This window comes from Peteryoungia ipomoeae, from assembly GCF_004912165.1.
GTDB lineage: Bacteria > Pseudomonadota > Alphaproteobacteria > Rhizobiales > Rhizobiaceae > Allorhizobium > Allorhizobium ipomoeae.
Map to the genome: position 1 here is coordinate 112,573 of NZ_STGV01000005.1, position 112,433 is coordinate 225,005.

Below are 112,433 nucleotides of genomic sequence, written 5' to 3' on the forward strand. Positions count from 1 at the left end.
TGCGCCGGCCCCGTACCACCGCCGAGCATGGTGGTGAGGCCGCTCATCAGTGCCTCCTCGATCTGCTGCGGGCAGATGAAATGGATATGCGCATCCATGCCGCCGGCGGTGACGATCTTGCCCTCCCCGGCGATCGCTTCCGTGCCGGGACCGACGATGATCGTCACATCCGGCTGCGTGTCCGGGTTGCCCGCCTTGCCGATGGCAACGATGCGGCCGTCCTTCAGGCCGATATCGGCCTTCACGATGCCCCAGTGATCGAGGATCAGCGCATTGGTGATGACGGTGTCGACCGCGCCGTTCGCGCGCGTCACCTGGCTCTGGCCCATGCCGTCGCGGATGACCTTGCCGCCGCCGAACTTCACCTCTTCGCCATAGGTGGTGAAATCCTGCTCCACCTCGATGAAAAGCTCCGTATCCGCAAGCCGCACCTTGTCGCCTGTCGTCGGGCCAAACATCGAGGCATAGGCCGCACGGGACATCTTGTAGGACATGGGGTCAGGCTCCTTGGGAGAGGGAGGATGGAAGGAGGGTTTCGAGCCGCATAAGCCGGCCGCCGCGCACCAGGCTGTCGGCAAGCTGGCGCTCCGCATCGAAGGGATGCCACTCCCAGCCGCTATGGCCGAAACCGGCAAGCACCAGCAGGGCATCGTCATATTCAGGGTCGGACACCAAGGCCTGGATCAGGACCATGCCGCTCGACGGCACGACATAAGGTGCAGGACTGTAGCTCGTAAGCGCTGTATCCAGCGCGTCATGCACGGTTGCGGGAATGATCCGATGCCGCTTGTCATGAGCTGCCGCAAACTGCGCAAAACCGGTTGTGTAGTCGTCGCAAAAATCGTCAAGCTCCGGATGCGTGACGGCGAGTTCCGCCCGCATGGCGGCAAATTTCTGCGGGTCGCGGATCGACCAGATCTCCTTGGCCGAGCTGACAGCTTCGCTTTTTCGCCACCGGGGATCGGCCAGCATCTCAGCGCCGGGTCTGCCCGTATTGCAGACAGCCACCACATCGGTCCGCGTTCCCGCAGCACCGAAATTGCGGCAGCCGTTGAAGCGGATCACGACATCGCCGGCATCGATAACATCGGCCGCTTCTCGCCCGACGTCACCATTGCCGACAACCATGATCCGCCGCGCGCCCACCATCAACCGCCTCAGTTCGCGTAGAACTCGGCGAGGGACTTCAGTTCCTCGACACGTTTCTCGGTCAACTCCTTCAGGCAGGACATGTTCAGCAGGGGCTCCATGCTGCCGCCATGCGCTGTATAGGCTTCAAGCTCGCAGCTCGCATCGCGATAGGACAGCCAGGCACGCTGCGACTGAAGCAGGCGCTTGGCGGCCCCATTGTCGTTATCAGGCGGCGTAGCCTTGTCCCAGCTCAGCAGCACAGCGCGGGTCTTGCTCCACTGCGCGTTCAGCTCTGCATCCGCCTTGCGAAAGCTGTCGCCGGCACACTGGTTCATGTCCGCCTGCGTCACCGGATTTTTGCAGTCGACATCGGCCACATCCTCACTGAACGCCGGCCCATCCTTGAGGAGCACACAGCCGCACAGCATGAGGATCGCGCCCCAGGTCATCGATTTGGCCATCCTGTCCTCTCTTTCATGTTCAAAGACCACCCATCACCTTCTGCCGAAAGCCATAGACTTCGCGCTTGCCGGATAGAGGGATGAGCGTCACCTGCCGCATCTGTCCCGGCTCAAACCGCACGGCGGTGCCTGCCGGAATATCGAGCCGCATGCCGCGTGCCGTCTCGCGATCGAAGATCAGGCCGGCATTGGTCTCGTAGAAATGATAATGGCTGCCGACCTGAACCGGACGGTCGCCGCTGTTGGAAACCTCGATCGTCACCGTCGGCTGGCCGGCATTGAGTTCGATATCGCCGCTCTGTGCAATGATTTCACCGGGGATCATGCTGAAACTCTCCTTCAGGCGACGCGCGAAGGCGGGCAGCCTTCCGCTTTGAGGATACGCCTGGTCGATGCCGGATTGTTGACGAGCCGCGCGGCTGGACGAATCGGAAGCCGCACCAGCTCCCCGCCGCAGTTCGGGCAGACACCGGCAAGGGCCGTCCTCGCGCAATCGGCGCAGAAGGTGCACTCAAAGCTGCAGATCATCGCCACGCTGTCAGGTGGCAGGTCGGTATCGCAACATTCGCAGTTCGGTCGAAGGTCGAGCGCCATCGTCACATCTCCTCAGCGGATCGGTTCGTGCACCGTCACAAGCTTGGTGCCATCGGGAAAGGTTGCTTCGATCTGCACATCATGGATCATTTCCGCGATGCCTTCCATGACCTGGTCGCGCGTGATGACATGGGCGCCGGCCTCCATCAGGTCTGCCACAGCGCGTCCGTCGCGCGCCCCCTCGACGACGAAATCGGTGATCAGCGCAATCGCTTCCGGGTAGTTGAGCTTCACGCCCCGCTCCAGCCGACGCCGTGCCACCATCGCAGCCATCGAGATCAGCAGCTTGTCCTTTTCGCGCGGCGTGAGATTCATGTTCGCTCCAATGGCCCTGGTCGTTAGAGAGTCCAGACTTTTGGCACAGACGCACCCCCACGCAAGGCCGAAATGACGGGGATGAGGATTTTTCTCAAGGCAAAGCCGTCATCCGCTGTGATGCGCGCAACAAGCTTGCCATTCCAATGACTTACGCCGCCTAAATTTTCACCGATACGGTCACGGATTGGGCAGAGCAGCGCTTCGGCAAGCGGCCCTGTGTAGAAGACGGTGGCAAAGGCGACTCGGCCGGACAGGACGGATTTCGCCGCCGTAATGGCTGCGACATCGCCGGAAAGACGCAGGTCTTCGGCATGCAGCAGCCGTCCCTCGCGGCGAATGCGCCAGCGGTCGCCAACGAACCCCTGGCGCATCGCCTCGCCCATCGCCTTGCGGCCTAAGAGGATGGCCTCGACGGCGAGGAACTCCGCATCTGCGGCCAGGTCCACCTCAAGCCTTCGGGTGAGCGAGGCCCTGTCAAAGAGGATGCTTTCCTGCGGCAGCCAATGAAATTTGGCCCCGGCCCCCACATCGATTGTCGTGGTCACGGCACCCGTGCCGCTGGCTGCCTTGTAGATCTTCTCGCAAGCTTGCGTCGTTGCGGTCACGAATGAGCCGGGCCCGGCGCGAAAGCCCCAGTCGAAGGCATCGCCGCCGGTGATTCCGCCGGCGGTGTTGATCGTCACCGCCTCGAGTTCATTGGTGAAGCTTTGCGGAAGGCGGATCTTGGCCGCGCCTTCCTGGTAGAGCTCGGCGATGCGGGTGCGCCCGCCAAGCGACTTGGTTACAAGTCGCCCGATACCGCGGGCACGCTGCTGTCTGACGTGATGGACTGGCTGCACGCTTTCCCCTGTCCGGGCTTTGCTCCCGGGGCATCGTTGTTTGCGGTTACGCAGGTCGAGGCGCTGGCCTTTTCGGCCATCAGCTCGCCACCCGAACCCTGGAAGAAATTCCACATGCGGTCCGTCGCATCAACCTCGCGAATGGCGGTTTCGTCCGTCGAGGCGAGACGGAACAGCACCGAGCGGGCCGGCCAGGCATGATCGGCGCTCGCAATCACATAGGAAACGACACTGGTGCCGGCACGGCAGCCGACATAGCTGGAGACATCGACCGCCTCCCCCGCCTCGGCGACGGGCCGACGGTCGCAGCCGTTCAGCTCCGCCCAGCGGGCAAGCGCGACGGCGCCGCCGTAGCGCCAGTAATCCTTGCCGCCGCCATCGAACGGGTTGACGTGATCCTTCTTGCCCGAGAAAGCGATGATCGAAACGGGCCTGGTCGGCTGGCAACTTTCGCGCTCAGGACGCCACACGCCATTTTCCTCGATCGGCGTGCCCGCCCGGAGGCCCATGACGAAGCCGGCCGCGGCAAAATCGGCAAAGCCGTTGCAGATATATTGCGACAGCATGCGTCCGCCGCCAGAATAACCCGAGGCGAAGACCTTGGTGTTGTCGACGCAGAAGCTTTCCTTGGCGAGCTTGACTGCGTCGCGGATGAAAGCGGCATCGTCGGCGCCGTCACGCTTGGTCACGCCCGGCACGTTCCAGGCAAAGGTGTTGGGCAGCTCGCCTTTCAGGCTGCCGGCAAGGGCCATGACGACGAAGCCTTCGCGCTCGGCCACCTCATCCCAGTGGCTGCGCTTCAGCTGCACATCGGGATTGCTGTTCGACCCATGGAAATCAAAGACCAGCGGCACTTTCTTCTTGCCGGTGTAGCTCGACGGAATGACGTAGACGGCCTGGCGCTCCACCCCGCCGGACTGGAAGGTCAGGGCGTGCCGACCCGGCTCGATCGCAACGCCGCAGCCGGTCGCGGCTTGCGCGCCGGCGGTCGACAAGCCGAACAGAAAGATACCCGCGATCACACGAACGACGCCGCGTGCCCGCACGTGAGAAGAGACCGTGCTGGTTGTCATGGATGTGCCTTCGATTAGCAGATGCGCGAGCATTACCACGCCTGTCTCCAGCATCAACCCGTTAGCCTTAACAAATCAACAACGCAGCCTTGCGCTCAGATCACACGGTAAGGTGGCGCCGCGCCTCCGGCGTATCCAGCGTCTCGGCAGCCCCCTCATGCACGATCTCGCCGCGATCCATGATGTAGACATGGTCGGCCAGCTCCCTGCAGAAATCCAGATACTGCTCGACCAGCAGGATCGCCATGCCGGTCGTATCGCGCAAGTAACGGATCGCCCGACCGATATCCTTGATGATCGACGGCTGGATGCCCTCGGTCGGCTCGTCGAGCACGAGGATCTTCGGCCGCGTCACCATGGCACGCCCGATTGCCAACTGCTGCTGCTGACCACCCGAGAGGTCCCCGCCGCGCCGCGACAGCATGGTGTCCAGCACCGGAAACAGGCTGAAAATATCGTCGGGAATGTAGCGATCCTTGCGATCAAGCGGCGCATAGCCTGTCTCGAGATTTTCCTTCACCGTCAAAAGCGGAAAGATCTCGCGGCCCTGCGGGACGTAACCCACTCCGGTCCGTGCCCGGTTGAACGGCGCCATGTCGTTGAGCTTCGTGCCATTGAAGGTGATCGTTCCGGCCGATACCGCATGCTGACCGGTAATGGCCCTCAGCAGCGACGACTTGCCGACGCCGTTTCGCCCGAGCACGCAGGTGATCTTGCCCATTTCGGCATTGATGGAGACGCCACGCAATGCCTGGGCCGCGCCATAGTGGAGATTGATGGTGTCGACTGTCAGCATTATGCGAGCTCCTCACTATGTTGGCGCGAGGGGTTACCCCCCTCTGTCACTGCGTGACATCTCCCCCACAAGGGGGGAGAGTGGAGCCAGCCAGCCAGCCCCGCGATAATCTGAACGCTTGCAGGGAGGCGAGCGAGCAGCGGCGTGCCGCTCTCCCCCCTTGTGGGGGAGATGCCCGGCAGGGCAGAGGGGGGTATCCCGAGAACTGCGCTCATCCGATCACCGCCCCAGATAATTCTCAATGACCTTCTGGTCATTGGACACGAAATCGATCGAACCTTCCGCCAGCACCGAGCCTTCTGCAAGGCACGTCACCTTGACGCCGAGGTCGCGGATGAAGCCCATGTCGTGCTCGACCACAACGACCGCGCGGGTCTTGGCGATCTCCTTGAGCAGAATGGCTGTCTCGGCCGTCTCTGCGTCGGTCATGCCGGCCACCGGTTCATCGACGAGAAGAAGCTTCGGCTCCTGCGCCAGCAGCATGCCGATCTCCAGCCACTGCTTCTGACCGTGTGAGAGATTGGCCGCCAGATCGTCTTTTCGCCCCGTCAGGCGCACCGTCTCGAGGATTTCCTCGATGCGGGCCTTGTCGGCTGGGCTCAGGCTGTAGAACAGAGTGGCAAAGACGCCGCGGCGGCGGTTGAGCGCCAGTTCCAGATTGTCCCAGACGGTGTGGCTTTCGAACACCGTCGGCTTCTGGAACTTGCGACCGATGCCGAGCTGGGCAATTTCGGCTTCGTCGCGCTTGGTCAGGTCCACCTTGCCGCCGTCGAAATAGACCTCGCCGCTATCTGGCCGCGTCTTGCCGGTGATGATGTCCATCATCGTCGTCTTGCCGGCGCCGTTCGGGCCGATGATCGCCCTGAGTTCGCCCGGCTCGACGATGAAGGACAGCGCGTTCAACGCCTTGAAGCCATCGAAGGAAACGGAGACGCCACTCAGATAGAGAAGGCTGCTGGTTGTCTGGTCGCTCATGATCTCACTCCGCAGCCACCGGGGTTGCCTGGGGTTTGGTGTCATTGGCCGCCGCGTCTCGCTCCGCCGCCTGACGGAAGTCCTTGCGACGTGCCAGATAGGCCTGAACCGTACCGACAATGCCCTTGGGCATGAACAGCGTCACGCCGATAAACAGGCCACCCAGCGCAAACAGCCAGAGTTCAGGGAATGCGCCGGTGAAATAGCTTTTGCCGACATTGACGAGGATCGCGCCGATGATCGGACCGATCAGCGTGCCGCGTCCGCCGACGGCCGTCCACACCACGACTTCGATGGAATTGGCTGGCGCGAATTCGCCCGGATTGATGATGCCGACCTGCGGCACGAACAATGCGCCGGCAATGCCCGCCATCATGGCCGAGACGGTGAACGTGAAGAGCTTGATATTCTCGACCCGGTAGCCGAGGAAGCGCACGCGGCTCTCCGCATCGCGCACGCCGACCAGCACCTTGCCGAACTTGGAACGGGTGATACCGGAGGCAAGCATGAGGCAGACAGCAAGGAAGATGGCCGAAAGCGCGAAGAGCACGGCCCGCGTCCCGTCCGCCTGAACGGAAAAGCCGAGGATTTCCTTGTAGTCGGTGAGGCCATTATTGCCGCCGAAGCCCATGTCGTTGCGGAAGAAGGCGAGCATCAGCGCATAGGTCATGGCCTGGGTGATGATCGACAGATAGACGCCGTTGACCCTTGAGCGAAAGGCGAACCAGCCGAAGACGAAGGCAAGCAGGCCGGGCACGATCAGCACCATCGCCATGGCGACGGGAAAGGAATCCATGCCATGCCAGAACCAGGGCAGCTCCTTCCAGTTCAGGAAGACCATGAAATCGGGAAGAATGGGATCGCCATAAACGCCCCTGCTGCCGATCTGGCGCATCAGATACATGCCCATGGCATAGCCGCCGAGCGCGAAAAAGGCGCCATGGCCAAGCGAGAGAATGCCGCAATAGCCCCAGACGAGATCCAGCGCCAGCGCCAGCAGCGCATAGCAGAGATACTTGCCGAACAGCGACATGACATAGGTCGGCACATGCAGCGGGCTGCCCGGCGGCATCAGGAGGTTGAGTGCGGGGACAAGCAGTGCGACGGCGCAGAGAATGCCGGCAACGATGAGGATCTTGCCTTCGAGTGCGCGCAGGATGAAGCCCGTAATCATGCTTCCACCGCCCTTCCCTTGAGCGCGAACAGGCCGCGCGGACGTTTCTGGATGAAGAGGATGATCAGCACGAGCACGAGGATCTTGCCGAGCACAGCCCCGACGGAGGGTTCGAGGAACTTGTTCAGGATGCCGAGCGAGAGCGCCCCGACCAGCGTGCCCCAGAGATTGCCGACGCCGCCGAAGACCACGACCATGAATGAGTCGATGATATAGGCCTGGCCGAGGTTCGGAGAGACATTATCGATCTGGGAAAGCGCCACCCCGGCGATGCCGGCGATGCCGGAGCCGAGCGCGAAGGTGAAGGCATCGACCCAGGGGGTGCGGATGCCCATGGAAGATGCCATGCGCCGGTTCTGCGTCACGGCGCGCATCTGCAGGCCAAAGGCGGATTTCTTCATCAGCGCGAGAAGCGCGAAGAAGATGGAAATCGAAAACAGCACGATCCAGAGCCGGTTCCAGGTGATCGTCATGCCGCCCAGCGCAAACGCGCCCGACATCCAGGACGGATTGCCGACCTCCTGGTTCGTCGGGCCGAAGAATGTCCGGATCGTCTGTTGCAGGATCAGCGAGATGCCCCAGGTCGCCAGCAGGGTCTCAAGCGGCCGTCCATAGAGAAAACGGATCACGCCACGCTCGATGATGAGGCCGATGGCGCCGGTCACGAGGAAGGCGACTGGCAGCGCAATCGCCAGCGACCAGTCGAAAAGTCCGGGATATTCGGTGCGAATGATCTGCTGCACGACAAAGGTGGAATAGGCACCGATCATCACCATCTCGCCATGCGCCATGTTGATGATGCCCATGACGCCGAAAGTGATGGCAAGGCCGATGGCTGCCAGCAGCAAGACCGAGCCGAGCGAGACGCCGTACCAGACATTCTGCGCGCCGTCCCAGAGCAGCAACTGACCTTCCAGCCCGGCAATCGCCGCATCGAGTTCGGGCTTCAGGCTCTCGTCGATGGTCGAGGAGACCGACATCAGGATGCCGATCGCCTCCCGTCCGCCAAGCGAGGCAACGGTTTCGATGGCCGCGCGCTTGGCGTCGGCGGGTCGGTCCGAGGCAAGCACGGAAACGGCCCTCGCCTCCTCCATCCGCGCCTTCACCTGCGGATCGGTTTCCTTGGCCAGCGCGGCTTCCACAAGCTCCAGATTTTCAGCACTCGGCGATTGCAGCACCTGCTGTGCCGCCTGCATGCGCACCGCCTTGTCGGGGCTGAGCAGCGTCAAACCGCCAAGCGCTGAACGGATGGCCCGACGCAGATTGTTGTTGACCTTGATCTTGGTGAAGGCTGCCTTAGGCGCCTCGCCGATTGCAGCACCCGTCAGCGGATCGATGGCCACAAGATTGCTTCCTGCCGCCTTGGTGATGACCACCTGGCCATCTTCCTTGCGCATATAGAGATCGCCTTCGGCAAAAGCCTCCAGCGCCGGCACGATCTTCGGATCGCCGGTCGCAGCAATCTCGCCGATCAAGGCTTCCGCCTGCTTGAAATTGGCTTTCCCGAGCGCGTTGATGAGGCTGCCCGGATCGCTCTGCGCCATCGACGGCGCGGCGAAAGAAATGAAAAGGATAAGTAGTGAAATCAGACGCATAAGCATTCTCTTGTCCCCCGGTTGGCGGGGCGGCGGAACTGCATAAGCCCCTCATCCGCCTGCCGGTACCTTCTCCCCGTGAACGGGGAGAAGGGAGCTGTGGCATGCCAAGCGAGCGTTACCCCCTCTGGCCTGCCGGCCATCTCCCCCACGAGGGGGGAGAAAAATCGCGGCACCCGCATCGATCCGCATAAAGCTCGGCGGAGCCGCCGGGTTAAAGCCCTCCCCCCTTGTGGGGAGGGTTGGGAGGGGTCTTTGCCCCGGGCGTGGTGGGATCAGCTGCCCTTGCCGCCGCACTTGCCGGTGGCGACGTTGAAGTTGCCGCACTCCATCGGCTTGCGCCAATCGGAGATCAGGTCCTTCGAATCCGGCAGGTAATCCGACCATTCGTCGCCGACGACAGCAGGCGTTTCCTGGACGATTTCGAACTGGCCGTCGGCCTGGATTTCGCCGATCAGCACCGGCTTGGTGATGTGGTGGTTCGGCATCACGGTCGAGGTGCCGCCCGAGAGGTTCGGAACGGAGACGCCGATGATGCTATCAAGCACGGCGTCGGTCTCGGTCGTGCCGGCAGCCTCGACCGCCTTTACCCAGGCATTGAAGCCGATATAGGCGGCTTCCATCGGGTCGTTGGTGACGCGCTTGTCGTTCTTGGTGAAGGCGTGCCACTGCTCGATGAACTCGGCGTTCACAGGCGCATCGACGGACTGGAAGTAGTTCCAGGCTGCAAGATGGCCGACGAGCGGAGCGGTATCGAGACCGGCCAGCTCTTCCTCACCGACGGAGAAGGCGACGACCGGAATGTCTTCGGCCTTGATGCCCTGGTTGCCGAGTTCCTTGTAGAAGGGAACGTTGGCATCGCCATTGATGGTCGAGACGACGGCGGTCTTCTTGCCGGCCGAGCCGAACTTCTTGATGTCGGAGACGATGGTCTGCCAGTCGGAGTGACCGAAGGGCGTGTAGTTGATCATGATGTCTTCTTCGGCAACGCCCTTCGACATCAGATAGGCTTTCAGGATCTTGTTGGTCGTCTGCGGGTAGACATAGTCGGTGCCCGCGAGAACCCAGCGTTCGACGCCTTCGTTGTCGGCCAGGTAATCGACGGCCGGAATGGCCTGCTGGTTCGGAGCGGCACCCGTGTAGAAGATGTTGCGCGAGGATTCCTCACCCTCATACTGGACCGGATAGAACAGGATCGAGTTCAGCTCTTCGAAGACCGGAAGAACCGACTTGCGCGAGGACGAGGTCCAGCAACCGAAGACGGCGGCAACCTTGTCCTGCGAGATCAACTGGCGGGCCTTTTCGGCAAACAGCGGCCAGTCGGAGGCCGGGTCGACGACGACGGCTTCGAGCTTCTTGCCGAGCACGCCACCCTTCTTGTTCTGCTCTTCGACGAGCATCAGCATGGCATCCTTGAGCGTCGTCTCGGAAATCGCCATGGTGCCGGACAGCGAATGCAGGACGCCGATCTTGATCGTGTCTTCCTGGGCGAGTGCGCCGTGGAAGGCCGTCGTCGACAGCATGGCGCCAAGCAGCGCGCCCGTCAGTTTCATCTTCATGGACATTCTCGTGATCCCCTCTTCTTGTTCGCAACCGGTCGGTTAACGAAATCTCACCGTTGCTGAAGGGGACTATCGGATGCTGCGGCGCAAAACCGTATACGTCGTTTGACGTAGGTGCCGGGGCAAAGCACGCCTGTGGGCCGAGCGTAAACCGTATTTTGGCGAAGCGCTTGTGTTGATGTGGCTGTAGCTTATATGCTGAACTCAGACACAAGGACGACCATGGACCTTCCGAGCCGCCGCCTACACTTGAAGAATGCCACCGATGCGGCGCACCGATCTCTCGATTCGATGATCGGCGACTTCGATGGTGTTGAGAGCTATCAACGCTATCTGCAGGGCATGGCGCGTTTCCGCCTTCCCGTCGACGCCTGGCTGGCAGCCAGGCCGATGCCGCAGGAACTCGATGACTGGCGCCCGGCAATCTATGACGACGCCTTGCGCGCCGATCTCGATGATCTCGGCCTCAGGCATCCCGACTCGCTGTCTTCCTTCGCACCGCCGGAAGGAGATGGCCTGATCGGTCTCCTTTACGTGCTGGAGGGATCGACGCTCGGCGCCCGGATCCTGGCGAAGCGCGCCGAAAAACTCGGCTATCGCGACGACTGCGGGGCCCGACATCTTTTTTCGCAAGCGCGGAACCTATCGAACTGGTCTGCGTTCTCCGAACGTATGGAGAGAGTGTGCGCGTACGACCAGCAGGCTGCTGTGTCCTGGGCAAATGCCACTTTTGAATATGCCCGCCAAGCCTTTGAAAGTTCTTTAGATGCAGCCTGCCCAAACGGTCGATCTGACCAATTGTGATCGTGAACCCATCCACATTCCCGGCGCCATACAACCACATGGGTGCCTGCTTGTCTGTGATCCAGGCCTCACCAGAGTTCGTCGCTTCTCGGCAAATGCCGCCGACATGCTTGGCATTGACCGCGAGATCGCCGGCCGCGCCCTGATCGAACTGCTCGGTGACGAGACCGTCCATGATCTGCGCAACGCCATTGCCATGGCACCGGATGCCAGTCGCCCGGCAGTGATTGCGCATATGCGCCTGCCGACCGGCAGCTATTTCGACATCGCCGTCCACCGGCAGAATGGCGAGGCGCTGATCGAGTTCGAGCCGTCGCTGCGCCGCACCCAGCCCTTGCAGCTCGCGCGCGAGATGATTGGACGCGTCAAGGATATTTCCGATATCGATGCGTTGATCCAGGCCTCCGCCCGCCTCGTGCGCGGCGTGCTGGGTTACGACCGCGTGATGATCTACCGCTTCGAGGAGGATGGCTCAGGCAAGGTCTCGGCCGAAGCGAAGCGCGCGGATCTCGAGAGCTTTCTCGGTCAGTATTTTCCGGCGACCGACATTCCCCGCCAGGCGCGTGTCCTCTACATGCAAAACCCGATCCGCGTCATCGGCGACGCCAGCGGCACGCGCGTTCCGCTTCTGCCGGAGGACGAGGAGCGTCGCGCCCCGCTCGATCTATCCTTCGCGCATCTGCGCAGCGTTTCGCCGATCCACTGCGAATATCTCCGCAACATGGGTGTTTCGGCCTCCATGTCGATCTCGGTCATCATCAACGACAAGCTCTGGGGGCTGATCGCCTGTCATCACTATGCGCCCAAGGTGCTGTCGATGTCGGAGCGCATCGCTGCGGAAATGTTCGGCGAATTTTTCTCGCTGCATCTGCTCGCCCTGAAACAGAAGCGCAAACTCGACATTTCAACAGACGCACGGCGATCGCTTGACCGCTTCCTGCAGGAAGCGTCCGGCCGCTCCGATGTTCAGGAAATCCTTGCGGAGGCCCTGCCCGAACTGCAAAAGCTCTTTGCCTGCGATGGCGTCGGTCTGTGGATGAACGGCAACTGGACCCCCCACGGCGCCACGCCGCCGCGGGGCGCGGAGGACGACCTTGCCCGCTTCATCACCGATGTTGCCGGTGGCCAGATCTGGGCAACCCATGCCTTGAGCCGCGATTTTCCTGCAGCGGAAGCGTATTTCGAGGAAGTCTCCGGCGTGATGGCCATACCGCTGTCGCAGCTGCCCAAGGACTATCTCTTCTTCTTCCGCAAGGAGCGCCTGCAGACGCTGAACTGGGCCGGCAATCCGGACAAATCGTATGACACGGGACCGCTGGGGGACCGGCTGACCCCGCGCAAGAGCTTCGCGATCTGGAAGGAAACCGTCCAGCGTCAGGCCGAGCCATGGCGCGAGACCGATCTGGAAATTGCCGAAGCGATCCGCGCCGCCACGGTCGAAATCGTCCTGCGCCACAACGAACTGATGGAGAACGAGCGCAGCAAGGCCGATGTGCGCCAGCGTATGCTGAACGAAGAGCTGAACCACCGCGTCAAGAACATCCTCGCCGTGATCAAGTCGCTGGTTGCCGCGCCCAACAAGGACGCGCTCCCGAACGACGACTATATCGGCGCACTTCGCGGTCGCATTCAGGCGCTCAGCCATGCGCATGACCAGGTTATCCGCGGCGGCGGCGGCGGCAAGCTCGCCGAACTTGTCGATGCCGAGCTCCTGCCCTACCGAACGGGAACGACGGCGATCTCGCTGGCCGGACCGCCGATATCGCTCGACGCGCGCGCCCATTCGGTTGCGGCCCTCGTCATTCACGAACTCTGTACCAACGCCGCAAAATACGGCGCCCTGTCGCGACCGAACGGTACGCTCACCATTCGCTGGGAGATGACCGACGAAGGCGACTGTCAGATCATCTGGCAGGAGCGCGGCGGCCCGACCGTCGCGCCTGTCACCCGCAAGGGGTTCGGCACGGCCCTGATCGAGCGCAGTGTCCCCTATGATCTCGGTGGCACCAGCCATCTAGACTATCAGCCCGAAGGTTTGACCGCGCATTTCTGCATCCCCGGTCGCTTCGTTACCTGGGACGCCGATGATATCGAGACACAGGCGGCCGTCGAGAAAAAGGAATCGATCGCAACCGCTGCCCCGATTGATATCAACGTGCCCGTGCTGCTTGTCGAAGATCAGGTCCTGATCGCCATGGATGCCGAAATGATGCTGGCCGATGCCGGCATCGAAACGGTGGTGACGGCAAGCTCGAGCAGCGACGCCCTGACGCGCCTGAAAAGCTACACGCCGACGATTGCCATTCTCGACATCAATCTCGGTCGCGACACCTCTGTGCCTGTCGCCGAAGAGCTCGTCCGCCGCGGCATCCCCTTCGTCTTCGCCACCGGCTACGACGACCGCTCGGTCATTCCCGACGAGCTTCTCTCAATCCCGGTTGTACGCAAGCCCTATGATGCGACCGCGCTGATAAAGGCGCTGACCTCCTGCCTGGCTGAGGGAAACACGTAACGGCTCGCACCCCTGGATTGCCAGGGTTGTTTGAGCTGGGTCGCGGCGGTACGTTCCCCCTATGTTCACGCACGGGAGGGAACCATGAAGTCGCTCGAACAGTTCATCGTCGAGGCCAAGGGGGGCACCTACATGGCCGGCAAGACTGCAGCAGAGATCCCGAGCCGTCTGGGGGCCAAGGACATCGCTTATGAGAACGGCCAATACCGCTACCTCGACAGTTACTACGGCGGGACCGACTTCGTCGGACAAGAGGCCATCTGGCACAAGGGAACACCGGTCTGGGCGATGAACTATTATGGCCGCATCGTCGACGCCACACGCTTTGACGGAGAAAAAGCAGGCATCGTCATCAAGCAGGCCCTTCTTGCCCTCTATCAGGAGAAGCGCTTCCTGGGTGGTTTCGCCTACCGCCATCCGCTCGGGGAGTATATCGACGAGACAGCCGGCGACTATCGCAGCTTCACCGGCATCGAGCGCATTCTCGTAGACGGCGCCCTCGCCTATCGGCTGGACTATCATGGCGGTCTGATCATCCCGTAAGCGGTCTTGCTTTCCGCGCCAATCCCATGACAATGCCTAAATCAACATCACTCAATGATGAGCGCTAGATTTTAGGCATGCCAGCCCGCCAACGCATCATTCCCGTTCGACGGGACTACAATCGCTGGGTCGCGAACCAGACGCTTGAGGATTATGCACTGCGCTTTACCGCAAAGGGCGCGCGACAATTTTCCTCCAGCCGCATTTCGCAGACGGCAATCGGCGCAATCTCATTTCTGGCGCTGGAAGCGATCGGCGGGACGATCACCATCGCTTATGGCACCACCAATGCCTTCTTCGCCATTCTGGTCGCGGCCATCCTGATGCTGCTGATTGGTGTGCCGATCAGCAAATACGCGATCCGCAACGGCGTCGACATCGATCTCCTCACGCGAGGCGCGGGCTTCGGCTATATCGGATCCACGATCACCTCGCTGATCTATGCCAGCTTCACCTTCATGCTCTTCGCCATCGAAGCCTCGATCATGACCAAGGCGCTGGAACTCGCCTTCGGCATTCCTTTGTGGCTCGGCTATTTCATCTCCGCCGTCGTCGTCGTGCCGCTCGTCACCTATGGCGTCAGGATGATCTCGAAGTTCCAGCTGATCACCCAGCCTTTCTGGATCGTGCTGAACATCGCACCATTCGTCTTCATCGCTTTTCTGGATTGGGAAAAGATCGAGCTTTGGCGCGCTTTTGCCGGGGTCGACCATTCGAACGCGCATCTTGGACAGGTTGCGCCCTTCGACCTTCTGGAGTTCGGCGCCGCATCCGCCGTCATCCTTGCGCTGATGCCGCAGATCGGCGAGCAGGTGGATTTCCTCCGCTTCCTGCCGCCGAACGGCGCCCGGAAGCTGCATCACCGCATCGCCGTCTTTCTCGCCGGTCCCGGCTGGGTCGTGCTGGGTGTGCCAAAACTCCTCGCCGGCTCCTTCCTGGCGGTGCTGACGCTGTCGACCGGGGTGCCGATCAACGAGGCTGCGGATCCAGCCCACATGTATGTCGCGGCCTTCGGCTACATGATCCCCAATGACACGGCAGCCCTTTTGCTGATGGCCGGCTTCGTGGTGATTTCGCAGCTGAAGATCAATGTGATGAACGCCTATGCAGGCTCGCTGGCCTGGTCGAACTTCTTTTCCCGCCTGACCCACAGCCATCCGGGCCGCGTCGTCTGGCTCGTCTTCAACGTCGCCATCGCGCTTCTCCTGATGGAACTCGGCATCTACAGCCTCCTGGAACAGACGCTCGGCATCTTTTCGATCATTGCCATGAGCTGGCTTTGCGCCGTGTCGGCCGATCTCTTCGTCAACAAGAAGCTCGGCCTGTCGCCGGATGGCATCGAATTCAAGCGCGCCCATCTCTACGACATCAATCCGGTGGGCTGCGGCACGATGGCGATTTCGGCCGGCGTGGCGCTTGCCGCCCATTTCGGCCTGTTCGGGCCGCTGGTCGCGTCGCTTTCCACCTATCTCACCCTGATCGCCTTCATCATCTCGCCGCTGATCGCCTGGGTTACCGACGGCAAATTCTACCTGGCCCGCAAGCCGCGCCGCAGCTGGAAAAACGCAACCGGCATCACCTGCTCGATCTGCGAGCACCCTTTCGAGCCGGAGGACATGGCCTGGTGCCCCGCCTATGCCGCACCGATCTGCTCGCTTTGCTGCACCCTCGATAGCCGCTGCCACGACATGTGCAAACCGCACGCCACCATCGATGCCCAGGCCGCCGTCGTCGCGCGGACCTTCCTGCCCGAGACGGTACTGCAAACCCTGTCGACGCGGCTCGGACGCTATGCCTTGACCGCACTGATCTCGATTGGCCTGATCGGCGCCATCCTGGCACTGATCGCCCACCAGGTGAATGCCGCGACACCTGAGATGGCGGCGGTGGTCAACCAGACGGTGCTCGTCGTCTTCTTCATCTTTGCCATCATGGCAGGCATCGTCTCGTGGTTCTACGTGCTGGCGCATGACAGCCGAGTGGTGGCGGAGGAAGAATCCTCGCGACAGAACACCCTGCTGCTCAAGGAAATTGCCGCGCACCGCAAGACCGATGCCGCCCTGCAGACAGCGAAGGAGACGGCGGAAGCCGCCAATCGCGCCAAGAGCCGCTATGTTGTCGGGCTCAGCCACGAATTGCGCACGCCACTCAACGCCGTGCTCGGCTACGCCCAGATCCTCGAGCGCGACGAGACAATTCCCGCACCGCGCCAGTCCGCGATCAAGGTCATCCGCCGTTCGGCCGATCACCTCTCAGGCCTGATCGATGGCCTGCTCGACATCTCCAAGATCGAGGCGGGCCGCCTGCAGGTCTTCTCCAACGAGGTCAACATCCAGGACTTCCTCGACCAGCTCGTCGACATGTTCACGCCGCAGGCCGCCGCCAAGGGCCTGGCCTTCGAGCACCAGCGGTCGGGCAACCTGCCGCTCTACGTGCGCACCGACGAGCGCCGCGTCCGCCAGATCCTGGTCAACCTTCTCTCTAATGCCATCAAGTTCACCGACACGGGCACGATCCGTTTCGACGTTGCCTATCGCAGTCAGGTCGCCACCTTCACCGTCAGCGATACGGGCCGTGGCATCGCGGAAAAGGACCTGAACCGGATTTTCGAGCCCTTCCAGCGCGGCGAAGCCGACAATGTCAGGCCGATGCCCGGCCTCGGGCTGGGGCTAACCATCACCAAGCTCCTGACCAACACGATGGGCGGTGAGATTGCCGTTGCAAGCGAGCGCGACACCGGCACCACATTCAAGGTCCGGCTGATGCTGTCGGCGATCGACCGCCCCAACACCGCCCCCGCACCGGAACGCCGCATCGCCTCCTATACCGGGCCGCGCCGGACGATTGTGGTCGTCGACGACAACGAAGACCATCGCGAATTGATGCGCGAGGTACTGGCGCCGCTCGATTTCGTCGTGCTGACCGCCGAAAGCGGACCGCAATGCCTGACGCTGATCGATGGCGTGAAGCCTGACCTTTTCCTTGTCGACATATCCATGCCCGGAATGAACGGCTGGCAACTTGTGGAACGGCTGCGCGATGCTGGCCAGAAGGCGCCGATCCTGATGCTCTCGGCCAATGTCGGCGATGCGCCGGCCTCCGGCGGCGAGGGCCATGACGATGCAATTGCAAAACCCGTCGATATCGGGCGACTGCGCGACAAGCTTGCCCGGTATCTGGGGCTCGACTGGATCTACGCCGACGATAAGCGTCCCTCCGTTGCCGCGTCGCGAGCGGCACGCCCGGTCTCGCCAGGTCACATGCATATCGAGGAATTGCTAAGCCTCTGCGACATCGGTTATGTCCGTGGCATTGAAGCCAAACTTTCGGCGCTATCCGACACGCCTGAAAATGCCGCGTTCATAAACCAGGCGCGGGTTCACTTGCAGGGCTTCGACATGGCCGGGCTGCGCAGCTACTTCGCATCCTTCGAGGCGGGAAAGGAAACCGTTGATGGCTGAGACCCAGCGCCGCGACATTGTTCTCCTGATCGATGACAGCCCAGAAGCACTCGGCTTTCTCACCGAGGCCCTGGAGGCCTCAGATTACTCCGTGCTGATCGCCACCTCGGGCAAGGCAGCCCTCTCGATCGTCGATCGCATTAGCCCGGATCTCATCCTCCTGGATGCGGTCATGCCCGGCATGGACGGGTTTGAGACCTGCAAGGCGCTGAAGGACGATCCGCTTGTCGCGCAAGTCCCGGTGATCTTCATGACCGGCCTCACCGAGACCGAACATGTGGTCAAGGCACTCGACTGCGGCGGCGTGGACTATCTGACCAAACCGATCAATATCGATGAATTGCGTGCGCGTCTGCGCGTACATCTGTCGAATGCCAGGTCAGCGCAAAGCGCCCGCGTCGCGCTCGATGCCGCCGGACGCCACCTGGTGGCAATCGGTGGCGACGGCCATGTGCACTGGACGACTCCGCAAGCCAACCGGCTGATCGAAACCGCAACTGGTCAGGCTGACGGCATCACCGCGGTGGCAGCCGTGGCGGCCGACTGGATCGGCAAACGGCCGCCGATCGGCGCCGCCTCGCTGAGCCCGGCAGGCGCCCTCACCTATCGCAGCCCAGGCGGCCACAGCTTGAGCCTCGCCTTCCTCGGCACCGTCGGCATGGACGAACATCTGTTTCGCCTGACGGCAGCCGACACACGCAGCGAAGACGAAATCCTGCGCGGCCATTTCGGCCTGACACAACGCGAGAGCGAGGTCCTGCTCTGGATTGCCCGAGGCAAGCCCAACAAGGACATCGGCGAAATCCTCGGCCTATCGGCACGCACCGTCAACAAGCACCTCGAACAGATCTACGCCAAGCTCGGCGTGGAAAACCGCGCCTCCGCTGCCGTGAAAGCGGCGCACGCGCTGCGCGAGACGTGACGGCGGGATAGCCCAAAGACGAGGCATCTCCGCCTGAACCCGGCCCGCCATCCCCAGACGCCTTCGCATGCAGACAACGAGCCGTTTCCACTCGCCGGCTCAGGCACATGGGCCAAGGCGCACGAGAAAAAACAAAGGACACGATGATGGACAATTTCGTCATCCTCACCGGATGCTCCGGTGGCGGAAAATCGACGCTGCTGGCAGAACTCGCTCGCCGTGGCTTGGCCACGGTCGAAGAACCGGGGCGGCGCATCGTACGGCATCAGCAGGCGATCAGCGGCAGGGCTCTGCCCTGGATCGATCTGGCGGCTTTCGCCCAAGAGGCCATCCGGCTGGGGCGGGAAGATCGCAGGCGCATGGCCGGACACGGTGGCAGGGTGTTCTTCGATCGTAGCCTGATCGATGCCACATCCGCTCTTGCTATCGCCACCGGCGACCAATCTGAGATCGAAGCGCTCAGAACCGATGGCCGTTATCATCACCGCGTTTTCGCCGTCGCGCCATGGCCGGAAATTTTCGTAGAAGACCAGGAGCGCCGCCATGACTTCGCGGCCGCAGTCGAAGAATACGAAAGGCTCGGCGCTCTCTATGCGGATCCCGGCTACACCTGGACGATCATCCCGAAGGCATCGATTGCGGAGCGTGCCGACTTCGTCCTGCGCACCCTGGAGAACTGAGGCTCAAACGCAGAAAACCCGGCGCAAGGCCGGGTTTTCCGTTCAACCGATCTGGGATCGACTTAGTTCTGGAAGTAGGAATACTTGCCGTCGTCACCCTTCTTCCAGGTGTACATGACGTAGTCCGGACGGGTGATGTCGCCCTTGGCGTCGAAGCCGAGTTCGCCGATGACAGTCGTGTACGGACCCTTTTCCTTCATTGCGGTCGCAACGGCTTCCGGATCAGCAGAACCGGCAGCCTTGGCAGCCGCTTCGATGACCTGCAGGGCAGCGTAGGAGTAGAGCGTGTAGGCTTCCGGCTCGAAGCCAGCGTCGCGGAACTTCTTCACGGCGTCGGCAGCGTTCGGGTTCTGGCGCGGATCCGGCGGGAAGGTCATCAGCGTGCCTTCGACAGCGTCGCCAGCGATCGAAGCCAGTTCGTTCGAGGTGATGCCATCGCCCGACATCAGGGTTGCGTCGAGGCCCTGCGAAGCCATCTGACGCATGATCAGACCAGCTTCGGTGTGCAGACCGCCGAAATAGACGATCGAAACGCCGGCTTCCTTCATCTTGGCGATCAGGGCGGAGTAGTCCTTTTCACCAGCCGTGATGCCTTCGTAGACGACTTCGGTCACGCCGAGGCCGTTCATGGCCTTCTTGGTTTCGTCAGCCAGGCCCTGACCGTAAGGGGTCTTGTCGTGAACGACGGCAACCTTGGCGTCCTTGAAGTTGTCGGCGATGTACTTGCCGGCGACTTCGCCCTGCTGGTCGTCACGACCGCAGACGCGGAAGGTGTTCCACAGGCCGCGCTCGGTGTAGTTCGGGTTCGTCGAAGCAGGCGTGATCTGCAGGATGCCGTTTTCGGCATAGACTTCAGACGCCGGGATCGAAACGCCCGAGTTGAAGTGGCCGATGACAAACTTGACGCCGTCAGCAACGAACTTGTTGGCGACCGAAACGCCCTGTTTGGCGTCCGAAACGTCATCGCCGAGCACGATCTTGATCTGCTCGCCGTTGATACCACCGGCTGCGTTGATGTCGGCGGCAGCCTGCTCGGCACCCTTCTGGAGCTGTGCACCGAAGGCGGCGTTCGGGCCTGTGAGCGGGCCGGCAACGCCGACGAGGATTTCGGCATAGGCGTTGCCGCTGAAGGCAACCATGGCCGTCAGCGCCACTGCCGAAAGAAGAGACTTCTTCATATTGTAACTCCCAAGTTTTTAGTGCGGGTCCGTTATAAAACCCTGCGCAGCACCCGCCCGGCTGCGCCGGTAAACTGTTCCACTCTCAAGGGGTCGGGCTTTGCGCCTCTTTCACCCCCTCATCGTCTTCCGTCGCCAATCTGCGACAGAAAACAACGACTTGTCAATCTTTGTTCTTCCACGAAAAATACGAGGTTCGCTCGTAAAGCCAGTAGTAGTTATCGACCATCTGCGTGGTCCGGCGCGACTGGAAACCGGCAATGGCCCAGGCCAGCAGAAGCACGACATCGATGACGTAAAAGAACGGGCTGATGAAGGGGCCGGCGAACAGCGAATAGTGCAGGAAGCGCATCGCAACGGCGAGACCCAGGATATAGACGAACACCGTGCCGTAGCCCTGCCAGCTCTCGGCAACGGCCTTGCCGGTACGCCACGCCGTCCAGAAGCCGAGCAGCAGCACCAGGAAACGCAGGACGTAGCGGACCGTTGTGTCGCTTTCGAAAAACAAACCTTGCATGTCAATTACTCCCCGCGCTCAGTGATGGCCGCCTTCGAGATAGGCCGCCCGGACCGACGGATCGGCCAAGAGTTCCCGTCCCGTACCGCTCATCGTCACCTTGCCGTTGACCATGACATAGGCACGGTCGGACAGCTTCAGTGCGGCAAAAGCGTTTTGCTCGACGAGGAAGACGGTCAGCCCCTCCTCCTTGTTGAGCCGCTTGATCTGCTCGAAGATGCCCTTGACGATCAGCGGCGCCAGACCAAGCGACGGCTCATCGAGAAGCAGAAGCTTGGGACGCGCCATCAGCGCGCGACCAATGGACAGCATCTGCTGCTCCCCACCGGAGAGCGTGCCGCCACGCTGGGCCTGACGTTCCTTCAGACGCGGAAACATGTCGAAAACCTTTTCGACGTCTTCCTTGAAGTATTTCAGGTTGTCGAGGCCCGCGCCCATCTGCAGATTTTCGAGCACCGTCATGCGCGGGAAAATGCGACGACCTTCCGGAGACTGCGCGATGCGCTTTCGCGCGATCAGATGCGTCGGCATCTGCGTGATATCCTCGCCGTCGAAGATGACCTTGCCGGCCCGCGCCTGCGGTGACCCGCAGATCGTCATCATCAGCGTCGACTTGCCGGCACCGTTGGCACCGATCAGCGATACGATTTCGCCCTTGTGCACTTCGACATCAACGCCGGAGAGCGCACGGATATTGCCATAGTACGTTTCTACGGCCTGTACTTTCAGAAGCGGTTCAGAGGACATCAGTGTTCTCCCCCTGCAACGGCTTCGACTTCATGGATTGCTTCATCCAGCTCTTCATCCTCGACACCCAGATAGGCCGCAATGACCTTCGGGTCGTTCTTCACGTGGTCGGGTGTGCCATCGGAGATCTTCTGGCCGTATTCCAGCACCACGACATGATCGGAAATCTGCATGACGACGGACATGTCGTGCTCGATCAGGAGCAGCGAGGCGCCCTCGTCCCGAATGCTGCGCAACAGGGTGTTAAGCGCCAGCGATTCCTTCGGATTGAGGCCAGCCGCCGGCTCATCGAGGCAAAGCAGCTCGGGTCCGGTGCACATGGCGCGGCAGATTTCCAGACGGCGCTGGGCGCCGTAGGAAAGATCGCCCGCCGGATCGTCGGCGCGATCGATGAGATCGGCCTTTTCCAGCCAGAACCGCGCCTTCTCGATCGCCTCTGCCGCCGCCTTCTTGTAGGCTGGCAGTCCGAGCAGGCCGAGAATGGTGTAACCGGAAGCCTTCATCAGCGCGTTGTGTTGCGCCACCAAAAGGTTCTCAAGCACGGTAAGGCCTGAGAAGAGCCGGATGTTCTGGAATGTGCGAGCAACCTTGGCCTTCTTGGTGATCTCGAAATCGGGCAGACGCTCCAGCAGATACTGATCGCCGGAGGCCTGATTCATCGTGATCATGCCCATGGTCGGCTTGTAGAAGCCGGTGATGCAATTGAAGACCGTGGTCTTGCCCGCACCGTTGGGGCCGATCAGCGCGGTGATGTCGCCGCGCTTGGCTTCGAAGGAGAAGTCGTTGATTGCCATCAGACCACCGAAGCGCATCGACAGATGCTCGACTTTCAGAATGGTGTCTTTGTTCATTGTCGTATTCCCGGAAGCCATCAGCCGTGACCTTCCTTGGTAAAGCTACCCGAGACAACCTTGCGCTCCTTGAGGAAGGCTGTCGGTTCCCGGCTGCCGACAAAGCCGCGCGGCTTGAACAGCATCACGATGACCATGGCAAGACCGAAGAGGATCATGCGGTAGAGCTCGGGCGTGAAGTCGGGACCGAAGATGTGCTTCAGGAACTCCATTTCGCGCAGGGCTTCCGTACCACCGATCATGACGATGGCGGCAACCGCAATGCCCGTCAAAGAGCCCATGCCGCCGAGGACGACGATGGCGAGGATGACGGCGGATTCCAGAAAGACGAAGCTTTCCGGCGAAACGAAGCCCTGGCGGGCGGCGAAGAACGAGCCGGCGAAACCGCCGAACATGGCACCGATCGCAAAGGCGGTCAGCTTGGTCGTCACCGTGTTGATGCCGAGCGAGCGGCAGGCGATCTCGTCTTCACGCAGCGCTTCCCAAGCACGGCCAATCGGCATCCGGCGAAGCTTGATCGTGACATAGGCCGTCAGGCAGCAGAGCGCCAAGATCACGTAGAAGAGGTAGATCTTGTAGTAGGCGGACGACATCGGCAGATCGAAGGTCTTGGCGAAGCCGGTGGCCGACGCGTTGAACTCGATGCCGAAGAACGTCGCTTTCGGAATGCTCGAGATACCGAAGGTACCACGGGTCACGTCCTGCCAGTTGATCAGCACCAATCGGATGATTTCCCCGAAAGCGAGCGTCACGATGGCAAGATAGTCACCTCTCAGACGCAGCACCGGGAAGCCGAGAATGATACCCCAGAAGGCTGCAAGAATGCCGGCAAGCGGCAGGAGCAGCCAGAAGGACAGACCAAAATTCTGCGCAAGCAGCGCGTAGGAATAGGCGCCGACGGCGTAGAAGGCGACATAGCCGAGATCGAGCAGGCCGGCGAGACCGACGACGATGTTCAGCCCCCAGGCGAGCATGACGTAGATCAGGATCTGGATGCCGAAGTTGTCGACATATTTCAGCGACCCTTGAACACCCGTCAGCATGACGATCACGGGCGGGTAGAGGATGAGCGCCAGAAGCGCGATCTTCAGGAAATGCGTCTTGAAGAAGGCGGGCTTGGCATCGATCTCGTGGACCGGGACCGCGGCCGATTTCTTTTCCTTGCGCGCATAATACCAGGGCGCCAGGAAGGCGACCATGGCGAAGCGACCGCCAGCGGCGATGGCGACAAAGGCGGCGAGAAGCCCCCAGCGCGGATACCAGATCAGCTCATTGGCCATGTTCTGATCGGTCTTGATGCCGATATAGAGACTGAACAGACCAAGGGCCAGAAGACCGGCAAACAGGCCTTCCTTGATGGCGCGCGCAAGCGTGCCGGACGAAGCGGCAGTGTTTCCGTTTACAGACGTTGTCATCAGATCAAACCTTCTCGACTTCCGGACGTCCAAGGATGCCCGTGGGCTTGAAGATCAGCACGAAAGCCAGGATCGCGAAGGTCGCGACATCCTTGTAGGCGATGCTGAAATAGGCAGACCACAAGGACTCGATGAGACCGATCAGCAGGCCGCCGAGCACGGCACCCGGGAGAGAGCCGATGCCACCCAGGACGGCAGCCGTGAAGGCCTTGACGCCCGGAATGAAGCCGTCATGGAACGAGGCAACACCGTAATACATCAGGTACATGGTCCCGGCGACGGCAGCGAGTGCAGCCCCCATCACGAAGGTGACAGAGATCGTGCGATCAACGTCGACGCCGAGAAGCGCCGCCATCTTGCGGTCCTGCTCCGTGGCGCGCTGCGCGCGTCCGAGCGGCGTCTTGTTGACGATGTACCAAAAGGCCGCAAGCAGAACCGCGGTTACGACCACGATGATCACCTGCTTGAGCGCGATGGTGACGTTGCCGATATGCAGGACATCGCTGACCAGCGGCGGGATCGGCTTGTTGCGCGGACCCTGCGAGATCTGGATGAAGTTCGACAGAACGATCGACATGCCGATCGCCGTGATCAGCGGCGCAAGGCGGAAGGAACCGCGCAGCGGACGATAGGCCACCCGCTCGATCGTCCAGTTCCACAGACCTGTCATCAACATTGCGATGATCAGCATGATCAATAGCGCAAGCGCCACCGGAATGCCGGCAAAGAAGGATGTCAGGATGAGGAAGACGATGAGGGCAGCGAAGCCGCCAAGCATGAAGATATCGCCATGGGCGAAGTTGATCATGCCGATAATGCCGTAAACCATCGTATAGCCGATAGCCACGAGGCCATAGATGGATCCAAGTGTCAGCCCGTTGATGAGCTGCTGGATGAAGTACTCCATGTATTATCCCCCGGACGCATCTTGATGCTGCGTCTCATTTTGTTGTCCCTTTCGGGCGTAGGCGTCGGAGATTCCATACCGGTTCATCGAAAAATGTGAAGCTAAAAAGGCAGTCAGCGATGAAAATGTTACTGATAACCAACAGTTTGACGCCTAAGCCATCACAAAAGACGGGTTTGAGGCAGAAAAAGCTTATGAATTCAGCAGGTCGCCCCAGGCGACCTGCTTTTTACGCTTTCGCATGAATGCAGAGCCTTTGTTTCAAAAACAAGATCAGCTGCGCATCCGCGACCCATTTGCATCAAATAGCGACATGGGCTGCAGTGTCGCAGACACGGAATCCCCAAGAATTTCGAGGCTCCAGCCGTCCACTTCGTCAGCCAGCGCCTTTGGAACATAGCCCATCGCCACCGAGACATTGCTGGCATGGGCATATCCGCCAGAGGTCACCCAGCCACAGACTTCCCCGTTAAACGAGATCGGTTCGTCACCGAGCACATCGGCATCCTTCGCATCGACCACGAAGGTGCGCAGTCGCAGTGCTCCACCGGATAGCTTTTCCTCGAGCGCCGCCTGCTTGCCGATGAAGCTCACATCTTTCTTGAGCGCCACGAACCGCGATAGCCCGGCTTCCAGCGGTCCGTAAAGCGGCCGGTACTCGCGCGACCAGCTGCCGAACCCCTTTTCGAGGCGGAGCGCGTTGAGGGCCCGGAGGCCAAACAGCGAAATGCCGAACTCAGCCCCCGCCTCCATCAGCGCATCGAAGAGGTAGCGCTGATATTCCGGTCGCATCCAGATCTCGTAGCCGAGATCGCCAGTATAGCTCACACGTCCGACCAGCGCCGGCGCCATGCCGAGATCCATTTCCCGGACCGACATGAAGGGCATGGCCTCATCCGAAACATCCAGATGCGTCAGCTTGGCGAGCACCTCGCGCGATTTCGGCCCGGCGATCGATAGCCCCACCAGACTGAGATTAAGCGCCTCGATGTCGACGGAGCCATCTTCCGGCAGATGGCTCTCGAACCAGCGCATGTGGTAGTCCTCTGCAATGCCGGAACCGATGATGAGAAAATCCTCGTCATCGAGATTGGCGACGGTAAAATCGCCGATCAGCTTGCCGGCCTCGTTCAGCATCGGCGCCAGCGCCATGCGTCCGACTTCCGGCAGATTGCAGGCAAGCATGCGGTCGAGCCAGTCATGTGCGCCCTCCCCGCTTACCATGTATTTGGCAAAGCCCGAGGTCTCCATGAGACCGACGCTGTCGCGAACGGCCTTCGCCTCGCGGCCGACCGCCTCGAAGTCGGTCGAGCGGCGCCACGAAAACGCGTCCTCCACACCTTCGGGCGCAAACCAGAGCGCCGTCTCCAGGCCATAGGAGGCCCCGAACACGGCACCGGCAGCTTTCAGCCTATCGTAGATCGGCGTGGTAAGAAGCGGACGGCCCGCCGGCAGCTCCTCATTCGGATAGCGGATCGAGAAGCGGCGGGAATAGTTCTCGCGCACCTTGGCATTGGTATAGGCGAGCGTCGCGTAGTCGCCGTAGCGGCAGACATCCATGGCAAAGACGTCAAAGCCCGGATCGCCATTGATGATCCACTGGGCGAGCGCGAGGCCAACACCGCCGCCCTGGGAGAAGCCCGCCATCACAGCGCAAGCCGACCAGAAATTCGTCATGCCGCGCACCGGTCCGACCAGAGGGTTGCCATCCGGCGAGAAGGTGAAGGGGCCGTTGATGATCTTCTTGATGCCGGCGTTGTTGAAGGCCGGGAAATGTCGGAAGCCGACTTCCAGCTCGCCGGTGATGCGCTCGAGATCTTCCGCCAGCAGTTCATGGCCGAAGGTCCAGGGCGTTTCGATCGGCGACCAAGGGCGGCAATCCTTTTCATAGGTCCCCATCAGCATGCCGTTGCGCTCCTGGCGGATATAGATCTCGCCGTCGAAGTCGACGCAGTGCATCAGCTCCTTACCGGTCGTCTTGTTGAACTCGATGACCTCGGGCATGTCCTCGGTGATCAGATACATGTGCTCCATGGCGAGCACCGGCAGTTCCAGCCCGACCATGCGACCGACTTCGCGCGCCCAGAGGCCGGCGGCATTGACGACATGCTCGGCCCGGATCTCGCCCTTGTTTGTAATCACCCGCCAGGTGCCGTCCTCCAGCTGCACCAGATCCTCGACCTTGGTGTGCAGATAGATCTCGGCACCGTTCTTCTTCGCCGATTTCGCATAGGCATGCGTGGTGCCATAGGGGTCGAGATGGCCCTCATGCGGATCGAAGACCGCGCCGACGAACTGCTTGGGATCAAGCAGCGGCATCATCTCATGCGCCTCCTGCGCGGAAATCAGCGTCGCCTCACCGCCTGAATACTTGCCCTTGGCCAAGAGCGACTTCATCCAGTCGAAACGCTCATTGGTTGCCGCCAGCATCAGGCCCGAAGTCATGTGCAGACCGATATCCTGGCCGGAATACTCCTCGATCTCCTTGTAGAGCTCGACGGTATATTTCTGCAGCTTGGCAACGTTCGGATCGCCATTGATCGTGTGCATGCCGCCGGCCGCATGCCACGTCGAACCGGAGGTGAGCTCCGAACGCTCCAGGAGCACGACGTCGGTCCAGCCGAACTTGGTCAGGTGGTACAGCACCGAACACCCGACGACACCTCCGCCGATCACGACGACACGTGCATGGCTCTTCATGGAAAACGCTCCCTCTGGCGCAGTGGTTGACGCGACAAAGCTAGAATGCGCGCAGGAAAGCCAGAAGACCACGCTGCGACGAAAGATGTCGCATCATTGATAGCGAGTGTTCTATGGCCGGCGTGGGGCTAGATGTTTCACACCTCAAGTTCCTGACCATGCGACGCAATTCGCAGGATGATCACCTCTTCCCCTTCGACAAGAAAGGCGATGCTCACGTGCCGCTCAAAGCCCACGACCCGCAGGCCTTCCCGGATGTCATTGCGCAGGCTCCCGCGCATGGGGAATGTCTGAAAGGCTTCCAGAAAGCGGCGGATACGCAGAACGTAACCGCGCGCGATCACAGGCGAAGCGCTGGCAGATCGGACATACAGATAGATATTTCTAAGATCTTTTTCCGCTGAAGGCACGAGCCGCACGGCATATCGCTTCATCGCGCCGCGCGCTCGGAAGCTGACATGAAGCTATCGAGGTCAGAAAATGCGTCCTCGATTGACTTCTTTGCGCCCGGGTGGGCCTTGAATTCGTCGTAGGCCTGCGCGACGTCCTCGCGTAACCAACGCTCAAGCGTTGACTCTTTCAGAGCGAGCGCCTTCAACCCCTCGCTCACAACTTCAATCTCCGTGGCAAATTCGCCCGAGGCGACCTTCGCGCGAACGAGTTCTGCCATGTCTGCCGGCAAGGTGATTGTCAGCGATGCGGTTTTCGACATCAGGCTCGCCCTTTCTGGTTCAAGCATAGCACAGACGTCTGATCTGGCTAGACTTACGTGCCACCATCACGCTGATGCCCAGCTCTCAACGTAAACTCCGTCAGCTCCGCCGGCACGCCGATCCTGAGCGCAAATCCGGGCCAGAGGCCGGTTCCGTTGTTGACGTAGAGCTGCATGGTGCCGACCTGGTAGAAGCCCGAGACATAGCCGTTGTTCGCGCGGGCGACGATCTGGTCGAGCCCCCGGACCATGCCGCCATGGGTGTGGCCGGAGAGCTGCAGAGCAACGCCCTGACTTGCCGCGCGCGCGGCAAGACGCGGCTGATGATCGAGCAGGATGATCGGTGCCTCCGGCGGCGCACCGCGCAGCGCCTTGGCAACATCAGGCTCGATCGCACCGGCCATGCGCGCCGAAAGGTCCGTGACACCCGCCACGACGAGCCGGCCATCACCGCGGGCGATCACCGCGTGTTCGTTGGCGAGGATCCGCATGTTGAGGCCGGGCAGATGGGCGAGCCAACGGTCGATTTCGAAGAAATACTCGTGATTGCCGGGCACCGTCAGCACCCCGTCCCGCGCCTTGAGGTCTGCCAAAGGCGCAATGTCTTCCCGCCGGATATCGACGCTGCCGTCGATCAGATCACCCGTGATGACGATCAGATCGGCATCAAGCGCATTTGTCTTCTCAACCACGCGCCGCGCCCAGTCGCGGGTAAAGAGCCGGCTGATATGGAGGTCCGTCAGCTGCACCATCCGGTAGCCGTCGAGATCGGGCGAAAGGCCAGGGATCGTCACCTCGATCTGTTTCAGTGGCGGCACGCGGATCGCCTGCGCAATCCCGAAGCTCGCGAGACCGACAGCCGCCACCCCCATGCCATAGCGGATACCGGGCGGAACCGCCGGGAAGGACCAGTTGACGGCAAAGATCAGGATGCTGATGATGTCGAGCAGAACCTGCATGGCGGCAAGCAGCACGATCGCCCCGAAAAACAGGTTGAAGCCAATCACCACCGGCCGCGGGAATTCCGGCGCAAACACCGATCCGGAGGTAAAGCGGCTGAAGAGATGATATTGCGAGGCAAGGAGCAAGAACGCTGCGAGCAACAGTTTCACGATCCACGGCCACGGCAAGGGCGCAATGAAGCGGGTTGCCACGATCAGCCAGGGCAGCGAAAACATCAGATGGAACATCAGGAAACCGGAATTGCGGCGGTCGATCACGTCGGGCGCAACTGCCCGGTCGCCGACCTGGGGTGGGGACAGACTTGCCCATATGGGGTCAGCGTCGGCAACGACAAGTGCAGGTGACGTGTTTCCGGCCTACTAAGCAAGGTCACGCTGCCGCGAAACACTCTCTAGCTATATTCGCGAAACGCGCGATAAGCCTGGTCAAGGGCTCCGAGACGATCATGGGTCGGCAGGAGGCTGAAAACCAATCGATCGCGACCGGACAACGGCAGGTGGTCGATAAGCCAGTCGGCGAGAAAAGCGGTCTCGTCTGCAGCGGCGAGCCGCAGGGCTTCATAGCCCGCAAGCCCGTCCAGCCGCTTCGCCAGAGCACCGCCACTGCCAAGATCCGCCAGGATCTCAGCCTTGAACGCGACGACATCGACGCGCATCGGACCATCCTCGACCGTGGCGAGCGGAGAGATCTGCACCGTTGCAAGCGCATCTGCCGGCAAGGGTCTGGGGCCACGTCGAAACAAGCCGTGCCGCTCGGGCGGCAGGAATTTGCCATCCCGGCAAAATCCCTCGACGGCTGCGATCTGAACAGCATGCTCGGCTTTGAAACTGAAGGTCCGCTGCTCCTGCGGACGCCCGCGCATTCCGTGACAGGAGGCGATCACCGCTGGCGCACCGGGCGAAAGATCGGCAGCGACAACAAAGGGAATGTCGAAGATCGCAAAATCGTCGGCACCAGGCGGAACTGCAGCCTTGATCGGCGCTTCACCGCAGGTCTCGAAGGCGCGGCCGACAGGGGCGATATTGGCGGAGACGAAGGCAGGATAGATGCGGTCGAAATCGATGGGATCCGACGGATAAGGCCGAGAGACGTATGGCTCGTCGCTGGCGGTCGCCTTGCGCGAGCCAATGAGGTTGGGCGGTCGACGGGCCGGATCGATCGCACGACCTTCCAGCGGCGAAAACGCAACCACATAATTTGGCAGAGTGTCGTGGCCATTCTCACCAGCGCCGGGCTCGGCCTCCCACTCGACCGCCGTCACGGTCACGGCATAGTCGCCATCGGCAAGCTCAAACCAGAACTCCTCGCTGTCGGCCGGATCTGTCATTTTTTCAACGCCGGGCAAGGCATCCGAATTGTCGACGAAGACCCGACCATCACGGACGCGATACGGGAAAACCCAACTCGGCCCGGCAAATTCCTGCTCCCGCGCGGTCATGTCTCCCGTCGTCAGCCGCAGCTTGAAGACGCCGTCCGATCCCGTACACCAGGCAATCAACCTCCGGGCAGCACTTTCCACCGGATAGACGAAGGTTTCGGCATACCAGGCGATTGGCCACTGCTCGGCATGGCCGAGATCCTCAGGGTGGAAAATCACAAGATGGGCGACGTCGGTCGCAAGCACCATCGTTTTCGAAACCTGCTGCACAACCACGCCCTTCCGGTCCCCGGCACATCACTGATCCAAGGAGTAGTATCGCCGAAGATTACCCTCAAGGTCAGTCGTCACAGGCCAGAGCACCGGTGAAAGCACCTGTCAGGCAAAGCCCGCTGTCAGCGCGAATTCCCGCCCCATCTCTGAGATTTCATCAAACAGGAAACCGGCAAAGCTGCGCATGACGATGATTTCGAATGTGTCCTGCCCCGTCCGGGCAAGGTTCGCCGCGACGTGGCAGATCTGACAATTCGTAGACTGCCCGATCGCGAAGACATCAGGATGAAGATCGAGCGCCGTGCATTTGGCAAGGATCGACCGCACCCTTGGTCCCCGGATGGCCAGCACAACCCTGCCATCGCTTTGGTCGACGAAGGAAAGACGGGGGCCAAGATCACGCAGGTATCGCTCGATCGTCTCCGCCGAGACGCTATCGCTGATCACCAGCCACTCGCCGGGGGCACAAAAGCGCAGATGCGTGTCTTCGAGATTGGTCAGCGCTTCCTCAATATCGGCCTCGTGACCCGCATGGGCGAGTGCGCTGATGACGACTGTCGAGCGAAGAATGGAGACGTGATGCGGATTGGGTGCGGCCTCGAAGCCGGAAATATGATCTTCGAGAACGTGGCGGGCGGCATAGGTCACCGGCATGATCGTCTCCTCACAGCTTCAGTTTCTTGTTGTCGGGGTCGACGAAGACGGGACTGACCACTTCGGCAAGCGTCTCTTCACCGCGCAGGCCGTCCCAGACCAGCACCTTCTCGCCAATCCGTTCCCGGCCCGATTTGAGGAAGGCGAGCCCGATCGTGTGGCCAAGCGTCGGCGAGTGGCAGACGGAGGAGACCCAACCCTGATCGTTCAGCGTCGATGGCTTGATGCCCTCGCGCAACAGATGCGCACCCGCCTGGAAGGACTTTTCCAGGTCGACAGGCTTGAGCCCGACGAGTTGCGGTCGATCGGCCGCGGTCAGGCCGAACCGGCTGGACAACCGCTTGCCGATGAAATCGTGCTTCTGGCCAGCGAACATCCGGCCGAGACCGACATCGTCAGGCGTCGTGCGACCGTCGATTTCGCTATGGGTGATGAACCCCTTCTCGATGCGCAAAACGTTGAGCGCTTCCAACCCATAGGCGCAGATGCCATGCGACTTGCCTGCCGCCATGATGGCATCGGCCACAGCCTCGCCGAAATTGGCGGGAACCGCGATTTCGAAGGCAAGTTCGCCGGAAAAGGAGATGCGGAAAAGCCGCGCCTTTAGGCCGCCCTTGAGCAAGACCTCGCGCGCGGAAAGATAGGGGAAGGCCTCATCGGAAATGTCGTCATCGACGAGAGCCTCAAGAATGATCCGCGCTTTTGGCCCGGCCAGCGACATCTGCGCCCACTGATCGCTGGAGGAAACAAAGCGTACGTCGAGACCTGGCCACAGCACCTGGGCGCAATATTCCAGATGCATCATCACCTCGCCGGCATAGGCCGTGGTGGTGGTGACGAAGAAATGCTCTTCCGACAGACGGCTGGTGGTGCCGTCGTCGAAAATCATACCGTCCTCGCGCAGCATCAGGCCGTAGCGCGCCTTGCCGACGGGAAGCTTGAGGAAGGCGTTCGAATAGACCCGGTTGAGGAACTCGGCGGCGTCCGGCCCGAAGACCTCGATCTTGCCGAGCGTCGAGACGTCACAGAGACCGGCATTGCTGCGGACATTGAGCACTTCACGATCAACGGCGTCGCGCCATTTCTTTTCGCCGTCGCGCAGGAAGAAGGAGGAACGGTACCAGGCGCCGGCTTCGACGAAGGTTGCACCATTGCGCTTCGCCCAGTTGTGCAGCGGCGATGTGCGCACGGGGCGGAAATGTTCGCCGCGCGACGCACCGGCCAGCGCTCCGAAGGAAACCGGCGTGTAGAACGGCCGGAACGTCGTCGTCCCGACCACCGCCGGCGAGACCCCGCGCATGCCGGCGATGATGCCGATCGTAGCGACATTGCCGAGTTTACCCTGATCGGTTGCCATGCCGCCGGTCGTGTAGCGTTTCGAGTGCTCGACATGCCCCATGGCCTCGCGCTGCGCGAGGCTCAGATCCTTGACATGCACGTCGTTCTGGAAATCGACAAAGGCTTTTGCCTTGGCGCCAGGGACATACCAGAGCGGCGAAAAATCATGTTTGCCCTCTCCTTCCAACTCCGGAAGGTCGACGACGCCGACGAGGAAGCCGAGGTCACCGATCGCATCATGCGCCTTTTCGGCACCATCGCGAAGGCAGGCCGCAAGGCTGGCATGGCCGGCAGCAGCCCCGGCGATCCGAAAGGCTGGCCCGACATCCGGCGCAAGAAACGCCTGGGCCTTCTCCGACCAGTAGGGCTTTGCGCCGCGCTGGCAGGCAAGATGCACGATCGGGCTGAAGCCGCCGCTCATCGCCAGCGCATCGCAGGCGATCTCCTCCTGATGGCCAACGCGCTCGACGATCACGCTCTTCAGACCGCGATAGCCCTTGGTATCGACGATACCGGCGCCCCTGATGACACGGAGACCCTGCGGCGCGATATCCTCGGATTGCGGTCTCCCGTCGATGATGGCGGCCACGTCGACGCCGGCGGCAACAAGATCCGCCGCGGTCCGGTAACCCGCACCACCATTGGTGAAGACGGCGACGGTCTGGCCAGGCGAAACGGCATAGCGATTGACATAGGTGCTGACGGCACCCGCCATCATCACGCCCGGCCTGTCATTGCCGCCAAAGACCAGCGGCCGCTCTTCGGCCCCGGCAGCCAGAATGGCGCGCTTGGCAACGATCCGCCAGAGGCGTTCGACCGGCAATTCCGGCGATGGCTGCGCCACATGCTTCTGCACCTTCTCGACAGCGCCGAAGACATTGTCGTCGTACCAGCCGAAGACGGTCGTGCGCGGCATCAGCGTCACGTTCGGCGTGTCCTGCAATTCCTTGAGAACAGCAGCCGCATAATCCGCAGCCGGCAGCCCGCCGACATGCAAGCGCTCGCTGAGCAGCGAGCCACCGAGACGAAAACCTTCATCGGCAAGGATCACGCGCAAACCGGCGCGTGCGGCCGCGCGCGCCGCCATCAGTCCGGTCGGCCCCGCCCCGATCACCAAGAGGTCGCAATGCGCCCAGGCCTTTTCGTAGCGGTCGGGATCCGGCAGGAATGGGGTGCGACCAAGCCCCGCGGCCTTGCGGATCAGCGGTTCATAGACCTTCTCCCAGAAAGGCTTCGGCCACATGAAGGTCTTGTAGTAGAAGCCGGCGGACAGGAACGGCGACAAGAGGCTGTTGACCGAGCCGATATCGTGCTTCAGCGATGGCCAGCGGTTCTGGCTGCGCGCCTCCAGCCCCTGATAGAGCTCGGTAACGGTCGCCCTCGTGTTCGGTTCCGTGCGCCCGTCCTTGCCGATGGTCACCAGCGCATTCGGCTCGGCCGAGCCGGCAGTGACGATGCCGCGTGGGCGGTGATACTTGAAGGATCGCCCAACCAACATCTGGTCGTTCGCAATCAGCGCCGAGGCCAGCGTATCGCCGTCATAGCCGGTATAGCTTTTGCCGTCGAAGCTGAAGGTCAGGCTGCGGCCGCGATTGACGAGGCCGCCGGACGTCAGACGGAACCCGGTCATTCCAAAACCTCCCCGGCCGCTGCGGCCGCATCCGTCACGCTGTAGACCTCATGGCTTGCCGCATTGTCCCGCTCGACGATCAGCCAGCGGCGGCAGCCGGCGGTGTGGTGCCAATGCTCGACGATCCGGCCTTTGTTGTTGTCGCGCAGAAAGACATAGGCATTCCAGGCGTCGTCGGAGGCGCCGGCTGCCGGTCGCACCGGGCTGGCACTGCCGCGAATGCTGAACTCTTCCTTGGGTCGGATGCCGCAATGCGGGCATGGGATCAGGCTGGCCATGGCAATGTCTCAATGCAGGTTCGGTTGCGGCCCCTTGCCGCCCTCATCCACGGCAAAGCCGCGTTCGAAGCGATCAAGGCGAAGCAGACGGGCCACGGGATGGGGTTCGTTCTTGGCAATCAGATGGGCAAAACAGAACCCGGAAGCCGGTGTCGCCTTGAAGCCGCCGTAGCACCAGCCGCAGTTCAGGTAGAGATTGTCGATCGGCGTGCGGTCGATGATCGGCGATCCATCCATCGACATGTCCATCGCGCCGCCCCAGCTGCGCAAGACCCTCAGCCGCGACAGGCCCGCGATCAGCGACACCCCCTCCTCCATCGTATGCTCGACGGTCGCGAGATTGCCGCGCTGCGCGTAGGAGGAATAGTAGTCGATATCGGCCCCGAAGACCAAGCCGCCCTTGTCCGATTGCGAGATGTAGAAATGCCCCGCACCGAAGGTGATGACCTGGTCGATGACCGGCTTGATGCCTTCCGAAACGAAGGCCTGCAGCACATGCGTCTCAATCGGCAGCTCAAGGCCCGCCATCTTGCCCGTGACCGAGGTATGCCCGGCCGTCGCCAGCGCCAGCTTGCCGCAGCCGATGAAGCCGCGCGTCGTTTCGACGCCGGTCACCTGCCCCAGTTCGTCGCGCCGGATACCGGTCACCTCACAATGCTGGATCAGGTCGACGCCCCGGCTGTCGGCGCCGCGACCATACCCCCAGGCCACGGCATCATGCCGTGCCGTGCCGCCGCGCCGCTGCAGAAGACCGCCCATGATCGGAAAGCGCGCATGGTCGAAATTCAAATACGGCATCATCTGGCGCACCTGCTCGCGATCGAGCAGTTCGGCGGCCACCCCATGCATCATCATCGCATTGCCGCGCCGCGCATAGGCATCCCGCTGGCCATCGGAATGGAAAAGATTGAGCACGCCGCGTTGCGACATCATCGCATTGTAGTTGAAGTCCTGTTCCAGCCCTTCCCACAGCTTCATCGACAGCTCGTAGAACGGCTCGTTGCCCTCGAGCATGTAGTTGGAGCGCACGATCGTGGTGTTGCGCCCGACATTGCCCGAACCGAGATAGCCCTTTTCGAGCACCGCGACATTGGTGATGCCGAATTCCTTGGCAAGATAGTAGGCGGTCGAAAGACCGTGGCCACCGCCGCCGACGATGATCACGTCGTAGTGGGGCTTGGGATCCGGTTCGCGCCACATCGGGGTCCAGTTGCGGTTCCCGGAAAGCGCCTGCCGGAAGATCGATAGAGCGGAATAACGCATCGGGCATCCTCTGGAGTATGCGCGCACCTTCGCACAGGCGACACAAAGAGCAAGCGCGATCAGGACGAAATATGTACCGTTTGCGACACGGCAGGCAAGGCCAATCCGGACCGATGCAGGATTGCGACACCCTCGCAGGCGACGGCCCGGCAGACTTCAACACGGCCTTCCCTTCCTCCTGCTGACGTTCTAGAATAACACCACCTCCCGGCAGGCGGGATCGCGACTTTTTCTGTGAGGTTCAGGTGACGAGCGGCGAAAATGTTCTCAGCGTGTTCGAGGACGCAGCGCTGGCTGCCGGTCGCGTGATCCTGGATATTTACCGCGCCGACCCCGAAATTCGCTGGAAAGGCGACGCCTCGCCCGTGACCGAAGCCGACGAGGCGGCGGAAAAGATCATTCTCGAAGCCCTGGCCATGGCACTGCCGGAGATCCCCATCATCGCTGAGGAGGAAGTGGCAGCTGGCCGCATTCCTGACATCGATGGTCGGCACTTCATCCTCGTCGATCCCCTGGATGGCACGCGGGAATTCATTGGCGGCCATGACGATTTCACCGTCAACATCGCCTTGATAGAGGACGGCAAACCGATTGCCGGCATCGTCTATGCGCCAGCGCTCGGCGTCGCCTATAGCGGGGCCTCGAGCCGTGCGGAAAAGCTTGAGATCGGGCCGGATTTTCATGAAACCGGCCGCCAGGAAATCCGCATTCGGACCGGCAGCGAGGGCAGTTGCGCGCTGATTTCACGCTCCCACAACTGCCGGGAAACGGACGACTACATCGACGCCACCGCCATCCTGGAGCGGCGCGCCGTGGGGTCCTCTTTAAAATTCTGCCTGGTCGCCGAGGGCAATGCCGATATCTATCCGCGTTTCAGCCCGACCATGGAATGGGATACGGCCGCGGGCGATGCGGTTCTTCGCGCAGCCGGCGGCCTTGTCACGACCCGCGATGGCGCACCCCTCACCTATGGCAAACATATCGCCGGGCTGCGACCATTTGAAAACCCGGCCTTCATCGCCTGGGGAGACCGCGCGAAAGCGGGGATGACCAGCCAAGAAAACTGAGCGATTTCAAGCATGGGCGGCTACGATTGTCCCCGGCCTCTGTGGATGCCGCACACTTCTCTCCGTTGATCAGCCGCCTGTTGCGGCCCCGCGAGGAGAACACCGATGTCAACTGACGCCACCAGCAATCTTGCCCTGCCCTTCATCCTCCCGTCGCAGGCGCAAAAGCACGTCACGCATAACGAAGCCCTGCAACGGCTTGATCTCGTGACCCAACTGACCATCTCCGCAAACCAGGCCACAGCGCCGGAGAACCCCGCCGATGGCGAAGTCTACGCGATCGGCGCCAATGCGACGGGTATATGGGAAGGAAAGGACGGGTGGCTGGCTGCCTGGCAGGATGGCGCCTGGGTCTATCTAGCGCCAAAGGCCGGATGGCGTGCCTATGTGAGACAAGAGGATGCCTGCCTCTATTTCGACGGCGAAACCTGGCAGGCCCTGCCACTGCCGGAGACTGCCACCTTCCAAAATCTTGGCATTGCCGCAACTGCCGACGAGATTAACCGCCTGGCGGTCTCATCGCCGGCAAGCCTCTTCAACCATGCAGGCGCCAGTCACCGCCTGAGCGTGAACAAGGCCGAGACCTCCGCCACCGCCAGCCTTGTTTTCCAGTCTGCCTGGACAGGCCGCGCCGAAATGGGACTGGCGGGCGAAGACAGTTTCTCCATCAAGGTGAATGGTGAGGCGACCGGCTGGCGGACTGCAATCAGTGTCTCGCCCGAGGGGTATGTCCGCCACGATCAGCGGCCGCATGCACGGGCGTCGCTTGCAACAGCAACACTGACCGTCGCGAGCGGCAGCTTCAGTGGCTTCGATCAGCTGCATCTTGCAGGTGGCGGGATGGCTTTTGGCAGCGTCGTTGCCGCGGGCCGCGGCAGCACGCTCCGCATCCCGGCCTCAGGGCTCTACATGGTAACGCTCTCTGTCTCGACACCCGCAACCACGCTGCAGACCGTGCATCTGAGCCTCAATGCAACCACCGACCTTCTGGGCCATTCCGGCACTGCGGGGGGCTCCAGCTCCTCGGCCATCGTCTGGCTGGAGATGGGCAATCATCTGTCGCTGCGTCACGCAAGCGCTGGGCAGATCGCCTTCGGCTACGGCAAGACGGAAATTTGCGTCGCCATGCTCTGAACCTGGAAACGCTGCCCTGATGGCAAATGCCTCAGAGCAGATTGTATCGACAGGCGCGTGCGACGGCTTGCATCCGGTTGACGGCCTCAAGCTTGCGCATTGCGCTTTTCAGGTAGCTGATGACCGTGTGGCTGGAGATGTCGAGAATGATTGCGATCTCGTCGCTGCTCTTGCCGGCGGCCGACCAGCGCAGACACTCCACCTCGCGGCCTGACAGGCGCTCCTTAGGCCCGACCTTCGGCACCAGAACCTGCGCGTGCATTTGAATAAGCTCCATCGCAGCCAACAGCAATTGGGCCGCGTCTTCACGCCCCGGCGCCCGCGCGCGGCCAGACAACAGCAGCAGATATTGTCCCTGCCCCCTGTCGCGCAGCAGCATGCCGATGTGCCCGACCACGCCATGCGCCGAAAACAGGCTGAACAGCTGTTGGCGCACGTCGATGCTTGCGGATCCAAGCAAAGGGTTTTCCACGAAAGAAACAGGCAGGATCGTCTGGCGGAGGGTCGACACCAGCTCGCTCACCGCAAAGACCTCGGCCCGCTCGTAGGCGGATCGCAGATCTTCCGGCCAATTCGTCGCGATCAGGTTGGCGGCAAACTCCGGCCCATCACCCGTGGGGAACCGTGCCAGTAGACAGTGTTCATAGCCAAAGTCGCGGCCAAGACTGGCGAATTCCCCGGCAAGCCAAGCTGACGGGTCTTGATCGAATACAGCCGCCCCTTGCCCGACATCGGCGTGCAAGCCTTGGTTCTGTTCCTCTATTGGCCTGTACATCATACTCCTTTCGACCGGGAAATGTCCCGACCGGCTCTTGCGAAACGGACACGTTTCTCCTCCAGCGCTACAACCTCTACAACCCGGAGCTGTCGCCGATCTTGCGATCGGAACCGGGCGGCCATTCTGCGGAAAGGAGAAAAAAAACGATCCGAATTTAAGCGAATCCGAAAATACCCCAAGAGAATTTGCACATTTATTTACCCTAAGCTAGCCCACAACCGTGCATAACTGCTGTGCGAAACCCGCAACTTTACGCAGGGTTAGACCGCGAATGAAGCTTCGTAAGGGACCACCAGCTGTGGAAAAGTATTATCAAATGCCTTCAATGGGCTTAGGCAATTTTTAAAGCATAGTGGCTAATTTGGCCGGGTGTGGTCTTGAGTATGTATAGAGAGTCCAATGACCGAAATGATCCGCCCCCGAGTGAAATATGTCATCGGCCCCGATGGCAGCCCCCTTACCATCGCCGATCTCCCCCCGGCCGATACGCGCCGCTGGGTTATCCGCAGGAAGGCCGAGGTTGTCGCGGCTGTGCGCGGCGGCCTTTTGAGCCTTGAAGAAGCCTGCGAACGCTATACTCTGACCGTCGAGGAGTTCCTATCCTGGCAGTCCTCCATCAATGACCACGGCCTGCCCGGCCTGCGGACCACGCGAATTCAGCAGTATCGCCACTAATTGAAGGCCGACCGTTTCTGCCGGTCGCACAATACCATTTCAGCAAGACGCACAATTGCGGAGCCGGTCGACACATGTCCGCCGGCTTCAATTGCATGTTCGCACACCAGCCAAAACCGATGAAGCCAGCGTGACGGACAGCCGACAGCGGGCCCGCAAAGCCTTCAAACTGCCGCAGCAAAGTACTAACTACGGTAGACGCCATCGCAAACCGGAGAGCCAAAATGATACAGATCGCCAATGAAGTGCACGCCTCAGGCGGTCGCTATGTCGCGAAAGTCGAGAATGTGTCGGAAAACGCGGAGATGACGTATTCCCGCGCCTCCCCGCAGCTGATCATTATCGATCACACGGGCGTTCCCGACAGCCTGCGCGGAACCGGCGTCGGACAGGCTCTGGCTCAACACGCGATCGAAGACGCGCGCCAGGGCGGCTGGAAGATCATCCCGCTTTGCCCCTTCATGAAGGCACAAATGGCGCGGCATCCGGAATGGCGGGATGTCTTGAGTGGTTGAATGCCTGCTGAAAAACGCAGGCAAGGTGGTCGCAGGCCGACTGCGACCACCTTGTAGATAGAAAGCCAGGAAAGAGACGCTGTCTCAGGCCCTGGCGCGCATCTGTCCGTCACGCTCTTCGAGCGCAGCGGCCTTTTGATATTCGGCTTCCGCTTCTTCCAGCGCTAGCTCGGCAGCGTCCTGCTGGACCCGCAATTCCCGGATCGAAACCTGGAGATTGTCTGCGCGCTGGCGTGCTGCCTTCGCGAAGGTCGGGTAGGCGAAATGATTCTGATCGGTAATGCCGGACTTTTTCTCCTCGATGCCGATCTGAGCTTCGAGCTCACCCGCCATCCGTTCGAATTCCGCCATCATCGACTGCAACTGCTGCAACTGCCGACGCTTTTCGGTGACCTGAAAACCTTTCAGGCGTACCAGGCTCTCACGCGACTTCATACGCAATACTCCCGTGATGCGAGACCCCCCGCCACACTTGCTACTCAACTCACCCGCCCACTGATCCAAAAAAAGTCCGCGGCGTTAACAAAAAGCTACCGTTGGTAACCTTTCGTTTACGGGCATCGTTAATGATAAGCCCGATCACTTAAGGGTCAGTAAATGCCAGGGCGTCGAAAACGTTCGTGACAATGATGAGTCAAATGAATCGGTTAGCGGGGTTTCCTGACGATCTGATTCAGGTGTGGCGATGACCAAAACACATTGAGAATCAGGAGGCTAAAATCTTTGCTTAATAAGTTCTGTGCTCTTGCCAGAGGGAATCAGAATTTGTTAACCATTTGGTGGCAGCCTTCAAATCAGGCAACGACTGGATCCGTATCGCGTAGGGGGCCTACTCGACCTTTTTGGCGGCGGTAAAGGGGATAATTATGCGGGTTCTACTCATTGAAGACGACAGCGCTACGGCTCAGAGCATCGAATTGATGCTGAAGTCGGAGAGCTTCAACGTCTATACGACTGACCTTGGTGAAGAAGGCGTCGATCTCGGCAAACTCTACGACTACGATATCATTCTGCTCGACCTCAACCTTCCCGACATGTCGGGTTACGAGGTTCTGCGCACCCTCCGCCTGTCAAAGGTTAAGACCCCGATCCTGATCCTGTCCGGCATGGCCGGCATCGAGGACAAGGTTCGCGGCCTCGGCTTCGGTGCCGACGACTACATGACCAAGCCGTTCCACAAGGACGAACTGGTTGCCCGCATCCATGCGATCGTCCGTCGCTCGAAGGGCCATGCCCAGTCGATCATTATCACCGGTGAACTGATCGTCAATCTCGATGCGAAGACGGTTGAAGTCGGTGGCCAGCGCGTCCACCTGACGGGCAAGGAATACCAGATGCTCGAACTGCTCTCGCTTCGCAAGGGCACGACGCTGACGAAGGAAATGTTCCTCAACCACCTCTATGGCGGGATGGACGAACCGGAACTGAAGATCATCGACGTCTTCATCTGCAAGCTGCGCAAGAAGCTCGCAAATGCTGCCGGTGGCGCAAACTACATCGAAACCGTCTGGGGCCGCGGCTATGTGCTGCGCGAGCCGGATGGCGCGGAATACATGGAAACCGCCTGATACCAGGCCCTCTCCATCGCCTTCGAAAGACCCGCGCCCAGCGCGGGTTTTTTGTTGCCTCAGCTTGGAGCGCCTTCGGAAAGCGGACTGCGGATGCCAAAACGGGCAGCGCGCAAGGCACCACCCGTCTTCTGATATCAGGAATTGATCAGGGCCGCCTTAAGCAGCCACAGCCTTGTCGCCGAAGGTCTTGGTCAGGATCGCGCGGTCAAACGGCTTCAGCAGGAAATCATTGGCCCCTGCCCGCTTGCCAGCCATCATGATCTTCAGCTCGGCTTCGACAACGCAGTAGTAGATCAGTACCGCCTTGCCATCCGGCAGGGCGCGCACATTGCTGATGAGGTCGAGGGCGTCATCCATTCCGGCGTCCACGATCATGAGGTCGGGCAGTTGGCGCTCGCATTTGACCAGGCCTTCACGCCCGCTAGCCGCTTCAATGACCTCGAAACCAAGTTCAGTCAGGATTTTTCGACCGACCTTGCGGACGATATCGGAGCCATCTGCGATCAACATACGCTTCATGGGCTCTACTCCCTTTGGAAAACACAGAAATTATATCACGACAGGGTAATAGATCCCGCCTAAGGAAAGGTTACTCCTGACGGGATGGACCTTTCCCAGGATGGCACAGAATTAAGCCACGGCGGCTGTGAACGTGATCTCGCCTTCGCCCTGGACGCAATCGAGATCCATGCCGCACTCATCAGCGAGAAGCACTGTGTAATAGGGTTGGATAGAATGGGCGTCGACCGCCTCTTCCAGCTGACCCTTCAGGATTTCCTGATATTTCGGCGGAATGCGCAGCATGCGGCCCTTGGCGATGATCGAGAACTTTGCCTGATTTTCCGGATCGTCCAGCACAATGTCCAGCGAGCCGCCGCGCGGGATGGCACCATAGGCGACGAGGAAGAGGTTGAGCAGGAGCTTGACCCGGTTCTTCGGAATGATCGCCCGGGGACCGGTCCACGTCACCTCGGTCTTCTTTTCCGCAGCAGCAAAGTCCTTCGCCGCCTTCTCCGCCTCGCCGGTATCGATCGATGCGCCGACAGAGCCCGAAGCTCCGAAGGCAAGACGCGCAAACTTCAGCCGGACAGAGGCATTGAGCGCACTGGTGCGGATCAGGTCCATGGCGTCGCTGTCAGCGCCGCCTTCGTCGAGGAGTTCAAGGCCGTTGTTGATTGCTCCAACTGGAGAGATCACGTCATGGCAGACGCGGCTGCACAGGAGCGCGGCCAGGTCCGGTCCGGCCAGCGTGAGGTTTGCATTTTTCGCCATCGATTTCTCCAGAGGTTGCCCTTCTACGTCTTGCCGCGGCACTGTCGCGCATCATCGTGTCCGGAACGAGTTTGTTTCGGCCATAATGACACCATATTTGGTAAACCGATTATTAAGATCATCTTCGCTAGGGTCGAATACCCCGACACAACGCGCCGAAACCTCTCGGCGACGCATATTAGGAGGCGACAATGCGCCAGCATAAACGCGGTATACCTCACGCAGCGCATCTCGTTGTGACCATGGCTCTCGTCCTTGCAAGCCTCGTCTTCAGCAGCAGGCAGGCTGAGGCCGACGGCGAGTATACCGTGCAGGAAGTGGTGGACGCAGGCCACGGCTTTTTCGGCGAGACCAGCGGCGCGCTCGCCAAAGTGCTGGAGCAGGCCTTCGAGCGCTATGGCTTGCCAAACGGCTACATCCTCGGCCAGGAAGGCTCAGGCGCTCTGATCGCCGGGCTCACCTATGGCGAGGGCACACTTTATACAAAGAATGTCGGCCAGCATAATGTCTTCTGGCAGGGTCCCTCGCTTGGCATCGACTATGGCGGCAACGGCACGCGCGCCATGATGCTCGTCTATGATCTGCCGAATGTCGACAGCCTCTACACGCGCTTCGGTGGAGTGAGCGGTTCGGCCTATATCGTTGCCGGCGTCGGCATGACCGTCCTCAAAAGCCGCGATGTTCTGCTCGTGCCGATCCGCACCGGCGTTGGCGCCCGCCTCGGCGTCAATGTCGGCTATTTGAAGCTGACCCCTACCCCCACCTGGAACCCCTTTTGAGTTAGACAGCGGTAAGCAGGCTTCGCATTAACGCGGCTCCTGCTCCGCTGTTAGGCATAATGCGCGAAAACCGTTTGGCTGTGATGGTCGTCCTTGCGGGCGGCGGCGCGCCATGATTAAATAATCGCTAATAGCTGAACACGAACGCCGTGGCTCTCTCGTGATTGAATACGCGCTTATTTTCGCATTAGGATTTATGGCCTCGGCGCTTCTGGTGATGCTCATCGCTCCAGCAGTGCACAAGCGGATCGTTGCCTACACGGAACATCGGCTGAAAGCCACGATGCCGCTCAGCCCGCAAGAGATCCGGGCGCAGAAGGACATGGTGCGCGCCCTTTACGCAGCGCAAAATGCCCGCACCCTCCACGATCTGACCGTCGAACGCGAAAAGGCGACCGCGCTGACCCTCCAGTCGGATGCTGTTGGCCAGGAAGCCGCAAAGCTGCTTTCGGAAACACGCGAGTTGAAGTCCCAGATCGAGGACATGAGCACGGAGGCTGCCGATTTGCGGTCGCGCCTTCGCCGCGCCGAGATCGACACGATCACGGCAAGCGAAACCATCAAGCGTCTCGAAATGGCGGTGACGGAAAAGGATATCGAACTCGAAGCCCGCGTGTCGCGCATCGGGCGCCTGGTCAACGACATCGACCACATGCGCATCGAAGCCAGCAACCGCGAGACGGAAATTGAATCGCTGAAAAGCCGCCTGCTCACCATTCGCGACGAACGCGAGGACCTGCGGCGCGAACAGAAGCTGCTCGCCAAGCGGGCGAAAGACGCGGAATTCCGCCTCGCCCAGGAAGAGCACAAGGTTTTGCGGCTTGAAGACCACATCGCCCGCGATGCGGCCGAGCGTGCCGATCTTGCCTCGGCGCTCGAGCGTCGCCAGCGCGAACTCACCGACCTCAAGGTCAGACTGAAAAAGAGCGCGGCCGAACTGCGTCAATCTCAGCGCGCGCTGCGTGATGCCAATATTGCTCTGCCGGATCTCAAGGAGGTCGCCATGGACGACGACCGCAAGGACATCCCGCAACTCGACACGAGTGAACTGGAAGCCTCTGTCAGAAGCCGCCAGGCAAGCCTGACCGAGCGCCTGATGTCGACCACCTCAAGCGCCAATGACGCTGCCTTGCGCGATGCGCTTGGCGATATCGGCGCCCGCATGGTTACGCTCACCGCATTGCGTGAGGGCAGCAAATCGCCGATCCCATCACTTCTGGCTGCGCCGAAGCGCCATTCGACGTCGACAATCAGTCTGGTTGATCGCGTCGTTCAACTCGAGCCGCGCCTGCTGCGCGCGCAGGACGACCTGCCAACCGCCGCAGAATAATAATATAGGGTGCGCGCAAAGTGCACCCTGTCTCCGCTCCATAGGCTGGAAAGCATTACTTTCAGAAGGTCAGGCAAGACGGCCCATGGCGCGGGAAATCGCGTGGAGGGCGATGCCGCTTGCCGTGCCGACATTCAAGCTATCGAGATCCGGCGCCTGCGCGATCCGGGCGGACTTGAAACGGCTGAGGATCGATGCAGGGAGCCCCTCGCCTTCCGTGCCCATGACAAGCGCCACGCGACGGGCAGGCTCTATATCGCCAATCTCGATCGTACCAGCGGGTGACAGTGCCCAGATCTCGAAGTTCTGTTCGGCCAAGGTGCGAAGCAGCCCATCCGCCGATCCGGCCCGCGCATAAGGGGTGGTGAGCACGGAGCCGACCGAGACCCGCAGGGCCTTGCGGTAAAGCGGATCGCAGCAGGTTTCGTCCAGCAGCACGGCATCGGCGCGAAAACCGGCGGCATTGCGAAACAGCGAACCGACATTGTCGTGGTTTGAAATGCCGCAGCCGACAAGCACCAGCGACTGGGCGCCCAGCCCGCCGATCAGCGTCTCGGGTGATGGCGGGGAACGTCGGGAACCGAGCGCCAGAACGCCGCGATGCAGGTGAAAGCCGGCAATGGCATCAAGAACGGCCGCCTCGGCGATATAGACAGGGATATCCTCTGGAAATTGAGCGAGAATCTCCTCAAGGCCGGCCTGCCGGTTCTTGAGGATGAGGAGCTTCTCGGCGGACACCGCCCCACCGGCGCGATGCGCCTTGGCGAGCATCGAGATGACAACGGTACCCTCGGCAATGAACTGGCCGTGGCGACCGGTCAGATCCCGCTCGCGGATGCCGGTGAACTCGGCGATCCGCGGATCTGCGGCGTCGGTAATCTCGATTGCGGGCGTGAACCGAGCCACGGCGATCAGTTACCGGTGAAACCAACCTCGGCGATGAAGCGACCGAGCGTAAGGTCATAGACCAGTGCGGTGCGACGTCCGCCGGCATTTTCGCCATCGACAAGGATCTGGCTGCCTGCAAGGGACATCGAGAGGATGCGGAAACCGGCAGGGAGATTTGCCGTCAGCGCCAAAGGCTGATCGGAGGGCACGACGAGACCGGATTGAGTGGAGGTAGCGGCGGCGGGTGCCGTCTCGCTCTTCTGGGTCAGCTTGTAGACAATCGAAACGAGCACCGCGAGGAACATGACAGCCATGATGCCACCAGAGATCAGCTGGAGCTTGATCATCTTGCGGCGCACGCCCTCCATCACCGGATCAAGCGGCTTGTCTTCCTGCTGGTCGTCGATATGGGCCATGCTCTGGGTCTCGTCCTTGGTTGTCCGCGTGGTCTAACACTTTCCCCGACGCGAACCTTCGGAGAAAATCGACCGGCAAAACCGGCTGTCGATTGTCGAAATCGCCTGTCTGTGCGAAAGGCTGCCACTCAAGGCCGCATCGCCGGTCGCTTGCAGACGGGATGACATGATGACCGACCCCTTTAACGAAGGTGCCGCCTCAAGGAAAGAGCTGATTGCCGGTGACGATGCCGAGGGCCGCATCGATGCCTGGCTGACGGCTGCTCTTGGCAAGGAATTCTCGCGCAACCGCGTCAAGGCGCTGATCGAACAGGGCGCCGTTCAGTTGAACACGGTTCTGCTCGATAGCCCCAATCGCAAGATCAAGCCCGGCGACAGTGTCGTGATCGATCTGCCAGCGCCGGAAGACCCGCAGCCAAAGGGCGAAAACATTCCGCTCGAGATCCTCTATGAGGACAGCGACCTGATCGTGATTGCCAAGCCGCCCGGCCTTGTCGTCCATCCGGGCGCCGGCAACTGGCATGGCACACTGGTCAACGCGCTTATCTACCACTGCGGCGATAGCCTGTCGGGCATCGGCGGCGTCAAGCGGCCCGGCATCGTGCACCGTCTCGACAAGGACACCTCGGGCGTCATGGTCGTCGCCAAGAACGATATCGCCCACCGCCATCTGTCCGACCAGTTTGCAGATCATGGCCGCACCGGTCCGCTGGAGCGCGCCTATCGCGCCGTTGTCTGGGGCCGCCCCCGCACGCTTGCCGGCACCATTGACGCGGCCCTTGGCCGCTCGGGCGCAGACCGCACGAAGCGCACCGTGAAGCGTGAAGATACCGATGACGCCCGCGAGGCTATCACCCACTACACCGTGCTGGAACGCTACGGTGAAAAGCCGGATGCCAGCTGCCTTGCCTCGCTCGTCGAATGCCGTCTTGAAACGGGGCGAACCCACCAGATCCGCGTGCACATGGCCCATATCGGCAACCCGCTGATCGGCGACCAGGAATATGGCGCCGCCTTCAAGACCAAGGCAAACCTTCTGCCGGAAGAGGCTAAACGCGCGGTCAACAAATTCCACCGCCAGGCACTGCACGCCTATCTGCTTGCCTTCGAGCATCCGACAACAGGCAAAACCATGCGCTTCGAGGCACCGGTGCCGGCAGACCTGCAGAAGGTGATCGACGCGCTGAAGGGGATGGAGGCCTGATCGGGGCACCATCTGAACGCGGTGAAGAGACCCAATAGCGACCGGGATTTTCCGTCACAGCATGACCAACTAGGGAAAATTGCTCGCAATTCCATTGCGCACAAATTATTTTGGCTTTCACGCCTCTGTGACGGAACCTTTCCCTTGTATCGCTATTTTGGCATACTTATCTCTCATCAGGATTTCTGTGGGATAGAGAGGTCCACGGAGATTGAGCTCGCCGTTTCCTTTGGGAGCTCTCGGAAAAAAGGGGGTGCTTTATGGCCCGCAGCACATTGCCATCGATCACAGCCGGCGAAGCTGGTCTCAATCGATACCTGGATGAAATCCGCAAGTTCCCGATGCTGGAACCGCAAGAAGAATACATGCTTGCCAAGCGCTACGCCGAACACGGCGACCGTGATGCTGCGCACCGGCTGGTCACCAGCCACCTGCGTCTCGTCGCGAAGATCGCCATGGGCTACCGCGGCTACGGCCTGCCGATCGGCGAAGTGGTGTCCGAAGGCAATGTCGGCCTGATGCAGGCGGTGAAGAAGTTCGATCCGGAGCGCGGCTTCCGCCTTGCGACTTATGCCATGTGGTGGATCAAGGCCTCGATCCAGGAATATATCCTGCGGTCCTGGTCGCTCGTGAAGATGGGCACCACCGCCAATCAGAAGCGCCTGTTCTTCAATCTGCGGCGCCTCAAGGGCAAGATCCAGGCCATCGAGGAAGGGGATCTTCGCCCTGACCAGGTGACGGAAATTGCCACCAAGCTGAAGGTGTCGGAAGAAGAAGTCATCTCGATGAACCGTCGCCTGTCCGGTGACGCCTCACTGAACGCACCGCTGCGCGCCAGCGAAGGTGAAAGTGGCCAATGGCAGGACTGGCTGGTCGATGACCACGAAAGCCAGGAAACCGTGCTGATCGAGCAGGATGAACTCGACACGCGGCGCAACATGCTGAAGCGGGCGATGGGCGTTCTCAACGAACGCGAGCGCCGCATCTTCGAGGCAAGGCGTCTGGCGGACGATCCGGTGACGCTGGAAGACCTGTCGACCGAATTCGACATCAGCCGTGAACGTGTCCGGCAGATCGAGGTCCGCGCCTTTGAAAAGGTGCAGGAAGCGGTCCAGAAGGATGCACTGGAACGTGCCAACGCATTGCGCGTCGTCGAAGCCTGACGTCCAAACACCAACCCATCCGATTGAAAAGCCGCCCGGCAAAACGGGCGGCTTTTGTGTTTCGGCCTATTCGCTCGTCAGCTGCTGCCTCTGGAAGCAGGCAGCGCCGCCAAGAAACAGCAGAGCAAGCCAGACAAGCAGGCTGATTGCGCCAAACCCCGCCTGTGCTGTCGAGTCGCCCGAGACGATGAAGCTGCGGAGGAATTCGGCGCCGTAGCTCGGCAGCGGCAACGCATCGGCATCACTGCCCAGATAGAGATGCACCATGCTCGAACCGAGGATCAGCAGGAACGCGAGGATGATCGCCGGCATCATCGAGCGGAACACCGTCGTGATGAGGCCGACAAAGGCGGCGAGAACGGCAAGCTCCAGTAGCGCGGCCATGAAGGCAAGCACGAGACGCGATGCGGAAGAGGCCGCAAGCGAGACAACCGCCCCCTGCCCTTCAAGCGCAGCCCGCGTAAGATTGACCAGCATGTCACCGAGACCAGCGACAAGAAGGGACGCTGCAAGCGCGACAAGGCACACGAGAAACTTTGCGCCGTAAAGCTGCAATCTCGAATGTCGTGGCACCAGCAGCCGCCAAGTGGCATAGCGATATTCGGTGGCAAACACAGTCCCGATACCGATGGCGTACAGCAGGTGGCCAAGCGTATTGCCGGAGATGCTCATCGCCTTCGCCGCGGACAAGTAGAGGTCGATGCTCCCTGTCGGCATGCGCCCCATGCGCCAGACCGCAATTGCTTCCAGCCCGATCTTGAAGGTGATGGTCAGGAAGACGATGCCGAAGAAACCAAAGAACAGGGCGCCCGGCTGGCGCAGCAGCTTGCGCATCTCACCGCTCAAAAGGGCCATCATGGGCGCGCCTCCCGGGTTTCGGAGAGGAAGACCTGCTCCAGGTCCGACCTGACCCACTTTGCTTCGTGAACGCGTGCGCCTGACCGGATGATTGCCTGCAACATGTCGGGAACCTCGCTGGCCTCAAGACGAACGAAGACACCACCCTCCTGCAGCTCGGTCTCATGGTTTATCGACGCGGCAACCGCCTGCGGATTGTCGACCCGCAGATGAAAGCGTCCCTGCTCACGGGTGAGGTCAGCCACCGCACCTTCCGCCGCAAGCCGGCCATGATTGATGATCACAACGCGGTCGCAGACGCGTTCGACCTCCGCCAGCAGATGGCTGGAGAGAAGCACGGCCAGCCCATCCTTTTCCGAGAGGTCCCGGATCAGTGCCCGCACCTCCTGGATACCATCGGGATCGAGGCCGTTTGTCGGTTCATCGAGCACAATCGCCTCGGGCCTGCCGATCAGCGTGCAGCCGATGCCGAGCCGCTGTTTCATACCGAGCGAAAAGCCTGCAACCTTCTTGTCGGCGGCTGCAAAGAGCCCAACCCGGCGGAGGATCGGCTCCACTTCGGACCGGTTGTTCTCGGCCCTGCCCAGCATGTCGAGATGTTCGCGCGCGGTCAAAAAGGGATAAAGCGCCGGCGCCTCGACCAGCATGCCAAGCCGGCGACGGTTTTGCGGTCCAGCGGCTGCACCAAAGATACGGATCTCGCCGGCATCCTGCCGGATCAACCCTGCAATGATCCTGAGCAATGTGCTTTTGCCCGCCCCATTCGGACCAAGCAATCCCACCACCTCCCCTGCGTGAACCGAAAGAGACAGGTCATCAAGCGCCAGCACACTGCGATTGCCCCTTCCGAAGCGCTTTCGCACATCGACAACCTGCAAGGCCAAACCAGCGGCAGACACTCCCATGTCGTAAGGTTCCTCCGACCGCTGAGGCAAACCAACCGCCATAGTCTCTCCCTTCCAGATATCGCATCAGCAATGCGCTCGCTGCGCAATGGGAACGAAAAATCCGCGAGACACAAGCCCCGCGGATTGCAGATTTCAACTCTTTAGCGACCCGAGACGGGCCTTGCGCCTCAGTTGCCCGGACCGAGTGCCCGCCATTCGCGGATCACTTCCTCGAACACCCTGGCACCCTCGGCGCCCTTGTCCATCGTGATCAGGGCTCGGCGGCCATTGCGATAGACAACCGGAATGTCGATCCAGCCGCGTGTTGACAGAAGTTCCAGATTGCGCGCGATGACATCCTCGAAGTCGTTGAGCGCCACCAGATAGGTATCGTCCGTCACCTTCGCCGTCACCGCCACAAGCGGATCGCCGCGGTCCTGCTCCGTCCGCTTCATCGCAATGCGCTGCAGACTTTCGATGGCGCCACCTTCAAAGGTCGCAGGCACCGAGAAGACGACTTCGATAATGTGGCTCGCCGGCAGCGAGTCATCCGTATTGCGCTTGATCGTCAACAGCGCCGAAAGGCCGCGGTCAGGAACCGTCAAGCGTCCCTGGATCTGCGGGTCCGGACGACCGTCGGGACCGTTTTCGCGAAGCGCCGTCCATGTCACGCCACCGGGCACCGCAACGGGCGTCGCCTGTCCGATCTGCTCTTCGTAGAGGAAAAGCTTGTCACCGCCGGCTGCAGCCGTCGCGGTTGCGGCAGGCGATGCGGCATTCTGGGCAGCCGTTGCAGCCGCAGCATCCGCACCCTCTATGTTGGATGCGAGCGTCTGCGCCGAAACGGAGCGGCCTTCAGGCGGCGTTCCGATGCTCGGAGCGGCAGCGGCCCCCTCGTCAACTTCCGTTCCGTCGCTTTGCAGTCGCTGCGTGAATTTGTCCGCTCCGGCCGCATCCGGCGTTTCCCCGCCATTGGCGGCTTCCTGGGTGGTGTCTGGATCTGCAGCGCCGTCCGTGCTCGCGGTCTCGGTCGTGCCTCCGTTGGTCTGGACCGGCTCGCCAGCGACATTGTTGAACATGGAACTGAAGCTGTCGCGGTAGACCCAGCCTGCAACTCCGGCACCGGCGGCAATCGTGAAACCGATGACGGCCAGAATGACAGGGGCAAAGTTGCGACTGCGCCGCGGCTCAAGCCGATAGGCCGGCTGGTCATAACCGCCCATCAGGGCGTCCATGGCATCGTTCTTGGGCTGGGCACCGGCAGAGACGGCGGCGGAAGCGCCAGCGCTACCGCCAAACTCTGCTTCTGCAGCTCCAGCTTCGGGCTGTTGTTTCAGGTCACCTGCATGATCCTGGAACCACTGGCTGAAATCATCGGGCTCGGAGCTGAGCGCTGTGCCCGCAGGTGCGCCATTGCCAAGCGCCACGGGATCACTTGGAACCGGATAGTGATCGGTGGCACCGAATTCCATCCCCGTCTGCACCTTGGCAGGCTCTTCGAACGCGGGATACTCGTCCATCGGCATATGCGTGGCATGGGACGACGTCGTATCGACCTCGGGGAGCTCCGGAACACGATTGGAGGCCGGATCAAGCAGGTCTGGATGGCTCCACTCCGCAGTGGGAAGTCCGCCTGTAGCCTGCGGCGCCTGCCAGTCGTCGTAGGGTTCTGGGGGGCGATCGGCAACAGTGTTGGCCTGTTGGTGCGCGGCCTCACGTTGTTCCCAGAGCGGAACCACCGGGGCTGCCGGCTGCGACCAGGTGTCGACTTGCGGCTGAGACGCAGCCGGATAATCGTCTTCGATGTCGGGTTCAGCCGGATGGCGTCCCTCGTCGAACGATGTCGCGCCGGAAACTGGCCTGCCCGCATCGATTGGCTCTGCCGCGCCACCTGGTGTTTGCCAGGGCGCGAATTCCTCGCGTGGCGCCTGTGGTATTACAGGCTCAGGATCTGCCGGCACGGCAGGCTGTGGTTCGGGCTCAGGCTCGGCCATATAGGCATCGGCCCAATCATCGCCTGTGACAGCGGGCGCTGGCTCTTCCACCGGCAATGGTGCAGAACTTTCAGCGGCAGCATGCTCAGCCTCGACGTCGCGAATGGCTGCATCGAGCTTTTCCAGCTGGCGCTGCAACATGTGCTCCGGCGGGCGAGGCTGCATGCCTTCCAGCTGGCGAACGACGGCCGCACGTGCCTTTTCGTAAACGCGTGCGCGCATCTCCGGAGTATTGCTCGACAAACCATCAACGGCCCGTCGAATAACGGCAATAAAGTCAGCCATTGGCACTTTCTCATTATCGCCACGTCATCGCTGAGGCGGCAAAACCACGGTGAACGGTTAACTTAGTCCTCGAAAGGATCGGTAACAAGTATCGTGTCATCCCGTTCCGGGCTTGTGGACAGGAGTGCGACAGGCGCACCAATCAGCTCTTCGACCTGACGGACATACTTGATGGCCTGAGCAGGCAAATCCGCCCATTTGCGGGCACCGACGGTCGATTCCTTCCAACCCTCGAGCGTGATGTAGATCGGCTCGACCCGCGCCTGGGCTGCCTGCGATGCCGGCAGATAGTCGATTTCCTGGCCGTCGAGCTTGTAGCCGACGCAGATCTTCAGCTCGTCGAGACCATCGAGAACGTCGAGCTTGGTGAGCGCGATGCCGGTGATGCCGTTGGTCGCCACCGATTGGCGAACGAGTGCCGCATCGAACCAGCCGCAGCGACGCTTGCGACCCGTGACCGTGCCGAATTCATGGCCCTTCTCGCCGAGGAACTGGCCAATCTCGTCATTGAGCTCGGTCGGGAACGGGCCTTCGCCGACGCGCGTCGTATAGGCCTTGGTAATGCCGAGGATATAGCCGAGCGCGCCCGGCCCCATGCCCGAACCGGCCGCAGCCTGGCCGGCAACCGTGTTGGACGAGGTTACGAACGGATAGGTGCCGTGGTCGATGTCGAGCAGCGAGCCCTGCGCGCCTTCAAACAGGATGCGCGATCCCTTGCGGCGCTCCTTGTCGAGCAGCACCCAGACCGAATCCATGAACGGCAGCACGCGATCGGCGATCGAGGTCAGCTCGTCCATGATCGTCTTGTGCTCGACCTCCGCCACACCGAAACCGCGACGCAGCGCGTTGTGATGCGTGAGAATGCGCTCGACCTTGCCTTCGAGCGCTTCGAGATCCGCAAGATCCATCACGCGGATGGCGCGACGGCCAACCTTGTCTTCGTAAGCCGGGCCGATGCCGCGGCGCGTGGTGCCGATCTTCGCGCCGCTGTTGGAGGCAGCATCTTCGCGCATGCCATCCAGCTCGCGATGCAGCGACAGAATCAGCGTCGCGTTTTCGGCAATCCGCAGATTGTCCGGGGTTACCGAGACGCCCTGGTCCTTCAGGCGACCGATTTCCGCGATCAGCGCGTGCGGATCCACCACCACGCCGTTGCCGATCACGGCGCGCTTGCCCGGACGCACCACGCCCGACGGCAGAAGCGACAGCTTGTAGGACACGCCATCGATCACAAGCGTATGTCCGGCATTGTGGCCGCCCTGGAAACGGACCACGATGTCCGCACGCTCAGAGAGCCAGTCGACAATCTTGCCCTTGCCCTCGTCACCCCATTGCGAACCGATCACCACGACATTCGTCATCTTGAAATCCTGTCTAACGCGCCATGCGGCGCCAATCCAAACCCGCGCATCTATACTGTGTTGTTTTTGGGAAATCGACCCATGCTTGGCAAGGAATCGGCTTTTTGCGTGACAAAGCCGGGCCCCTCACCTATTTCGGACGGATCGCGCCACCAGACCCCTGGTGCATCGCCGATCATGTAGACGCCCCGCACGCAGGAAACGCCAGACCTTGCCCATTCGCGCTTACAGCTTCCTCATCATCACCACACTGCTCTGGGGCGGCAATACGGTCGCCGGCAAACTGGCGATCGGCCATGTCAGCCCCATGGTGCTCAGCTTCAGCCGATGGGCAATCGCCACGATGATCATCGTCGCCATATCGCTGCCGCAGTTGCGCAAGGACTGGCCCGTCCTGAAAGCAAACTGGAAGCTTCTGACATTTTACGGCGCCGTCGGCTTCACCGCATTCAACGCCTTTCTCTACAGCGCCCTTCAATATACCAGCGCGGTCAACGCTGCGATCGAACAGGGCGCCATACCGGTTCTGATTTTCATTCTGAACTTCCTCTTCTTCCGTGTGCCTGTCTCTCCGATTCAGGTCGGCGGCTTCGTCCTGAGCTTCATCGGCGCGGCACTCGCCGTCACCCATGGCGATTTACGCATGCTACTTGACCTAACCCTGAATTATGGCGACACGCTGATGCTCTGCGCCTGTGTTGTCTACGCCATCTACACGATCGCCCTTCGCTGGAAGCCGGCCGTCCACTGGAAGAGCCTGATGGCGATCCCGGCCTTTGTCGCAGCCCTCGCCTGCCTGCCGCTTCTGGCCTGGGAAGCCGAGCAGAACGCCCTTATCATTCCCGATGCCACCGGCTGGGCCGTCATCGTCTATGCCGGACTGTTTCCTTCGCTGGTGTCGCAGATCCTGTACATCAAGGGCGTGGAAGGCATCGGCGCGAACCGCGCGGGTCTGTTCATCAATCTCATTCCGGTCTTCGGCACGCTTCTTTCGGTAACCCTTCTCGGCGAAGCACTGGAGACATTTCACGTGATTGCGCTCGCCCTTGTTCTCGGCGGCATAGCCATCGCCGAGTGGGGCAAGCCAAAGCCGAAGGCGAAGCTCGCCTGATCGGTCGGAACCCAATCGTCAGGCGACATCCCCGACGCGCTCGATGAGGTCCACCTCTCCGGCATACAGACGCGCAGCTGTGAGCCGGCCTGTCCTGTAGCAATGCGTGTCGAGGCTCACGCGTTGCGCGCTTACATGCGCTTGCCGCATGGGGGTGTGTCCATGAAAGACGCGGCAGGGCAAACCCGGTCCCATTTCGATGAAAGACTGGCGGATCCACAGGAGATCCTCATCCGTCTGATCGAGGAGCGGTCGTCCCGGCCGGATACCGGCATGGACAAAGACATCGGGACCGATCGTAACCATGGAGGGGAGCGCATCCAGAAAGCCGCGGTGGCTCTCGGGAACCATGTCGCGAAAACGCTGCCGCAACGAGAAATCGGAAGCCCGCAAGGCTGCCCCCTGCTCCAGCTCGACACCGTAGGAACGCATTGTCTCGAGCGCCCCGTGTTCCAGACACCAGTCACCCGCAGGATCACCGTTGATATAGTCGAGCAGCGCATCATCGTGATTGCCGCGCAGACAGATACGATCAAATCCATGCGGTGGCGACGCCATCAGGTGGTAAAGGACCGCAGACGATTGCGGCCCCCTGTCGACATAGTCGCCGAGCATGATGATGAGCTTTGGACCGTCTATGCCATCGCCATCCTGGACGATCTGCGCCTCAATCTCCAGAAGTGCCTGATGACAACCATGGACATCGCCGACAGCGTAGACGGCGGAATAGTGATTGCTCGGCAGAACATATCGCGGCATGCCGGGGCCTGAAACGCGCCATTGGTCCAACATCGCACTTCCCCAAACTGGTCTCCCTATTCTGATTTGATGCAGACACACCAAAAAGGCCAGCTCTTCAAGAGCCGGCCTTCTCGGTTTGGGCTTGCCAACAGCTTACGGCGTTGTGGTCGTCGAACCACCATTGCCAGCCGGAGCCGGATCAGCAGGTGCGGCCGGAGCCGGTTCTGCCGGAGCCGCAGGCGCTTCCGGGGCAGGCGCCGCATCCGGTGCAGGCGCCGCATCCGTGGCGGCAGGTGCAGACTCTTCCGTCGTCGAAGCCGTGGTGCGGCTGTCGATATCGGTGGGGGTGCCGTACATGTAGTAGGCAGCACCGCCGAGAGCGACAAGCACGAGCACGATGGCTGCGATGCCGACGCCGGAGCCGCTGTTCTGCTGGGTTACGATTGGGCGCTGATCAAGACGCGGGTCGCGGGGATCGAGGCGGGGATCGGGACGCTGTTCCATGGTATTTCCTCCTGATTGTGTGGATTGCCGGGGCCAAAGCCCCGGCCGAAGCTATGGTCTGGTTGACCGGATTACTGCACGACGCCGACGACCACATGGGTCTGCGGGTCAACGATGACGCGCTGCTGGTTGACCACTGCGTAGGCATAGGTCGGGTTTTCAGGGATCGGCGTCAGAACGACCTGCTGCGGCAGGGGTTCGCCGACAACAACCTGCTGCTCGACGACAACCGTTTCAGTCGGCAGCGGCTGCTGGCGGACATAGGTGACGACCGGCTCCGGCGGCGGAGCAACGGCAGTACCGGCGATGGCGCCGACAACGCCACCAACAGCGGCACCGACCGGACCACCGACGATTGCGCCGGTCACGGCACCACCGGCAGCGCCGGTCACAGTGCCTTCCTGAGCAAGAGCCGGGGCAGCAACGGCGCCGGCCATCAGCGATGCAATGAGGATAATCTTACGCATTGTGTAGTCCTTCCCATCATAATTACTGGAAGCAAAAACACGTCAGCGATCTAAAAGTTCCAATCTACGCTAAGAACGAATTCGATTTTCAAAACGGGAAGTAAAGATTGGCAAAAATACGTCGACAATGGGGCAAAACACTTGAGCTCGCGAAGACGCTCGGTGCCGATCGCTCCCGCTGCGCAGCCGTTTTCGCGCAGCAGACGTGGATGGCCTGTCCAACGAGATCGACGGTTAAAAGATCCGTATCATCGATCGGGAAAACGCGGCTTGGTCAGCCGTCAGACTTGCCCCAGCCGACAATCCCCTTGATCTCGAGAAAGTCGTGAATGCCCCAGTCCGCATATTCCCGCCCATTGCCGGACTGCTTGTAGCCACCAAAGGGCGCCGACGTATCCCAGGCAGGATAGTTGAGATAGACCGATCCCGCGCGAAGACGGCCTGCCACGCGCCTTGCATGGTCAAGATCACCGGACTGCACATAGGCCGCGAGCCCATAGATGGTGTCATTGGCGATGGCGATCGCGTCCTCCTCCGTCTCGTAGGAGAGTATCGACAGAACGGGTCCGAAGATCTCCTCGCGAGCAATCGTCATGTCAGCGGTGACATGACCGAAAATCGTCGGCCGGACGTAATAGCCGCGATTGAGGCCGTCAGGACGGCCCGGGCCACCCGCGACCAACAAGGCCCCCTCCTCGATGCCGAGGTCGATAAGCCGCTGGATCTTGTTGAACTGGGCCAGATTGACCACCGGGCCAAGATCCACCCCGTCTTCCTGCGGGTTCCCGACGCAAAACCCTTCCGCAGCTTCGCGTGCGATCTGCAAGGCGTCGTCATGCCACTCCGCGGGCACCAGCATGCGGGTCGGCGCATCGCAGGACTGTCCGGAATTGCCAAAACAGGCTTCCACGCCATCCCGAACCGCCTGGTCGAGATCGGCGTCGCGCAGGATGATATTGGCAGATTTGCCGCCAAGTTCCTGGGCAACGCGCTTCACCGTGTCTGCCGCCGCCTTGGCAACCGAGATGCCGGCCCGGGTGGAGCCGGTAAACGACACCATGTCGACATCGCGATGGGCAGCAAGCGCATGCCCCACTTCATCCCCTCGGCCGTTGACGAGGTTGAACACGCCCGCCGGCGTTGCCGCCGCTTCCATGATCTCAGCAAAGATCAGGCCGGAGAGCGGCGCCACTTCAGACGGCTTCAGAACCATGGTGCAGCCGGCCGCAATTGCAGGCGCCACCTTGCAGACGATCTGGTTCAAAGGCCAGTTCCAGGGCGTGATCAGCGCGCAGACGCCGATCGGCTCCTTCTGGATCCGGGTGGTCCCGCGCTGTTCGCAGAACGGGAAAGTCTCAAGCGCCCCAATCGTGGCGACGAGATGCGCCTTGCCTGCGGCCACCTGCGAATCGCGCGCAAATGCGATTGGCGCGCCCATTTCCCTGCTGAGCGCACGAGCCAGATCCTCGGCGCGCGCATCATAGGCCGCCAGAATGCGCCGGAGCAGTGCCAGACGGTCGGCGACGTCCATGTCGGCGAAGCTTGCGAAAGCCCGGCGCGCTGCCGAAACGGCCCGGTCGACATCTGCTCGACTGCCGATCGCAATCTTGGTGAAGGGTTCCTCGATCGACGGATCTTCCACATCCAGCATCGCTCTTGCGAACGGTTCTACCCACTCGCCGTCAATGTAGAACTGATGATGATGCGACATGAAAACTCCGGGGGACTGCAACTCGGCGGGGGCACACTATTTCTGAAGGGGGACGGGACTTCAACCCATGCTCTCGTCTGGGATCGACCGTGACAGTTGCCAGTCAATCGGCCGATAGCCCTTCGCTTCCAGATAAGCATTCGCCTGCGAGAAATGTCGCGATCCGAAGAAACCGTTATGCGCCGAAAGCGGCGATGGATGCGGCGCCGTCAGAACCAGATGCCTGCTCCTGTCCACGAAGGCCGCCTTCTTCTGCGCGTAGGAACCCCAGAGCATGAAGACCACATGCTCGCATTCCTCATTGACCGCACGGATGACCTGATCGGTGAAAGTCTCCCAGCCCTGCCCCTGATGCGATGCAGCGCGCGCCTCTTCGACGGTCAGCACGCTGTTCAGCAGAAGCACGCCCTGCTTCGCCCAATGCTCCAAAAAGCCGTGCCCCGGCGGCTCAACACCGAGGTCGCTTTTCAGTTCCTTGTAGATGTTGACGAGCGACGGCGGCACACGCACGCCGGGCCGCACGCTGAAGCATAGCCCATGCGCCTGGCCTGCCCCGTGATACGGGTCCTGCCCCAGAATGACCACGCGCACCTCGTCGATCGGCGTAAGGTCAAGCGCTCGGAAATATTCGGAACCCGCCGGAAAAATATGCTTGCCGGCTGCCTTTTCCGCGCTGAGGAACGCTTTCAGCGCCTGCATGTACGGCTTTGAAAACTCGGCTCCCAGAACCGCTTTCCAGCTATCATCGAGCTTCACCTCACCCGCTGCCATTGCCGCACTTCCTCAATACACGTTAGAGAGATTCAGCAGTGAAACGCGACGGCGGGACCTGTCAATCGCCGATGAGAACAGGAAGACGACATGAACAGGATCTTGCACCTCTGGCGTCACAATCGCATCCTCTTCATCACCTTCGTTTTCGCCTTGGCACTTGTCGTCTTCTTCGCCGTCAGAACAGCGCTGTTTGTCAGCTACTGGCAGGATCCCGCCCATCGCAACCAGCCCATCATGCCGTGGATGACCGTCGGATACGTGGCCCATTCCTGGCGGGTTCCGGTGGCAGAGCTTGCGCAGGCGCTAAACCTCACGCCGCCGCCGAAGAACGCGCCCCGCCCCTCGCTCGAACGCCTGGCGCGAGACCGCAACCAGACGTTCGACGCCTTCAAGCTCGAGATCGAGGCGGCCGTTGCCCGGCTGAAGGAGGGGAAGCCGGACAGATGAGTTTCACCGACGCCCTCATTGCATCCCTGCCCGCCTATGGCCTGCCACTGCTTGCGCTTGTCATCTTCATCAGCTGCCTTGGCATTCCGGTGCCGGGGTCAATCGGCATGATGCTCATGGGCGCGTTTGCAGCAGCAGGCGAATACTCGCTTTTCGCTGTAATTTCGGTTGCACTTCTTGCCGCAATCGCCGGCGACCAGACTGGCTATTTCATTGGACGCACAGGCGGACGCAGGCTTGTCGAGCGCCTGACACGCCAACCGGCGCGCAAGGCCGCAATCGACACGGCGGAAGCTGAAATGGCCAGGCGCGGAATGCTCGCGGTCTTCCTGACGCGCTGGCTGCTCTCGCCGCTTGGCCCCTACCTCAACCTCCTGACCGGCGCCACCCGGTTTCCATGGATGCGGTTCACCATCGCTGGGGCTGCGGGAGAGGCGGTGTGGGTGGCCGCCTATACGGGGCTGGGTGCCGCTTTCAGCCAAAACGTCACGGAGATTGCAGAAATCTCCGGCAGCATCAGCGGTCTTCTGGTGACCGGCGGCATTGCAGTCTATCTTGGCATCAAGCTTTTTGCAGCGCTGAGAAGCAGTCGCTGAACTGTCACAAAGCGGTGCTATCCCTCGCAGCCATCGCGACCGCCAACATCTTGGGGACGTCAATGAGCCTGTCGATCTGGTTTGCCACCGCAGCACTTGCCGTTCAGGCAGGCAGCATTGGCGCCCTGCTTGCGCGCAAGCACATCGGTTCGGTTCCCACCCACAATGCGACGCGCCCCCCGATCACGATCCTCAGACCTGTCTGCGGGCTTGAAAACAATCTTGAACGCTGCCTGGAATCGACCTTTGACCTTCGGTGGCCAAGCTTCGAGGTGATCTTCTGCGTCGCACACGAAGACGACCCGGCGGCGGCCGTGGTTCGATCCCTGCTTGCCCGCCATCCCGAGCGGGATGCCCAACTCCTCGTTGGCGAAGATGCAATCAGCGTCAATCCGAAGATGAACAACCTGGTCAAGGGCTGGCGGTCTGCACGGCACGATTGGATTGTCATCGTCGACAGCAATGTCCTGATGCCGCCGGACCAGCTTGAGCGCATGCTGGCGCGCTGGGACGACGAAACCGGCCTTGTCTGCGCCCCTCCGATCGGCACGGAACCGCAAAACTTCGCAGCCGAAGTCGAGAGTGTCTGGCTGAATAGCTTTCAGGCACGCTGGCAGCTGCTCGCAGACTCGATCGGCCAGGGGTTTGCGCAGGGCAAGGCCATGCTCCTCAACCGGTCGATCATCAGCGATCTCGGCGGCTTCGAGCGATTGGGCGATGCGGTGGCGGAAGATGCCGCAGCAACCCATCTGGTGCGCGAAGCCGGGCTCAAGGTGCGCCTTGTCCACGAACCATTCGCCCAGCCACTGGGAAAGCGCAGTGCAGGCTCCGTCTGGAAACGGCAGTTGCGCTGGGCGAGGCTGCGGCGAGCCTCGTTCCCGCTCTACTTCCTGCCGGAAGTCGCCGTCGGCGCCACCCTCCCGACGCTCTGCCTTGCCGGCGCTGCCGTCAGTGGCACAATTCCGGTCGTCACGCCGCTCGTTTACCTTGCTCTATGGTACTCGACAGAGATCCTGCTTGCCCGATCCTACGGCTGGCCCTCAGGCTGGAGAAGCTTCGCCGCCATGATCGTCAGGGATCTGGCGCTTCCGCCACTCTTCATTGCTGCATGGTTCGGCAGTGATTTCGTCTGGCGCGGCAATGCCATGACCGTGGCTGAGGAAGGATCCCGCCCGCTGCGTCTACGCCGGGCCGTCGCCCGCACACGGGAAAAGGCCCGCGCGCTGGTTGCCACGCTGAGCCACTGACAGAATTCGACAAAAATGCGGGCGATGCCGTCTCTCGACAACACCGCCCGCAAGAGGGAGGTAGTCATAACCGCTCAGATGCTGCCTTGGCCCATCTGCTCGGCGATGTAATCCGCCTGGCGTATCGCAAGAGAAACGATTGTCAGCGTCGGATTTTCGGCCGCTCCGGTGGTGAACTGGCTGCCATCGGAAACGAAGAGGTTGCTGATGTCGTGCGTCTGGCCCCATTTGTTGACGACGCCGTCCTGCGCCTTCTCGCTCATCCGGTTGGTGCCGAGATTGTGGGTCGACGGATAAGGCGGCGTCGGGAAGGCGCGGTTTGCGCCGACGGCCTCGTAGAGCGCCACGCCCTGCTTGTAGGCATGGTTGCGCATGGCCTCGTCATTCGGATGATCCGTGAACCAGACATCCGGGATCGGCATGCCATACTTGTCCTTGAGCTCGCCATGCAGCTTCACCGCATTCTGCTCCTGCGGCATGTCTTCGCCGACGATCCAGAGACCCGCCATGTTGGCATACTGGTCCATCGCGGAGGAGAAGGAGCGTCCCCAGCCACCCGGATCGAGGAAGGCGGCCATGAAGGGCACGCCCAGCGCCAGCGTTTCGAGCTCGTATCCGCCGACAAAGCCGCGTGACGGATCATGCCTCGCCTCGTCGCGGATGATCCCGGCCATGGTCGTGCCGCGATAGAAATGCACCGGCTTGTCGAAGATCGCGTAGACCGAGCCGGTGGTATGACGCATGTAGTTCTTGCCCACCTGGCCGGACGAATTGGCCAGACCATCGGGATATTTCGACGAGGCCGAGTTGAGCAGCAGACGCGGGCTTTCGATCGAATTGCCGGCGACGCAGACGATGCGCGCCTTCTGGCTCTTCATGGTGCCGTCCTTGTCGGCATAGACGACGGCGTTCACCTTGCCACTGGCGTCGTGTTCGATCTTCACGACATGCGACTGAGGCCGGACCTCGAGCTTGCCCGTCGCCTCACCCTTCGGAATTTCCGTATAGAGCGTCGACCACTTGGCGCCCCATTTGCAGCCCTGGAAACAGAAACCGGTCTGCTGACAGCTCATCCGGTCGTCGCGATCGGCCGAATTGATCGCCATGTTGCCGGTGTGACAGTCCTTGTAACCCAGCTTGTCGGCGCCGGCTTTGAGGATCTTGAAATTGTTGTTGCCCGGCAGCCCCTCGATGCCATTGGTCCGGGTGACCCCCATCTTGTCCTCGGCCTTGGCATAATAGGGCTCGAGATCGGCCAGTGTGATCGGCCAGTCGAGGAGATTGGCGCCCTCGACCTTGCCGTAATGGGTCAGGGTCTTGAATTCATGCTCCTGGAAGCGGAGCGAGGCACCGGCCCAGTGCGTGGTGGTGCCGCCGACCGCCTTGACGATCCAGGCCGGCAGGTTGGGAAAGTCCTTCGACACGCGCCAGCCGCCGCCAGTGGTGCGGTGGTCCAGCCAGGCGAGCTGGGCGAAGCTGTCCCATTCGTCATTGATGAAGTCCTCGTGCTCGATGCGCGCGCCGGCTTCGAGCACGATAACGTCGATGCCCTTCTGCGCGAGTTCGTTGGCGAGCGTGCCGCCGCCTGCACCTGAGCCGATGATGACGACCACGCTGTCGTCGTTGAGATCATAGGGCGCTGCCATGGTTTCCTCCCGGAAAATCGGTCAATTTGGGTAAGCGCCGCCGTTCCCATCCGCGATGGGCCTCCTTCCGGCGACGATGGATAGCGTGTCGAGTCGTGCCTCAGAGCCAGGTGATGTCGTCGAACCCGCGCTCGATATAGCCGCCCTTTGAATAGGACTCGCCCTCGTAACCGAAGATCGGCCAGATCTCCTTCTGGTTATAGAGGCTGACCACGAGGTCGCCCCGCACCGCCTGGAAGAAGGGCGTCGTTTCGATGTCGCGCAGGATGGCGACCCGGTCGTCCTCCCAGCCGAGGCCGCGATAACCGTCGGCACCAGCTTTGCTGTCGAGATCGGCAATGCCGTCTTCGATCAGCGCCTTGTGCTTCTCATCCTTGGCCGCCATCGTATCCTGCCCCTTGACCGCCGCCGCATAGAAGCGGTCGGCGAGCTGGTCATGCGGGTAGATGTCGCGCGCCATCTTGATCAGCGTCGCCAACGTATCGGGCTTCAGCGCCGTTGCCTCCAGGCCCCAGGCCTGGTCGGGACAGATGACAGCCGTGCCGGTTATCATCAGAACAGCACTCGCCGCACCGGTCTTCAGAAGTTGCCGACGGGACATGCCGCCGGTCTTGTCGAGTATCGTAACCACGTCATTCTCCTCCCATGAGATGATGCGCGACGGCCTTGAACCGCCACCCTCGGCTGGCGCGATGCCGCGCCCACCGGCTGCGAAAACAAATCAGGCCGAAGGCTCCTCTTCCCCCGGCCTGGCAATCTACTTGTACCGTCCGTGCCGCTGCAGGACCTCGATCTTGTAGCCGTCGGGATCGGTGATGAAGAAGAAACGGGCGAGAAGCGCGCCGTCCCGGTTGAATTCGACGATCTTGCCGGGGTTCATGCCGAGATCGGTGAGGCGCTGGTGCTCGGCATCCAGATCCGCAACGCTGACGGCGAGATGACCGTAGCCATTGCCGAGATCATAGGCCTCCTCGCGGCCCTTGTTGACCGTCAGCTCCAGCTCGAACTCGCATTCCGGGTTGCTGAGATAGATCAGCGTGAAAGTCTCGAAGTCGAGACGCTCGGCGATCTCCAGGCCAAAAGCCTGTGTGTAGAAGGAAACCGATCGTCCCTCCTCCAGCACCCGGATCATCGAATGAATCATCTTTGCCAATAGGGAATCCTCGTTTCTCTGGAATCTGTGATTTGCCCGATCATGCGCCCCTTGCAAAAATCAGGGTAGCAGCCGGCTACCGCATCGATGTTTTTGACCGGAAACGGCAGGCAACGATGGATATTGGAAGAAGCACTTTAGCCAGAACGGAAATTGACCTTGGCCCATGCCGGTCGCATACTGAACAAAAACAATAGATATCGGGAGGAATGTCATGTGTGAGGTTTTTGCAGGACAGGATCCGGCGCGGTACCGTGCGGTCAACCGCTCGGTGCGAATTGCAGGCCATTCGACCAGTATCCAGCTGGAAGCCGCATTCTGGGTGCTGATCGATGAAATCGCCGCCAGCCAGTCGCTATCGACATCGCGCTTCTTGTCGACGCTCTACGACGAGGCGCTTGAGATCAACGGATCGGTCTCGAACTTCGCATCTTTGCTGCGCACGAGTTGCCTGATCTATCTCATGTCCAAGGCGGAAAACCCAAGCGAGCGCCCGCACTTCCACATCATCGCCGCCGAGTGACCCTCCAAGCGGTTGGCCGGCCAGTGATGCATTCCGCGGCGCGGCGAGGCGCGCTGCTTACTCAATCGCACGGATGGTTGCGATGACATCGTCATCGATGTCTATCCCGGCTGCCTCAGCAGTGTGCGCCAACGCCTGACCCCGCCGCCCGGGGATCCGCGCGCCCTCCTGATGACCAATTTCCTCTGCCAGCAGTGCGAGGCGCCCGAATACACCCGCACCACCGGTCGCCACAGGGTCGATGGCAATGATCGTCTGGCCAAGACCGACCGGCGGCCCCTTGTCGTCAAACAGCGAAGAGGCCTCGAAGGCGTAATTGGCGCCGATCAGGCCGGCGGAGAGGATCTCGACCATCATGGCCAGGGCCGCCCCCTTCGCGCCGCCGAGCGGAGCCATGAAGCCCTGCATCGCACGCTCGGCATCGGTCGTCGGCTGACCGTCGACGTCAAAGGCCCAGTCATCCGGAATAGGCTCGCCCTTCTGCCGGGCGGCCATGATCTTGCCTCGTGCCACTTTCGACAGCGCCAGATCCACCACGATTGGATCGTCCCCTTCGACCGGCACGGCAAAGGCAATCGGGTTCGTGCCATAAAGCGCCTTGTTGCCGCCCCAGGGCGCCATCGACGCAGGAGCATTGGCAAACATCATCGCCGCAAGCCCCTCATCGGCAAATCGCCCGACCGTCAGGCCCATCACGCCGGCATGGTGCGAGCGGTGAATGGTGGCAATCGCGATGCCCTGTTCGCGCGCGATCTGAGGTAGAAGCTCGACAGCAAGATCGAGCGCCGGATAGGCATAACCGTTCATCGCATCGATGGTGAGCACACCCGGCCGCGGCCGCGACACAACGGGTGTCACCTGCCCATCGACCTTTCCGGCGCGCGCCTGGGCAGAATAGGCCTCAACGCGCCGCAGACCATGCCCACCTTGTCCGGCGGCCTCAGCGGCCACAAGCGCACGGGCAACGGACGCCGCATTGCCGGGTGCCACGCCGGAACGGGTCAGGGCACCGACCACCAGCGCCCGGGCTTCATCAAGTGTGAGCTTCATTGAAAATCCATTTGATATCGTTGAGAAAACACTAGTTGCGCATGGCCTGCGCAAGCTCTGCGGCAGCCTTGGCGAGCAGACCGACATCGGTTGCCTGGGCGAAGAAGCGGATACCGGCCTTGCGCGCCATTGCGAGCATCGCGGCATCACCAGACATGATGCCGACAGGCTTGCCCGCTGCCACGATCTTGCCGATCAAGGTCTCCACTGCCTGCATGACCTCCGGATGGGTCGGGTTGCCGCGATGGCCCATGTCGGCTGCAAGATCCGCCGGGCCAATCAGCACCGCATCGACGCCGGGCACTGAGAGAATGGCATCGGCATTGTCGATCCCGAGCACGCTTTCGATCTGGGCGATCAGGCAGACCTGAGCATTCGCCGTTTCGGCATAGTCGCCGATGCGTCCGAAATCGGAGGCGCGTCCAAGGCTCGCTCCCATGCCGCGCACACCCTCGGGTGGATAACGCATCGCCCGGACGAGCTGTTCGGCCTGGTCCGCCGTCTCGACCATCGGGATCATCAGCGTCTGCGCACCGATATCGAGCGCCTGCTTGATCATCCAGGTTTCGCCGATCGGCAGTCGAACCACCGGATGCGCTGGATGACGCGCAACGGCGGCCAGCTGGGCGGCAATCAGCGGAATGTCGTTGGGGCCATGTTCGCCATCGATCAGGATCCAGTCAAACCCCGCCCCGGCACAGACCTCCGCCACATGCGGGCTGGCAAGCGCCACCCAAAGGCCGACAAGCAGATCGTTTGACTGGAGGAGCGCGGCCTTGAAACGATTGGTTGGCGCGGGCATCGGCATTCTCCTCTTCGGGCACCAGCGTGCAAATCAGGTCCGCCGCAGGATGCGCCGCAGGCTTAGCCCTCCGCAAGGCCCGATCGGCACGCAGCGGTACGCGTCGGTGCATACCGGACAGTTGAAGCAGGACAAGCCGTCGTGATACGGGGGCCAGTCTTTCACCCCTTCGAGGTTCGCCATGCTCCCCTGGATCCAGCTCGATACTGCCAAGATCCCCGGCGGCGGCGAATTGCGCCTCAAGAGCCGGGGAACTGAATTTTCGATCATGCTCGGCAGCAACGAGCTGATGAACAGCCGCCTCAGCGGCTCGGAAGAGGCGCTCGCCACGCTTGCCATGGAGCGTCTCGCCGATCGCAAGCGCCCCCACGTGCTGATTGGCGGGTTGGGAATGGGTTTTACGCTCCGCGCGGCGCTGGCTGTGCTGCCGCAGGACGCCAGGATCACCGTGGCCGAACTGGTGCCGGCCGTCGTTGAATGGGCGAAAGGGCCGATGGCCGAAATCTATGCCGGCAGCCTCGATGACGCCCGCGTCACGGTGCATGTCGGCGATGTCGGTGCCTTGATCAAGTCGTCGAAGAATGTCTTTGACGCCATCCTGCTCGACGTCGACAACGGCCCTGACGGGCTCACCCGGGAAGAGAACGACAGCCTCTATTCCCATGACGGGATTCGCAAATCCAGAACCGCCCTTACCCGCGGCGGCGTGCTTGGCGTCTGGTCGCAAGGGCCCGACCCGCGCTTCACACGGCGCTTGAAGGACTGCGGCTACGAGGTGGAAGAGATTCCTGTGAGAGCCGGTCGGACCGGACGCGGCAAGAAGCATATGATCTGGATGGCGAAGGCGTGACGGCGATACCCGGCAGCGCCGCTTCGACCTCGCCGACACCCCCTCTGTCACTGCGTGACATCTCCCCCACAAGGGGGGAGAGCGGGGCGCCGCGTCTGCCGCCACCTCTGCGACGCTATACGGGAACGCCAGGCTAGCGGTTCATCCAGTCTCCCCTCTTGTAGGGGAGATGCCCGGCAGGGCAGAGGGGGGTGTCTCCCGGCGAGACGCGGCTGAGAAGCTAACCCCAAAGCCCGCGCGGCGGCAGCGGCATCACCGCCCCATCATAGGCAATCGCCGGCTCACGATCGCGCGCCAAAAGCAGAGGTCCGTCGAGATCGACAAATGCCGCCCCCTGACCGATCAGAAACGCCGGCGCCATGGCGAGCGAGGTGCCGACCATGCAGCCGACCATGATCTCGAAACCCGCTTCGACCGCCGCATCGCGCATCAGAAGTGCTTCCGTCAGGCCACCCGTCTTGTCGAGCTTGATGTTAACGGCGTCATACTTCCCGCGCAGCGCCGCAAGCGATGCCGTGTCGTGGCAGCTCTCGTCGGCACAGACCGGCAGCACGCGCTCCAGGCCAAGCAATGCATCGTCATCACCGGCCGGGAACGGTTGTTCGACCAGCTTGACGCCAAGATCGAGAAACACTGGCGCCAGCGCCTTGTACTGATCGAGGCTCCAGCCCTCATTGGCGTCGACGATGACGGCAGACTGCGGCGCCCCTGCCCGGACCGCGCGGATGCGCTCCACATCGCCCTCACCGCCGAGCTTCACCTTCAAGAGCGGTCGGTGAGCCTGCTTCTCCGCTGCCACCTTCATGCTCTCGGGCGTGCCGAGCGAAAGCGTAAAGGTCACGGAGAGCGGCTTCGGCTCATGTAACTTCAGAAGTTGCCAGACGGGAATGCCCGCCTGCTTGGCCTCCAGATCGAGGAAAGCGCAGTCGAGCGCGTTGCGCGCTGCACCCGGCGTGAGACGCTGCTGCAGCTGCATCCGGTCCAGCCCGCGCGCGACGTCCGGCACCAGCGCCGACAGCACCTCGACGACACTCTCGACCGTCTCGCCATAGCGCGCATAGGGCACGCATTCGCCCTGCCCCACATGAACACCATCCGTCAGGCGCGCGGTCACGACCTTCGCCTCGGTCTTTGAGACACGCGAGATGGTAAAGCTGCCGGCAATCGGAAAGCTTTCTGCAATGACATTCATCTCGACAGACATATCAGGACCTCCCAGGCGGACGCATGCCCCGCGAATCGCTGCTCTTGCACGAAGAAGCAATCCTTTCTATATCCGTCAACAACAGGACCAGTACCGGCAGCGGGCAAAAATGCCACGAAACCTTGCCCTGCCCCCATCAAGCCGGGGGCAACGAAACGGTCGCATGAAGCACAGAGACGAAGCCCTTGAACACGCTGGATTTTGACAAGAGACCGGAAGATACGCGCGTTGTCGTTGCCATGTCGGGCGGCGTGGATTCGTCTGTCGTTGCCGGCATTCTGAAGCGCGAGGGCTATGATGTCCTCGGCATCACGCTGCAGCTCTACGATCATGGCGCCGCCGTGCATCGCGCCGGCTCCTGCTGCGCCGGGCAGGATATCGACGATGCCCGCCGCGTCTGTGAAACGCTCGGCATTCCGCATTATGTGCTCGATTACGAGCAGCGCTTCCGCGACACCGTGATCAACCCGTTCATGGAAAGCTATGTGGCCGGCGAAACGCCGATCCCCTGCGTTGCCTGCAACCAGACGGTCAAGTTCGCCGATCTGCTGGCGACCGCTCGGGAACTCGGCGCCGACGCGCTGGCGACCGGCCACTACATCCGCTCGAAATCCGTGCCGCTCGCCAACGATCCCGGCCACCGCGCCCTCTTCCGGCCGATCGACAGCGAGCGCGACCAGAGCTACTTCCTGTTTGCCACCACGCAGGAGCAGATCGACTATCTCCGCTTCCCGCTCGGCGCCATGTCTAAAGCCGAAGTGCGCGTGCTTGCCGAAGAAATGGGCCTCGTCGTTGCCCAGAAGGCCGACAGCCAGGACATCTGTTTCGTGCCCCAGGGCAAATATGCCGACGTGATCAACAAGCTGAAGCCGAATGCAGCACTTGCCGGCGAGATCGTGCATCTCGACGGTCGAGTGCTCGGCAATCACGATGGCATCCTGCATTACACGATCGGCCAGCGAAAGGGTCTGGGCGTTGCCACCGGCGAACCGCTCTACGTCATCTATCTCGACGCCCGCTCGCGCCGCGTCATCGTCGGCCCGAAGGAAGCGCTGGAAACGCACCGCGTTTATCTCCGCGACATCAACTGGCTGGGCGACCTGACGCTGGCGGAAGAAGCCGCAGACGGCATGCCCTGCTTTGCCAAGGTGCGCTCCACCCGCCCGCCGACGCCAGCCGTTCTGCATGCCGACGCAAAGGGCGTCTATGTCGATCTCGAGATCGGCGAAGCTGGCGTTGCCCCCGGCCAGGCCTGCGTGCTCTATTCGGCACCGGGCGCCGACGCCCGAGTCTATGGCGGCGGCTTCATCGAGCGGTCGGAACGCTCCGATGATGCAGAAGCCTCGCTGAAGGCGCTTCTGGCAAGCGCCGTCGCTGCCTGAAGGCGGGTTTTGCAAGGCGGTGGAAAGCAACGCTCTTTTTGTCTTTCACCGCGCTTGACTTTGATCGGAGCCTCGCCTTATAAGCCGCCCATCGCTTCGGACAGCGGCGGCCGCATGGCCCAAATGTTCGATGTGTGGCGGGGTAGCTCAGGTGGTTAGAGCGTGGGATTCATAACCCCAAGGTCGGCGGTTCAAGTCCGCCCCCCGCTACCAAAATTCTCTCAAATCTGCGAGCACTGGAAATCTAAGCCCTGTCAGGCCCACCATGACCGCACGGCTTTTAGCTCCCTCCTTGACGCTCAAATGTTTTCCCGCAAAGATTGCATAAATTTTTAATGCTACGCGACTGGGCGGGGTTACATGGCCAATCAGACACCGAAGCGTCGCGTGCCATCGCCAGACGCCTTGAAAGACAGCGATGGCAATGGCACATTTGATGCCATGGAACAGCGCGTCAATGCCCTTGAAGACGACATGAAGCGGCTTCTGCAAGACACAGCAGAAATCAAGGGCATGTTGCGGGCCGCTCCGACGGCCATCGAATTTGGCGAACTCAAGGGCCGGGTCAACAGCCTGCCGACCATGAGCAAGGCCGCCGCCATGCTCTCGATCGCGACCGCGGTCATCGTGATCCTGAACAACTGGACGGCGGTACGAAGCTGGCTGATTGGGTAAGCCCCCCCTCACCGAGCCGCCCAGACCATCCCCCGTCTGACAATCTCCCGCATCTGCGGCACATCGAACTCTCCCGCCTGATGGCCGAGCGAGGAATAGAACACCCTGCCCTGCCCATGCCGGCGCTTCCACACCACCGGCATCGTGTGCCCATCGATCCAGGCATCGTGCTCGCCGGTGAAGCGCGTCGTTGCCAGCACATCGTTATTGGGGTCGACATGCATGTAGTACTGCTCGGAGCGATAGGCGAAATCGCCGATGCCGGAGACGAGCGGGTCGTCGGGCTTCGTGATGTTGACCGTGTAATCATAGATATTGCCGGGATGGGCGACCCACTGGCCGCCGATCATATATTGATACTGCACGCAGTCGCGAAAGCTGTCGCCGGCCTGGCCGTGGAAACCGCCGAGGCCGACGCCGCCGCGGATGGCGAGCTCCAGGTTCTCGATCTCGGGCTTCTCGATCTTGGTCATCGTCAGCATCGGCACGATGAGGCTGTAGTCTCGAATGGCGGGATCGGCAAAGGCCTCCGTGCCCGCTTCGACGCGGACGGTAAACCCTTCCGCCTGCAGCATGTCGGAAACGATGGCGGCACATTGGTCGGGCTGGTGCCCGTCCCAGCCGCCCCAGCAAATCAGAACCTGACGCATTTCAATTCTCCCATTCCACAGCCGGCTCCTCCCGCCGGGTTGCGGCACACTGCGGGCAAAGCCATGCAAGGTCAACGACGGGCGTGCCCGATGGCCTAGCCGCTTATCCACAGCAAGAAGTCCCTCGTGACTTCCCGGGCGGATCGGCAAACCTTTCGTTAAATTTTAATGAATAGGATGGGAGCCAAGCAGCGAGGTTTTGTTATGCGTACCGCTCTAGTTTCCACCCTCGGCGTCATGCTGATGCTGTCGGCCTGTGCCAAGCCCCCATCCCAGACCCGCAATGCCTGTGCGATTTTCGAGCAGCGCGATGGGCTGTTCAACAACTGGCGCAAGGCCGCCGTTTCCGCCGAGCGCGAATATGGCGTGCCGGTCCCGATCCTGATGGCGACGATCTACACCGAATCGAGTTTCCGCCACAACGCCAAGCCGCCGCGCAAATGGCATCTGGGCTTCATCCCCGGCAAGCGCCCCTCGACCGCTTACGGCTATTCGCAGGCGCTCGACGGCACCTGGGAACGCTACCAGCGCGAGACCGGACGCTGGAGCGCCCGCCGCACCGATTTCGCCGACGCCATCCGCTTCATCGGCTGGTATCACCGCGAGAGCGCGACCAAGGTCAACATTCCCCTGAACGACCCCTACAAGCTGTATCTCGCCTATCATTCCGGCCATACCGGCTATCTGCGCGGCGCCTACAACAAGCGCCCGGAAGCGCTGCGCGGGGCGAAGCGATTTACTGATATTACATATACTTACGCCAAGCAGTTGCAGCAGTGCCCGGGTTGAGGAAACCCACTTCCGCTTGGTATTGATCCCGGTGGTCGCAGTGGGGGTGCCCCCTCTGTCACTCCGTGACATCTCCCCCACACGGGGGGGGGAGAGTGGCCGCTGGCCTTGTGGCCACCTGACAAAGAAACGCATCCAATCTGGATCGGCTTGGATAAGTGCAGCGCGACACCGCATACCGCTCTCCCCCCTTGTGGGGGAGATGTCCGGCAGGACAGAGGGGGGACCGCGCGCCGCAACCTTTTAAAGCCACCGAACCCCAAAACGAAAACCTCCCCGCCGAACCCGACGGGGAGGTTTGATTCTAACCACACAACTGGAGATCAGTTGGCGCTTTGGATTGCCGAAATCTGCCACTGCGTGTTGGGGCGGCGAGCGAAGGTCCAGAGTTCGACCGATTCACCCGGCACCTGATCATCACCCTCGACAAGCGCGCCGGTCTGGCGATCGACGATGTAGTCGACGGCCTCGTAGCGCATGGCGACGGTGGCATATTCCATCTTCTCCTCGGCCCAGCTTTCGGCCACGTCGCCTTGAACGAGATGCACGTCACGCACCACGTTCCTGACGCCCTTTGTGGCGTTTTCGCTGAGTTCCTCGGCGAGATAGGACATGGCCTCCGGCGTGGTGATCCGGCGCAGTGCCGCATAGTCTTCCGCAGCATAGGCGGCCTGCATTTCCTTCAGCAGCTGCTCGAAGCGTTCGAGATCCGCCTGGCCGATGCCGAGTTCATCCGGCTGGCCGGGGCGCGCGACCGAGGCCGCAGCACTGGCACCGCCACCACCGATCTTCGGGATCTGGAAGCTCGGACGCGACGGCTCGCCGGCCTGATTGTCGCGGGACATGCCGCCAAAACCACCGAAGCCGCCACCGGAACCGCCGGGCGCGTTGCCGGATGCTGCCGGCTGCCGATTGGCGAACATGCGCATGGCAAAGCGGATGAGGAAGAAGATCAGCACGCCCTGCAAGAGCAGGCCGAGGAAGCCGAAACCGCCGCCGAAACCGGTGCCCATCAGCATGCCGAACAGGCCGCCGAGAAGCAGGCCACCCATCAGGCCACCGGCAAGACCACCGAAGAGGCCGCCCGGACGGCTGGCCTGGTTGGCGGCAGTCGAGGTGGCGCCCGGCTGATTGGTATTGGTGCGCGGGGTCATCGTACGCTCGATCGGTGCGGCCGGCGCAGGTGCCGTGCGCGTCACCGGGGCCTGATTGAAGGTGCGGGTGCCCCTGCTGCCGAAACCGCCGCTTGCCCGGCGGGCCTCGGCATAGTCCACCGCCATCAGCGTGACCATCATGCCTATTGCCAGGCTCGCAAAAATCTTTCCGTAGTGCCGCATCAGGGGGCCATTCCTCCGTGTGAATTCTTCTTGCCTTTCGGCTTCGCCTTTATATGGCGATGGCTCACCCTCTTTTGAAGGATGAGCCAGGGTTTTTCCATTGACTTTCCAGTGACCAGACCACGCTTGCGGCTAGGCGCTGAGCCAGACCTTGATGATCAGGCCGACTACCGTGATCGTGCCGACGCCGGCGGCCCAGAGGCCGACGAACCACAACAGTCTGCTGGCGAGCGATTTTTCCGGCATCAGTGGTAGCCCTCGTCCGGATCGAGCTTCCCGCGGAAGACCCAATAGGCATAGCCCGTATAGGCCAGGATCATCGGCACGAGCACCACCGCCCCCACGAGCAGGAAGGACAGGCTCTCATCCGGCGCTGCCGCTTCCCAGATGGTGAGCGATGTCGGCACGATATACGGATAGAAACTGATGCCGATCCCGGCATAACCCAGCACGAAGAGGCCAAGCGCTGCAACAAAGGGCTGGACGTCCCGGCCGGCTTTCAATCCCGAAACGATGAGCCAGAGGCAGGCAAGCACCAGGAGTGGCACGACGAAGGAGAACACCATCGTCGGATAACCGAACCAGCGCTCGAGATAGAGCGGCTCGGTAAACGGCGTCCAGAGGCTGAAAATCCCCATCGCCGCCACCGTGCCGAAGGCAAGCCGATAGGCAAAGACTCTCGCGCGCTCCGCAAGATGGCCGCTCGTTTTCATTACCAGCCAGGTCGCGCCAAGCAGCCCGTAGCCGACCAGCAGGGCAAAACCCGTTGCCAGCGAAAAGGGTGTGAGCCAATCCCACCAGCCGCCGGAATAGGCCCGGTCGGCGACCGGAATGCCCTGCACGAGCGCACCGAGGGCTACCCCTTGAAAGAACGTCGCCGCCATCGATCCGCCGGCAAACGACCAGTTCCAAAGATATTCGGCCCGGTTGGTGCGCCACCGATACTCGAAGGCGACGCCGCGGAACACCAGCCCGAGCAGCATGATCATCAGCGGCGCATAGAGGGCCGGCAGGATCGTTGCATAGGCAAGCGGAAAGACGGCAAGCAAGCCACCGCCGCCGAGCACCAGCCAGGTCTCGTTGCCATCCCATACGGGTGCCACCGAGTTCATCATCAGATCCTTGTCATGCTTCTCCGGAAAGAAGGGAAAAAGAATACCGACGCCGAGATCGAAACCGTCCAGGATGACATAGGCAAGCACAGCAAAAGCAATGATGCCGGCCCAGATGAAGGGGAGATCAATGGCCATGCTTGCCTCCATGATGACCGGTTTGCGCAGCAGGCGTGATGCCGGACGAGCGGATCGGTCCGTCATCCAGGTCCGGCATCGGGTCGCGCGGCAGACGTCCCATCAGGCGCAGGATGTAAAACGTGCCGGCGCCGAAGACGATGAAATAGACGATAACGAAGGCGATCAGCGACGCAGCGACAGCGGGGGCTGCAATCGGCGAAATCGAATCCGCCGTCAGAAGATGACCGTAGACCGTGTAGGGCTGCCGACCGACCTCGGTGGTGATCCAGCCGGCAAGCACCGCGACAAAACCGGACGGGCCCATGACCAATGCCACGCGGTGAAGCCATTCATTGTCGTAGAGCGAGCCCTTCCACCGACACCAGAGACTGAACAGGCCGACGCCAAGCATGGCAAAGCCGATGGCGATCATGACGCGGAAGGACCAGAAGACGATGGCGACCGGGGGCTCCTTGTCGTCAGGCACCGTGTCGAGCCCATCAAGCGGCGCATTGAGATCATGTTTGAGGATCAGGCTCGACAGCTTGGGGATCTGCACCGCATAGTCGATCCGCTTCTCAGCTGTGTTCGGGATGCCGAAGAGGATCAGCGGCGCACCCTCCGGATGGCTGTCGAAATGGCCCTCCATGGCCATGACTTTGACCGGCTGATGCTCCAGCGTATTGAGACCGTGCATGTCGCCGGCAACGATCTGGATCGGCGCCACGATCGCGGCCATCCACATGGCCATCGAGAACATGACGCCAGCCCGGCGCGGCGCTGTACCGCGCAAGAGATGCCAGGCCCCTACCGCGCCGACGACAAAGGCCGTGGTAAGGTAGGCGGCGATCACCATATGGGTCAGGCGATAGGGGAAGGACGGGTTGAAGACGATCTTCCACCAGTCGACCGGCACGAACTGGCCGACATCATTGATCGCAAAACCGTCCGGCGTCTGCATCCAGGAATTGACCGAGAGAATCCAGGTTGCCGAGATCAGGGTGCCAAGGGCAACGATCAGCGTCGCGAGGAAATGCAGGCCAGGGCCGACCCTATTGCGACCGAACAGCATGACGCCGAGAAAGCCGGCCTCGAGGAAAAAGGCCGTCAGCACCTCATAACCCATCAGCGGCCCGATAACCGGTCCTGCCTTGTCGGAGAACACGGCCCAGTTGGTGCCGAACTGGTAGGACATGACGATGCCGGAAACGACCCCCATGCCGAAGGCAACGGCGAAGATCGTCTTCCAGAAATCGAAGAGCTCCAGATAGACCTTGTCCTTCTTCCAGAGATACAGCCCCTCCAGCACCGCGAGATAGCTGGCAAGCCCGATGGAAAAGGCCGGAAATATGATGTGGAAGGAAACGGTAAAGGCGAACTGAATGCGCGCCAGGAGTTGTGCATCGAAGTGTTCGAACATGGTTCGAAGGCCCTTTCTTCCTCCCGAGATGACAACAATCAATTATAGCGTGAGCGCATCAAGGCAATGCGACAACCCGCCCTGCGGCAACTCAACGCATATTGTTTTTCTAATATGACGATAGCCCGATGCCTGTCTTCGAGAGCCTAACGCGGATGGGGCGGGTTTGATCCGGCCCTGCCCGATGTTTAGGCCGTGCCTCAACGCTGCCGGAAACCGAGCGTTGCGCTGAGCGATATCATTTCGCTGCAATTCACGCAGAGACTGACAACCAATGCGAGCAAAAAACCACCCTTGGCAGTAGGTTTTTGCCAGGCGCTGTTGCGGTCGACGTGCAGTGCCAAACACGGCCTCTCGTCCGCGTGCGCGGAAATGATTGGCCAAACTTCATGGGCGGCGAGGAAACAGCGAGGGAACGGCGTCCTCCCGCTCCAGGCAATCTTTCAACAACAGGAGAAAAAGCATGGTCGGCTACACGAATTTCACTACCCCGCTCGGAAATGTTGTGCCCACCATTACCGGTGGTAAATTTGTCGGGACATTCTCAAACAGCGCAACGTTCAAGGATGGATGCGCCGATGGCGAGTATCGTCAATACGTGAAAGGCGAGTTCAAGGCGAACGGCTCGGTCGTTCAGCACAGGCTATGCGGTGACGTCTTTCTGAGCAAAAACAATTTGCAGGAAGACGGCTGCCCTCCCGGCAAGGCTCCGGGTGTCCGCGCTTACGGCTATCGCAGCCGCGCCGGCGATGCTTATGATCGCTACAGCCCCACCCAGGCGGCGGGCTGCAGCTACAACATGTATGATGCGCCGGGCTTCAACAGCCTTAAAAAAGGCACGACCTATAAGATCGACCTCTCCTTCAGGGGCGCTCTTATTGACACGTCGGACAACAACAAGCCTCTGGTCATGAAAGACTGGACGGTGATCGGCGAAGTGACGATTGCCTTGGCGGAGGAAGGAAAGATGATGGCAGAGAACCTGCAACCTGTGCCGATCGCCGAGGACGATCACATCCTTGCTGCCATTCAGACAGTCAACGAAGATACGAAGCAACAGGAGCTTCACATCGTGATCGGGCGAACACCGGGCAAAGCACCGCTCGATCCCGCTTCCATCCATGTCGAGGCAACCGGCATGGACGATGGCACCATCTCGACCGAGCCGCCCGTAGTTTACGAAGTCGGAGACTGGCGCTCGGCGACTGCAACCGCCGTATTTGCCCTGCCCTCAAGCGTAGAGGTCAAGACTGTCCGGGTTTCAAGCAAAGCGGACGCCGTGCTCCTCACCGTTGAGCGAGATTGACCTCAAGGAATGAAATCAATGCCGGCCCCGCCGCGTGGACAATGCGGCGGGGCTGGTCTGATGCAGCGATCAGTCGACGTTGAACACCAGTGGCTTGGCCTGCTTGACGGCCGGGTTGGCGGTCAGCTGATCGAGAACGGCCTGCTCGACAGGACCATCGACATAGAGAAGCGCGATCGCATCGCCGCCTTCCTTGTCGCGGCCGAGCTGAAAGTTCGCGATATTCACCTTGGCATTGCCGAGCGTCGTGCCCATGAAGCCGATCATGCCGGGCACGTCGGTGTTGGAAATGTAGATCATGTTCTGACCGACATCGGCATCCATGTTGATGCCCTTGATCTGGATGAAGCGCGGCTTGCCGTCGGAGAAGACGGTACCGGCAACCGAGCGGGTCTGCTTCTCGGTGGTGACGGTGAGGCGGATATAACCGTCATAGACGCCGGTCTTGTCGCGTTTGACCTCCGAGACAATGATGCCCTTTTCCTTGATCATGATCGGCGCGGACACCATGTTGACGTCGGCCACCTGGTTGCGGATCAGGCCGGCGAGAAGCGCCGATGTCAGCGCCTTCGTGTTCATGCCGGCGGTGATGCCGTCATACAGGATCTCGATTTCCTTGATCGGGTTTTCGGTGACCTGGCCGGCAAACGAACCCAGGACATCGGCAAGACGGATGAACGGCTTCAGGATCGGCGCTTCCTCGGCGGTAATCGAGGGCATGTTGATCGCGTTGGAAACGGCACCCTTCACGAGGTAATCCGACATCTGCTCGGCAACCTGCAGCGCGACGTTTTCCTGCGCTTCCGTGGTCGAGGCACCGAGATGCGGCGTGCAGACAACGTTCGGCAGGCCGAAGAGCGGGCTTTCGGTTGCAGGCTCCACTTCGAAGACGTCGAAGCCGGCACCAGCGACATGGCCGGACTTGATGGCTTCGGCAAGCGCTGCCTCGTCCACGAGACCGCCACGGGCGCAGTTGATGATGCGAACGCCCTTCTTCGTCTTGGCGAGCGCGTCCTTCGACAGGATGCCGCGCGTCTTGTCGGTCATCGGAACGTGCAGCGTGATGAAATTAGCCTTGGCAAGCAGTTCGTCGAGCTCGACCTTGGTCACGCCCATTTCCTGCGCCCGTTCGGTCGACAGGAAGGGATCATAGGCCAGCACATGCATGCCAAGGCCAATGGCTTTCTTGCAGACGATCCCGCCGATATTGCCCGCACCGATGACGCCGAGCGTCTTGCCGGTGATTTCAACACCCATGAACTTCGACTTTTCCCACTTGCCGGCCTGGGTCGAGACGTCGGCCTGCGGGATCTGGCGGGCGACGGCAAACATCAGCGCGATGGCATGTTCGGCAGTCGTGATCGAATTGCCGAAGGGCGTGTTCATCACGATGATACCGCGCTTGGAAGCAGCGGGAATGTCGACATTGTCGACGCCGATACCGGCGCGGCCGATGACCTTGAGATTGGTCGCAGCCGCGATCAGCTTCTCGGTCGCCTTGGTGGCGGAGCGGATGGCGAGACCATCGTAATTGCCGATGATTTCAGCGAGCTTTTCCTTGTCCTTGCCGAGCTTCGGCTGGAAATCGACTTCAACGCCGCGATCGCGGAAGATCTGGACGGCGGTTTCCGAGAGTTCGTCGGATACGAGAACGCGAGGTGCCATGACGAGGCCTCCTTCAAAGAGTTCGTTTCAGAATTGATGAGGGAATTGCGGGCTCCGCCAACGGGGCGGAGCCGGTATCGGCATGGATCAGGCGGCAGCCTTGGCCAGAGACGCCTTCTGCGTCTCATAGGCGAAGGAGAGCCACGGCATCAGGGCCGCCATGTCTGCAGTCTCGATGGTGGCACCGGCCCAGATACGAAGGCCGGCCGGCGCATCGCGGTAAGCGCCGATGTCGAAGGCGACACCCTGCTTCTCGAGAATGCTGGCAATGCCCTTGGCAAACGCGGCCTGCGCATCGGCATCGAGCGCGGTCACTTGGGGATCGACGATCTTGACGCAAACAGACGTGTTGGAACGCGTCGCATCGTCGACGGCCAGGTTTGCGATCCACTCATTGGCGGCGATGAAATCGAAGATGACCTTGGCGTTGGCATCGGCACGCGCGATCAGGGCTTCGAGACCGCCGATCGACTTCGCCCACTTCAGCGCATCGATATAGTCCTCAACGCAGAGCATCGACGGCGTGTTGATGGTTTCACCGACGAAGATGCCTTCGATCAGCTTGCCGCCCGAGGTCATGCGGAAGATCTTCGGCAGCGGCCAGGCCGGGACGTAGGTCGTCAGGCGCTCGACGGCGCGCGGCGACAGGATGATCACGCCATGACCGCCCTCGCCGCCCAGAACCTTCTGCCAGGAGAAGGTGGTGACATCGAGCTTTGCAAAATCGAGATCCTGCGCGAAGGCCGCAGACGTAGCGTCGCAGATCGTCAGGCCCTTGCGGTCGGCGGGGATGAAATCGGCATTCGGCACGCGAACGCCAGAGGTCGTGCCGTTCCAGGTGAAGACGACGTCGCGGTCGAAATCGACGGCAGCGAGATCAGGCAGAAGGCCGTAATCGGCATTGAACTTGCGGACATCGGCAAGCTTCAGCTGCTTCACCACATCGGTGACCCAGCCGGCGCCGAAGCTTTCCCAGGAGAGCATGTCGACGCCACGTTCGCCAAGCAGCGACCACAGGGCCATCTCGACGGCGCCCGTGTCGGAAGCCGGAACGATGCCGATGCGGTAGTCAGCGGGAACATCGAGAATTTCGCGGGTAAGGTCGATGGCCAGCTTCAGTTTTTCCTTGCCAACCTTGGCGCGGTGCGAACGACCGAGCGGGGCATCGGAAAGCGCTTCGAGCGACCAACCGGGGCGCTTCGAGCAAGGGCCAGACGAAAAATGCGAGTTTGCCGGACGCGCGGCGGGGGCGACGATATCAGCCATATAGATACCCTTCCAGGTAATTAGCCTCTCGTTGGGGAGAGGTGTCCCGCCGTCGGAACTACTCCTGTCGCCTCCCCCAGTCAAGCAGCTCCATGTCGCCAGAAGAGAAATATTTTGCCGATCCACGCCATACGACCATGGAAGAAACGACAAAAGGCCGCCCGAGGGCGGCCTTTGGCCAATGCGATGCAGCGGTGGATTACTTGTAGACGAGCTGCTGCGGCGGCTCATAAGCCACCGGCTCCTCGCAGCCGCCGAAGACGTAGCGGGCGCCGGCATGCAGGCCGTGGCTGTAGAAGCCCTTGTCATAGCCCGGTCCGCCGCCATTCTGGAAGCCGAACATGTCACCGCCAAGCGTGTGGCGGAAGCGATAGCCGACATCGGCCTTGACGTTGCAGGTCACGTCGATCGATGCGCCGGCCATCAGCTGATAGGCAAAGCGCCAGCTGCCGCGACCGCCATGCTCTTCGCTCGGATCGCAACCGAGGCCGTCATCACGGCAGGACGTGTTGTTGAGATTATCCCACTTGACGTAGGAACCACCGACACCACCGCCGACATAAGGCGTGAAATAGGCATAGGAGCCGAGATCGACATAGGCGTTCGCCATCAGCGTATAGGCGCGCATGGCCGAGATATCGGTGGAGGTGCAGGGAATGCCCGGACCCGCACCGCACTCGCCCGTGGTCGAGCCGCGGAAATCGGCCTTCGCCATATAGTCGAAGGTCAGATCCGTGCGCAGATAGTTGTTGTGCTGATAGCCGATACCGCCGCCGACCGAAAAGCTGTCCTTGATCGAGGCCGTGGTGAAGTCGACAAGGTTTCCATTCGAACCCTGGAAGTATTCAGCGCCGCGCAACTTCTGGAAATTGTATCCCAGATCGCCGCGCAGGTACCAGCCGGAGGCCTCCTGAACTTCGACTTCGGGTGCGTCGTATTGTGGCAATGGCTGTGGCTCGGCCTGATAGGCATCGGCAGCATAGACCGCCGTGGTCGCCGAAAGGCCGGCCAGGGCGATGGCAAGAAATTTCATCTTCATGGCAGACTACTCCAAATATCCCAAAAAGGTCAGATCCGCCGGCCATCGAGAGACCGCCTGATTTCCTGGGATATTGAAGCAGAAAAGTTAAGTCCGGCTTAACTACACCTATTAACCGTGTGGCTTGACGTTTTTCTTACCATAAGCGGAACAATTGATGCTTGATCGATGCATCGCGAAGTGTTCACGCAGCAAGCCTGTAGTCTTCGCGCACCTCAGCCATCAGTTCCAGCGAACGGATCCGGCGACCGAGATCGTGGATCGGCATCGAGACAATCAACTCGTCAGGGCGGACACGAGTGACGAAATCCGACAGCTTCTCCGAAACCGTGGCCTTCGATCCGACCAGCGCATAGCGCAGCGTGTGCTCGACGCCATAGCGTTCGATCTCGCTCCAATACGCATCCATGCTCTCGACAGGGCGCGGGAAGGCCCCGCGAATGTTGCGACGCAGGTTGACGAACTGCTGCTGCGCGGACGTGAAGAGATGCTGCGCTTCCCCGTCGGTATCGGCAACCGCCGCCATGACCCCGACCATCACCATCGGCTTGTCGAGCGTCGCAGACGGCTGGAAGCGCTCCCGGTAGATCTCGACGGCGTCAAGCAGCTGATCGGGCGCGAAATGCGAGGCAAAGGCATAAGGCAAGCCGAGGGCTGCGGCGAGATGCGCGCTATAGAGGCTGGAGCCCAGAAGCCAGATCGGCACATGGCTGCGCATACCAGGGGTCGCCAGCAGGACCTGGTTCTCGTCCGGATCGCCAAGCAGTTTCTGCAATTCGAGAATGTCGTGCGGGAAGCTTTCCGCGCCTGCCTCAAGATTGCGGCGTAGCGCCTGGGCCGTGCGCATGTCGGTTCCCGGCGCCCGGCCGAGGCCAAGATCGACGCGGCCGGGGAAAAGCGCCTCCAGCGTGCCGAACTGTTCGGCAATCACGAGCGGCGAATGGTTGGGCAGCATGATGCCGCCGGAACCGATGCGGATCGACTTGGTACCCGCTCCCACGTGGCCGATAACAACGGCCGTCGCGGCACTGGCAATGCCCGGCATGCCATGATGCTCGGCCAGCCAGAACCTGTTATAGCCATTCGCCTCGGCAGCCTGCGCCAGCTTGAGCGAGGCGGCCAGCGCCTCAGAAACCGTATGGCCTTCGGCGACGGGTGAAAGATCGAGAATGGAGAAAGGCATCATGGCATCAGTTCCTGGAATCCGTATGCGTTAGATGTAGGGATAGCGCTACCGGTGACCAATAGGTGATGAATTTTATTTAATGTCACTTCATCCGTTTCGGTTTTGTGCACATTTCGCTGGCAGAGATCGGCCGGACGGCATTAGGATAGCGCCATGACCTCCACGATTCGCATCATCGGCATCGACCCGGGCCTGCGCCGCTGCGGCTGGGGCATCATTGAGACATCAGGCAACTCGTTGCGCTTCGTAGCATCCGGCACGGTCACCTCTGACGGTGACATGGATCTCGCCTCTCGCCTCTGCCAACTACATGATGGACTTGCCGAGGTGGTGCACGCCTACACCCCCGATGAGGCCGCCGTTGAACAGACCTTCGTCAACAAGGATGCGGTGGCGACACTGAAGCTCGGACAGGCGCGTGGCATCGCCATGCTGGTCCCTGCCCGCGCCGGCCTGCCGGTCGCGGAATACGCGCCAAACGCCGTGAAGAAATCGGTGATCGGGGTCGGTCACGGCGACAAGAAACAGATCCACATGATGCTGAAGATCCTGATGCCCAAGGTCGAATTCAAGGGCAATGACGCCGCCGACGCGCTCGCCATCGCGATCTGCCATGCGCACAATCGCGGCGGCGAGCGGATGCGCAAGATGCTGGCCAGCGCCTGATTTGTTCTTGACTTGTTCCGTAAGTAGGAATTATTCTTACCTGCGAAGGAGACAGGACATGCGCGTTTCGTCAAAGGGCCAGGTCACCATTCCCCGCGACCTGCGCGAACTCGTCGGCATCGAACCGAATTCGGAAGTGATCTTCACGGTAGAGGATGGTCGCCTCATGCTCTCCTCCAAGAACAGCAGCGAAGCCATTCAGGAACGGGTCAGGCTCGCGGGTCTCCTCAGGACGCTGGAGGCGCTCGAGGGAACGGGCGACGCCGAAATTGATGCCAACACCCTGATGCAGATGACCCGGGATCGCTGATATGGCTGTTTTGGTCGACACGAATGTGTTGGTGGACATCGCGGTCCGGGACCCGGCATGGCTCGCCTGGTCGAGGAACCAGTTGTTGAAGCTGGCGCAACAGGAAACGCTTCTGATCAATCCGATCATCTATTCCGAATTCTCCGTGCGCTATGCCAATCGCGACGAAGTGGATGAACTGCTGCCCGAAGCCGAGTTTCGCCGGGAAAACCTTCCCTGGGCGGCGGCCTTCGCTGCCGGACGAGCATTTCACGTCTACAAGCGGGCCGGCGGCGGGCGCGACCGGGTCCTGCCAGATTTCCTGATTGGCGCACATGCAGCCATTCGTGGCCACAAGGTCCTCACACGCGACCCAAAAGGCTATCGCACCTACTTCCCCGACCTGAACATCATTTCCCCCGAGACCCATCCCCTCTAAAGCCTGGCGCAGCGGACCTCTTCATGATCGGCAAACTCAAAGGCACCATCGACGAGATCGGCGATGACTATGTTCTCGTCGACGTGCACGGCGTCTGCTACGTCGCGCATTGCTCGGCGCGTACCCTTGGCCGCATCGGCTCTGCCGGTGAAGCCGTGGTGCTGTTCATCGAGACCTATGTGCGCGAGGACCAGCTGAAGCTCTTCGGTTTCATGAGTGCGCTGGAGCGCGAATGGTTCAACCTTCTGCAGAGCGTGCAGGGCGTCGGCGCCAAGGTGGCACTCGCCGTGCTCTCCACCCTCACCCCGTCCGACCTTGCCAACGCTATTGCCCTGCAGGACAAAGCCGCGATTTCCCGCGCCCCAGGCGTCGGTCCCAAGGTCGCGTTGCGTCTCGTCACCGAGCTGAAGAACAAGGCCCCCGCCTTTGCCGGTGAAGCCTCGGGCAATATCGGCCTCAAGCAGGAACTCGGCGAAGGTGTCGCCTCCGCTCCGGTCGCAGACGCCGTCTCGGCATTGACCAATCTCGGCTATTCCCGCGATCAGGCGGCCAATGCAGTTGCGGCCGCGCTGAAGAACGGCGGAGAAGGCGCAGACAGTGCCAAGCTGATCCGCCTGGGGCTCAAGGAGCTTTCACGGTGATGCGTTTGACAATTTTGATAGGCTCCGACAAATCTGCTAGGATCCGGCAAAAGTCAAAACGTCGGAGAACACCATGAAGATTTGGGAAGTGACGATGTCGGCCAAGGGCCAGATCACCATTCCGAAAGAGATGCGCGACCTGTTGAAGCTCAGCCCCGGGGATCAGTTCGTGTACAGTGTGGTGGACGAAGAGATTGTGTTCACACCCAAGAACATCGACCTCAAGGATCTGGCAGGGTTTCTGGGCGCGCCACCCAACGGCCCGGCTACTCTCGAAGAAATTGACGAAGCGGTTGCTCAGGCCGCCGGAGCAAATGTTCTGTCCGCCGGGGGTGATGACCCATCGGATCTCGCTGCATGAAGCTGATTGGGCTCGACACCAACATCGTCATCCGACTCCTGACCGACGATCAGCCGGGCCAGAGGCGTTCCGCCTTGCGTTTTGCCGAGGGCCTCGGAAAGGATTATCTCGGCTTTCTGCCACTGATCTGCGTGGTCGAGCTCGATTGGGCACTGCGATCGAAACTGGGCTACAAGCGTCATGATGCTTGCGCAGCCATCGGGAAGCTATTGCGGGTCCGGGGGCTGACGGTTGAGAATCACGACCTCGTCGTCACGGCCTTACGGCGGGTCGAGCAGAAAAACGCCGACTTCGCCGATGCCCTGATTGCAGCGAGATCGCTTCAGCAAGGATGCACCTCCGTGATGACCTTCGACAAGCGCGCCGCCTCCCGCGTGCCCGGCATGGAACTTCTCGCATGATTACCAACAACCCCATCCTCTCGCCGGAAAAGAAGGGCGAGGATCTCGATGCAGCGCTGCGCCCGCAGTCGCTCGATGACTTCACCGGCCAGGCCGAGGCCCGCGCCAATCTGAAGATCTTCATCGAGGCGGCGAAGAATCGCGGCGAGGCGCTGGATCACGTGCTCTTCGTCGGACCGCCCGGCCTCGGCAAGACGACGCTTGCGCAGATCATGGCGAAGGAACTCGGCGTCAACTTCCGCTCGACTTCGGGCCCGGTCATTGCCAAGGCCGGCGACCTCGCGGCGCTGCTCACCAATCTCGAAGAGCGCGACGTCCTCTTCATCGACGAAATCCACCGCCTGAGCCCGGCCGTCGAGGAAATCCTCTATCCGGCCATGGAGGATTTCCAGCTCGACCTGATCATCGGCGAAGGCCCTGCGGCCCGTTCGGTCAAGATCGACCTGTCGAAGTTTACCCTCGTTGCAGCCACCACCCGGCTTGGCCTGCTGACCACGCCGCTGCGCGACCGTTTCGGCATTCCGGTGCGGCTGAACTTCTATACCGTCGAGGAACTGGAATCGATCGTCCGCCGTGGCGCCCGCCTGCTCAACCTGCCGATGACGGATGACGGCGCCCGCGAAGTGGCGCGCCGCGCCCGCGGAACGCCGCGCATCGCCGGCCGCCTGTTGCGTCGTGTCCGCGATTTTGCCGAAGTCGCCCGTGCGCAGGCTGTCACCCGCGAGCTCGCCGATGAGGCGCTGACCCGCTTGCATGTCGACAATATGGGACTGGACCAGCTCGACAAGCGCTACCTCACCATGATCGCCGTCAATTTCGGCGGCGGCCCTGTCGGCATTGAGACGATCGCGGCCGGCCTCTCCGAGCCGCGCGACGCGATCGAGGACATTATCGAGCCCTACATGATCCAGCAGGGTTTCATCCAGCGCACCCCGCGTGGCCGCGTGCTGACGGCTACCGCCTGGAAACATCTTGGCCTCACACCGCCTAAGGACCTCGAAGCCGCTCAATTCCGCCTGACGCTTGAGGACGACTGAGTGCTGGGACGACGCATGTTTCTCAAGTTGACCATCGCCGGTCTATCCGCAGCGATGGCAACAGCGGCCTATCCCTTTGTCGAGGTCTTTGGCAAACCGAAGGTGACACCCTATCGTCTGACGCCCACCAATTGGCCTGCTGGGCTGCAGCTGAAAATAGCTGTTCTCGCCGATTTTCACGCCTGCGCTCCCTGGATGCCACCGGAGAGAATAGAGAGGATTTGCAACCAGGCGAACGCGCTGGACGCGGACATCGTGCTGCTGCTCGGCGATTACATGCGCGGACTGCACCTGATGACGCAGGAGGTTGCGCCCGCAGATTGGGCCAAAGCCCTTTCGATCCTGAAAGCGCCGCTCGGCGTCCATGCCGTACTCGGCAATCATGACTATTGGGAGGATCCGCGATTTCAGCGGGAAGGCCACGGCGAAACCGTTGCGGAGCAAGCGCTGAAAGCGGTTGGCATCAGCGTCCTCGTCAACGGCGCTCTCGCTCTCCGGAAAGATGGACGTGACTTCTGGCTTGCAGGCCTTGGAGACCAGCAAGCCCTGCGTCCCACATCGCGTTACCAGCGGCCCGAGGCCGTCGGCATTCATGACCTTCCCGCAACACTTGCCGCCGTGACGGGCGATGGCCCTGTCATCCTGATGGCGCATGAACCGGACATCTTTCCAGAGGTCGATGATCGCGTATGCCTGACAGTTTCAGGCCACACCCACAACGGTCAGGTCAACCTTCTGGGCTGGAGACCTGTTTCCGCATCTAAGGGATCGGCACGCTACCCACGCGGCCACTTCCGCGAGGATGGCCGCGACCTGATCGTGTCCGGCGGCCTGGGATGCTCGGTCTTGCCGGTGCGTGTCGGCGCGTGGCCTGAGATTCTGCTTGTCGAGCTTGGAGATGCCGCATGACGTCGCGCACCCTGATCACCATCAAGGACGGCAAGCGTCGCTTCAACCACCGCATCGCCGGCCTCGCCTTCCGCGAAGGTCACGTGCTCGTGCATCGTGCGACACATGAGACCTTCTGGACATTTCCGGGCGGCCGGGCGGAGATTGGCGAGACGTCGGAAGAAACGCTCCGTCGGGAAATGATGGAGGAGCTTGGCGTCGCGGTCGAGATTGGCCAACTGCTTTGGATCGTCGAAAACTTCTTCGACTATGAGGGCAAGGCCTGGCACGAGCTCGGGCTTTACTACCGCATGCAGGTCCCGGAGAGCTTTCCCTTCCACGCAACCGACATCGTGCACCGCAATCAGGATGGCAGAAACGCGCTCGAGTTCAAATGGGTGCCCGCCACGACGGCGGCGCTGAGGGCACTCGACATTCCGCCCTACTTCATTGCCGATGCGATCGAAGATCTCCCAGCATCGCCGAAGCACATCGTCTGGCATGACGGCGATCTGGACCACAAATAGCCGGCAAAGGCTGGCCGATACCGGCTGCCTCTGCTAGGTCGCGGCACGAAGAACGATTCGTGAGGATGCCATGCGCAGAACCATTTCCCTGTCCGGCGAGATCATCGAGGGCGTGCACCATCTCGTACAGCGGGTCTATTATGAAGACACCGACTTTTCCGGTGCCGTTTACCACGCCCGCTACCTGCATTTCATGGAGCGCGCCCGCACGGATTACCTCCGCTGCTTAGGTGTCGAACAGTCAGCACTCTATGCCACGTCCGATGAAGGCCTCGCCTTCATGGTCCATCGCATGGAAATAGACTTCAAGGCCCCTGCCCGCATGGACGACGTCATAGACGTGCGCACCCGGACCGAAAAGGCCGGCGGCGCGAAGATGGTGCTGGCTCAGGAGATCCGTCGGGACGATCTGCTGCTGATCTCGGCCAAGGTCGTGATCGCCGTGGTCAACCGTCACGGAAGACCGCGACGCTTGCCGGAAGATCTGGCGTTACAATTCCGCAGCGGCATTGACTTGGCCATTTCGTAATACACTTTTAACCATAATGCGGTCTTACTTCCGCACTGATGGTTTGTGCGGCGCACGCCTTCCTTTGACCAAATTTTTCACTCAGGAATCAGCCTGGGGAGCCAAGGCGGTTTAAAGGGGTTCGGCAGTCGCTGCCGCGCAATCCTCCACCTATGTCAGCTCAGTCGTCGCCCGGTAGAATGTGCCGGGCGTTTGGATTTCGGGAAAGTGAAGTCGATGGAACAAGTTGGAATGGCAGCAGCCCATGACGTGAGCCTTTGGGGCCTGTTCATGCAGGCCGGCCTCATCGTGAAGCTGGTCATGCTTGGATTGATCGCAGCCTCCGTCTGGACCTGGGCAATCGTCATCGACAAATATCTGAGCTACGCGCGGGCGCGCCGCCAGTTCGACCAGTTTGAGCAGGTCTTCTGGTCCGGCCAGTCGCTTGAGGAACTCTACCGCACCCTCTCCGAGCGTACCAATACGGGCCTTGCCGCCATGTTTGTCGCTGCCATGCGCGAATGGAAGAAGAGCTTCGAGCGCGGCGCCCGCTCGCCGATCGGTCTGCAGATGCGTATCGATCGTGCCATGGACGTAACGCTTGCGCGGGAATCCGAGACGCTGGAAGCGCGCCTCTCCTCGCTTGCCACCATCGGTTCGGCTGCGCCCTTCGTCGGCCTCTTCGGTACGGTTGTCGGTATCATGACCTCCTTCCAGGCCATCGCCGGCTCGAACAGCGCAAGCCTTGCGGTTGTTGCCCCGGGTATCGCCGAAGCGCTTCTCGCCACCGCGATCGGCCTTGTTGCCGCTATCCCCGCCGTCATCGCCTACAACAAGTTCGCCGGTGAAGCAGGCAAGCTGACCGCGCGCATGGAGGGCTTTGCCGACGAATTCTCCGCCATCCTCTCGCGCCAGATCGACGAGAAGCTGCAGCCCCGCCAGGCCGCACAGTAATCAAACGACTGCAGGAGACGCAGATATGGGCATGTCAGTCGGATCAGGGGGCAAGGGCGGCGGACGCCGCGGCCGTCGCGGCGGCCGCAAGAACCTTGTCAGCGAAATCAACATCACGCCTTTCGTTGACGTCATGCTGGTTCTTCTGATCATCTTCATGGTCGCAGCACCGATGATGACGGTTGGCGTGCCAATCGACCTGCCACAGACGCGCGCCGGCGCGCTCAACACCGACACGCAGCCGATCACCGTCTCTGTCAACCCGCAGGGCGAAATCTACCTGCAGGAATCGGCGATTGCGATCGATGAGGTCGTGCCGAAGCTGCAGGCCATCGCCACGACAGGCTATAGCGAGCGCATCTTCGTACGCGCCGACACAGCCGCCACCTACGGCATCGTCATGCAGGTCATGGCACGCATTTCCGCCGCCGGTTACACCAATATCGGCCTCGTCACGTCACAGGAACAGAAGAACTGATCGGCAGATGAAGGGCAGCCTGTTCACATCGACTTTTCTGCACGTCGTTGCCCTCGGGGCGACGCTGGTGACGCTTGGCGCGCCGGAAAAGCTTGAAGTGGCCAATATGGAATCACTTCCCGTCGACATCGTCCCCATCGAGGAATTCACCCAGATCCAGAAGGGTGACAAGGACGCACCGATGGCGGAGAAATCCGCCCCCGTGCCGACTGAAAAGCCAAAGATTGCCGAGCCCGCAGAAAATATTGGCGATAACGACGTCGACCTGAAGGCGCCGCCCACGCCAACGCAAAGACCGATCGAGCAGGAAGTCGCGGCAGCGCCGAAGTCCGTCGAGGCCCCCGTGCCGCCCAATGACGCCAAGCCGAACGAGGTGAAGGAGGTCGTGCCGGAGGAAACCGCACCGCCGCCGACGCCGGAAGCAAAGCCCGCCGAACCACCGCCACCGGATGAAAAGCCGCCGGAGCCAGCGCCTGTCGAGGAAGCGGCTGCCGAGGAAATCCCGCTGCCGGAAAAGGCGCCGATCCCGGCCTCCCGGCCTGAACCGGAGATTGCCAAGGCCGTAGAGAAGAAACCGGAGCCGAAGGCAACGCCGAAGCCGGATGCGAAGAAGGCCGAGAAAAAGCAGGAGACTGCTTCGGCCAAGAAGCAGATGGAAAGCGATTTCAACGCCGATGAAGTCGCCGCCCTATTGAACAAGACCGAGGCCTCTGGCGGGGGTGCAAAGCGCTCGACCGATCAGGCAGCCCTTGGCGGTCGCACGGATACCGGCGGCTCGACGCTCAGCCAGAGCGAACTCGATGCCCTGCGCGGCATCATCCAGAACAACTGGCTGATCACGCCGGGCATGGCCGATGCACAGGATGTCCGTATTCGCGTCACATTCCGGCTTGATGAAAATGGTGCGCTGATTGGCGAGCCCGAAGCAACAGCCTCTGGCGGTTCTCCAACCGCACAACAGGTTCTCATGAGCGGCGCCGTTCGTGCCGTTCGCAAGTCTGCCCCGTTCAGCAATCTGCCACGGGACAAATACGATGCCTGGTCCGAAGTTATCGTCAACTTCGACCCCAGTGAATTGATGTAAGAGCTGCAAAAAGGCTTTGAAAGCATGAAGAAACTTCTCCTCCGCCTGCTGCTGGTTTGCGCAGGCTTCGCCGGTGCGTTTGTCGCGCCAGCAAATGCCGCCGTCGAAATCAACATCAACAAGGGCAATGTTCAGCCTCTGCCGATCGCCGTCTCAGACTTCGTCTCCGCCGATGGCGTCGGCGCGCAGATCTCGCAGGTCATCGAGGCGAACCTCAAGCGTTCCGGTCTCTTCTCCCCGGTCAACCGCCAGGCCTTCATCGAAAAGATCAGCAATCCCGATCAGCCGCCGCGCTTCGACGACTGGAAGGTGCTGAAGGCCGAGGCACTCGTGGTCGGCCGCATCACCAAGGAAGCCGATGGCCGCCTGCGCGCCGAAGTGCGCCTGTGGGACGTCTTCGGCGGCCAGCAGATGCTCGGCCAGCAGTTCTATACCGACCCGCGCAACTGGCGCCGCGTCGCCCACATCATCTCAGATGCGATCTACGAGCGCATCACCGGTGAAAAGGGCTACTTCGATACGCGGATCGTCTTTGTTTCCGAAAGCGGCCCGAAGACCGACCGCAAGCGCCAGCTGGCGATCATGGACCAGGACGGCGAAAATGTGCGCATGCTGACCAACAGCAACGACATCGTTCTGACCCCGCGATTCTCGCCGAGCCGGCAGGAAATCACCTACATGTCCTTCGAAGGCCAGCAGCCGCGCGTCTATCTGCTGCAGCTGGAAACCGGTGCACGTGAGGTCGTCGGCAACTTCCCGGGCATGACCTTTGCACCGCGCTTCTCGCCGGATGGCCAGCGCGTCATCATGAGCCTGCAGCAGGATGGCAATGCCAATATCTACACGATGGACCTGCGCTCGCGCACCACGACGCGCCTGACCAACACCGCAGCCATCGATACTTCGCCCTCCTACTCGCCGGACGGCAGCCAGATCGTCTTCGAAAGCGACCGTGGCGGCCGCCAGCAGCTCTATGTCATGGGTGCCGACGGCTCCGGCCAGCGCCGCATCTCGTTTGGCGACGGCTCCTACTCCACCCCGGTCTGGTCTCCGCGCGGCGATCTGATTGCCTTCACCAAGCAGTCCGGCGGCAAGTTCTCGATCGGCGTCATGAAGACGGATGGATCGGGCGAGCGCATCCTGACCTCCGGCTTCCACAACGAAGGCCCGACCTGGGCGCCGAACGGACGCGTTCTGATGTTCTTCCGTCAGAACGCAGGCGCCGGGGGTCCCCAGCTCTATTCGATCGATCTCACGGGTTACAACGAGCTGGCGATCAAGACCCCCTCCTTCGGATCCGACCCGGCCTGGTCGCCGCTGATGGAATAGTAAACCCTAAAAAGAGGCGCATTTGCGCCTCTTTTTTGCCTTGAAGCCCTTCCAATTCGCGGTTTCTGGCACAGATTTCATGGTTCGTTAACCATACTTGTTCGCAGCTGTTTAACTGCGATTGGTTATCCTCCGGCAACCTTAACCGAGAATTCAAGGAGACTGGCGATGAGCCGTATCGACACCCCGGCCAAGAACCGTCTGCAGAAGCTGGCCACCAATCCCGCAATGGTCGCTCTGATGATGACGCTTGCCCTGGCGGGTTGCGCCAACAAGAAGAACCTGCCCAACAGCGCCGGCGAGCTTGGCCTTGGTGCCGGCGGTGCAGGTGCTGCCACTCCGGGCTCGACGCAGGACTTCACGGTCAATGTCGGCGACCGTATCTTCTTCGACACGGACTCCACCTCGATCCGCGCCGACGCCGCTCAGACGCTTGACCGTCAGGCCCAGTGGCTGGCCCGCTACCCCAACTACGCGATCACGATCGAAGGCCATGCCGACGAACGCGGCACCCGCGAATACAACCTTGCCCTCGGTGCACGCCGTGCGGCCGCAACCCGCGACTACCTCGCCCAGCGTGGCGTCCCGGCCCAGCGCATGAAGACGATCTCCTACGGCAAGGAACGTCCGGTCGCAGTCTGCGACGACATCTCCTGCTGGTCGCAGAACCGTCGCGCTGTAACGGTTCTCGGCGGCGCTGGCATGTAATCCTGTCGCCATCACAGTTCGGTGAAAGGCGTCGCGCGTGTGGCGCCTTTTTCTTTTCACCTTACTTTGGTCGAACTCGATTGCTTTTTGACCGTAATTGGAAAAACTCCTGTCTTGCGCCGCTTGGGCGCCACCATTGCGAATACAGGAAAAGGAACATGAAAAAACTAGTGATGGCCGCACTGCTAGCGTCGGCCACCCTGGCAGGGACCGGGAGCGGTGCTGCTGCTTTTCAGCTGTTTCCGGGTCTGAACCGGAACCAGGAGGCCCCTGCCCCACGGGCTGAGCCCCGCGCCGAAGTGCAGATGGCCCAGGTTGCCGATCCGACAATGCGCGTTCAGCAACTGGAAGAAGAGATCCGCAATCTGAATGGCCGGATCGAAGAAATGAGCTTCCAGCTTCTCCAGATGCAGGAACAGATCCGCAAGCAGCAGGAAGATAATGAATTCCGCTTCCAGGATCTGGAAAAGAAGAGCGGCGCTGTGACAACGCCGAGGAGCGCTGGCCAGAACCAGGACTCTGTCGCCGAAGTCATTACCGATGCACCCAACGCCGGCGACACCGCCGGCGCTTCGGCTTCGTCGACCGCAGCGCCTGGCGAACAGACCCTCGGTTCGATTGGCCTGAATGCGGATGGCCTGCCGGAGACGGCAACGCTGAATGGCGACCCTGGCGCCAATTCCGCAGCTCTTCCGGGCGTTGATACCGGCACCGGCCTTCCCCCCGCCCCGCAGCAGAACCAGACCGCCTCGCTCGGCTCCGAGGAGGATGTCTACCAGATCGCCTATGCGCACGTTCTCTCCGGAGACTATGCGCTCGCCGAAAGCGAATTTCGCGATTTCATCCAGGCATACCCGAGCAGCACGAAGGTCGCAGACGCCAATTTCTGGCTGGGCGAATCGCTCTATGCCCAAGGCAATTTCAATGATGCCGCCAAGACGTTCCTGAACGCGCATCAGACTTATGGCAGCTCTCCGAAAGCGCCTGAAATGCTGCTGAAGCTCGGCATGTCGCTCGCAGCGCTCGATAACAATGAGACGGCCTGCGCGACGCTGCGCGAAGTTCCGAAGCGCTACCCCAAGGCCTCGCGCGCGGTCGTTGCCAAGGTGGCCAGCGAACAGAAGCGGCTGGGCTGCTGATGACACTCCCGGCCGCATTCCCGGCCACGCCTGCCGAAATGTCCCTCGACGCGGCAATTCCTGCATTTCTCGCATCTCTCAAGGCGCCGACAACGCTACTGGTTGCAGTCTCCGGCGGCAGCGATTCGATTGGGCTGCTCAGCAGCCTGCATGACCACCTCCAGGCGGATACCCGTGGCCATCGGCTTTTGGCGGCAACCGTCGATCACCAGCTCCGGCGTGAGTCCTGCGATGAGGCGAACTGGGTCCGTGCGTTCTGCGCGCAGCGCAACATTCCGCACCAGGTTTTGACCTGGACCTCTGAGAAACCAAAGACGGGCCTCCCGGCCGCCGCACGCGAAGCACGCTACCGACTGCTGGCACAAGCAGCCGACAGCCTGGGAGCAACCGCCATCGTCACCGGCCACACACTCGACGACCAGCTTGAAACCGTCGGCATGCGCATGGCGCGAACCGAAGGTGCAGGCGCCCCCGGACTTGCGGGCATGGCTCCAGCGACACTCTACGAGCGGCGCCACTGGATCCTGCGACCGCTCTTATCCGTGCGGCGCCAAGCCATTCGCGATGCGCTCATCAGCAGAAACCTCGTCTGGATCGACGATCCGAGCAACGAGGACCGCCGCTATGAGCGGGTACGGGTACGGCAATCGCAGTCCTCTGTCGATCTTCAGAGCTTAACGGAGGCCGGCTGCTTACGCGCGGAGCGATCAGAGGCCGCCGCACGCTGGATCGACGCAAACGCGGAGCGGATCGCCGATATCGTCCTGCGCATCGACCTGGCCAAAGCGATCGAGTTCCCGGCCAGCACATCACCATGGGGACACGACAGCGCCGAAGCCGCGGCGCTATCGGCACTCGCTGCAATTGTTGGCGGCAAGTCCTTTCGCCCTGCCAATGAGGCTTTGACCAGGCTTCTCGACCAGTTGGCCGAAGGTCGTAATTTCCGCATGACCTTGTCCGGCACCCTGTTCGTCCGCCGCAGGTCAGAGCTGTTTCTGACGCGCGAAAGGCGCGGTCTTTTGCCGCTGTCTTTGCCTGCGCACAGCGAACGCATCTGGGATGGTCGGTATTTCTTTCACAATCTAACCTCTGAGGATTTGCAGATCGCACCCGGAGGTGAGGCTAAGATCGCGCCTGAGATCCCAGGCACGATAGCAGCCGCCATGCGACAGAATAGACCGCAAATTCAGACACTTGGGACAGAATCCGAAAGGCGGTCGTCCGCCGTGCACGGACGCTTCCACCTCGCATTGATCGATCACATCCTGCCCGGCTTCGACCTGCCGCTCGCACAAGCGCTCGACCGACTCTTTGACCGCGAGGCGACCCCCTTCTGCCCAATTTAGGAGTTATTGACGGAAAACGCGCTCGGAGGACCGGTTTGCCTTGGCAATCGGGTGCTGCGCTCCTATGTTACAGGGTAATTCTGCGGGCTTGGTCCCGCCTACAGGTGTTCGGGGAGTTCAATGAACCCAAATTTTCGGAATTTCGCGCTCTGGGCGATCATCGCCCTCTTGCTGATCGCTTTGTTCAGCATGTTCCAGACGTCGCCGTCTCAGACGAGCTCGCGCGAGATCCCCTATTCGCAGTTCCTCCGGGAAGTGGATTCGGGCCGCGTGCGTGATGTGACCGTCACGGGCAACCGCGTTCTTGGAACCTATGTCGAAAACGGCACTGCCTTCCAGACCTATGCGCCCGTCATCGACGACAACCTCCTGAACAAGCTTCAGGAACGCAACGTCATGATCGTCGCGCGTCCGGAAACCGATGGTTCCTCCGGCTTCCTGAGCTATATCGGCACCCTGCTGCCGATGCTGATCATTCTCGGCGTCTGGCTGTTTTTCATGCGCCAGATGCAGGGCGGCGGACGGGGCGGTGCCATGGGCTTCGGCAAGTCCAAGGCCAAGCTCCTGACGGAAGCGCATGGCCGCGTGACCTTTGACGACGTCGCCGGCGTCGACGAAGCCAAGCAGGACCTCGAAGAAATCGTCGAATTCCTGCGCGATCCGCAGAAGTTTCAGCGTCTCGGCGGCAAGATCCCGCGTGGCGTTCTGCTCGTCGGCCCTCCGGGCACGGGTAAGACGCTGCTCGCCCGCTCGGTTGCCGGCGAAGCCAACGTGCCCTTCTTCACCATTTCCGGTTCGGACTTCGTTGAAATGTTCGTCGGCGTGGGCGCAAGCCGCGTGCGCGACATGTTCGAGCAGGCGAAGAAGAATGCCCCTTGCATCATCTTCATCGACGAAATCGATGCTGTCGGTCGTCACCGTGGCGCCGGCCTCGGCGGCGGCAATGACGAGCGCGAACAGACGCTGAACCAGCTGCTCGTGGAGATGGATGGCTTCGAGGCGAACGAAGGCATCATCCTGATCGCCGCGACCAACCGTCCCGACGTTCTCGACCCCGCCCTGCTGCGTCCGGGCCGTTTCGACCGCCAGGTCGTGGTTCCGAACCCCGACATCGTCGGCCGCGAGCGCATCCTCAAGGTGCATGCCCGCAACGTTCCGCTGGCGCCGAATGTCGATCTCAAGGTTCTTGCTCGCGGCACGCCAGGTTTCTCCGGTGCCGACCTGATGAACCTTGTCAATGAAGCTGCCCTGATGGCGGCCCGCCGCAACAAGCGCGTCGTCACCATGGCGGAATTCGAAGATGCCAAGGACAAGATCATGATGGGTGCGGAACGCCGCACGACCGCCATGACCGAAGCCGAAAAGAAGCTGACGGCCTATCACGAGGCAGGCCACGCCATCACGGCCTTGCAGGTGCCTGTCGCCGACCCGCTGCACAAGGCCACCATCATTCCGCGTGGTCGCGCACTCGGCATGGTCATGCAGCTGCCCGAGGGCGACCGCTATTCCATGAGCTACAAATGGATGGTCTCGCGCCTCGTCATCATGATGGGCGGCCGCGTGGCGGAAGAGCTGACATTCGGCAAGGAAAACATCACCTCCGGCGCCTCCTCGGATATCGAGCAGGCCACCAAGCTGGCCCGCGCCATGGTCACCCAGTGGGGCTTCTCCGACGTGCTCGGACAGGTGGCTTACGGCGAGAACCAGCAGGAAGTATTCCTCGGTCACTCCGTTTCGCAGTCGAAGAACGTATCCGAATCGACCGCCCAGAAGATCGACACGGAAGTTCGCCGTCTGATCGACGAAGCCTATACAGAGGCCCGCCGTATCCTGACCGAGCATCACGATGCTTTCGTCGCCATCGCGGAAGGCCTGCTGGAGTATGAGACACTGACTGGCGAGGAGATCAAGGCCTTGATCCGTGGTGAGAAGCCATCGCGCGACAGTGGCGACGACAGCACGCCAAGCCGCGGTTCGGCAGTGCCGTCAGCCGGTCGCAAGGATGCACCGAAGGGCGGCGAGGCCGAAGGCGGCCTGGAGCCACAGCCTCACTGATCGGAACATGCAGACGAGTAGCAAGGGCCACCCACCGGGTGGCCCTTTTGCTTTCCGGCAAACTGCCAGCCTTTCATGTGCAAGCGCGCACATTCGGTAACGCCGTGTAATCGGTTTTAGTGCTATTTTACGTGTTCTTTCCTCTGTTCTGTGGCATGAGCAGCCCATCAAGGTCCTCACGCGCGATTGATCGTTTACGGCGACGGCTCGCAGCGGCGAGGCAGACAGGACCCAAAGGAACATCTGATGACACGTCGTTATTTTGGCACGGACGGCATTCGCGGCCTTTCCAACCGTTTTCCGATGACCCCTGACCTCGCGATGCGCGTCGGCATCGCTGCCGGCACCCTCTTTCGCCGCGGCGGTCACCGCCACCGTGTCGTGATTGGCAAGGACACGCGCCTTTCCGGCTACATGCTGGAAAACGCTATGGTCGCCGGCTTCACGGCTGCAGGCCTCGACGCTTTCGTCCTCGGCCCCATCCCGACTCCCGCCGTTGCCATGCTGACCCGTTCGCTGCGCTGCGATCTCGGCGTCATGATCTCCGCCTCGCACAATCCCTTTGCTGACAACGGCATCAAGCTGTTTGGCCCTGACGGGTACAAGCTTTCCGACGAGCTTGAGCTGCAGATCGAGGATCTCCTTGAAAAGGACATCTACGGCCAGCTCGCCTCCCCCAACGACATCGGCCGCGCCAAGCGCATTGACGGCGTGCATGACCGCTATGTCGAGTTCGCCAAGCGTACCCTGCCCCGTGACGTGACCCTGCACGGCCTTCGGGTCGCCATCGATTGTGCCAATGGTGCCGCGTACAAGGTGGCGCCCGCGGCCCTCTGGGAACTGGGTGCGGAGGTCATCACCATCGGCAACGAACCGAACGGCACCAACATCAATCTGGAATGCGGCTCGCCCCATCCCGACGCGCTGCAGAAAAAGGTCCACGAGGTGCGTGCGGATATCGGCATCGCACTCGATGGCGATGCCGACCGTGTCATCATCGTCGACGAAAACGGCAAGGTGATCGATGGCGACCAGCTGATGGCCGTGATCGCCGAAACCTGGGCACAGGACCAGCTGCTGCGCGGCGGCGGCATTGTCGCGACCATCATGTCCAATCTCGGCCTGGAACGCTTCCTCGGTGAAAAGGGCCTGACGCTTGCCCGCACCAAGGTTGGCGACCGCTATGTGGTTGAACACATGCGTGCCCATGACTTCAACATTGGTGGCGAACAGTCCGGCCATATCGTGATGTCCGATCATGGCACTACTGGTGACGGCCTCGTGGCCGCCCTGCAGATCCTGGCGGCCGTCAAGCGCACCGGCAAGACGGTCAGCGAGTTGTGCAACCGGTTTGAACCTGTGCCGCAGCTCCTGCGCAATGTTCGCTTCTCCGGCGGCAAGCCACTGGAAGATGCCACTGTCGTGCAGGCAATCGCATCCGCCGAAGCCGAGCTTGCCCGAAATGGTCGCCTCGTCATCCGCCCCTCCGGCACCGAGCCTTTGATTCGCGTCATGGCGGAAGGCGATGACCGCGAACAGGTTGAGCGCATCGTCAATGAACTGGTGGATGTCATCGGCAGCGTCCGCAGCGCTGCCGCCTGACAACCGTCAACGGTCCGAAAAAGTTGCCTTGGGGTCGGTCACAACCGGCCCCTTTTTCTGTGGCATGACATACCCTCTCACGACGTCTACGGCGCACACAAAAATGCCCGGTCTCTTGCGAGACCGGGCTTCGACTTTTGGAGGTCGAGTCGAAATCAGAATGTGTGCCGTCACCAGCGCCTATCGCCGTCAGGCAACCTTGCGACCGGACGCCTCGTCCGCGTGCAAGGCATTGAGCTTGCGCGCAACGATGTCGTGGTTCAGCCACTGCACCGGACCGATCGGATCGGAGGATTCGGCAAAAATCAGCTTGCCTGTCGCTTCCACCACAAGCGTGCTCAGATGGTCAGAAATCAATGCCTTGGCATCGCGGTGCATCTGCGAGATCTCGTTGGAGGTACCGATGGTCAGATCCGCCTGATCCTGGCTATTGGCCTTCGGCCACGCGGAGAAATCGTAGAACGGACCCATCACAGGGCTCTGCTGCATGGCGCGGATCTTGGCGAACACGTCGTCGAGCGTATTGCCGTCGGAAAGCAGCTTCTCACAAGCCTTCCACTGCGACTCTGCCCAGGCACCACCCTCTTCCTTGCGCAGTGCAAGCAGAAGCGGCAGCAGCGGCAGTTCGATGCCGGTGAAGACGTCGGAGGAATTGGTGCGGATTTCCGGGCAGTTGTAGACCGAAGCCTTGATGCCCTTGTCCCAGGCCTGACGCGCGATGTTCTCGAGCAGCATCTTGGCATAGCCCTGGGTGTAGTTTGTGTAGGTCTGCCAGCGATACTCGCCGTCGATCAGGACCGCCGTGCCGTGATAACCGTAAGCGGTGTAACGAACCTTGCCGCCCGATCCCTCGATCCGGTTGCGGATCCGGGCGGTGCCTTCGATCAGATGCTGGAACGTCCGGGCGGAAACCTCGTCGAAATTCTGCAGGATCAGCTTGCCGAGATCGCTGTCGAGCAGTGTCTGCGACGACATGTGGCGCTTGCCGCTCCCCTTGTAGACACGGTTGGCGATGACCAGGAAGACCTTCGCCTTCGGGATGCCGCCAGCCATGGTGTGGGCGAAGAACACGTTCTTGCCGTCGCTGATCATGCCATCGAGAATGCCCATGACTTCCGACAGCGCGCCGACGAAGCGCTCGGTACCGGCCTGGCGGCACTTTTCGATGTAATCCCAGTCGAGTTTCTCATCCTGCCAGTTTTCCAGCGTCAGCTTGGCGAGAAGGTCGGTCGGCGTCGGGCCACCATCGGGCGAATCGAGATCGAAGCCGGCCATCAGCGGCACGTTGATGATCTTGCCGCCGAGACGCGATTCGGCTTCCGAAAGTTCTTCCGGCGTCAGAGGGCGAAGAGCGTTGTTCTCGTCGCGCCGTCCAACCGTGATGCCGATGATTTCCATGCCGGTGCGGCGCGCCTCATCAATCAGGCCCGTGGCGTAGCCGCGGCCAAAAAGTTCGCCAAAGAGAACAAAAACGTCACCTTTGCGAAAGACGGTGTTTTCCGAAAGACGATCAACAGCGACCAGGTTTTCCATCTCGTGCACTCTTCAATTCTGTCTGGTGGCGAGCGCGTGCTCGCATGCGTTTGATCTTCTCATGACCGGAAAGGCCGAAAAATGAAAATCATACTAAATAAACGCATATTTCATTATGTGATCGACGTGACGTGTTGATGTCATCGAATCGTTAGGAAAGGCCCGGAAACGCTGAGAAATTCGGCGCACCAGCCTCGTTACGATCCGTTACACAGCCCGCAATTGCGACCATGAAAAACGGCGCCGAAGCGCCGTAATCGTCATCCATGCCATCCAAGACAGAATCAGGCCGAAAGCTTTGCCATGACTTCGTCGGAGACCTCGAAGTTCGAATAGACGTTCTGAACGTCGTCGTCGTCCTCAAGCGTGTCGATGAGTTTCATCAGCGACTGCGCCTTCTCCTCATCCACTTCGATGGTGTTCTGCGGCTTCCAGATCGCCTTGACGCTTTCCGCCATACCAAGAACCTCTTCGAGAGCCTTGGACACTTCATTCATGTCTTCGAAGGCGCAGTAGATGGTGTGTCCGTCTTCATCGGAAACAACATCTTCGGCACCGGCCTCGATCGCGGCTTCCATGACCTTATCGGCATCGCCGACGGCGGCCTTGTAGGTGATTTCGCCAACATGATCGAACGAGAAGGATACCGAGCCGGTTTCGCCAAGCGCGCCGCCAGCCTTGGAAAAGGTCGAACGGACGGTGGAGGCGGTGCGGTTGCGGTTGTCGGTCAGCGTCTCGACGATCACGGCAATACCGCCGGGGCCGTATCCCTCGTAGCGGATCGCATCGTAGCTCTCGGCATCGGCGCCGGAAGCCTTCTTGATCGCACGGTCGATATTGTCCTTCGGCATCGACTGCGCTTTGGCGTTCTGCACAGCAAGGCGCAGCGCCGCGTTCATCGCAGGATCCGGCAGACCGGTCTTCGCAGCAACCGTGATTTCGCGCGCGAGCTTGGAGAACATCTTGGAACGGATGCCGTCCTGCTTGCCCTTGCGGTGCATGATGTTTTTGAACTGTGAATGGCCAGCCATGGCACCCCTGATCAGGTCTGTTTGTGGGAATGGCCGCCTTATAAGGGCGAAAGCCTGCTGTTTCAAGGCCGAGGCCAGCAGTCGGAAGGCCGGAACAAGTGCCGGTGAAACTCGTTGCTGTCAGCGAACACGACAAGGAGATAGATCATGGCAAGTTTCAGCGAAGCCCGCGAAAAGCCCGTAGAGCAGCTTTGGGATGAGATCGACAATATCCACGCCGGCATGCTGGGCCTGATGGGCGGCGGCATGCACATGCAGCCCATGGCGCCAAATGCGGACCGCAAGCGCAATACCATCTGGTTTTTCACCAAGACGGATAGCCATCTGGTGCAGGCCCTGCGGCCTGGCAGCCGGGCTCATTTCTGCGTTGTCGGCAAGGACCATGATTACCATGCCTGCCTCGCCGGCACGCTGACGGAAAACAAGGATCCAGCCAAGATCGACGAATACTGGAATTCCGTTGTCGCCGCCTGGTACGAGGGCGGCAAGTCCGATCCGAAGCTTACGCTCCTGGAACTCAAGCTGGACGACGGCGAAATCTGGGCCTCGACGGACAGTTCGTTGAAGTTCGGCTGGGAAATCGCCAAGGCCAATATGAGCGACGAGAAGATGCCGGATGTCGGCGTCCACCGCGAAGTCCGCTTCGCCTGAGGGCTCACACCCCTTCAAGCACGAGGATCAACGGTTTTTTCGGCAGTGTGCGCATGGATACGGTCACACCTTTGTGGGGAGAGATCTCCTTGTCGAAACTATCGTCGAACATCGAAAGAAAGCTGTCGATGATCGGCCCGCGCCGGTGCATCGGCAGCACCAGGGCTGAGCGAAGGCGCTCGATCGTCTTACTCATGCTCTCCGCCCCCATCGTCAGCCCGCCATCGACCGGCACCATGACAATGTCGAGGCGACCGATCTCGCCGTAATGCGCATCGGTCAATTCATGATGCAAGTGGCCGAGATGGCCGATGCACAATCCAGCAACTTCAATGATAAAAATGGAATTGCCGTTCGGCTCGAAGCTGCCGCCCCAGCTTCTGATGTCGGTCGAAACATTGCGAATATAGGCATCGCCGACTGTCAGCTGGTGTTTGATCGGCTCGCCGGGGGCGGCATCGTTCCAGCCATGCAATACCGCACCGATCCCCGGATCGGGGCTTAACGTGTAATGGCTGGAATGCGCCTTGTTCATCGTGACGACATCGGGGATCCGGGAGGTTCTCAGCCAGCCGTTGAAGTCTGTCGCAATTGAAATGCCGCCTGGCGTATCGATCTGGAAGGTCGAGTGGCCGACGAAGGTGATCACCACATCTTCCTGCAGCTGGACAGGCGTAACCGGCAATGCAGAGCCGATAGAGGATGGCGTGAAACGGGCATACTGGACCGCCGGCAGTCCTTCGGCGATCAGTTGACATTGACTGACTTGCGGTCGTTCAGCCTGCGCGAAGACTGCGCCAGCGCTCCCCACCGATATCAACGCACTCAGAACCAGTCTCAGCATCATGCCGCTCCCGCACTGTCCGTGGCGAAGACTGAAGAATGATCCAGCAGCGGCGAGGCGTAAACGGGTTGATGAACAACGACCCGTCACATTGCCGTTATTGGCCGTGACTGGGCGTGCAGCCAGCTTGTTAAGCTTAACCAATCCTCAAAGTCTTGCTGTGATTTTTCGCAGTCAAGGAAAGGTGACCTTTCTGTTTTAACAAATGTCAAGTCCGGGAGGACGATCCGCATGCTGGCGACCAGTAAGATTTTCGAACAGACACCAGAGGAACCACAGGCCGCCGCTGCCTATGGGCTTCTCGATTGCATCAACGCAGCGCTGGCGGATGACTTCAGCAAATCACCGTCCGGTTCGGATCCGGTTGAGCAGGCTGTCGCAAACCTCATCCTGCGCCACCAGCAGCGATCTGCCGCGCAATTGAAAGACATCGTCCAGACATCGGTCAATCTCAACGAGACCGCCGTGATGTCTGCCAATCTGCTCTACGACCTGAAAAAGGTCGATAACCGCACGCAGGAAATCGCGGCGGCAGCGGAAGAGATGGCTGTCACCGTTGAAGAGATATCGCGTCACGGCCAGGAGATTTCCGAAGGCACAGGCAAGGCCGGCAGGGCCTGCGACGAAGCCCGACTGGCGGTTGCCGACAGCCGGGAGACCATGCAGACCATCAATCAGGCGCTTGGAGAGGCCAGCGGCCGCGTCGGCGCCATCCAGGCACTCGGCGCGCGGATTTCCGAGATCGCCGCAAACATCAAGAAGATTGCATCGCAGACCAACATGCTGGCGATCAACGCCGCGGTGGAGGCTGCGCGCGCTGGTGAGGCCGGCCGCGGCTTTGCCGTTGTGGCTTCCGAAGTGAAGGCGCTGTCCGATCGAACCGCCAACGCCACCACGGAAATTTCGAGGATTGTGCAGGAACTGGAGCATGGCCTCACCTCGATGAACGAGGCGATGTCGACGAGCAGAACCTCTGCAGGCGCTGGCACAGCGTCACTCGACAGGTTGAACGACAGGCTCGGAGACGCGTTGCAGCAGGTGCAAGATAGCGCTGACAGTGCCGTGCAAATCTCCAACGGTCTGATTGAACAGAAACAGGCTGCGTCCAGTGTGGCAAACGGAATCGCCCACATCGCGAACTCCTCGACCGACGCAACCAGACAGCTCGGCCGGGTGATGGACGCGCTCGCCCTGGCGCAGACGAGCCTCGACAATCGCCTGAAGGTCCTTGCGGAGGAAGACATTCCCGGCAAGGTCATTCTGCTTGCCCAGTCGGACCATGTCATCTGGAAGCGGCGATTGGCCAATATGATCGTTGGCAGAGACACGCTCGATCCGAAAGAACTCGCCGACCATACAACGTGCCGCCTCGGCAAATGGTATACCGCTGCACGCAATTCTCCGATGGGGAGTGACGCCGATTTCCGCGATCTCGACGCACCCCATTGCGAAGTCCACAAGCATGGGCTCGACGCCGTGCGGAGCTACAACAAGGGCGATGTCGCGACGGCTTTGAGAGAGCTGCAATGCGTCGAGGTTGCATCAAGCCAGGTGCTGGACAAACTCCAGCGCCTGGAGCGCAAGCAAAGCCATTGATCGGACGCGAGCATGCCGGCACCGGAATGTGCCGGCAGCACCGCTTCGGTCAGGCCCAGAAATCCGGGATGGTCTCGGCCAGACGCGGCCCGATGCGAAGCGGGGCAATCTTTTCGGCAAGGCCGGTGCTGTCGGAAATCTCGACGCCGACGCCGCAGATGGTTGCAGGACCGCTTGCCGCTTCAAACCGGCCCTTCGGCATTTTCGAAATGAAGCGGTTGAGCGGCTCTTCCTTTTCCATGCCGAGCGAGGAATCATAATCGCCGCACATGCCCGCATCCGACATGTAAGCGGTGCCGCCGTTCAGGATCTGGTGATCGGCGGTCGGGACATGGGTATGGGTGCCAACGACGAAGCTCGCGCGGCCATCGACAAAATGCCCGAAGCACTGCTTTTCGCTGGTGGCCTCGGCGTGGAAGTCGAAGATGATCGCGTCGGCCTGCTCCTTCAGGGGACAGGCAGCCAGAATGGTTTCCGCCGATTTGAAGGGGTCGTCGAGCTCAGGATGCATGAACACCCGCCCCATGACGTTCGCTACCAGCACGCGCGCGCCATTGCGCGCATAGTATAGACCCGACCCCTTGCCCGGCGTGCCATTCGGATAGTTGGCCGGACGCAGGAACTGGTCGTGGCGGGTGCAGAAGCTCACCGCTTCCTTCTGGTCCCAGACATGATTGCCGGTCGTGACCACGTCGGCACCGGCATTGATGGTTTCCAGATAGATCTCTTCGGTAATGCCGAAGCCACCGGCGGCATTCTCACCATTGACGATGACGAAATCCAGCTTGAGATCGGAAATCAACCCCGGCAGCCGCTCCCAGACAGCCGTCCGTCCGGTCTTGCCTACCATGTCTCCGAGAAAAAGCAGTCGCATCGTTCGTCCAATCACAGCTTGAATGTTCTGAGGCCGCTTTCGGTCAGCACAGCTTCGAGCCGGACGTCATGGGCTTCCGCCGGCACTTCTGCCACCTCCTGACAGTCGAATGCAATGCCGATCAGCCGCGGATGCCGGCCTTTTTCCCGTAAACGGGCGATTGCCCGGTCATAGTGACCGGCGCCATAGCCGATACGGTTGCCCGCGCCGTCAAACGCCGAGAGTGGCACAAGGAGAAGATCGGGGTCCAGAACGGCAGCATCGGGCCCGGGCCCAAGGGTCCCGAACCCGGTATTGACGAGGACCGCGCTCTGGAGAAGTTCCCGAAAGACAATTGTCTCGCGGTTCAGAACTACGGGGAGGCAAAGCCGCGCCCCTCTTGCGCGAAGTCGGGCCATCAGCGGACGGATATCCGCCTCCGAGCGGATCGGCATAAATCCGGACACCACCTCGCCCGGCTGAAGAACAATCAAGTCACCGGCAAGTTCTGCCATTCGCAGGCTGAACTCCAGTCGATCTTCAGAAGGCATCGCGTCTCGCAACGCCAGCCGCTCGGTGCGAATACGCGCCTTAAATTGACGATTATCAGTCAACAGCTCGCCCTTTTCGACAGCAAACACCCCAGATCAGGGGAGGAAAACGCCTAAAAATGCCAGAGTTCCGGGCTTTCGATCCACGCAACTCGAACCAACGATTAATAGAAACTGTCTAAACTGCAGAGGATTTACAATCACGAGGACGACGACTCATGACGTTATTTTCCCGCTTCGGCATTACGAAGACCATAGCCGTCACCACGGTATTGATCCTGGTGCTGTCGCTTGCCGCAGTCTCCTGGGTTATCTCTGGTCAGATTGAAGGCCGTATCCAGCAGGATGCCGTTGCCAACCAGGATACCAGCCTACGCGTTGCCGCAACCATCATCGAACGCGACCTCCCCGGCGCAAAAATCACGTGGGGTACAGACGGCAATGTCGAACGCGTGGTTATGGACAGCATTCCAGCGGAATTCTCCGACCACACGATGATCGACACCATTGGCCGCATGACCGGCCAGACGGCGACGATCTTTGCCTGGGACGCCGAAAGCAAGGACTTCTGGCGCCGCACGACCAACATCATCAAGCCCGACGGCAATCGCGCTGTCGGCACGGCACTCGGCCAGACAGGCGCGGTCTACCCCTTTGTCACCAAGGGCGAAACCTATCGCGGCGAGGCCGTGATCCTCGAAACCCCCTATTACACAATCTACCAGCCGATCTTCTCGCCGGCCGGCGACGTCATCGGCATCCTCTATGCCGGTGTTCGCTCGGCTGAGATCAACAGCATCGCCCATGAAATGACCAATGCCATTGCGATCACGGCTCTGATCATCCTGATCATCGCAGCTGCCCTTGTGACGCTTTTCGTTCGTCAGATCGTCGGCGCCCTGCCGCGCCTGACAGCCGTCGCCAACCGGCTTGCAAGCGGCCAGCTCGACACGCGGGTTCCCGATGCCGAACTGAAGAATGAGATCGGCGCGCTGGCGCGTTCGATCGACGTCTTCCGTGAAAGCGCTATCCAGAAAATCGAGCTGGAACGGCAGGCCGCAGAAACTGTTGCCCAGGGCGAACAGGAGCGCGTCGAACGCGAACGCGCCAAGGCAGAAGATGCCCGCCTTGCACAGGAAGCAGTCGATGCACTGGCCGGCGGTCTTCGCCAGCTCAGCGACGGCGACCTGACGGTTCGGATCACCAGGACGTTCACCGGCAATCTCGACCAGCTGCGCGTCGACTTCAACAATTCGGTTGAAAAGCTTTCGTCGACCATGGGTGGAATCCGCCAGGAAACCATGGGCATTGAGGCAAGCTCCGCAGAGATGCGCTCGGCCAATGACGATCTGTCGAAGCGGACCGAACAGCAGGCTGCCTCGCTGGAACAGACCTCGGCAGCACTCGACGAAATCACGTCGACCGTCCGCGGTTCGTCTGCCAAGGCTGATCAGGCAGCCCAGATCGCGGCATCCGCCCGTCAGAGCACCGAAAATTCAAGCCGCGTCGTCTCGGATGCCATCGAAGCCATGAGCCGCATCGAGCAGGCTTCCAGCGAAATCTCGAAGATCATCAACGTGATCGACGAGATCGCCTTCCAGACCAACCTTCTGGCCCTGAACGCCGGTGTTGAAGCTGCACGTGCAGGCGAAGCGGGCAAGGGCTTTGCCGTCGTTGCCCAGGAAGTTCGCGAACTTGCCCAGCGCTCGGCGAATGCAGCAAAGGACATCAAGTCGCTGATCACAAAGTCGGGTGAAGCCGTCGCCGGCGGTGTGTCGCTCGTCCAGCAGACGGGATCGGCACTCGGCGAGATCTCCGGTCAGGTGGCATCGATCAACGAACACATCTCGGCGATCGCATCGGCCGCCCGCGAACAGTCGACCGCGCTGAACGAAATCAGCAGCTCGGTCAATCACATGGACCAGTTCACCCAGAAGAACGCCGCCATGGTGGAAGAGGCAACCGCGGTAACCCATCGCCTTGCCGAAAACGCCCGCAACCTTGCAGGTCTCGTCAACCAGTTCAGCGTTCAGGATGGCAGCTACCGCGCTCCGGTCGCATCCTCCGCGCCGATGGCAGCCCCGGTCGCGCCACCACGCCAGCCGGTTCGCGCCAGTGCACCGCGCGCAGCCGAACAGGAAGCGCGCCCGGTTGCCTCGCCGGCACGTCGCATGGTCGGATCGCTTGCCAAGGCCTTTGGCGGCGGCAGCACGGCAGCGGCGGCCAGCCAAGACAATTGGGAAGAATTCTGAGCCTGAGTTCTGCCAAACAAAAAAGCCGTCGCGAGCGATCGCGGCGGCTTTTTTCATGGCTCGGAAGCCGAAAGTGCGATCCACGGCAACCGATGGAGATTTACGATCCTGGGTGCCTACAAACGTAGGTGGGCGCCATATGTCCAAGCCCACGGGCCTGGTCAGGGACAGCTCCCTTTGGATCGAGTATGGCCCCAGGGATTGTGGTTCCTGTCGAGAGGCGCAGACCGCATCCAAGATATAGGTGCTTTGCCGCCGGAGCGCCAGCCCCGATAACCGCGATCCAGGAGAGAAACGCGTCAGGCGTCCTGAGTCGCCGCCGCTGGCCGTTGTGTCAGTTTGCGGGTGATCCCGTTCAGCTTTTCTGCAAGATCGAGCATGGCATGAGCCACCTGCTGGTCGCGCTCGGCCATGCCCGTCATCGCGCTGTCGCGCCCGTCCCGCAGGCCGGACAATTCGCCTTCGATGGCGGCGAGCCGCCTGTTCACTTCCGACAACTCGTCCATGACCATGATGCCGGCCATCACGGTCAGGCGCAGATCGCCGATTTCGCCAAACTGTCCCTTGAGATGGCTCACATAGCGGTCGAACTGTCCCGCGAGTTCGGTGAGGTGCCCCTCCTGCCCCTCCTCGCAAGCCATACGATAGGCCTTGCCGTCGATCGTCACTGTTACCTGGGCCATCGACCTTCCAACTCTACATCAAACCAGCGCCGCACACATCGCGTGCCCGGGGCCTCCCGGCTTGCGGCGTCTTTCCGCTTAACGATCCAAAACGGCCCTGATTGTCTCCATAGCCGTCACCAGACGACGAGACACCTCACGGTTCACCTCTTCCAGTCGGTTGGCTCGGAACTGCGATTCATCGAGTTCCTGCGCAAGCCGTGCACGATCCGCATGCACACGCCTGACTTCGCCCTCGACTTCGCGGCCTTCACGCGCCATCTCGAAACGTACATCGACTGCGTTTTCCAGCCCGGTCACGGCCTGACGAAGTGCGATCAACGCAGCATCGACCGGATTATCAGTCGGCATCGTTCAGCCCAAGCCCCTTGTTCACAAGCCCCTTGCTCCCCTGCGGGCCTTGCGAATCACATGTGACCCCGGCGCCGTTTGTGGTGGAACAGTAAGCCCCGCCATTGCCGCGCGTCAATAAACACGCCCCCCTTCCAGGCGGCCAATCCTGTGGAAGGTCCAGCACTTTCACTCTCGATGCTCAAAACTGCTGCATTGCACAGATAAGAGGCAAGCCGCGCATTTTAACGCAAGTATTAGAAGCACAAGGGGGCATTTATTGACTTGCGCGGTGCAACTGCTAAGGATCAGCCCCGTTCAGGCGGCCCGTCTTTGCGGGTCGTATCTCGAAGCCCCGGAACAAGCGGAAAAGCCATGATTTCTCCCGAAAAACATCAGCGGATGGCGAATGCGATCCGTTTCCTCGCCATGGATGCAGTGGAAAAGGCCAATTCCGGCCATCCCGGCATGCCGATGGGCTGCGCCGATGTCGCGACCGTCCTTTTTACCCGCTACCTGAGCTTCGACCCGAAGAACCCGCTCTGGCCTGACCGCGACCGTTTCGTGCTGTCGGCTGGCCACGGCTCCATGCTGATCTATTCGCTCCTCTATCTGACCGGATACGAGGACATGACGATCGAGGACATCAAGTCCTTCCGTCAGCTTGGCGCCAAGACCGCCGGCCACCCGGAATACGGCCATGCCTCCGGCATCGAGACGACCACCGGTCCGCTCGGCCAGGGCATCGCAACCGCTGTCGGCATGGCACTTGCCGAAAAGAAGCTCGCCAACGAATTCGGCTCCGAACTGCAGGACCACTACACCTACGTGCTCGCCGGTGACGGCTGCCTGATGGAAGGCATCAGCCAGGAAGCGATCACGTTTGCCGGCCACCTGAAGCTGAACAAGCTCATCGTCTTCTGGGATGACAACGGCATCTCGATCGATGGCGCCGTCTCGCTGGCTGACTCTACTGATCAGCACGCCCGCTTCCGTTCGGCTGGCTGGAACACCATCGCCATCGACGGCCACGATCCGGAAGCTATCGCTGCCGCCATCGAGACCGCCAAGGCCTCGGACAAGCCGACCATGATCGCCGCAAAGACAGTCATCGGCTTCGGTGCACCCAACAAGGCTGGCACCCACAAGGTCCACGGCTCGCCGCTCGGCGCTGATGAAATTGCAGCCACCCGCAAGGCGCTCGGCTGGGAAGAGGAAGCCTTCTCGATCCCCGCAGACGTTCTGGACGCCTGGCGTCTGGCCGGCCTGCGCTCGACCAAGACCCGCAAGGACTGGGAAGCCCGCCTCGCTGCGGCCGATGCCGACAAGCGCACGGAATTCAACCGCCGCTTCGCCGGTGATCTGCCGGGCACGCTCTCGGGCGCGATCGACGCCTACAAGAAGAAGCTGGCCGAAACCAAGCCGACGGTTGCCACCCGCAAGGCCTCCGAGGATGCTCTCGAAGTCATCAACGGCGTGGTCACCGAAACGCTCGGCGGCTCTGCCGACCTGACCGGCTCGAACAACACCAAGACCAGCCAGACCAAGTCGATCACCCCGACCGACTTCTCCGGCCGTTACCTCCATTACGGCATCCGCGAGCACGGCATGGCCGCTGCCATGAACGGGATTGCGTTGCATGGCGGCCTGATCCCCTATTCCGGCGGCTTCCTGATCTTCTCGGACTATTGCCGTCCGTCGATCCGTCTGGCAGCCCTCATGGGCATCCGCGTCATCCACGTCCTGACGCATGATTCCATCGGTCTCGGCGAAGACGGTCCGACCCACCAGCCGGTCGAGCACATGGCCGCCCTGCGCGCCATTCCGAACCTCCTGATGTTCCGCCCGGCGGACGCCACGGAAACGGCGGAATGCTGGCAGGTGGCGCTCGAAAGCAAGGACCGCCCGTCCGGTCTCGCGCTGACCCGCCAGAACCTGATCCCGGCACGTACGGAATACGAAGAGCGCAACCTCTGCGCCCAGGGTGCCTATGAGCTGATCTCGGCCAGCGACGCCAAGGTTTCGATCTTCGCCTCAGGTTCGGAAGTGGAAATCGCGATCAAGGCGCAGCAGCAGCTGTCGGCCAAGGGCATTCCGGCACGCGTCGTTTCCGTTCCGTGCTTCGAACTCTTCTTCGAGCAGGATGAAACCTATCAGGAAGCTATTATCGGTTCCGCACCGGTCAAGATTGCTGTCGAAGCTGGCATTCGTCAGGGCTGGGACGCGATCATCGGCTCCACCGGCACCTTTATCGGCATGAAGTCCTTCGGCGCCTCCGGCCCGGCCAAGGAACTCTACAAGCATTTCGGCATCACCGCAGAGGCCGTCGTTGCCGCTGCCGAGGCCAAGCTCGCCTGACACCGTTACGCCAGGGCACCGCATCCGGTGCCCTGACACGCCCAGCAAATCCTATTTAAATCGGGAGTGTTATCATGACTGTAAAAGTTGCCATCAACGGCTTCG

113 protein-coding genes, 1 tRNA gene and 1 other RNA gene (2 of these 115 only partly in view) are annotated in these 112,433 nt (G+C 61.2%); 50 read left to right on the top strand and 65 right to left on the bottom strand.

The genetic code is table 11. The features are described 5' to 3' along the window. The 13 genes from ureC to urtA form a co-directional block, all read right to left on the bottom strand. On the bottom strand, positions 1-494 hold the beginning of the coding sequence (gene ureC / locus FAA97_RS15280; RefSeq protein WP_136599430.1) for an urease subunit alpha. 1,219 nt of this gene lie to the left of the window's left edge; the window shows 494 of its 1,713 coding nt (coding positions 1-494); its start codon is at positions 492-494; its stop codon lies off the left edge, out of view. Between the two features lie 4 nt (positions 495-498). Next, positions 499-1,128 carry a Urease operon accessory protein gene (locus tag FAA97_RS15285; RefSeq protein WP_168801026.1) on the bottom strand — a complete coding sequence of 210 codons (630 nt, stop codon included), beginning with the start codon at positions 1,126-1,128 and terminating at the stop codon, positions 499-501. A 29-nt stretch (positions 1,129-1,157) separates the two neighbouring features. Further along, positions 1,158-1,592, bottom strand: a complete 435-nt coding sequence (locus FAA97_RS15290; protein WP_136599432.1) for a lysozyme inhibitor LprI family protein — start codon at positions 1,590-1,592, stop codon at positions 1,158-1,160. Positions 1,593-1,611: 19 nt separating this feature from the next. Further along, positions 1,612-1,917 (bottom strand): urease subunit beta, encoded by a 306-nt coding sequence (locus FAA97_RS15295; protein ID WP_136599433.1) that lies wholly within the window; start codon positions 1,915-1,917, stop codon positions 1,612-1,614. A 14-nt stretch (positions 1,918-1,931) separates the two neighbouring features. Next, a complete protein-coding gene (locus FAA97_RS15300; RefSeq protein WP_136599434.1) occupies positions 1,932-2,186 on the bottom strand; it encodes a DUF1272 domain-containing protein in 255 nt (84 codons plus the stop codon). Between the two features lie 12 nt (positions 2,187-2,198). Next, positions 2,199-2,501 (bottom strand): urease subunit gamma, encoded by a 303-nt coding sequence (locus FAA97_RS15305; protein ID WP_136599435.1) that lies wholly within the window; start codon positions 2,499-2,501, stop codon positions 2,199-2,201. 23 nt (positions 2,502-2,524) lie between these two features. After that, positions 2,525-3,343 carry an urease accessory protein UreD gene (locus tag FAA97_RS15310; RefSeq protein ID WP_136599436.1) on the bottom strand — a complete coding sequence of 273 codons (819 nt, stop codon included), beginning with the start codon at positions 3,341-3,343 and terminating at the stop codon, positions 2,525-2,527. Beyond that, positions 3,286-4,416, bottom strand: a complete 1,131-nt coding sequence (locus FAA97_RS15315) for a CE1 family esterase (RefSeq protein WP_136599437.1) — start codon at positions 4,414-4,416, stop codon at positions 3,286-3,288. Before FAA97_RS15315 ends, FAA97_RS15310 begins: the two co-directional genes overlap by 58 nt. A gap of 100 nt (positions 4,417-4,516) precedes the next feature. Then, positions 4,517-5,212 carry an urea ABC transporter ATP-binding subunit UrtE gene (urtE, locus tag FAA97_RS15320; protein WP_136599438.1) on the bottom strand — a complete coding sequence of 232 codons (696 nt, stop codon included), beginning with the start codon at positions 5,210-5,212 and terminating at the stop codon, positions 4,517-4,519. A gap of 219 nt (positions 5,213-5,431) precedes the next feature. Beyond that, the gene (gene urtD / locus FAA97_RS15330; RefSeq protein WP_136599439.1) at positions 5,432-6,187 is read right to left on the bottom strand and encodes an urea ABC transporter ATP-binding protein UrtD; all 756 of its coding nucleotides are present in this window, start codon (positions 6,185-6,187) and stop codon (positions 5,432-5,434) included. Positions 6,188-6,191: 4 nt separating this feature from the next. Beyond that, positions 6,192-7,361 carry an urea ABC transporter permease subunit UrtC gene (gene urtC, locus FAA97_RS15335; RefSeq protein ID WP_136599440.1) on the bottom strand — a complete coding sequence of 390 codons (1,170 nt, stop codon included), beginning with the start codon at positions 7,359-7,361 and terminating at the stop codon, positions 6,192-6,194. After that, positions 7,358-8,962, bottom strand: coding sequence for an urea ABC transporter permease subunit UrtB (urtB, locus tag FAA97_RS15340; protein ID WP_168801013.1), 1,605 nt, complete (start codon positions 8,960-8,962; stop codon positions 7,358-7,360). The genes urtC and urtB overlap by 4 nt, the downstream gene beginning before the upstream one ends. Positions 8,963-9,231: 269 nt before the next feature. Next, a complete protein-coding gene (gene urtA, locus FAA97_RS15345) occupies positions 9,232-10,521 on the bottom strand; it encodes an urea ABC transporter substrate-binding protein (RefSeq protein ID WP_136599441.1) in 1,290 nt (429 codons plus the stop codon). A 246-nt stretch (positions 10,522-10,767) separates the two neighbouring features. Here urtA and FAA97_RS15350 point away from each other — a divergent pair, with 246 nt between their 5' ends. From FAA97_RS15350 to FAA97_RS15375, 6 genes are all read left to right on the top strand, one after another. After that, complete coding sequence (locus FAA97_RS15350) at positions 10,768-11,322, top strand: biliverdin-producing heme oxygenase (protein ID WP_246041512.1); 555 nt, start codon at positions 10,768-10,770, stop codon at positions 11,320-11,322. Further along, positions 11,285-13,834, top strand: a complete 2,550-nt coding sequence (locus FAA97_RS15355) for an HWE histidine kinase domain-containing protein (RefSeq protein ID WP_136599443.1) — start codon at positions 11,285-11,287, stop codon at positions 13,832-13,834. The genes FAA97_RS15350 and FAA97_RS15355 overlap by 38 nt, the downstream gene beginning before the upstream one ends. A gap of 84 nt (positions 13,835-13,918) precedes the next feature. After that, positions 13,919-14,377: a DUF5680 domain-containing protein gene (locus FAA97_RS15360; RefSeq protein ID WP_136599444.1), complete on the top strand. Its 459-nt coding sequence runs from the start codon at positions 13,919-13,921 to the stop codon at positions 14,375-14,377. Positions 14,378-14,454: 77 nt separating this feature from the next. After that, positions 14,455-17,838 carry a hybrid sensor histidine kinase/response regulator gene (locus FAA97_RS15365; protein WP_136599445.1) on the top strand — a complete coding sequence of 1,128 codons (3,384 nt, stop codon included), beginning with the start codon at positions 14,455-14,457 and terminating at the stop codon, positions 17,836-17,838. After that, positions 17,831-18,760 (top strand): response regulator transcription factor, encoded by a 930-nt coding sequence (locus FAA97_RS15370; protein WP_136599446.1) that lies wholly within the window; start codon positions 17,831-17,833, stop codon positions 18,758-18,760. The genes FAA97_RS15365 and FAA97_RS15370 overlap by 8 nt, the downstream gene beginning before the upstream one ends. Positions 18,761-18,906: 146 nt before the next feature. Then, entirely contained in the window at positions 18,907-19,440 is a 534-nt protein-coding gene (locus tag FAA97_RS15375; protein WP_136599447.1) for an AAA family ATPase, read from the top strand. Positions 19,441-19,502: 62 nt separating this feature from the next. Here FAA97_RS15375 and FAA97_RS15380 read toward each other — a convergent pair whose 3' ends face one another. From FAA97_RS15380 to FAA97_RS15450, 15 genes are all read right to left on the bottom strand, one after another. Next, complete coding sequence (locus FAA97_RS15380) at positions 19,503-20,618, bottom strand: branched-chain amino acid ABC transporter substrate-binding protein (protein ID WP_136599448.1); 1,116 nt, start codon at positions 20,616-20,618, stop codon at positions 19,503-19,505. 163 nt (positions 20,619-20,781) lie between these two features. Further along, positions 20,782-21,135: a DUF6867 family protein gene (locus FAA97_RS15385; RefSeq protein WP_136599449.1), complete on the bottom strand. Its 354-nt coding sequence runs from the start codon at positions 21,133-21,135 to the stop codon at positions 20,782-20,784. An 18-nt stretch (positions 21,136-21,153) separates the two neighbouring features. Further along, positions 21,154-21,882, bottom strand: coding sequence for an ABC transporter ATP-binding protein (locus FAA97_RS15390; RefSeq protein WP_136599450.1), 729 nt, complete (start codon positions 21,880-21,882; stop codon positions 21,154-21,156). Next, complete coding sequence (locus FAA97_RS15395) at positions 21,882-22,754, bottom strand: ABC transporter ATP-binding protein (protein WP_136599451.1); 873 nt, start codon at positions 22,752-22,754, stop codon at positions 21,882-21,884. Before FAA97_RS15395 ends, FAA97_RS15390 begins: the two co-directional genes overlap by 1 nt. Further along, complete coding sequence (gene livM / locus FAA97_RS15400) at positions 22,754-24,148, bottom strand: high-affinity branched-chain amino acid ABC transporter permease LivM (RefSeq protein WP_136599452.1); 1,395 nt, start codon at positions 24,146-24,148, stop codon at positions 22,754-22,756. The genes FAA97_RS15395 and livM overlap by 1 nt, the downstream gene beginning before the upstream one ends. 4 nt (positions 24,149-24,152) lie before the next feature. Beyond that, positions 24,153-25,055, bottom strand: coding sequence for a branched-chain amino acid ABC transporter permease (locus tag FAA97_RS15405; RefSeq protein ID WP_136599453.1), 903 nt, complete (start codon positions 25,053-25,055; stop codon positions 24,153-24,155). 273 nt (positions 25,056-25,328) lie between these two features. After that, positions 25,329-27,755 (bottom strand): GcvT family protein, encoded by a 2,427-nt coding sequence (locus tag FAA97_RS15410; protein WP_136599454.1) that lies wholly within the window; start codon positions 27,753-27,755, stop codon positions 25,329-25,331. 137 nt (positions 27,756-27,892) lie between these two features. After that, on the bottom strand, positions 27,893-28,189 hold the full coding sequence (locus FAA97_RS15415; protein ID WP_136599455.1) for a type II toxin-antitoxin system RelE/ParE family toxin: 297 nt from the start codon (positions 28,187-28,189) through the stop codon (positions 27,893-27,895). Continuing rightward, positions 28,186-28,467, bottom strand: coding sequence for a ribbon-helix-helix domain-containing protein (locus FAA97_RS15420; RefSeq protein WP_136599456.1), 282 nt, complete (start codon positions 28,465-28,467; stop codon positions 28,186-28,188). Before FAA97_RS15420 ends, FAA97_RS15415 begins: the two co-directional genes overlap by 4 nt. 53 nt (positions 28,468-28,520) lie before the next feature. After that, complete coding sequence (locus tag FAA97_RS15425) at positions 28,521-29,657, bottom strand: metallophosphoesterase (RefSeq protein WP_136599693.1); 1,137 nt, start codon at positions 29,655-29,657, stop codon at positions 28,521-28,523. A 164-nt stretch (positions 29,658-29,821) separates the two neighbouring features. Then, positions 29,822-31,057, bottom strand: coding sequence for a hypothetical protein (locus tag FAA97_RS15430; RefSeq protein WP_136599457.1), 1,236 nt, complete (start codon positions 31,055-31,057; stop codon positions 29,822-29,824). Between the two features lie 129 nt (positions 31,058-31,186). Further along, complete coding sequence (locus tag FAA97_RS15435; protein ID WP_136599458.1) at positions 31,187-31,735, bottom strand: sarcosine oxidase subunit gamma; 549 nt, start codon at positions 31,733-31,735, stop codon at positions 31,187-31,189. 10 nt (positions 31,736-31,745) lie between these two features. Then, positions 31,746-34,703: a sarcosine oxidase subunit alpha family protein gene (locus tag FAA97_RS15440; protein WP_136599459.1), complete on the bottom strand. Its 2,958-nt coding sequence runs from the start codon at positions 34,701-34,703 to the stop codon at positions 31,746-31,748. Beyond that, the gene (locus FAA97_RS15445; protein WP_136599460.1) at positions 34,700-34,981 is read right to left on the bottom strand and encodes a sarcosine oxidase subunit delta; all 282 of its coding nucleotides are present in this window, start codon (positions 34,979-34,981) and stop codon (positions 34,700-34,702) included. Before FAA97_RS15445 ends, FAA97_RS15440 begins: the two co-directional genes overlap by 4 nt. Positions 34,982-34,990: 9 nt before the next feature. Further along, positions 34,991-36,244, bottom strand: coding sequence for a sarcosine oxidase subunit beta family protein (locus FAA97_RS15450; protein ID WP_136599461.1), 1,254 nt, complete (start codon positions 36,242-36,244; stop codon positions 34,991-34,993). 245 nt (positions 36,245-36,489) lie between these two features. On the opposite strand from FAA97_RS15450, the gene cysQ reads away from it, so the two are divergent. Further along, on the top strand, positions 36,490-37,311 hold the full coding sequence (gene cysQ / locus FAA97_RS15455) for a 3'(2'),5'-bisphosphate nucleotidase CysQ (protein WP_136599462.1): 822 nt from the start codon (positions 36,490-36,492) through the stop codon (positions 37,309-37,311). Positions 37,312-37,416: 105 nt separating this feature from the next. Continuing rightward, on the top strand, positions 37,417-38,445 hold the full coding sequence (locus FAA97_RS15460) for a DUF2793 domain-containing protein (RefSeq protein WP_136599463.1): 1,029 nt from the start codon (positions 37,417-37,419) through the stop codon (positions 38,443-38,445). A gap of 31 nt (positions 38,446-38,476) precedes the next feature. Here the strand turns inward: FAA97_RS15460 and FAA97_RS15465 are convergent, their stop codons facing one another. Next, positions 38,477-39,187 carry a helix-turn-helix transcriptional regulator gene (locus FAA97_RS15465; RefSeq protein ID WP_246041513.1) on the bottom strand — a complete coding sequence of 237 codons (711 nt, stop codon included), beginning with the start codon at positions 39,185-39,187 and terminating at the stop codon, positions 38,477-38,479. Positions 39,188-39,622: 435 nt separating this feature from the next. On the opposite strand from FAA97_RS15465, the gene sciP reads away from it, so the two are divergent. Both sciP and FAA97_RS15475 read left to right on the top strand, forming a co-directional pair. Continuing rightward, the gene (gene sciP, locus FAA97_RS15470) at positions 39,623-39,898 is read left to right on the top strand and encodes a CtrA inhibitor SciP (protein ID WP_136599465.1); all 276 of its coding nucleotides are present in this window, start codon (positions 39,623-39,625) and stop codon (positions 39,896-39,898) included. Positions 39,899-40,125: 227 nt separating this feature from the next. Then, entirely contained in the window at positions 40,126-40,413 is a 288-nt protein-coding gene (locus FAA97_RS15475; protein WP_136599694.1) for a GNAT family N-acetyltransferase, read from the top strand. Between the two features lie 84 nt (positions 40,414-40,497). Here FAA97_RS15475 and FAA97_RS15480 read toward each other — a convergent pair whose 3' ends face one another. After that, on the bottom strand, positions 40,498-40,848 hold the full coding sequence (locus FAA97_RS15480; RefSeq protein WP_136599466.1) for a flagellar export protein FliJ: 351 nt from the start codon (positions 40,846-40,848) through the stop codon (positions 40,498-40,500). Positions 40,849-41,279: 431 nt separating this feature from the next. On the opposite strand from FAA97_RS15480, the gene ctrA reads away from it, so the two are divergent. Beyond that, the gene (gene ctrA, locus FAA97_RS15485) at positions 41,280-41,981 is read left to right on the top strand and encodes a response regulator transcription factor CtrA (RefSeq protein ID WP_054148338.1); all 702 of its coding nucleotides are present in this window, start codon (positions 41,280-41,282) and stop codon (positions 41,979-41,981) included. A gap of 159 nt (positions 41,982-42,140) precedes the next feature. On the opposite strand, the gene FAA97_RS15490 is transcribed toward ctrA, so the two are convergent. Together FAA97_RS15490 and chpT are read right to left on the bottom strand one after the other, a co-directional pair. After that, positions 42,141-42,503 carry a response regulator gene (locus FAA97_RS15490; RefSeq protein ID WP_136599467.1) on the bottom strand — a complete coding sequence of 121 codons (363 nt, stop codon included), beginning with the start codon at positions 42,501-42,503 and terminating at the stop codon, positions 42,141-42,143. Between the two features lie 111 nt (positions 42,504-42,614). After that, on the bottom strand, positions 42,615-43,256 hold the full coding sequence (chpT, locus tag FAA97_RS15495; protein ID WP_136599468.1) for a histidine phosphotransferase ChpT: 642 nt from the start codon (positions 43,254-43,256) through the stop codon (positions 42,615-42,617). 242 nt (positions 43,257-43,498) lie between these two features. On the opposite strand from chpT, the gene FAA97_RS15500 reads away from it, so the two are divergent. Together FAA97_RS15500 and FAA97_RS15505 are read left to right on the top strand one after the other, a co-directional pair. After that, complete coding sequence (locus FAA97_RS15500; RefSeq protein ID WP_425467428.1) at positions 43,499-44,035, top strand: DUF1134 domain-containing protein; 537 nt, start codon at positions 43,499-43,501, stop codon at positions 44,033-44,035. A gap of 196 nt (positions 44,036-44,231) precedes the next feature. Continuing rightward, positions 44,232-45,365: a coiled-coil domain-containing protein gene (locus FAA97_RS15505; protein WP_246041514.1), complete on the top strand. Its 1,134-nt coding sequence runs from the start codon at positions 44,232-44,234 to the stop codon at positions 45,363-45,365. A 69-nt stretch (positions 45,366-45,434) separates the two neighbouring features. On the opposite strand, the gene FAA97_RS15510 is transcribed toward FAA97_RS15505, so the two are convergent. Together FAA97_RS15510 and FAA97_RS15515 are read right to left on the bottom strand one after the other, a co-directional pair. Beyond that, complete coding sequence (locus FAA97_RS15510; RefSeq protein ID WP_246041515.1) at positions 45,435-46,271, bottom strand: TrmH family RNA methyltransferase; 837 nt, start codon at positions 46,269-46,271, stop codon at positions 45,435-45,437. Positions 46,272-46,276: 5 nt separating this feature from the next. Beyond that, positions 46,277-46,669, bottom strand: coding sequence for a hypothetical protein (locus tag FAA97_RS15515; RefSeq protein ID WP_136599471.1), 393 nt, complete (start codon positions 46,667-46,669; stop codon positions 46,277-46,279). A 169-nt stretch (positions 46,670-46,838) separates the two neighbouring features. Here FAA97_RS15515 and FAA97_RS15520 point away from each other — a divergent pair, with 169 nt between their 5' ends. Next, a complete protein-coding gene (locus FAA97_RS15520) occupies positions 46,839-47,873 on the top strand; it encodes an RluA family pseudouridine synthase (protein WP_136599472.1) in 1,035 nt (344 codons plus the stop codon). Between the two features lie 260 nt (positions 47,874-48,133). After that, positions 48,134-49,036 carry an RNA polymerase sigma factor RpoH gene (rpoH, locus tag FAA97_RS15525; protein ID WP_136599473.1) on the top strand — a complete coding sequence of 301 codons (903 nt, stop codon included), beginning with the start codon at positions 48,134-48,136 and terminating at the stop codon, positions 49,034-49,036. A 66-nt stretch (positions 49,037-49,102) separates the two neighbouring features. On the opposite strand, the gene FAA97_RS15530 is transcribed toward rpoH, so the two are convergent. The 4 genes from FAA97_RS15530 to FAA97_RS15545 all read right to left on the bottom strand — a co-directional run bounded on the left by FAA97_RS15530 (position 49,103) and on the right by FAA97_RS15545 (position 54,421). Further along, positions 49,103-49,894 carry an ABC transporter permease gene (locus tag FAA97_RS15530; RefSeq protein WP_136599474.1) on the bottom strand — a complete coding sequence of 264 codons (792 nt, stop codon included), beginning with the start codon at positions 49,892-49,894 and terminating at the stop codon, positions 49,103-49,105. Beyond that, a complete protein-coding gene (locus tag FAA97_RS15535) occupies positions 49,891-50,799 on the bottom strand; it encodes an ABC transporter ATP-binding protein (RefSeq protein ID WP_168801014.1) in 909 nt (302 codons plus the stop codon). Before FAA97_RS15535 ends, FAA97_RS15530 begins: the two co-directional genes overlap by 4 nt. A gap of 170 nt (positions 50,800-50,969) precedes the next feature. Further along, entirely contained in the window at positions 50,970-53,060 is a 2,091-nt protein-coding gene (locus FAA97_RS15540; protein WP_136599476.1) for a hypothetical protein, read from the bottom strand. 62 nt (positions 53,061-53,122) lie between these two features. Then, positions 53,123-54,421 (bottom strand): adenylosuccinate synthase, encoded by a 1,299-nt coding sequence (locus FAA97_RS15545; RefSeq protein WP_136599477.1) that lies wholly within the window; start codon positions 54,419-54,421, stop codon positions 53,123-53,125. 211 nt (positions 54,422-54,632) lie between these two features. Between FAA97_RS15545 and FAA97_RS15550 the strand changes: the two genes are divergently transcribed. Continuing rightward, positions 54,633-55,532: a DMT family transporter gene (locus tag FAA97_RS15550; protein WP_136599478.1), complete on the top strand. Its 900-nt coding sequence runs from the start codon at positions 54,633-54,635 to the stop codon at positions 55,530-55,532. Between the two features lie 18 nt (positions 55,533-55,550). Here FAA97_RS15550 and FAA97_RS15555 read toward each other — a convergent pair whose 3' ends face one another. The 5 genes from FAA97_RS15555 to ung all read right to left on the bottom strand — a co-directional run bounded on the left by FAA97_RS15555 (position 55,551) and on the right by ung (position 59,726). Next, the gene (locus FAA97_RS15555; protein ID WP_136599479.1) at positions 55,551-56,324 is read right to left on the bottom strand and encodes a metallophosphoesterase family protein; all 774 of its coding nucleotides are present in this window, start codon (positions 56,322-56,324) and stop codon (positions 55,551-55,553) included. Between the two features lie 102 nt (positions 56,325-56,426). Then, complete coding sequence (locus tag FAA97_RS21090; RefSeq protein ID WP_168801015.1) at positions 56,427-56,777, bottom strand: hypothetical protein; 351 nt, start codon at positions 56,775-56,777, stop codon at positions 56,427-56,429. A 71-nt stretch (positions 56,778-56,848) separates the two neighbouring features. Next, positions 56,849-57,244 carry a DUF1236 domain-containing protein gene (locus FAA97_RS15565; protein WP_136599480.1) on the bottom strand — a complete coding sequence of 132 codons (396 nt, stop codon included), beginning with the start codon at positions 57,242-57,244 and terminating at the stop codon, positions 56,849-56,851. Positions 57,245-57,518: 274 nt separating this feature from the next. Next, on the bottom strand, positions 57,519-58,955 hold the full coding sequence (locus FAA97_RS15570) for an aldehyde dehydrogenase family protein (RefSeq protein WP_136599481.1): 1,437 nt from the start codon (positions 58,953-58,955) through the stop codon (positions 57,519-57,521). Between the two features lie 60 nt (positions 58,956-59,015). After that, positions 59,016-59,726: a uracil-DNA glycosylase gene (gene ung / locus FAA97_RS15575; RefSeq protein ID WP_136599482.1), complete on the bottom strand. Its 711-nt coding sequence runs from the start codon at positions 59,724-59,726 to the stop codon at positions 59,016-59,018. A gap of 90 nt (positions 59,727-59,816) precedes the next feature. On the opposite strand from ung, the gene FAA97_RS21095 reads away from it, so the two are divergent. From FAA97_RS21095 to FAA97_RS15585, 3 genes are all read left to right on the top strand, one after another. Further along, a complete protein-coding gene (locus tag FAA97_RS21095; RefSeq protein WP_168801016.1) occupies positions 59,817-60,176 on the top strand; it encodes a hypothetical protein in 360 nt (119 codons plus the stop codon). After that, positions 60,173-60,772 carry a DedA family protein gene (locus tag FAA97_RS21100; protein ID WP_168801017.1) on the top strand — a complete coding sequence of 200 codons (600 nt, stop codon included), beginning with the start codon at positions 60,173-60,175 and terminating at the stop codon, positions 60,770-60,772. The genes FAA97_RS21095 and FAA97_RS21100 overlap by 4 nt, the downstream gene beginning before the upstream one ends. Before the next feature lie 62 nt (positions 60,773-60,834). Continuing rightward, the gene (locus tag FAA97_RS15585; protein WP_136599484.1) at positions 60,835-62,019 is read left to right on the top strand and encodes a ceramide glucosyltransferase; all 1,185 of its coding nucleotides are present in this window, start codon (positions 60,835-60,837) and stop codon (positions 62,017-62,019) included. A 74-nt stretch (positions 62,020-62,093) separates the two neighbouring features. On the opposite strand, the gene FAA97_RS15590 is transcribed toward FAA97_RS15585, so the two are convergent. The 3 genes from FAA97_RS15590 to FAA97_RS15600 all read right to left on the bottom strand — a co-directional run bounded on the left by FAA97_RS15590 (position 62,094) and on the right by FAA97_RS15600 (position 64,818). Continuing rightward, complete coding sequence (locus tag FAA97_RS15590; protein WP_136599485.1) at positions 62,094-63,665, bottom strand: GMC family oxidoreductase; 1,572 nt, start codon at positions 63,663-63,665, stop codon at positions 62,094-62,096. A gap of 100 nt (positions 63,666-63,765) precedes the next feature. Then, complete coding sequence (locus FAA97_RS15595) at positions 63,766-64,296, bottom strand: gluconate 2-dehydrogenase subunit 3 family protein (RefSeq protein ID WP_136599486.1); 531 nt, start codon at positions 64,294-64,296, stop codon at positions 63,766-63,768. A gap of 126 nt (positions 64,297-64,422) precedes the next feature. Then, the gene (locus FAA97_RS15600; RefSeq protein WP_136599487.1) at positions 64,423-64,818 is read right to left on the bottom strand and encodes a VOC family protein; all 396 of its coding nucleotides are present in this window, start codon (positions 64,816-64,818) and stop codon (positions 64,423-64,425) included. A 214-nt stretch (positions 64,819-65,032) separates the two neighbouring features. On the opposite strand from FAA97_RS15600, the gene FAA97_RS15605 reads away from it, so the two are divergent. Further along, the gene (locus FAA97_RS15605; RefSeq protein WP_136599488.1) at positions 65,033-65,341 is read left to right on the top strand and encodes a ribbon-helix-helix domain-containing protein; all 309 of its coding nucleotides are present in this window, start codon (positions 65,033-65,035) and stop codon (positions 65,339-65,341) included. 57 nt (positions 65,342-65,398) lie between these two features. On the opposite strand, the gene FAA97_RS15610 is transcribed toward FAA97_RS15605, so the two are convergent. Continuing rightward, a complete protein-coding gene (locus FAA97_RS15610) occupies positions 65,399-66,391 on the bottom strand; it encodes an Ldh family oxidoreductase (RefSeq protein ID WP_136599489.1) in 993 nt (330 codons plus the stop codon). A 31-nt stretch (positions 66,392-66,422) separates the two neighbouring features. Further along, a complete protein-coding gene (locus FAA97_RS15615) occupies positions 66,423-67,193 on the bottom strand; it encodes an HpcH/HpaI aldolase family protein (RefSeq protein ID WP_136599490.1) in 771 nt (256 codons plus the stop codon). Positions 67,194-67,374: 181 nt separating this feature from the next. Between FAA97_RS15615 and FAA97_RS15620 the strand changes: the two genes are divergently transcribed. Next, on the top strand, positions 67,375-68,043 hold the full coding sequence (locus FAA97_RS15620) for a spermine/spermidine synthase domain-containing protein (RefSeq protein WP_136599491.1): 669 nt from the start codon (positions 67,375-67,377) through the stop codon (positions 68,041-68,043). Between the two features lie 220 nt (positions 68,044-68,263). Here FAA97_RS15620 and dgcA read toward each other — a convergent pair whose 3' ends face one another. After that, on the bottom strand, positions 68,264-69,247 hold the full coding sequence (dgcA, locus tag FAA97_RS15625) for an N-acetyl-D-Glu racemase DgcA (RefSeq protein ID WP_136599492.1): 984 nt from the start codon (positions 69,245-69,247) through the stop codon (positions 68,264-68,266). A 185-nt stretch (positions 69,248-69,432) separates the two neighbouring features. Here dgcA and mnmA point away from each other — a divergent pair, with 185 nt between their 5' ends. The 3 genes from mnmA (at position 69,433) to FAA97_RS15640 (ending at position 71,304) form a co-directional block, all read left to right on the top strand. After that, on the top strand, positions 69,433-70,629 hold the full coding sequence (mnmA, locus tag FAA97_RS15630; protein WP_136599493.1) for a tRNA 2-thiouridine(34) synthase MnmA: 1,197 nt from the start codon (positions 69,433-69,435) through the stop codon (positions 70,627-70,629). Positions 70,630-70,765: 136 nt separating this feature from the next. Then, a tRNA-Met gene (locus tag FAA97_RS15635) sits at positions 70,766-70,842 on the top strand. Between the two features lie 147 nt (positions 70,843-70,989). Then, positions 70,990-71,304, top strand: a complete 315-nt coding sequence (locus FAA97_RS15640; protein ID WP_136599494.1) for a hypothetical protein — start codon at positions 70,990-70,992, stop codon at positions 71,302-71,304. An 8-nt stretch (positions 71,305-71,312) separates the two neighbouring features. On the opposite strand, the gene FAA97_RS15645 is transcribed toward FAA97_RS15640, so the two are convergent. Then, positions 71,313-71,954, bottom strand: coding sequence for a ThuA domain-containing protein (locus FAA97_RS15645; protein ID WP_136599495.1), 642 nt, complete (start codon positions 71,952-71,954; stop codon positions 71,313-71,315). Positions 71,955-72,158: 204 nt separating this feature from the next. Here FAA97_RS15645 and FAA97_RS15650 point away from each other — a divergent pair, with 204 nt between their 5' ends. Next, the gene (locus FAA97_RS15650) at positions 72,159-72,743 is read left to right on the top strand and encodes a transglycosylase SLT domain-containing protein (RefSeq protein ID WP_136599496.1); all 585 of its coding nucleotides are present in this window, start codon (positions 72,159-72,161) and stop codon (positions 72,741-72,743) included. Between the two features lie 323 nt (positions 72,744-73,066). Here the strand turns inward: FAA97_RS15650 and FAA97_RS15655 are convergent, their stop codons facing one another. The 3 genes from FAA97_RS15655 to FAA97_RS15665 form a co-directional block, all read right to left on the bottom strand. Continuing rightward, positions 73,067-74,080, bottom strand: coding sequence for a TIM44-like domain-containing protein (locus tag FAA97_RS15655; protein ID WP_136599497.1), 1,014 nt, complete (start codon positions 74,078-74,080; stop codon positions 73,067-73,069). A gap of 245 nt (positions 74,081-74,325) precedes the next feature. After that, entirely contained in the window at positions 74,326-75,330 is a 1,005-nt protein-coding gene (cydB, locus tag FAA97_RS15660; RefSeq protein WP_136599498.1) for a cytochrome d ubiquinol oxidase subunit II, read from the bottom strand. Further along, the gene (locus tag FAA97_RS15665; protein WP_136599499.1) at positions 75,320-76,732 is read right to left on the bottom strand and encodes a cytochrome ubiquinol oxidase subunit I; all 1,413 of its coding nucleotides are present in this window, start codon (positions 76,730-76,732) and stop codon (positions 75,320-75,322) included. The genes cydB and FAA97_RS15665 overlap by 11 nt, the downstream gene beginning before the upstream one ends. A gap of 463 nt (positions 76,733-77,195) precedes the next feature. Here FAA97_RS15665 and FAA97_RS15670 point away from each other — a divergent pair, with 463 nt between their 5' ends. Beyond that, complete coding sequence (locus FAA97_RS15670; RefSeq protein ID WP_136599500.1) at positions 77,196-78,038, top strand: hypothetical protein; 843 nt, start codon at positions 77,196-77,198, stop codon at positions 78,036-78,038. A gap of 69 nt (positions 78,039-78,107) precedes the next feature. On the opposite strand, the gene serA is transcribed toward FAA97_RS15670, so the two are convergent. The 4 genes from serA to FAA97_RS15690 all read right to left on the bottom strand — a co-directional run bounded on the left by serA (position 78,108) and on the right by FAA97_RS15690 (position 83,194). Beyond that, positions 78,108-79,703: a phosphoglycerate dehydrogenase gene (gene serA / locus FAA97_RS15675; protein ID WP_136599501.1), complete on the bottom strand. Its 1,596-nt coding sequence runs from the start codon at positions 79,701-79,703 to the stop codon at positions 78,108-78,110. Between the two features lie 87 nt (positions 79,704-79,790). Continuing rightward, entirely contained in the window at positions 79,791-80,969 is a 1,179-nt protein-coding gene (locus FAA97_RS15680) for a phosphoserine transaminase (protein ID WP_136599502.1), read from the bottom strand. 199 nt (positions 80,970-81,168) lie between these two features. Further along, positions 81,169-82,008, bottom strand: coding sequence for an outer membrane protein (locus FAA97_RS15685; protein WP_136599503.1), 840 nt, complete (start codon positions 82,006-82,008; stop codon positions 81,169-81,171). A gap of 184 nt (positions 82,009-82,192) precedes the next feature. Beyond that, positions 82,193-83,194: an LLM class flavin-dependent oxidoreductase gene (locus tag FAA97_RS15690; RefSeq protein WP_136599504.1), complete on the bottom strand. Its 1,002-nt coding sequence runs from the start codon at positions 83,192-83,194 to the stop codon at positions 82,193-82,195. A gap of 153 nt (positions 83,195-83,347) precedes the next feature. On the opposite strand from FAA97_RS15690, the gene ruvC reads away from it, so the two are divergent. The 19 genes from ruvC to glmM all read left to right on the top strand — a co-directional run bounded on the left by ruvC (position 83,348) and on the right by glmM (position 99,646). Then, positions 83,348-83,860, top strand: a complete 513-nt coding sequence (ruvC, locus tag FAA97_RS15695; protein ID WP_136599505.1) for a crossover junction endodeoxyribonuclease RuvC — start codon at positions 83,348-83,350, stop codon at positions 83,858-83,860. 58 nt (positions 83,861-83,918) lie between these two features. After that, on the top strand, positions 83,919-84,170 hold the full coding sequence (locus tag FAA97_RS15700) for an AbrB/MazE/SpoVT family DNA-binding domain-containing protein (protein ID WP_136599506.1): 252 nt from the start codon (positions 83,919-83,921) through the stop codon (positions 84,168-84,170). Position 84,171: 1 nt separating this feature from the next. Continuing rightward, positions 84,172-84,588 carry a type II toxin-antitoxin system VapC family toxin gene (locus FAA97_RS15705; protein WP_136599507.1) on the top strand — a complete coding sequence of 139 codons (417 nt, stop codon included), beginning with the start codon at positions 84,172-84,174 and terminating at the stop codon, positions 84,586-84,588. A 23-nt stretch (positions 84,589-84,611) separates the two neighbouring features. Continuing rightward, on the top strand, positions 84,612-85,229 hold the full coding sequence (ruvA, locus tag FAA97_RS15710) for a Holliday junction branch migration protein RuvA (RefSeq protein ID WP_136599508.1): 618 nt from the start codon (positions 84,612-84,614) through the stop codon (positions 85,227-85,229). A 73-nt stretch (positions 85,230-85,302) separates the two neighbouring features. Then, positions 85,303-85,590: an AbrB/MazE/SpoVT family DNA-binding domain-containing protein gene (locus tag FAA97_RS15715; protein WP_136599509.1), complete on the top strand. Its 288-nt coding sequence runs from the start codon at positions 85,303-85,305 to the stop codon at positions 85,588-85,590. Next, positions 85,587-85,991, top strand: coding sequence for a type II toxin-antitoxin system VapC family toxin (locus tag FAA97_RS15720; RefSeq protein WP_136599510.1), 405 nt, complete (start codon positions 85,587-85,589; stop codon positions 85,989-85,991). The genes FAA97_RS15715 and FAA97_RS15720 overlap by 4 nt, the downstream gene beginning before the upstream one ends. Next, the gene (gene ruvB / locus FAA97_RS15725) at positions 85,988-87,028 is read left to right on the top strand and encodes a Holliday junction branch migration DNA helicase RuvB (protein ID WP_136599511.1); all 1,041 of its coding nucleotides are present in this window, start codon (positions 85,988-85,990) and stop codon (positions 87,026-87,028) included. The genes FAA97_RS15720 and ruvB overlap by 4 nt, the downstream gene beginning before the upstream one ends. After that, the gene (locus FAA97_RS15730) at positions 87,029-87,937 is read left to right on the top strand and encodes a metallophosphoesterase (RefSeq protein ID WP_136599512.1); all 909 of its coding nucleotides are present in this window, start codon (positions 87,029-87,031) and stop codon (positions 87,935-87,937) included. Then, positions 87,934-88,443, top strand: coding sequence for an NUDIX hydrolase (locus tag FAA97_RS15735; protein WP_136599513.1), 510 nt, complete (start codon positions 87,934-87,936; stop codon positions 88,441-88,443). The genes FAA97_RS15730 and FAA97_RS15735 overlap by 4 nt, the downstream gene beginning before the upstream one ends. A gap of 70 nt (positions 88,444-88,513) precedes the next feature. Further along, positions 88,514-88,972 (top strand): tol-pal system-associated acyl-CoA thioesterase, encoded by a 459-nt coding sequence (gene ybgC, locus FAA97_RS15740; protein WP_136599514.1) that lies wholly within the window; start codon positions 88,514-88,516, stop codon positions 88,970-88,972. A gap of 216 nt (positions 88,973-89,188) precedes the next feature. Then, positions 89,189-89,905: a protein TolQ gene (gene tolQ, locus FAA97_RS15745; protein WP_136599515.1), complete on the top strand. Its 717-nt coding sequence runs from the start codon at positions 89,189-89,191 to the stop codon at positions 89,903-89,905. A 25-nt stretch (positions 89,906-89,930) separates the two neighbouring features. Next, entirely contained in the window at positions 89,931-90,383 is a 453-nt protein-coding gene (gene tolR / locus FAA97_RS15750) for a protein TolR (protein WP_136599516.1), read from the top strand. Between the two features lie 7 nt (positions 90,384-90,390). After that, positions 90,391-91,467 (top strand): hypothetical protein, encoded by a 1,077-nt coding sequence (locus FAA97_RS15755; protein WP_136599517.1) that lies wholly within the window; start codon positions 90,391-90,393, stop codon positions 91,465-91,467. A gap of 24 nt (positions 91,468-91,491) precedes the next feature. Beyond that, a complete protein-coding gene (gene tolB, locus FAA97_RS15760; RefSeq protein ID WP_136599518.1) occupies positions 91,492-92,796 on the top strand; it encodes a Tol-Pal system beta propeller repeat protein TolB in 1,305 nt (434 codons plus the stop codon). A gap of 168 nt (positions 92,797-92,964) precedes the next feature. Then, complete coding sequence (gene pal, locus FAA97_RS15765) at positions 92,965-93,504, top strand: peptidoglycan-associated lipoprotein Pal (protein WP_136599519.1); 540 nt, start codon at positions 92,965-92,967, stop codon at positions 93,502-93,504. A gap of 158 nt (positions 93,505-93,662) precedes the next feature. Beyond that, positions 93,663-94,643 (top strand): tol-pal system protein YbgF, encoded by a 981-nt coding sequence (gene ybgF, locus FAA97_RS15770; RefSeq protein WP_136599520.1) that lies wholly within the window; start codon positions 93,663-93,665, stop codon positions 94,641-94,643. Further along, the gene (gene tilS / locus FAA97_RS15775; protein ID WP_136599521.1) at positions 94,643-95,989 is read left to right on the top strand and encodes a tRNA lysidine(34) synthetase TilS; all 1,347 of its coding nucleotides are present in this window, start codon (positions 94,643-94,645) and stop codon (positions 95,987-95,989) included. The genes ybgF and tilS overlap by 1 nt, the downstream gene beginning before the upstream one ends. Positions 95,990-96,109: 120 nt before the next feature. Next, a complete protein-coding gene (ftsH, locus tag FAA97_RS15780) occupies positions 96,110-98,044 on the top strand; it encodes an ATP-dependent zinc metalloprotease FtsH (RefSeq protein ID WP_136599522.1) in 1,935 nt (644 codons plus the stop codon). Between the two features lie 246 nt (positions 98,045-98,290). Continuing rightward, positions 98,291-99,646: a phosphoglucosamine mutase gene (glmM, locus tag FAA97_RS15785; protein ID WP_136599523.1), complete on the top strand. Its 1,356-nt coding sequence runs from the start codon at positions 98,291-98,293 to the stop codon at positions 99,644-99,646. A 189-nt stretch (positions 99,647-99,835) separates the two neighbouring features. Here glmM and FAA97_RS15790 read toward each other — a convergent pair whose 3' ends face one another. Both FAA97_RS15790 and FAA97_RS15795 read right to left on the bottom strand, forming a co-directional pair. Beyond that, positions 99,836-101,179 carry an enoyl ACP reductase FabMG family protein gene (locus tag FAA97_RS15790; protein WP_136599524.1) on the bottom strand — a complete coding sequence of 448 codons (1,344 nt, stop codon included), beginning with the start codon at positions 101,177-101,179 and terminating at the stop codon, positions 99,836-99,838. 284 nt (positions 101,180-101,463) lie between these two features. After that, positions 101,464-102,210, bottom strand: a complete 747-nt coding sequence (locus tag FAA97_RS15795) for a YebC/PmpR family DNA-binding transcriptional regulator (RefSeq protein WP_136599525.1) — start codon at positions 102,208-102,210, stop codon at positions 101,464-101,466. A gap of 147 nt (positions 102,211-102,357) precedes the next feature. Here FAA97_RS15795 and FAA97_RS15800 point away from each other — a divergent pair, with 147 nt between their 5' ends. Continuing rightward, on the top strand, positions 102,358-102,861 hold the full coding sequence (locus FAA97_RS15800) for a pyridoxamine 5'-phosphate oxidase family protein (protein WP_136599526.1): 504 nt from the start codon (positions 102,358-102,360) through the stop codon (positions 102,859-102,861). Positions 102,862-102,865: 4 nt separating this feature from the next. On the opposite strand, the gene FAA97_RS15805 is transcribed toward FAA97_RS15800, so the two are convergent. Continuing rightward, positions 102,866-103,708 carry an MBL fold metallo-hydrolase gene (locus FAA97_RS15805; protein WP_136599527.1) on the bottom strand — a complete coding sequence of 281 codons (843 nt, stop codon included), beginning with the start codon at positions 103,706-103,708 and terminating at the stop codon, positions 102,866-102,868. 228 nt (positions 103,709-103,936) lie between these two features. Here FAA97_RS15805 and FAA97_RS15810 point away from each other — a divergent pair, with 228 nt between their 5' ends. After that, the gene (locus FAA97_RS15810; RefSeq protein WP_136599528.1) at positions 103,937-105,301 is read left to right on the top strand and encodes a methyl-accepting chemotaxis protein; all 1,365 of its coding nucleotides are present in this window, start codon (positions 103,937-103,939) and stop codon (positions 105,299-105,301) included. A 49-nt stretch (positions 105,302-105,350) separates the two neighbouring features. Here the strand turns inward: FAA97_RS15810 and FAA97_RS15815 are convergent, their stop codons facing one another. Both FAA97_RS15815 and FAA97_RS15820 read right to left on the bottom strand, forming a co-directional pair. After that, positions 105,351-106,175 carry a TIGR00282 family metallophosphoesterase gene (locus tag FAA97_RS15815; protein ID WP_136599529.1) on the bottom strand — a complete coding sequence of 275 codons (825 nt, stop codon included), beginning with the start codon at positions 106,173-106,175 and terminating at the stop codon, positions 105,351-105,353. An 11-nt stretch (positions 106,176-106,186) separates the two neighbouring features. Then, positions 106,187-106,795, bottom strand: a complete 609-nt coding sequence (locus FAA97_RS15820; protein WP_425467427.1) for a 5-formyltetrahydrofolate cyclo-ligase — start codon at positions 106,793-106,795, stop codon at positions 106,187-106,189. 128 nt (positions 106,796-106,923) lie between these two features. Here FAA97_RS15820 and FAA97_RS15825 point away from each other — a divergent pair, with 128 nt between their 5' ends. Beyond that, entirely contained in the window at positions 106,924-108,957 is a 2,034-nt protein-coding gene (locus FAA97_RS15825) for a methyl-accepting chemotaxis protein (protein WP_136599530.1), read from the top strand. Positions 108,958-109,030: 73 nt separating this feature from the next. Here FAA97_RS15825 and ssrS read toward each other — a convergent pair. From ssrS to FAA97_RS15840, 3 genes are all read right to left on the bottom strand, one after another. Continuing rightward, positions 109,031-109,189, bottom strand: a non-coding RNA gene (ssrS, locus tag FAA97_RS15830) — 6S RNA. Between the two features lie 67 nt (positions 109,190-109,256). Further along, complete coding sequence (locus FAA97_RS15835) at positions 109,257-109,640, bottom strand: cell division protein ZapA (protein ID WP_136599531.1); 384 nt, start codon at positions 109,638-109,640, stop codon at positions 109,257-109,259. A gap of 78 nt (positions 109,641-109,718) precedes the next feature. Beyond that, entirely contained in the window at positions 109,719-109,991 is a 273-nt protein-coding gene (locus FAA97_RS15840) for a DUF4164 domain-containing protein (protein WP_136599532.1), read from the bottom strand. 354 nt (positions 109,992-110,345) lie between these two features. Between FAA97_RS15840 and tkt the strand changes: the two genes are divergently transcribed. Together tkt and gap are read left to right on the top strand one after the other, a co-directional pair. Continuing rightward, entirely contained in the window at positions 110,346-112,328 is a 1,983-nt protein-coding gene (tkt, locus tag FAA97_RS15845) for a transketolase (protein WP_136599533.1), read from the top strand. A gap of 74 nt (positions 112,329-112,402) precedes the next feature. Further along, positions 112,403-112,433, top strand: partial view of a type I glyceraldehyde-3-phosphate dehydrogenase gene (gap, locus tag FAA97_RS15850; RefSeq protein WP_136599534.1) — the beginning only. Its footprint extends 980 nt past the window's final position; 31 of the gene's 1,011 nt are visible here — the first part of the coding sequence; its start codon is at positions 112,403-112,405; the stop codon falls past the right edge of the window.

What these genes read in the sequence shown, in the direction of transcription:
- FAA97_RS15415 (WP_136599455.1), bottom strand. Translation starts at nt 28,189, where the DNA reads ATGAAGCGATATGCCGTGCGGCTCGTGCCTTCAGCGGAAAAAGATCTT.
- FAA97_RS15445 (WP_136599460.1), bottom strand. Translation starts at nt 34,981, where the DNA reads ATGGCCAGCCTGATCCCATGCCCGCATTGCGGCATCCGACCCAAGGAA.
- FAA97_RS15430 (WP_136599457.1), bottom strand. Translation starts at nt 31,057, where the DNA reads ATGGTGCTTGCGACCGACGTCGCCCATCTTGTGATTTTCCACCCTGAG.
- FAA97_RS15315 (WP_136599437.1), bottom strand. Translation starts at nt 4,416, where the DNA reads ATGACAACCAGCACGGTCTCTTCTCACGTGCGGGCACGCGGCGTCGTT.
- serA (WP_136599501.1), bottom strand. Translation starts at nt 79,703, where the DNA reads ATGGCACCTCGCGTTCTCGTATCCGACGAACTCTCGGAAACCGCCGTC.
- FAA97_RS15435 (WP_136599458.1), bottom strand. Translation starts at nt 31,735, where the DNA reads ATGCCGGTGACCTATGCCGCCCGCCACGTTCTCGAAGATCATATTTCC.
- FAA97_RS15305 (WP_136599435.1), bottom strand. Translation starts at nt 2,501, where the DNA reads ATGAATCTCACGCCGCGCGAAAAGGACAAGCTGCTGATCTCGATGGCT.
- FAA97_RS15705 (WP_136599507.1), top strand. Translation starts at nt 84,172, where the DNA reads ATGGCTGTTTTGGTCGACACGAATGTGTTGGTGGACATCGCGGTCCGG.
- FAA97_RS15540 (WP_136599476.1), bottom strand. Translation starts at nt 53,060, where the DNA reads ATGGCTGACTTTATTGCCGTTATTCGACGGGCCGTTGATGGTTTGTCG.
- FAA97_RS15655 (WP_136599497.1), bottom strand. Translation starts at nt 74,080, where the DNA reads ATGCGGCACTACGGAAAGATTTTTGCGAGCCTGGCAATAGGCATGATG.
- FAA97_RS15620 (WP_136599491.1), top strand. Translation starts at nt 67,375, where the DNA reads ATGCTCCCCTGGATCCAGCTCGATACTGCCAAGATCCCCGGCGGCGGC.
- FAA97_RS15810 (WP_136599528.1), top strand. Translation starts at nt 103,937, where the DNA reads ATGCTGGCGACCAGTAAGATTTTCGAACAGACACCAGAGGAACCACAG.
- FAA97_RS15590 (WP_136599485.1), bottom strand. Translation starts at nt 63,665, where the DNA reads ATGGCAGCGCCCTATGATCTCAACGACGACAGCGTGGTCGTCATCATC.
- FAA97_RS15840 (WP_136599532.1), bottom strand. Translation starts at nt 109,991, where the DNA reads ATGCCGACTGATAATCCGGTCGATGCTGCGTTGATCGCACTTCGTCAG.
- FAA97_RS15685 (WP_136599503.1), bottom strand. Translation starts at nt 82,008, where the DNA reads ATGAAGATGAAATTTCTTGCCATCGCCCTGGCCGGCCTTTCGGCGACC.
- FAA97_RS15815 (WP_136599529.1), bottom strand. Translation starts at nt 106,175, where the DNA reads ATGCGACTGCTTTTTCTCGGAGACATGGTAGGCAAGACCGGACGGACG.
- FAA97_RS15405 (WP_136599453.1), bottom strand. Translation starts at nt 25,055, where the DNA reads ATGGAGTACTTCATCCAGCAGCTCATCAACGGGCTGACACTTGGATCC.
- FAA97_RS15555 (WP_136599479.1), bottom strand. Translation starts at nt 56,324, where the DNA reads ATGTTGGACCAATGGCGCGTTTCAGGCCCCGGCATGCCGCGATATGTT.
- FAA97_RS15800 (WP_136599526.1), top strand. Translation starts at nt 102,358, where the DNA reads ATGGCAAGTTTCAGCGAAGCCCGCGAAAAGCCCGTAGAGCAGCTTTGG.
- FAA97_RS15805 (WP_136599527.1), bottom strand. Translation starts at nt 103,708, where the DNA reads ATGATGCTGAGACTGGTTCTGAGTGCGTTGATATCGGTGGGGAGCGCT.
- FAA97_RS15410 (WP_136599454.1), bottom strand. Translation starts at nt 27,755, where the DNA reads ATGAAGAGCCATGCACGTGTCGTCGTGATCGGCGGAGGTGTCGTCGGG.
- FAA97_RS15665 (WP_136599499.1), bottom strand. Translation starts at nt 76,732, where the DNA reads ATGTTCGAACACTTCGATGCACAACTCCTGGCGCGCATTCAGTTCGCC.
- dgcA (WP_136599492.1), bottom strand. Translation starts at nt 69,247, where the DNA reads ATGTCTGTCGAGATGAATGTCATTGCAGAAAGCTTTCCGATTGCCGGC.
- ruvC (WP_136599505.1), top strand. Translation starts at nt 83,348, where the DNA reads ATGACCTCCACGATTCGCATCATCGGCATCGACCCGGGCCTGCGCCGC.
- FAA97_RS15700 (WP_136599506.1), top strand. Translation starts at nt 83,919, where the DNA reads ATGCGCGTTTCGTCAAAGGGCCAGGTCACCATTCCCCGCGACCTGCGC.
- FAA97_RS15670 (WP_136599500.1), top strand. Translation starts at nt 77,196, where the DNA reads ATGGTCGGCTACACGAATTTCACTACCCCGCTCGGAAATGTTGTGCCC.
- FAA97_RS15715 (WP_136599509.1), top strand. Translation starts at nt 85,303, where the DNA reads ATGAAGATTTGGGAAGTGACGATGTCGGCCAAGGGCCAGATCACCATT.
- FAA97_RS15300 (WP_136599434.1), bottom strand. Translation starts at nt 2,186, where the DNA reads ATGGCGCTCGACCTTCGACCGAACTGCGAATGTTGCGATACCGACCTG.
- ruvB (WP_136599511.1), top strand. Translation starts at nt 85,988, where the DNA reads ATGATTACCAACAACCCCATCCTCTCGCCGGAAAAGAAGGGCGAGGAT.
- FAA97_RS15480 (WP_136599466.1), bottom strand. Translation starts at nt 40,848, where the DNA reads ATGAAGTCGCGTGAGAGCCTGGTACGCCTGAAAGGTTTTCAGGTCACC.
- ybgC (WP_136599514.1), top strand. Translation starts at nt 88,514, where the DNA reads ATGCGCAGAACCATTTCCCTGTCCGGCGAGATCATCGAGGGCGTGCAC.
- FAA97_RS15790 (WP_136599524.1), bottom strand. Translation starts at nt 101,179, where the DNA reads ATGGAAAACCTGGTCGCTGTTGATCGTCTTTCGGAAAACACCGTCTTT.
- tkt (WP_136599533.1), top strand. Translation starts at nt 110,346, where the DNA reads ATGATTTCTCCCGAAAAACATCAGCGGATGGCGAATGCGATCCGTTTC.
- FAA97_RS15440 (WP_136599459.1), bottom strand. Translation starts at nt 34,703, where the DNA reads ATGACCGGGTTCCGTCTGACGTCCGGCGGCCTCGTCAATCGCGGCCGC.
- FAA97_RS15690 (WP_136599504.1), bottom strand. Translation starts at nt 83,194, where the DNA reads ATGATGCCTTTCTCCATTCTCGATCTTTCACCCGTCGCCGAAGGCCAT.
- FAA97_RS15650 (WP_136599496.1), top strand. Translation starts at nt 72,159, where the DNA reads ATGCGTACCGCTCTAGTTTCCACCCTCGGCGTCATGCTGATGCTGTCG.
- FAA97_RS15720 (WP_136599510.1), top strand. Translation starts at nt 85,587, where the DNA reads ATGAAGCTGATTGGGCTCGACACCAACATCGTCATCCGACTCCTGACC.
- urtC (WP_136599440.1), bottom strand. Translation starts at nt 7,361, where the DNA reads ATGATTACGGGCTTCATCCTGCGCGCACTCGAAGGCAAGATCCTCATC.
- FAA97_RS15385 (WP_136599449.1), bottom strand. Translation starts at nt 21,135, where the DNA reads ATGCAAGGTTTGTTTTTCGAAAGCGACACAACGGTCCGCTACGTCCTG.
- FAA97_RS15615 (WP_136599490.1), bottom strand. Translation starts at nt 67,193, where the DNA reads ATGCCCGCGCCAACCAATCGTTTCAAGGCCGCGCTCCTCCAGTCAAAC.
- FAA97_RS15290 (WP_136599432.1), bottom strand. Translation starts at nt 1,592, where the DNA reads ATGGCCAAATCGATGACCTGGGGCGCGATCCTCATGCTGTGCGGCTGT.
- tolQ (WP_136599515.1), top strand. Translation starts at nt 89,189, where the DNA reads ATGGAACAAGTTGGAATGGCAGCAGCCCATGACGTGAGCCTTTGGGGC.
- FAA97_RS15355 (WP_136599443.1), top strand. Translation starts at nt 11,285, where the DNA reads ATGCAGCCTGCCCAAACGGTCGATCTGACCAATTGTGATCGTGAACCC.
- FAA97_RS15530 (WP_136599474.1), bottom strand. Translation starts at nt 49,894, where the DNA reads ATGATGGCCCTTTTGAGCGGTGAGATGCGCAAGCTGCTGCGCCAGCCG.
- cydB (WP_136599498.1), bottom strand. Translation starts at nt 75,330, where the DNA reads ATGGCCATTGATCTCCCCTTCATCTGGGCCGGCATCATTGCTTTTGCT.
- chpT (WP_136599468.1), bottom strand. Translation starts at nt 43,256, where the DNA reads ATGGCGAAAAATGCAAACCTCACGCTGGCCGGACCGGACCTGGCCGCG.
- FAA97_RS15795 (WP_136599525.1), bottom strand. Translation starts at nt 102,210, where the DNA reads ATGGCTGGCCATTCACAGTTCAAAAACATCATGCACCGCAAGGGCAAG.
- FAA97_RS15520 (WP_136599472.1), top strand. Translation starts at nt 46,839, where the DNA reads ATGACCGACCCCTTTAACGAAGGTGCCGCCTCAAGGAAAGAGCTGATT.
- FAA97_RS21095 (WP_168801016.1), top strand. Translation starts at nt 59,817, where the DNA reads ATGAACAGGATCTTGCACCTCTGGCGTCACAATCGCATCCTCTTCATC.
- FAA97_RS15505 (WP_246041514.1), top strand. Translation starts at nt 44,232, where the DNA reads ATGGCCTCGGCGCTTCTGGTGATGCTCATCGCTCCAGCAGTGCACAAG.
- FAA97_RS15285 (WP_168801026.1), bottom strand. Translation starts at nt 1,128, where the DNA reads ATGGTTGTCGGCAATGGTGACGTCGGGCGAGAAGCGGCCGATGTTATC.
- FAA97_RS15645 (WP_136599495.1), bottom strand. Translation starts at nt 71,954, where the DNA reads ATGCGTCAGGTTCTGATTTGCTGGGGCGGCTGGGACGGGCACCAGCCC.
- FAA97_RS15490 (WP_136599467.1), bottom strand. Translation starts at nt 42,503, where the DNA reads ATGAAGCGTATGTTGATCGCAGATGGCTCCGATATCGTCCGCAAGGTC.
- FAA97_RS15360 (WP_136599444.1), top strand. Translation starts at nt 13,919, where the DNA reads ATGAAGTCGCTCGAACAGTTCATCGTCGAGGCCAAGGGGGGCACCTAC.
- tilS (WP_136599521.1), top strand. Translation starts at nt 94,643, where the DNA reads ATGACACTCCCGGCCGCATTCCCGGCCACGCCTGCCGAAATGTCCCTC.
- urtE (WP_136599438.1), bottom strand. Translation starts at nt 5,212, where the DNA reads ATGCTGACAGTCGACACCATCAATCTCCACTATGGCGCGGCCCAGGCA.
- urtD (WP_136599439.1), bottom strand. Translation starts at nt 6,187, where the DNA reads ATGAGCGACCAGACAACCAGCAGCCTTCTCTATCTGAGTGGCGTCTCC.
- FAA97_RS15515 (WP_136599471.1), bottom strand. Translation starts at nt 46,669, where the DNA reads ATGGCCCATATCGACGACCAGCAGGAAGACAAGCCGCTTGATCCGGTG.
- FAA97_RS15825 (WP_136599530.1), top strand. Translation starts at nt 106,924, where the DNA reads ATGACGTTATTTTCCCGCTTCGGCATTACGAAGACCATAGCCGTCACC.
- tolB (WP_136599518.1), top strand. Translation starts at nt 91,492, where the DNA reads ATGAAGAAACTTCTCCTCCGCCTGCTGCTGGTTTGCGCAGGCTTCGCC.
- FAA97_RS15545 (WP_136599477.1), bottom strand. Translation starts at nt 54,421, where the DNA reads ATGACGAATGTCGTGGTGATCGGTTCGCAATGGGGTGACGAGGGCAAG.
- FAA97_RS15370 (WP_136599446.1), top strand. Translation starts at nt 17,831, where the DNA reads ATGGCTGAGACCCAGCGCCGCGACATTGTTCTCCTGATCGATGACAGC.
- FAA97_RS15535 (WP_168801014.1), bottom strand. Translation starts at nt 50,799, where the DNA reads ATGGGAGTGTCTGCCGCTGGTTTGGCCTTGCAGGTTGTCGATGTGCGA.
- FAA97_RS15680 (WP_136599502.1), bottom strand. Translation starts at nt 80,969, where the DNA reads ATGGCTGATATCGTCGCCCCCGCCGCGCGTCCGGCAAACTCGCATTTT.
- FAA97_RS15610 (WP_136599489.1), bottom strand. Translation starts at nt 66,391, where the DNA reads ATGAAGCTCACACTTGATGAAGCCCGGGCGCTGGTGGTCGGTGCCCTG.
- FAA97_RS21090 (WP_168801015.1), bottom strand. Translation starts at nt 56,777, where the DNA reads ATGGAACAGCGTCCCGATCCCCGCCTCGATCCCCGCGACCCGCGTCTT.
- FAA97_RS15565 (WP_136599480.1), bottom strand. Translation starts at nt 57,244, where the DNA reads ATGCGTAAGATTATCCTCATTGCATCGCTGATGGCCGGCGCCGTTGCT.
- FAA97_RS15460 (WP_136599463.1), top strand. Translation starts at nt 37,417, where the DNA reads ATGTCAACTGACGCCACCAGCAATCTTGCCCTGCCCTTCATCCTCCCG.
- FAA97_RS15570 (WP_136599481.1), bottom strand. Translation starts at nt 58,955, where the DNA reads ATGTCGCATCATCATCAGTTCTACATTGACGGCGAGTGGGTAGAACCG.
- livM (WP_136599452.1), bottom strand. Translation starts at nt 24,148, where the DNA reads ATGACAACGTCTGTAAACGGAAACACTGCCGCTTCGTCCGGCACGCTT.
- urtB (WP_168801013.1), bottom strand. Translation starts at nt 8,962, where the DNA reads ATGCTTATGCGTCTGATTTCACTACTTATCCTTTTCATTTCTTTCGCC.
- ctrA (WP_054148338.1), top strand. Translation starts at nt 41,280, where the DNA reads ATGCGGGTTCTACTCATTGAAGACGACAGCGCTACGGCTCAGAGCATC.
- rpoH (WP_136599473.1), top strand. Translation starts at nt 48,134, where the DNA reads ATGGCCCGCAGCACATTGCCATCGATCACAGCCGGCGAAGCTGGTCTC.
- FAA97_RS15375 (WP_136599447.1), top strand. Translation starts at nt 18,907, where the DNA reads ATGGACAATTTCGTCATCCTCACCGGATGCTCCGGTGGCGGAAAATCG.
- ybgF (WP_136599520.1), top strand. Translation starts at nt 93,663, where the DNA reads ATGAAAAAACTAGTGATGGCCGCACTGCTAGCGTCGGCCACCCTGGCA.
- FAA97_RS15390 (WP_136599450.1), bottom strand. Translation starts at nt 21,882, where the DNA reads ATGTCCTCTGAACCGCTTCTGAAAGTACAGGCCGTAGAAACGTACTAT.
- FAA97_RS15585 (WP_136599484.1), top strand. Translation starts at nt 60,835, where the DNA reads ATGAGCCTGTCGATCTGGTTTGCCACCGCAGCACTTGCCGTTCAGGCA.
- FAA97_RS15500 (WP_425467428.1), top strand. Translation starts at nt 43,499, where the DNA reads ATGGCTCTCGTCCTTGCAAGCCTCGTCTTCAGCAGCAGGCAGGCTGAG.
- FAA97_RS15605 (WP_136599488.1), top strand. Translation starts at nt 65,033, where the DNA reads ATGTGTGAGGTTTTTGCAGGACAGGATCCGGCGCGGTACCGTGCGGTC.
- ruvA (WP_136599508.1), top strand. Translation starts at nt 84,612, where the DNA reads ATGATCGGCAAACTCAAAGGCACCATCGACGAGATCGGCGATGACTAT.
- FAA97_RS15420 (WP_136599456.1), bottom strand. Translation starts at nt 28,467, where the DNA reads ATGTCGAAAACCGCATCGCTGACAATCACCTTGCCGGCAGACATGGCA.
- FAA97_RS15835 (WP_136599531.1), bottom strand. Translation starts at nt 109,640, where the DNA reads ATGGCCCAGGTAACAGTGACGATCGACGGCAAGGCCTATCGTATGGCT.
- FAA97_RS15755 (WP_136599517.1), top strand. Translation starts at nt 90,391, where the DNA reads ATGAAGGGCAGCCTGTTCACATCGACTTTTCTGCACGTCGTTGCCCTC.
- FAA97_RS15425 (WP_136599693.1), bottom strand. Translation starts at nt 29,657, where the DNA reads ATGTTCCATCTGATGTTTTCGCTGCCCTGGCTGATCGTGGCAACCCGC.
- sciP (WP_136599465.1), top strand. Translation starts at nt 39,623, where the DNA reads ATGACCGAAATGATCCGCCCCCGAGTGAAATATGTCATCGGCCCCGAT.
- FAA97_RS15640 (WP_136599494.1), top strand. Translation starts at nt 70,990, where the DNA reads ATGGCCAATCAGACACCGAAGCGTCGCGTGCCATCGCCAGACGCCTTG.
- pal (WP_136599519.1), top strand. Translation starts at nt 92,965, where the DNA reads ATGAGCCGTATCGACACCCCGGCCAAGAACCGTCTGCAGAAGCTGGCC.
- FAA97_RS15735 (WP_136599513.1), top strand. Translation starts at nt 87,934, where the DNA reads ATGACGTCGCGCACCCTGATCACCATCAAGGACGGCAAGCGTCGCTTC.
- urtA (WP_136599441.1), bottom strand. Translation starts at nt 10,521, where the DNA reads ATGTCCATGAAGATGAAACTGACGGGCGCGCTGCTTGGCGCCATGCTG.
- glmM (WP_136599523.1), top strand. Translation starts at nt 98,291, where the DNA reads ATGACACGTCGTTATTTTGGCACGGACGGCATTCGCGGCCTTTCCAAC.
- FAA97_RS15450 (WP_136599461.1), bottom strand. Translation starts at nt 36,244, where the DNA reads ATGCGTTATTCCGCTCTATCGATCTTCCGGCAGGCGCTTTCCGGGAAC.
- ftsH (WP_136599522.1), top strand. Translation starts at nt 96,110, where the DNA reads ATGAACCCAAATTTTCGGAATTTCGCGCTCTGGGCGATCATCGCCCTC.
- FAA97_RS15295 (WP_136599433.1), bottom strand. Translation starts at nt 1,917, where the DNA reads ATGATCCCCGGTGAAATCATTGCACAGAGCGGCGATATCGAACTCAAT.
- FAA97_RS15365 (WP_136599445.1), top strand. Translation starts at nt 14,455, where the DNA reads ATGCCAGCCCGCCAACGCATCATTCCCGTTCGACGGGACTACAATCGC.
- FAA97_RS15380 (WP_136599448.1), bottom strand. Translation starts at nt 20,618, where the DNA reads ATGAAGAAGTCTCTTCTTTCGGCAGTGGCGCTGACGGCCATGGTTGCC.
- FAA97_RS21100 (WP_168801017.1), top strand. Translation starts at nt 60,173, where the DNA reads ATGAGTTTCACCGACGCCCTCATTGCATCCCTGCCCGCCTATGGCCTG.
- FAA97_RS15395 (WP_136599451.1), bottom strand. Translation starts at nt 22,754, where the DNA reads ATGGCTTCCGGGAATACGACAATGAACAAAGACACCATTCTGAAAGTC.
- ung (WP_136599482.1), bottom strand. Translation starts at nt 59,726, where the DNA reads ATGGCAGCGGGTGAGGTGAAGCTCGATGATAGCTGGAAAGCGGTTCTG.
- tolR (WP_136599516.1), top strand. Translation starts at nt 89,931, where the DNA reads ATGGGCATGTCAGTCGGATCAGGGGGCAAGGGCGGCGGACGCCGCGGC.